The organism is Kribbella sp. NBC_00889, from assembly GCF_045207705.1.
Taxonomy (GTDB): domain Bacteria; phylum Actinomycetota; class Actinomycetes; order Propionibacteriales; family Kribbellaceae; genus Kribbella.
This window is the reverse complement of sequence record NZ_CP108783.1, coordinates 3,574,661-3,688,981: the sequence shown is the minus strand read 5'-3', so window position 1 is coordinate 3,688,981 and position 114,321 is coordinate 3,574,661. Positions and strand designations below refer to the sequence as shown.

At 68.8% G+C, this 114,321-nt stretch carries 108 protein-coding genes (2 of these 108 only partly in view); 58 read left to right on the top strand and 50 right to left on the bottom strand.

From position 1 onward, the window contains the following. The 5 genes from OG817_RS17970 to acnA all read left to right on the top strand — a co-directional run. Window positions 1–1,576: the 3' portion of an APC family permease gene (locus tag OG817_RS17970; RefSeq protein WP_406056086.1), read on the top strand. Its footprint begins 455 nt before the window's first position; only the last 1,576 of its 2,031 coding nucleotides appear in the window; the start codon falls outside the window, past its left edge; its stop codon occupies window positions 1,574–1,576. Beyond that, the gene (locus OG817_RS17965; RefSeq protein ID WP_360439682.1) at window positions 1,573–2,769 is read left to right on the top strand and encodes a class I SAM-dependent RNA methyltransferase; all 1,197 of its coding nucleotides are present in this window, start codon (window positions 1,573–1,575) and stop codon (window positions 2,767–2,769) included. The genes OG817_RS17970 and OG817_RS17965 overlap by 4 nt, the downstream gene beginning before the upstream one ends. A 36-nt stretch (window positions 2,770–2,805) precedes the next feature. After that, on the top strand, window positions 2,806–6,444 hold the full coding sequence (locus tag OG817_RS17960) for a hypothetical protein (protein ID WP_406056083.1): 3,639 nt from the start codon (window positions 2,806–2,808) through the stop codon (window positions 6,442–6,444). A 10-nt stretch (window positions 6,445–6,454) separates the two neighbouring features. Further along, window positions 6,455–7,387 (top strand): LLM class F420-dependent oxidoreductase, encoded by a 933-nt coding sequence (locus tag OG817_RS17955; RefSeq protein WP_406056081.1) that lies wholly within the window; start codon window positions 6,455–6,457, stop codon window positions 7,385–7,387. Window positions 7,388–7,530: 143 nt separating this feature from the next. Then, window positions 7,531–10,305: an aconitate hydratase AcnA gene (acnA, locus tag OG817_RS17950; RefSeq protein ID WP_406056079.1), complete on the top strand. Its 2,775-nt coding sequence runs from the start codon at window positions 7,531–7,533 to the stop codon at window positions 10,303–10,305. 77 nt (window positions 10,306–10,382) lie between these two features. Here the strand turns inward: acnA and OG817_RS17945 are convergent, their stop codons facing one another. Then, a complete protein-coding gene (locus OG817_RS17945) occupies window positions 10,383–11,438 on the bottom strand; it encodes a hypothetical protein (RefSeq protein WP_406056077.1) in 1,056 nt (351 codons plus the stop codon). Next, the gene (locus OG817_RS17940) at window positions 11,435–12,040 is read right to left on the bottom strand and encodes an RNA polymerase sigma factor (protein WP_406056075.1); all 606 of its coding nucleotides are present in this window, start codon (window positions 12,038–12,040) and stop codon (window positions 11,435–11,437) included. Before OG817_RS17940 ends, OG817_RS17945 begins: the two co-directional genes overlap by 4 nt. Before the next feature lie 81 nt (window positions 12,041–12,121). On the opposite strand from OG817_RS17940, the gene OG817_RS17935 reads away from it, so the two are divergent. Next, a complete protein-coding gene (locus OG817_RS17935) occupies window positions 12,122–12,694 on the top strand; it encodes a HEAT repeat domain-containing protein (RefSeq protein ID WP_406056073.1) in 573 nt (190 codons plus the stop codon). 59 nt (window positions 12,695–12,753) lie between these two features. Continuing rightward, window positions 12,754–14,397, top strand: a complete 1,644-nt coding sequence (locus OG817_RS17930) for an alkaline phosphatase D family protein (protein ID WP_406056071.1) — start codon at window positions 12,754–12,756, stop codon at window positions 14,395–14,397. Here OG817_RS17930 and OG817_RS17925 read toward each other — a convergent pair. The 5 genes from OG817_RS17925 to OG817_RS17905 all read right to left on the bottom strand — a co-directional run bounded on the left by OG817_RS17925 (window position 14,394) and on the right by OG817_RS17905 (window position 18,619). After that, window positions 14,394–14,810 carry an HIT family protein gene (locus OG817_RS17925; RefSeq protein ID WP_396389889.1) on the bottom strand — a complete coding sequence of 139 codons (417 nt, stop codon included), beginning with the start codon at window positions 14,808–14,810 and terminating at the stop codon, window positions 14,394–14,396. The genes OG817_RS17930 and OG817_RS17925 overlap by 4 nt on opposite strands. Further along, window positions 14,810–16,717 (bottom strand): Na+/H+ antiporter, encoded by a 1,908-nt coding sequence (locus tag OG817_RS17920; protein ID WP_396389891.1) that lies wholly within the window; start codon window positions 16,715–16,717, stop codon window positions 14,810–14,812. The genes OG817_RS17925 and OG817_RS17920 overlap by 1 nt, the downstream gene beginning before the upstream one ends. A gap of 97 nt (window positions 16,718–16,814) precedes the next feature. Then, a complete protein-coding gene (locus OG817_RS17915; RefSeq protein WP_406056069.1) occupies window positions 16,815–17,399 on the bottom strand; it encodes a dihydrofolate reductase family protein in 585 nt (194 codons plus the stop codon). 4 nt (window positions 17,400–17,403) lie between these two features. Further along, on the bottom strand, window positions 17,404–17,901 hold the full coding sequence (locus OG817_RS17910; protein ID WP_406056067.1) for a DUF402 domain-containing protein: 498 nt from the start codon (window positions 17,899–17,901) through the stop codon (window positions 17,404–17,406). Between the two features lie 205 nt (window positions 17,902–18,106). Continuing rightward, window positions 18,107–18,619: a DUF402 domain-containing protein gene (locus OG817_RS17905; protein ID WP_406056065.1), complete on the bottom strand. Its 513-nt coding sequence runs from the start codon at window positions 18,617–18,619 to the stop codon at window positions 18,107–18,109. Window positions 18,620–18,774: 155 nt separating this feature from the next. Between OG817_RS17905 and dxs the strand changes: the two genes are divergently transcribed. The 5 genes from dxs to OG817_RS17880 all read left to right on the top strand — a co-directional run bounded on the left by dxs (window position 18,775) and on the right by OG817_RS17880 (window position 26,441). Continuing rightward, window positions 18,775–20,667, top strand: coding sequence for a 1-deoxy-D-xylulose-5-phosphate synthase (dxs, locus tag OG817_RS17900; protein WP_406056063.1), 1,893 nt, complete (start codon window positions 18,775–18,777; stop codon window positions 20,665–20,667). 35 nt (window positions 20,668–20,702) lie between these two features. Then, window positions 20,703–22,052, top strand: coding sequence for a hypothetical protein (locus tag OG817_RS17895; protein ID WP_406056061.1), 1,350 nt, complete (start codon window positions 20,703–20,705; stop codon window positions 22,050–22,052). A 91-nt stretch (window positions 22,053–22,143) separates the two neighbouring features. Further along, on the top strand, window positions 22,144–23,511 hold the full coding sequence (locus OG817_RS17890; protein WP_406056059.1) for a hypothetical protein: 1,368 nt from the start codon (window positions 22,144–22,146) through the stop codon (window positions 23,509–23,511). A 72-nt stretch (window positions 23,512–23,583) separates the two neighbouring features. After that, a complete protein-coding gene (locus OG817_RS17885; RefSeq protein WP_406056057.1) occupies window positions 23,584–25,065 on the top strand; it encodes an amino acid permease in 1,482 nt (493 codons plus the stop codon). A gap of 68 nt (window positions 25,066–25,133) precedes the next feature. After that, window positions 25,134–26,441, top strand: a complete 1,308-nt coding sequence (locus OG817_RS17880) for a peptidase MA family metallohydrolase (RefSeq protein ID WP_406056055.1) — start codon at window positions 25,134–25,136, stop codon at window positions 26,439–26,441. A 299-nt stretch (window positions 26,442–26,740) separates the two neighbouring features. Here the strand turns inward: OG817_RS17880 and OG817_RS17875 are convergent, their stop codons facing one another. Next, complete coding sequence (locus OG817_RS17875) at window positions 26,741–28,852, bottom strand: 3-hydroxyacyl-CoA dehydrogenase NAD-binding domain-containing protein (protein ID WP_406056053.1); 2,112 nt, start codon at window positions 28,850–28,852, stop codon at window positions 26,741–26,743. Next, window positions 28,849–30,048, bottom strand: a complete 1,200-nt coding sequence (locus OG817_RS17870) for an acetyl-CoA C-acyltransferase (RefSeq protein WP_360439631.1) — start codon at window positions 30,046–30,048, stop codon at window positions 28,849–28,851. The genes OG817_RS17875 and OG817_RS17870 overlap by 4 nt, the downstream gene beginning before the upstream one ends. A gap of 188 nt (window positions 30,049–30,236) precedes the next feature. On the opposite strand from OG817_RS17870, the gene OG817_RS17865 reads away from it, so the two are divergent. The 7 genes from OG817_RS17865 to OG817_RS17835 all read left to right on the top strand — a co-directional run bounded on the left by OG817_RS17865 (window position 30,237) and on the right by OG817_RS17835 (window position 36,298). Next, window positions 30,237–30,908 carry a hypothetical protein gene (locus OG817_RS17865; RefSeq protein WP_406056050.1) on the top strand — a complete coding sequence of 224 codons (672 nt, stop codon included), beginning with the start codon at window positions 30,237–30,239 and terminating at the stop codon, window positions 30,906–30,908. A 109-nt stretch (window positions 30,909–31,017) separates the two neighbouring features. Continuing rightward, entirely contained in the window at window positions 31,018–31,506 is a 489-nt protein-coding gene (locus tag OG817_RS17860; RefSeq protein ID WP_406056048.1) for a glutathione peroxidase, read from the top strand. 181 nt (window positions 31,507–31,687) lie between these two features. Beyond that, on the top strand, window positions 31,688–32,278 hold the full coding sequence (locus OG817_RS17855; protein WP_396389905.1) for a winged helix-turn-helix domain-containing protein: 591 nt from the start codon (window positions 31,688–31,690) through the stop codon (window positions 32,276–32,278). Then, window positions 32,275–33,537, top strand: coding sequence for an MFS transporter (locus tag OG817_RS17850; RefSeq protein WP_406056046.1), 1,263 nt, complete (start codon window positions 32,275–32,277; stop codon window positions 33,535–33,537). Before OG817_RS17855 ends, OG817_RS17850 begins: the two co-directional genes overlap by 4 nt. A gap of 147 nt (window positions 33,538–33,684) precedes the next feature. After that, window positions 33,685–33,945, top strand: coding sequence for a hypothetical protein (locus OG817_RS17845; protein WP_406056044.1), 261 nt, complete (start codon window positions 33,685–33,687; stop codon window positions 33,943–33,945). Then, window positions 33,915–35,747 (top strand): DUF2264 domain-containing protein, encoded by a 1,833-nt coding sequence (locus tag OG817_RS17840; protein ID WP_406056042.1) that lies wholly within the window; start codon window positions 33,915–33,917, stop codon window positions 35,745–35,747. Before OG817_RS17845 ends, OG817_RS17840 begins: the two co-directional genes overlap by 31 nt. Window positions 35,748–35,812: 65 nt before the next feature. Further along, the gene (locus OG817_RS17835) at window positions 35,813–36,298 is read left to right on the top strand and encodes a VOC family protein (protein WP_406056040.1); all 486 of its coding nucleotides are present in this window, start codon (window positions 35,813–35,815) and stop codon (window positions 36,296–36,298) included. On the opposite strand, the gene OG817_RS17830 is transcribed toward OG817_RS17835, so the two are convergent. Then, on the bottom strand, window positions 36,299–37,561 hold the full coding sequence (locus OG817_RS17830) for a ribonuclease D (RefSeq protein WP_406056038.1): 1,263 nt from the start codon (window positions 37,559–37,561) through the stop codon (window positions 36,299–36,301). Continuing rightward, window positions 37,558–38,160: a DUF3000 domain-containing protein gene (locus tag OG817_RS17825; RefSeq protein ID WP_360439604.1), complete on the bottom strand. Its 603-nt coding sequence runs from the start codon at window positions 38,158–38,160 to the stop codon at window positions 37,558–37,560. The genes OG817_RS17830 and OG817_RS17825 overlap by 4 nt, the downstream gene beginning before the upstream one ends. Before the next feature lie 107 nt (window positions 38,161–38,267). Here OG817_RS17825 and hemE point away from each other — a divergent pair, with 107 nt between their 5' ends. The 5 genes from hemE to OG817_RS17800 are packed head-to-tail and all read left to right on the top strand — an operon-like array spanning window position 38,268 to window position 42,306. Further along, a complete protein-coding gene (hemE, locus tag OG817_RS17820) occupies window positions 38,268–39,338 on the top strand; it encodes a uroporphyrinogen decarboxylase (RefSeq protein WP_396389917.1) in 1,071 nt (356 codons plus the stop codon). Beyond that, window positions 39,325–39,819 carry a GNAT family N-acetyltransferase gene (locus tag OG817_RS17815; RefSeq protein WP_406056035.1) on the top strand — a complete coding sequence of 165 codons (495 nt, stop codon included), beginning with the start codon at window positions 39,325–39,327 and terminating at the stop codon, window positions 39,817–39,819. Before hemE ends, OG817_RS17815 begins: the two co-directional genes overlap by 14 nt. After that, entirely contained in the window at window positions 39,816–41,225 is a 1,410-nt protein-coding gene (hemG, locus tag OG817_RS17810) for a protoporphyrinogen oxidase (protein WP_406056033.1), read from the top strand. The genes OG817_RS17815 and hemG overlap by 4 nt, the downstream gene beginning before the upstream one ends. Then, window positions 41,222–41,917 carry a hydrogen peroxide-dependent heme synthase gene (gene hemQ, locus OG817_RS17805; RefSeq protein ID WP_406056031.1) on the top strand — a complete coding sequence of 232 codons (696 nt, stop codon included), beginning with the start codon at window positions 41,222–41,224 and terminating at the stop codon, window positions 41,915–41,917. The genes hemG and hemQ overlap by 4 nt, the downstream gene beginning before the upstream one ends. A gap of 5 nt (window positions 41,918–41,922) precedes the next feature. Next, on the top strand, window positions 41,923–42,306 hold the full coding sequence (locus OG817_RS17800; RefSeq protein ID WP_360439589.1) for a VOC family protein: 384 nt from the start codon (window positions 41,923–41,925) through the stop codon (window positions 42,304–42,306). Between the two features lie 21 nt (window positions 42,307–42,327). On the opposite strand, the gene msrB is transcribed toward OG817_RS17800, so the two are convergent. The 5 genes from msrB to OG817_RS17775 all read right to left on the bottom strand — a co-directional run bounded on the left by msrB (window position 42,328) and on the right by OG817_RS17775 (window position 50,098). After that, window positions 42,328–42,744: a peptide-methionine (R)-S-oxide reductase MsrB gene (gene msrB, locus OG817_RS17795; RefSeq protein ID WP_406056029.1), complete on the bottom strand. Its 417-nt coding sequence runs from the start codon at window positions 42,742–42,744 to the stop codon at window positions 42,328–42,330. 65 nt (window positions 42,745–42,809) lie between these two features. Next, window positions 42,810–45,206 carry a lamin tail domain-containing protein gene (locus OG817_RS17790; RefSeq protein WP_406056027.1) on the bottom strand — a complete coding sequence of 799 codons (2,397 nt, stop codon included), beginning with the start codon at window positions 45,204–45,206 and terminating at the stop codon, window positions 42,810–42,812. A gap of 82 nt (window positions 45,207–45,288) precedes the next feature. Then, on the bottom strand, window positions 45,289–46,668 hold the full coding sequence (locus tag OG817_RS17785) for an adenylate/guanylate cyclase domain-containing protein (RefSeq protein ID WP_406056025.1): 1,380 nt from the start codon (window positions 46,666–46,668) through the stop codon (window positions 45,289–45,291). After that, window positions 46,661–48,400 carry an FAD-dependent oxidoreductase gene (locus tag OG817_RS17780; protein WP_406056023.1) on the bottom strand — a complete coding sequence of 580 codons (1,740 nt, stop codon included), beginning with the start codon at window positions 48,398–48,400 and terminating at the stop codon, window positions 46,661–46,663. The genes OG817_RS17785 and OG817_RS17780 overlap by 8 nt, the downstream gene beginning before the upstream one ends. Before the next feature lie 102 nt (window positions 48,401–48,502). Continuing rightward, on the bottom strand, window positions 48,503–50,098 hold the full coding sequence (locus OG817_RS17775) for a M4 family metallopeptidase (protein ID WP_406056021.1): 1,596 nt from the start codon (window positions 50,096–50,098) through the stop codon (window positions 48,503–48,505). Window positions 50,099–50,258: 160 nt separating this feature from the next. On the opposite strand from OG817_RS17775, the gene OG817_RS17770 reads away from it, so the two are divergent. Then, window positions 50,259–51,353, top strand: a complete 1,095-nt coding sequence (locus tag OG817_RS17770) for a DNA polymerase domain-containing protein (RefSeq protein ID WP_406056019.1) — start codon at window positions 50,259–50,261, stop codon at window positions 51,351–51,353. A gap of 13 nt (window positions 51,354–51,366) precedes the next feature. Here the strand turns inward: OG817_RS17770 and OG817_RS17765 are convergent, their stop codons facing one another. The 4 genes from OG817_RS17765 to OG817_RS17750 all read right to left on the bottom strand — a co-directional run bounded on the left by OG817_RS17765 (window position 51,367) and on the right by OG817_RS17750 (window position 55,318). Then, window positions 51,367–51,675 carry a hypothetical protein gene (locus OG817_RS17765; protein ID WP_396389931.1) on the bottom strand — a complete coding sequence of 103 codons (309 nt, stop codon included), beginning with the start codon at window positions 51,673–51,675 and terminating at the stop codon, window positions 51,367–51,369. Between the two features lie 234 nt (window positions 51,676–51,909). Next, window positions 51,910–52,674, bottom strand: coding sequence for an SDR family oxidoreductase (locus OG817_RS17760; protein WP_406056017.1), 765 nt, complete (start codon window positions 52,672–52,674; stop codon window positions 51,910–51,912). A 66-nt stretch (window positions 52,675–52,740) separates the two neighbouring features. After that, complete coding sequence (locus OG817_RS17755; protein ID WP_406056015.1) at window positions 52,741–54,600, bottom strand: glycoside hydrolase family 15 protein; 1,860 nt, start codon at window positions 54,598–54,600, stop codon at window positions 52,741–52,743. Beyond that, entirely contained in the window at window positions 54,512–55,318 is an 807-nt protein-coding gene (locus OG817_RS17750) for an SURF1 family protein (protein ID WP_406056013.1), read from the bottom strand. Before OG817_RS17750 ends, OG817_RS17755 begins: the two co-directional genes overlap by 89 nt. A 57-nt stretch (window positions 55,319–55,375) precedes the next feature. Here OG817_RS17750 and moaA point away from each other — a divergent pair, with 57 nt between their 5' ends. Then, the gene (moaA, locus tag OG817_RS17745; RefSeq protein ID WP_406056011.1) at window positions 55,376–56,395 is read left to right on the top strand and encodes a GTP 3',8-cyclase MoaA; all 1,020 of its coding nucleotides are present in this window, start codon (window positions 55,376–55,378) and stop codon (window positions 56,393–56,395) included. A gap of 52 nt (window positions 56,396–56,447) precedes the next feature. Here moaA and OG817_RS17740 read toward each other — a convergent pair whose 3' ends face one another. Together OG817_RS17740 and OG817_RS17735 are read right to left on the bottom strand one after the other, a co-directional pair. After that, complete coding sequence (locus tag OG817_RS17740) at window positions 56,448–56,648, bottom strand: hypothetical protein (protein WP_406056009.1); 201 nt, start codon at window positions 56,646–56,648, stop codon at window positions 56,448–56,450. 200 nt (window positions 56,649–56,848) lie between these two features. After that, a complete protein-coding gene (locus OG817_RS17735; protein WP_406056007.1) occupies window positions 56,849–57,208 on the bottom strand; it encodes a DUF3099 domain-containing protein in 360 nt (119 codons plus the stop codon). 73 nt (window positions 57,209–57,281) lie between these two features. Between OG817_RS17735 and OG817_RS17730 the strand changes: the two genes are divergently transcribed. The 5 genes from OG817_RS17730 to OG817_RS17710 all read left to right on the top strand — a co-directional run bounded on the left by OG817_RS17730 (window position 57,282) and on the right by OG817_RS17710 (window position 61,678). Then, window positions 57,282–57,494, top strand: a complete 213-nt coding sequence (locus OG817_RS17730) for a dodecin (protein WP_131352382.1) — start codon at window positions 57,282–57,284, stop codon at window positions 57,492–57,494. Between the two features lie 97 nt (window positions 57,495–57,591). After that, window positions 57,592–58,296 carry a 3-oxoacyl-[acyl-carrier-protein] reductase gene (gene fabG, locus OG817_RS17725; protein ID WP_360439545.1) on the top strand — a complete coding sequence of 235 codons (705 nt, stop codon included), beginning with the start codon at window positions 57,592–57,594 and terminating at the stop codon, window positions 58,294–58,296. Between the two features lie 21 nt (window positions 58,297–58,317). Further along, window positions 58,318–59,094: an enoyl-ACP reductase FabI gene (gene fabI / locus OG817_RS17720; RefSeq protein ID WP_406056005.1), complete on the top strand. Its 777-nt coding sequence runs from the start codon at window positions 58,318–58,320 to the stop codon at window positions 59,092–59,094. 5 nt (window positions 59,095–59,099) lie between these two features. Continuing rightward, window positions 59,100–60,785: a Mur ligase family protein gene (locus OG817_RS17715; RefSeq protein WP_406056003.1), complete on the top strand. Its 1,686-nt coding sequence runs from the start codon at window positions 59,100–59,102 to the stop codon at window positions 60,783–60,785. Between the two features lie 35 nt (window positions 60,786–60,820). Further along, a complete protein-coding gene (locus OG817_RS17710) occupies window positions 60,821–61,678 on the top strand; it encodes a hypothetical protein (protein WP_406056001.1) in 858 nt (285 codons plus the stop codon). A gap of 50 nt (window positions 61,679–61,728) precedes the next feature. On the opposite strand, the gene OG817_RS17705 is transcribed toward OG817_RS17710, so the two are convergent. The 13 genes from OG817_RS17705 to OG817_RS17645 all read right to left on the bottom strand — a co-directional run bounded on the left by OG817_RS17705 (window position 61,729) and on the right by OG817_RS17645 (window position 74,503). Then, entirely contained in the window at window positions 61,729–62,520 is a 792-nt protein-coding gene (locus OG817_RS17705; RefSeq protein WP_406055999.1) for a hypothetical protein, read from the bottom strand. Beyond that, window positions 62,517–63,047 (bottom strand): SigE family RNA polymerase sigma factor, encoded by a 531-nt coding sequence (locus OG817_RS17700; RefSeq protein ID WP_406055997.1) that lies wholly within the window; start codon window positions 63,045–63,047, stop codon window positions 62,517–62,519. Before OG817_RS17700 ends, OG817_RS17705 begins: the two co-directional genes overlap by 4 nt. 55 nt (window positions 63,048–63,102) lie before the next feature. After that, on the bottom strand, window positions 63,103–64,212 hold the full coding sequence (locus OG817_RS17695; RefSeq protein WP_406055995.1) for a Dyp-type peroxidase: 1,110 nt from the start codon (window positions 64,210–64,212) through the stop codon (window positions 63,103–63,105). A 128-nt stretch (window positions 64,213–64,340) separates the two neighbouring features. After that, complete coding sequence (locus OG817_RS17690; protein ID WP_406055993.1) at window positions 64,341–64,856, bottom strand: copper chaperone PCu(A)C; 516 nt, start codon at window positions 64,854–64,856, stop codon at window positions 64,341–64,343. Between the two features lie 28 nt (window positions 64,857–64,884). After that, window positions 64,885–65,082: a glycoside hydrolase family 99-like domain-containing protein gene (locus tag OG817_RS17685; protein WP_406055991.1), complete on the bottom strand. Its 198-nt coding sequence runs from the start codon at window positions 65,080–65,082 to the stop codon at window positions 64,885–64,887. A 27-nt stretch (window positions 65,083–65,109) separates the two neighbouring features. After that, a complete protein-coding gene (locus tag OG817_RS17680; RefSeq protein WP_406055989.1) occupies window positions 65,110–65,505 on the bottom strand; it encodes a hypothetical protein in 396 nt (131 codons plus the stop codon). Then, a complete protein-coding gene (locus tag OG817_RS17675; RefSeq protein ID WP_406055987.1) occupies window positions 65,484–65,783 on the bottom strand; it encodes a glycoside hydrolase family 99-like domain-containing protein in 300 nt (99 codons plus the stop codon). Before OG817_RS17675 ends, OG817_RS17680 begins: the two co-directional genes overlap by 22 nt. Next, window positions 65,780–68,581 carry a cyanophycin synthetase gene (gene cphA / locus OG817_RS17670; protein ID WP_406055985.1) on the bottom strand — a complete coding sequence of 934 codons (2,802 nt, stop codon included), beginning with the start codon at window positions 68,579–68,581 and terminating at the stop codon, window positions 65,780–65,782. The genes OG817_RS17675 and cphA overlap by 4 nt, the downstream gene beginning before the upstream one ends. Window positions 68,582–68,587: 6 nt before the next feature. Further along, window positions 68,588–69,658, bottom strand: coding sequence for a cyanophycinase (locus OG817_RS17665; protein WP_406055983.1), 1,071 nt, complete (start codon window positions 69,656–69,658; stop codon window positions 68,588–68,590). A 101-nt stretch (window positions 69,659–69,759) separates the two neighbouring features. Continuing rightward, window positions 69,760–71,406 (bottom strand): P-loop ATPase, Sll1717 family, encoded by a 1,647-nt coding sequence (locus tag OG817_RS17660; RefSeq protein WP_406055981.1) that lies wholly within the window; start codon window positions 71,404–71,406, stop codon window positions 69,760–69,762. Window positions 71,407–71,556: 150 nt separating this feature from the next. After that, window positions 71,557–72,441, bottom strand: coding sequence for a GNAT family N-acetyltransferase (locus OG817_RS17655; protein WP_406055979.1), 885 nt, complete (start codon window positions 72,439–72,441; stop codon window positions 71,557–71,559). Between the two features lie 56 nt (window positions 72,442–72,497). Further along, the gene (serB, locus tag OG817_RS17650; RefSeq protein WP_406055977.1) at window positions 72,498–73,715 is read right to left on the bottom strand and encodes a phosphoserine phosphatase SerB; all 1,218 of its coding nucleotides are present in this window, start codon (window positions 73,713–73,715) and stop codon (window positions 72,498–72,500) included. A gap of 53 nt (window positions 73,716–73,768) precedes the next feature. Further along, a complete protein-coding gene (locus tag OG817_RS17645) occupies window positions 73,769–74,503 on the bottom strand; it encodes a hypothetical protein (RefSeq protein WP_406055975.1) in 735 nt (244 codons plus the stop codon). Between the two features lie 99 nt (window positions 74,504–74,602). Between OG817_RS17645 and OG817_RS17640 the strand changes: the two genes are divergently transcribed. From OG817_RS17640 to OG817_RS17625, 4 genes are all read left to right on the top strand, one after another. Next, window positions 74,603–75,385, top strand: coding sequence for an ABC transporter ATP-binding protein (locus OG817_RS17640; protein WP_396389954.1), 783 nt, complete (start codon window positions 74,603–74,605; stop codon window positions 75,383–75,385). 522 nt (window positions 75,386–75,907) lie between these two features. Then, complete coding sequence (locus OG817_RS17635) at window positions 75,908–76,435, top strand: NfeD family protein (RefSeq protein WP_360439503.1); 528 nt, start codon at window positions 75,908–75,910, stop codon at window positions 76,433–76,435. 178 nt (window positions 76,436–76,613) lie between these two features. Continuing rightward, on the top strand, window positions 76,614–77,777 hold the full coding sequence (locus OG817_RS17630; RefSeq protein ID WP_406055973.1) for an SPFH domain-containing protein: 1,164 nt from the start codon (window positions 76,614–76,616) through the stop codon (window positions 77,775–77,777). A gap of 141 nt (window positions 77,778–77,918) precedes the next feature. Continuing rightward, window positions 77,919–78,665 carry a sulfite exporter TauE/SafE family protein gene (locus OG817_RS17625; protein ID WP_406055971.1) on the top strand — a complete coding sequence of 249 codons (747 nt, stop codon included), beginning with the start codon at window positions 77,919–77,921 and terminating at the stop codon, window positions 78,663–78,665. Between the two features lie 273 nt (window positions 78,666–78,938). Here OG817_RS17625 and OG817_RS17620 read toward each other — a convergent pair. Next, window positions 78,939–80,215 (bottom strand): IS3 family transposase gene (locus OG817_RS17620; protein WP_406055969.1). Its coding sequence is split into 2 segments (ribosomal slippage): window positions 78,939–79,924 and window positions 79,924–80,215, totalling 1,278 coding nucleotides; the frame shifts between segments, so codons are not numbered across the junction. Between the two features lie 305 nt (window positions 80,216–80,520). Then, window positions 80,521–81,171, bottom strand: a complete 651-nt coding sequence (locus OG817_RS17615; protein WP_406055967.1) for a TetR/AcrR family transcriptional regulator — start codon at window positions 81,169–81,171, stop codon at window positions 80,521–80,523. Window positions 81,172–81,249: 78 nt separating this feature from the next. On the opposite strand from OG817_RS17615, the gene OG817_RS17610 reads away from it, so the two are divergent. Together OG817_RS17610 and OG817_RS17605 are read left to right on the top strand one after the other, a co-directional pair. After that, window positions 81,250–82,203 carry a zinc-binding alcohol dehydrogenase family protein gene (locus tag OG817_RS17610; RefSeq protein WP_406055965.1) on the top strand — a complete coding sequence of 318 codons (954 nt, stop codon included), beginning with the start codon at window positions 81,250–81,252 and terminating at the stop codon, window positions 82,201–82,203. A 22-nt stretch (window positions 82,204–82,225) separates the two neighbouring features. After that, a complete protein-coding gene (locus tag OG817_RS17605; RefSeq protein WP_406055963.1) occupies window positions 82,226–82,657 on the top strand; it encodes an organic hydroperoxide resistance protein in 432 nt (143 codons plus the stop codon). Between the two features lie 112 nt (window positions 82,658–82,769). Here the strand turns inward: OG817_RS17605 and OG817_RS17600 are convergent, their stop codons facing one another. The 5 genes from OG817_RS17600 to OG817_RS17580 all read right to left on the bottom strand — a co-directional run bounded on the left by OG817_RS17600 (window position 82,770) and on the right by OG817_RS17580 (window position 87,338). Next, complete coding sequence (locus tag OG817_RS17600; RefSeq protein ID WP_360440082.1) at window positions 82,770–83,591, bottom strand: helix-turn-helix transcriptional regulator; 822 nt, start codon at window positions 83,589–83,591, stop codon at window positions 82,770–82,772. 122 nt (window positions 83,592–83,713) lie between these two features. Beyond that, on the bottom strand, window positions 83,714–84,808 hold the full coding sequence (locus OG817_RS17595; protein ID WP_406055961.1) for a flavin-containing monooxygenase: 1,095 nt from the start codon (window positions 84,806–84,808) through the stop codon (window positions 83,714–83,716). A gap of 109 nt (window positions 84,809–84,917) precedes the next feature. Next, complete coding sequence (locus tag OG817_RS17590; RefSeq protein WP_406055959.1) at window positions 84,918–86,468, bottom strand: LuxR C-terminal-related transcriptional regulator; 1,551 nt, start codon at window positions 86,466–86,468, stop codon at window positions 84,918–84,920. A gap of 31 nt (window positions 86,469–86,499) precedes the next feature. Further along, the gene (locus OG817_RS17585; protein ID WP_396389964.1) at window positions 86,500–87,030 is read right to left on the bottom strand and encodes a YbaK/EbsC family protein; all 531 of its coding nucleotides are present in this window, start codon (window positions 87,028–87,030) and stop codon (window positions 86,500–86,502) included. Further along, window positions 87,027–87,338 (bottom strand): GNAT family N-acetyltransferase, encoded by a 312-nt coding sequence (locus tag OG817_RS17580; RefSeq protein WP_396389965.1) that lies wholly within the window; start codon window positions 87,336–87,338, stop codon window positions 87,027–87,029. The genes OG817_RS17585 and OG817_RS17580 overlap by 4 nt, the downstream gene beginning before the upstream one ends. A gap of 137 nt (window positions 87,339–87,475) precedes the next feature. Between OG817_RS17580 and OG817_RS17575 the strand changes: the two genes are divergently transcribed. The 8 genes from OG817_RS17575 to OG817_RS17540 are packed head-to-tail and all read left to right on the top strand — an operon-like array spanning window position 87,476 to window position 95,524. Continuing rightward, window positions 87,476–89,059 (top strand): MFS transporter, encoded by a 1,584-nt coding sequence (locus tag OG817_RS17575; protein WP_406055956.1) that lies wholly within the window; start codon window positions 87,476–87,478, stop codon window positions 89,057–89,059. 60 nt (window positions 89,060–89,119) lie between these two features. Continuing rightward, complete coding sequence (locus tag OG817_RS17570) at window positions 89,120–90,580, top strand: cobyric acid synthase (protein ID WP_406055954.1); 1,461 nt, start codon at window positions 89,120–89,122, stop codon at window positions 90,578–90,580. Between the two features lie 22 nt (window positions 90,581–90,602). Beyond that, on the top strand, window positions 90,603–91,166 hold the full coding sequence (locus OG817_RS17565) for a DinB family protein (protein ID WP_406055952.1): 564 nt from the start codon (window positions 90,603–90,605) through the stop codon (window positions 91,164–91,166). 4 nt (window positions 91,167–91,170) lie between these two features. Continuing rightward, window positions 91,171–92,079, top strand: a complete 909-nt coding sequence (gene sigJ, locus OG817_RS17560) for an RNA polymerase sigma factor SigJ (RefSeq protein WP_406055950.1) — start codon at window positions 91,171–91,173, stop codon at window positions 92,077–92,079. A gap of 15 nt (window positions 92,080–92,094) precedes the next feature. Beyond that, complete coding sequence (locus OG817_RS17555; RefSeq protein ID WP_406055948.1) at window positions 92,095–92,826, top strand: SDR family oxidoreductase; 732 nt, start codon at window positions 92,095–92,097, stop codon at window positions 92,824–92,826. Then, window positions 92,823–93,212 carry a hypothetical protein gene (locus OG817_RS17550; protein ID WP_360439459.1) on the top strand — a complete coding sequence of 130 codons (390 nt, stop codon included), beginning with the start codon at window positions 92,823–92,825 and terminating at the stop codon, window positions 93,210–93,212. The genes OG817_RS17555 and OG817_RS17550 overlap by 4 nt, the downstream gene beginning before the upstream one ends. Window positions 93,213–93,246: 34 nt before the next feature. Continuing rightward, window positions 93,247–94,368 carry a CaiB/BaiF CoA transferase family protein gene (locus OG817_RS17545; protein WP_406055946.1) on the top strand — a complete coding sequence of 374 codons (1,122 nt, stop codon included), beginning with the start codon at window positions 93,247–93,249 and terminating at the stop codon, window positions 94,366–94,368. 13 nt (window positions 94,369–94,381) lie between these two features. Then, on the top strand, window positions 94,382–95,524 hold the full coding sequence (locus tag OG817_RS17540) for an acyl-CoA dehydrogenase family protein (RefSeq protein WP_406055944.1): 1,143 nt from the start codon (window positions 94,382–94,384) through the stop codon (window positions 95,522–95,524). Window positions 95,525–95,532: 8 nt separating this feature from the next. Here OG817_RS17540 and OG817_RS17535 read toward each other — a convergent pair whose 3' ends face one another. The 4 genes from OG817_RS17535 to OG817_RS17520 all read right to left on the bottom strand — a co-directional run bounded on the left by OG817_RS17535 (window position 95,533) and on the right by OG817_RS17520 (window position 97,431). Further along, window positions 95,533–95,769, bottom strand: a complete 237-nt coding sequence (locus OG817_RS17535; RefSeq protein WP_396389974.1) for a hypothetical protein — start codon at window positions 95,767–95,769, stop codon at window positions 95,533–95,535. A gap of 77 nt (window positions 95,770–95,846) precedes the next feature. After that, complete coding sequence (locus tag OG817_RS17530) at window positions 95,847–96,116, bottom strand: DUF6510 family protein (RefSeq protein WP_406055942.1); 270 nt, start codon at window positions 96,114–96,116, stop codon at window positions 95,847–95,849. Beyond that, entirely contained in the window at window positions 96,113–96,865 is a 753-nt protein-coding gene (locus tag OG817_RS17525) for a ferredoxin reductase (RefSeq protein ID WP_406055940.1), read from the bottom strand. Before OG817_RS17525 ends, OG817_RS17530 begins: the two co-directional genes overlap by 4 nt. Next, complete coding sequence (locus OG817_RS17520; RefSeq protein WP_406055938.1) at window positions 96,835–97,431, bottom strand: sulfite oxidase-like oxidoreductase; 597 nt, start codon at window positions 97,429–97,431, stop codon at window positions 96,835–96,837. The genes OG817_RS17525 and OG817_RS17520 overlap by 31 nt, the downstream gene beginning before the upstream one ends. A 300-nt stretch (window positions 97,432–97,731) precedes the next feature. Between OG817_RS17520 and OG817_RS17515 the strand changes: the two genes are divergently transcribed. Beyond that, complete coding sequence (locus OG817_RS17515; RefSeq protein WP_406055936.1) at window positions 97,732–98,577, top strand: GAF and ANTAR domain-containing protein; 846 nt, start codon at window positions 97,732–97,734, stop codon at window positions 98,575–98,577. Further along, a complete protein-coding gene (locus tag OG817_RS17510) occupies window positions 98,574–99,311 on the top strand; it encodes a GAF and ANTAR domain-containing protein (RefSeq protein WP_406055934.1) in 738 nt (245 codons plus the stop codon). Before OG817_RS17515 ends, OG817_RS17510 begins: the two co-directional genes overlap by 4 nt. Window positions 99,312–99,353: 42 nt before the next feature. Here OG817_RS17510 and OG817_RS17505 read toward each other — a convergent pair whose 3' ends face one another. After that, on the bottom strand, window positions 99,354–100,100 hold the full coding sequence (locus OG817_RS17505; protein ID WP_360439429.1) for a MerR family transcriptional regulator: 747 nt from the start codon (window positions 100,098–100,100) through the stop codon (window positions 99,354–99,356). Window positions 100,101–100,185: 85 nt separating this feature from the next. Here OG817_RS17505 and OG817_RS17500 point away from each other — a divergent pair, with 85 nt between their 5' ends. From OG817_RS17500 to OG817_RS17480, 5 genes are all read left to right on the top strand, one after another. Next, entirely contained in the window at window positions 100,186–101,406 is a 1,221-nt protein-coding gene (locus OG817_RS17500) for an acetyl-CoA C-acetyltransferase (RefSeq protein WP_406057462.1), read from the top strand. Then, window positions 101,403–103,535: a 3-hydroxyacyl-CoA dehydrogenase NAD-binding domain-containing protein gene (locus tag OG817_RS17495; protein ID WP_406055931.1), complete on the top strand. Its 2,133-nt coding sequence runs from the start codon at window positions 101,403–101,405 to the stop codon at window positions 103,533–103,535. Before OG817_RS17500 ends, OG817_RS17495 begins: the two co-directional genes overlap by 4 nt. Window positions 103,536–103,840: 305 nt before the next feature. Further along, complete coding sequence (locus OG817_RS17490) at window positions 103,841–105,127, top strand: ABC transporter substrate-binding protein (protein ID WP_396389983.1); 1,287 nt, start codon at window positions 103,841–103,843, stop codon at window positions 105,125–105,127. Continuing rightward, complete coding sequence (locus OG817_RS17485; protein ID WP_396389984.1) at window positions 105,124–106,092, top strand: carbohydrate ABC transporter permease; 969 nt, start codon at window positions 105,124–105,126, stop codon at window positions 106,090–106,092. The genes OG817_RS17490 and OG817_RS17485 overlap by 4 nt, the downstream gene beginning before the upstream one ends. Next, window positions 106,092–106,976 (top strand): carbohydrate ABC transporter permease, encoded by an 885-nt coding sequence (locus tag OG817_RS17480; RefSeq protein WP_396389985.1) that lies wholly within the window; start codon window positions 106,092–106,094, stop codon window positions 106,974–106,976. The genes OG817_RS17485 and OG817_RS17480 overlap by 1 nt, the downstream gene beginning before the upstream one ends. An 84-nt stretch (window positions 106,977–107,060) precedes the next feature. Here OG817_RS17480 and OG817_RS17475 read toward each other — a convergent pair whose 3' ends face one another. Both OG817_RS17475 and OG817_RS17470 read right to left on the bottom strand, forming a co-directional pair. Next, a complete protein-coding gene (locus OG817_RS17475) occupies window positions 107,061–107,690 on the bottom strand; it encodes a class I SAM-dependent methyltransferase (RefSeq protein WP_406055927.1) in 630 nt (209 codons plus the stop codon). A 42-nt stretch (window positions 107,691–107,732) separates the two neighbouring features. Further along, entirely contained in the window at window positions 107,733–108,386 is a 654-nt protein-coding gene (locus OG817_RS17470) for a class I SAM-dependent methyltransferase (protein ID WP_406055925.1), read from the bottom strand. Between the two features lie 124 nt (window positions 108,387–108,510). On the opposite strand from OG817_RS17470, the gene OG817_RS17465 reads away from it, so the two are divergent. Continuing rightward, a complete protein-coding gene (locus OG817_RS17465; RefSeq protein ID WP_406055923.1) occupies window positions 108,511–109,902 on the top strand; it encodes an MFS transporter in 1,392 nt (463 codons plus the stop codon). Window positions 109,903–110,012: 110 nt separating this feature from the next. On the opposite strand, the gene OG817_RS17460 is transcribed toward OG817_RS17465, so the two are convergent. Beyond that, a complete protein-coding gene (locus OG817_RS17460; protein ID WP_406055921.1) occupies window positions 110,013–110,543 on the bottom strand; it encodes a YbhB/YbcL family Raf kinase inhibitor-like protein in 531 nt (176 codons plus the stop codon). 152 nt (window positions 110,544–110,695) lie between these two features. On the opposite strand from OG817_RS17460, the gene cobT reads away from it, so the two are divergent. The 5 genes in view from cobT to OG817_RS17435 are tightly spaced (at most 8 nt apart) and all read left to right on the top strand, a layout consistent with a single transcriptional unit that may run on beyond the window. Next, window positions 110,696–111,736 carry a nicotinate-nucleotide--dimethylbenzimidazole phosphoribosyltransferase gene (gene cobT / locus OG817_RS17455; RefSeq protein ID WP_406055919.1) on the top strand — a complete coding sequence of 347 codons (1,041 nt, stop codon included), beginning with the start codon at window positions 110,696–110,698 and terminating at the stop codon, window positions 111,734–111,736. Beyond that, on the top strand, window positions 111,733–112,971 hold the full coding sequence (gene cobA / locus OG817_RS17450) for a uroporphyrinogen-III C-methyltransferase (protein WP_406055917.1): 1,239 nt from the start codon (window positions 111,733–111,735) through the stop codon (window positions 112,969–112,971). The genes cobT and cobA overlap by 4 nt, the downstream gene beginning before the upstream one ends. Continuing rightward, complete coding sequence (locus OG817_RS17445; protein WP_406055915.1) at window positions 112,968–113,783, top strand: TrmH family RNA methyltransferase; 816 nt, start codon at window positions 112,968–112,970, stop codon at window positions 113,781–113,783. The genes cobA and OG817_RS17445 overlap by 4 nt, the downstream gene beginning before the upstream one ends. 8 nt (window positions 113,784–113,791) lie before the next feature. Continuing rightward, window positions 113,792–114,319 (top strand): GNAT family N-acetyltransferase, encoded by a 528-nt coding sequence (locus OG817_RS17440; RefSeq protein WP_406055913.1) that lies wholly within the window; start codon window positions 113,792–113,794, stop codon window positions 114,317–114,319. After that, window positions 114,307–114,321, top strand: the 5' portion of a protein-coding gene (locus tag OG817_RS17435) for an AAA family ATPase (RefSeq protein WP_406055911.1). It continues 540 nt past the right edge of the window; the window shows 15 of its 555 coding nt (coding positions 1–15); it begins with the start codon at window positions 114,307–114,309; the stop codon falls past the right edge of the window. Before OG817_RS17440 ends, OG817_RS17435 begins: the two co-directional genes overlap by 13 nt.

Here is a 114,321-nt window from a genome sequence, read left to right as displayed (position 1 = left end):
CGTGATCGCAGTGCTCTTCCTGACCACGATGAACCTGCGGGGGGTCCGCGAATCCGGGGCCGCGTTCGCGATCCCGACGTACATCTTCATGATCACCATCCTCGGGATGGCGGCTTGGGGGTTCGGGCGGATGCTGTTCGGTCATCTGCCAGACGCGTCCAGTGCGAACCTGGGTATCGCCCCCGAGGACCAGTTCGCGCACGGCGCGAGCGGGCTGGCGATGAGCTTCTTGATCCTGCGCGCGTTCTCGTCCGGGTGTGCCGCGCTGACCGGTGTCGAGGCGATCAGCAACGGCGTACCGGCGTTCAAGAAACCGAAGAGCAGGAACGCGGCGACCACGCTCGCGCTGCTCGGCACCATATCGATCACGATGGTGATCAGCGTGGTCGTCCTGGCGAACGTGATGAAGGTGCGGTTCGCCGAGGACCCGGCCAGCCAGCTGACCCTGGACGGCGTACCGGTCGGCGACGGGTACCACCAGGACCCGGTCATCGGCCAGCTGGCGAAGGGCATCTTCGACCACTTCTCGCCCGGCTTCTACCTGGTTGCGGCCGCCACGGGCGTGATCCTGGTGCTGGCCGCCAACACCGCCTTCAACGGGTTCCCTGTGCTCGGCTCGATCCTGGCCCGGGACGGCTACCTTCCACGGCAGCTGCACACCCGTGGCGACCGGCTCGCGTTCAGCAATGGAATCATCATCCTGGCCGGCTTCGCGATTGTCCTGATCGTGTCCTTCAACGCCGAGGTGACCCGGCTGATCCAGCTCTACATCGTCGGCGTGTTCGTGTCCTTCACGATCAGCCAGACCGGCATGGTCCGGCATTGGACCCGGTTGCTGAAGGACGAGCAGGATCCCGGCCGGCGAGCCCGGATGCGGCGTTCCCGGGTCATCAACAGCGTCGGTCTGTCCTGTACCGGTGTTGTGCTGATCGTCGTACTGCTGACGAAGTTCCTGCTGGGCGCCTACATCGCGATCATCGCGATGGGCGTGCTGTTCCTGCTGATGAAGGGCATCCGCCGGCACTACGACCGGTTCCGCGAGCAGATGGCGGCGGAGGGCGACGAACTGCTGATGCTGCCGTCCCGGGTGCACGCGATCGTGCTGGTCTCCAAGCTGCACAAGCCGACTCTGCGGGCGCTGGCCTTCGCCAAAGCGGCCCGGCCCTACCAGCTGGAGGCCGTCACCGTCGATGTCGACCGGGGCGAGTCGGACCAGCTCCAGGCGGAGTGGGACACCAAAGGCATCCCGGTCCCGCTGAAGCGCCTCGCCTCGCCGTACCGGGAGATCACCCGGCCGATCCTGCAGTACGTGCGCGACATCCGGCGGCAGTCGCCGCGCGATGTGGTGATGGTCTACATCCCCGAATACGTGGTCGGGCACTGGTGGGAGCACATCCTGCACAACCAGAGCGCACTGCGGCTCAAGGGGCGGCTCTTGTTCACACCTGGTGTGATGGTTACGTCCGTTCCTTACCAGCTGATCTCTTCGCAGGTGGCCGAGGAACGGCAGGATCGGGTGGAACGGGTGGCCGGCCAGGTACGGCGTGGGGCCCGCAAGGCGTCAGGAGATCGGTGACGGACGAGGACATCGTCGGGACGGTAGTCGAGCTGGAAGTAGGACCAGTAGCGCACGGGGGACACTGTGTGGCCCGGCACGAGGGGCAGGTCGTCTTCGTCCGGCACGCGTTGCCGGGTGAGCTGGTCCATGCCCGCATCACCGAGCAGACCGCGAAGTACCTGCGGGCTGACGCCGTCCAGGTACTGACACCGTCACCGCAGCGGATCGAGGCGCCCTGCCCGTACGCCGGACCGGGGCTGTGTGGCGGGTGTGACTTCCAGCACGCCAACATCGTCGAGCAGCGGCGACTGAAGGCCACGGTGGTTTCGGACACGCTCCGGCGGATCGGCGGCATCGAGCGCACGGTGGTGATGGAGTCGCCGGGCGACGACGGCCTCGGCTGGCGCACCCGGATGCGGTACGCCGTGGTCGACGGACGACCAGGCATGTACGCGCACCGCTCGCATGACCTGATCCCGATCGAGCGGTGCCTGATCGCTCACCCGGACACGCCTGACGTACTCGGGCAGCGGTGGCCGGGCGAGTCGTCAGTGCAGGCTGTCGTGTCGTCGGAGGGCAAGACCGCCGTACTGACAGGCGAGGAGCCAGGCGGACGGGTCGTCGAGGTGGTGCGCGACCGGCGGTTCCGGGTGGAGGCCGGTGGGTTCTGGCAGGTGCATCCGGCCGCTCCGGAGACGCTGGTGGACGCCGTACTGAGCGGACTGGAGCCCTCGGCGGGCGAGACTGCGCTGGATCTGTACTCCGGGGTCGGACTGTTCGCGGCGTTCCTGGCCGAGGCGGGGTGCGCCGTACTGGCGATCGAAGGTGACAAGGACGCGGTGCGCAACGCGCGGCGGAACCTGCACGACCTGCCGGGGGTCACGCTGGAGACCGGTGACGTCGACCGCGTGCTGAACGCGGCCGCCGGGCAGGGGCTCGAACACGTGGACCTGGTCGTGCTCGACCCACCGCGGACGGGTGCCGGCAAGGACGTCGTACGCCGGATCGCGGCCCTGGCGCCGCGACGGGTTGCGTACGTGGCGTGCGACCCGGCGGCGCTGGCGCGGGATCTGAAGACGTTCGGGAAGCTCGGATACGGGATCGCGTCGCTGCGGGCTTTCGACCTGTTCGGCATGACCCACCACATCGAGTGCGTCGCCATCCTCGAGCCTGTGGACAGTGAAGTGGTGGTGTCCGGAGGGCTCGGGTAGCGTTCTGGCCCTGGATTCCAATGCGCTGGAGACCTGATGCCGCTCGTTGACCTGGACGACCCGGAGGAGTTGCGCGCCCGCTGGACCGCACTCGCCGCGGTCGCCCATGCCACCGGGTTCGACCGGCGGTGGTACGCCGACGAGGACGGGTACCACCACCAGGACGAGACCGGGTCGGTGCTGCGGATGGTGCGGCTCGAGGACGGGCGTGCGGTGCTGTTCGGGTTCCAGACCCAGCACAGCCAGACGAGGCGCGCAGACCTGCTGGCAGGGTCGCCGGACTGGATCGGCCAGCCGGAGGTGCGGCGTCGCCAGACCGCCGGCGAGCTCGGGTTCGTGTACGGCGCGTTCAACGGGACGTGGGCGCGAGCGGCGTACCCGGGAGACCCGTGGCAGCCGGCCGAGGACGGGTTCACGCAGATCGGGCAGTGGATCACCTCGGACTCGGACGCCGCCGCGGAGATGATCGAGTGGGTCGCGGAGTGGGCGGACTACCTCGGCGGGCTGGACGAGTTGCAGCCGTTCGGGGTGCAACTGATCCAGACCGCCGGCTCGTCCGGGATCTCCTTGGAGGCGCTGCAGGAGTTCTTCGATCACTTCGAGATCGACGCGCGGTCGCCGGTCCAGCCGGACCTGCCGTCCGGCGTCGTCGCGGCGGAGGACTTCACCCGGAACTTTGCAGTCGCGGAAAGTTTGGCCGACGCCCTTGACACAGCCGAGGTGTCGGTCGTTGAGGATGTTGTGATTGGAGCATCCGACGGGCCACTCCCGGTGGACGAGGAGGACGAGCAGTCCTTCATCGTGCCCCCCGGCATCAGCCCGTTCACCGGCCAGCCGATCGACGAGGCCCCACAAGTCCCGTCGTACGAGCAGCCTGTGTACGACGACCAGCCTGGGTATGAGGAACCTGCGTACGAGGGGCCCGCGGTGTACCAGCAGGTCGCGTACCGGCCGGAGGCGCCGGCGGAGTACGGGGTCACCAACAAGAAGCAGGGCTGGCTGCGGCGGCGTAAGCACGACAACGTGCCTGAGCCCGAGCAGCCGACCGGTTACGAGGGCGGTGGTGCGTCCGGTGGGCCGGCTCCTGGGACGTATCTGCCGGACGATGTGTCGGGTGGAGGGCTGCCGCTGTACGGCGGTGGGCTGCCTTCGTCGGAGCCGCCGCGTGTCGGTGGTGGGGTGCACGAGGGGGAGGACTTCTACGCGAGTCTGTTCGCGGAAGGTCCCTCTGCTGCGTCGTACCAGCAGGACGCGGCTGAGCAGGACTGGGAGACCGCCGAGCAGGCCGGCTGGAGCGAGCAGGGAGCCACCAGCGAGTACAACCCGTTCGCCGACGAGCCGGCCGCACCCGAGCCTGAACCCGAACGCGAATGGGTCGGCGGCGCCTGGATCAACGGGCTGTGGGTCGAGGATCCCGCCAGCTATCACCCCGAGCCGGTCACCTCCTCCGATGACGACGAAGCCCCGACCGCAGAAATAGCCGCCGTCCCCGACGCACCCACGCCAGAGCCTCAAGCAGCCCAGTCGCCTTTCGCCCCGGTCAACCCAGGACCCCAGCAGTCACCATTCGTCGCCGAGGTCGCACGCGACGAGGCTGTCCCCCCACGCGACCAGGCCGGCGCTGCGCAGGGCGAGGCCGGCGTTGCGCGGGCCGAGGTGGACTCGTCCGAGGATGAGGACGACGAGGAGTTGGCGTCGTTCACCGGGCCGTCGCCGTTCGCGCCGGTGGCGGTGGAGGAGCCCGAAGACGATCAGACCGCTGAGGTTCCCGCGGTTCGGGTCGACGAGCTGGACGACCAGACGGCCGAGGTCCCGGCCGTGTCCGCGGAGCTGCCTGAGGCTCCGGTCGAGGCTAAGGCTCAAGTCGAGCCTCACCCTCAACCGCAACCGTGGCCGCAGCCCCAGCCGGAGCCTTGGCCGCAACCAGAGCCCCACCCGGCGCCCTGGCCGCAACCGGACCCACAGCCGTCGCCAACACCGGACCCGTTCCCGCGCCCCGAGCCCCACCCGGAGCCCGCGCCGCACCCGACACCGGACCCGCAGCCGCACCCAGAGCCAGATCCGGACCCCCAGCCATGGCCCGACCCCGAGCCAGAACCACTCACCCCGGAACCGGACCCAACCCCTCAGCCACAACCAGAGCCCGATCCAGACCAAGGGCCCTGGTCGGCCCCCGACCCCAACCAGTGGACCCAGCCCCACGCCGAGCCGCGTCCGGATCCGAACCACCGGACCCAGCCCGGCCCCGGGCCTCAGCACGACCCGAACCACTGGCCCCGGTCGGAGCCGGCTTCACAGCCGGAGCGCGAGCACGAGCGGTGGGCTCAGCCCGTGTCCGAGGCCGCCCGCTACCAGCAGCCGGAGCAGGAGAACGCGCCCTGGCACCAGCCCGATCCGGAAGACGAGCGGTGGGGACAGGCTGAACCTGCACAAGCGCAGGAGGGCCGGGCTCAGGCCGAGCCTGAGTCGGCTCCGCACGCGTCGGGTGCACAGGCGTCTGGGTCGGACGTGTGGGACGAGTCCCCGGGCGGGGCCTGGCAGGCGGAGGACACTGGCGCGTACTCCGTGCCGGTGGCGGATGCGGACGCGCCGACCGGGGAGATCCCGGTGGTCGAGGACGAGGTCGCCGCGGAGCCCGCGCGGATCATGAATGCGCACGAGGCGACCGCGGCCGCAGGTTCGGTGGACGACGACGTGCCGACCGGGCCTGTTCCTGTGGTGAACGCCGACGCCAGATCCCAGAACGCCGACGTGCCCGCCGGGTCCGTCACGGCGGTGGGAGCGGCCGGCTTCCCGACTACGAACAACGACGACGTGCCGACCAGGTCGGTCGTGCACGCGAATGGCTTCCGGGGTGCGGATGACGACGACGTGCCGACCGGGTCTGTGCCGGTCGTGCAGGCGAACGGCTTCCCGGGTGCGGACGACGATGTGCCGACTGGATCTGTGCCGGTCGTGGCGGCCGACGGCTTCTCGGATGACGACACGCCGACGGGTGCCGTGCCGGTGGTGGGTGCGGATGACGATGACATGCCGACGGGTGTCGTACCGGTGGTCGGCGCTGACGGCCCGCCGGAGTCGGATGGTGTGCCGAACCGGGTCAGTCCAGATGTAGGTGTCCCGGCTGCTCGGGTCATCGATCGGATGTCGATCCCTGGGCTCGCGCTGGCGGGTTCTGACGGGCCGGGCATCGAGCTCGTGCCGGGGTCGATCGAGGAAGCGCTGCGAGCCGAGGTGGAACGTCCCCGGCCGCGACCGCAGGAGTCGGTGCCGTTCGAGGCGCTGCATGCGTGGTGCCGCGCGAGGACCGCGATCGTCCCCTCGGGGTTCACCATCCAGGTCCAGGTGCTCGACCCGGCCGCGCCGTCGTACCGGTTTGACCTGGAGCCGCCGGACGTCGACGACCCGGACTTCGCCGCGAACAAGCTGAGCGGGCTGCTCGGCGATCTGTGGGTGACCGAGGCGGAGAGCGAGCTCGGCGGTTGGTTGTTCGCCCGGATCGACGCGGCGGGGCGGACCATGCGGGTGGATCGGTGGTACGACCGCGTCCCGGACTGGTGGGACAACCCGGTCGAGCCACGGCTCGACGTCAACGGTCTGGTCCGGCGACTGTACGGTCGCGGTCCCCAGTGGCAACCGTCGTACCTGGAGAGGCTGTACACGAGCGCAAGATAGCGTTGGCGCCATGCTTCTCAGGATCTTCACCGAACCCCAGCAAGGTGCCTCGTACGACGATCTGCTCGCGGTGGCACGCAAGACCGAGGAGAACGGGTTCGACGCGTTCTTCCGGTCCGACCACTACCTGGTGATGGGCGACCACGACGGCCTGCCAGGACCGACCGATGCGTGGATCACGCTGGCCGGCCTGGCCCGTGAGACGCAGCGGATCAAGCTCGGCACGCTCGTCAGTTCGGCGACGTACCGCAATCCGGGCGTGCTCGCGATCACGGTCGCGCAGGTGGACCAGATGAGCGGCGGCCGCGCCGAGCTGGGCCTCGGGGCCGGCTGGTACGAGGCGGAGCACAAGGCGTACGGCTTGGAGTTCCCGGACACCCCTGGCCGCTTCGACCTGCTGACCGAGCAGCTCGAGCTGATCACCGGCCTGTGGGACACGCCGGTGGGGGACAAGTACGACTTCGTCGGCAAGCACTACCAGCTGACCGACTCGCCGGCGCTGCCGAAGCCGGTCCAGCAGCCACACCCGCCGGTCATTGTCGGCGGTGCGGGCAAGAAGCGTACGCCGGCCCTCGCGGCGCAGTACGCGAGTGAGTTCAACGCCGGGTTCCGCTCGGTCGAGGAGACCGAGACGCTCTTCAAGCGGGTCCAGGCGGCCTGCGAGACAGCCGGCCGCGACCCCCAGACGCTCGCCCTCTCGACCGCACACACCGTTGTCGTCGGCAAGGACGACGCGGAGGTCAGGCGGCGCGCCGACGCGATCGGCCGCGACGTCGACGACCTGAGGCAGAACTCGATCGCCGGCACCCCCGCCGAGGTCGTCGATCGCCTCGGCCGGTTCGCCGCGGCCGGATCGCAGCGCCAGTACGTCCAGATCATGGACCTGCAGGACCTGGACCACCTCGACCTCATCGCCGCCGAGGTTCTTCCACAGGTTTCCTGAAGGGTCACGAGGGTGGCTCGATGTCGTGTATCTTGATGTCGAGAGAGTTTGTGGCGCGAGGTTAGGGAGACCTGACCTCGCGGCCGGGCCGGGTGCTCGGCAGGATGGGTTCAGCGAACAGGACCGGATAGAGGAGCAGGCTGATGGCCAGCGTCGACAGCTTCGGTGCCAAGGGTGCACTCGGGGTCAACGGACAGTCGTACGAGATCTTCAGGTTGGCGGGCATCGAGGGCGCGGACACGTTGCCGTACTCGCTCAAGGTGCTGCTGGAGAACCTGCTGCGCACCGAGGACGGCGCGAACATCACCGCCGAGCACATCACCAAGCTCGGCAGCTGGGACCAGAACGCGGCGCCCGACACCGAGATCCAGTTCACCCCGGCCCGGGTGATCATGCAGGACTTCACCGGTGTGCCGTGTGTGGTCGACCTCGCGACCATGCGCGAGGCGGTCGCCGAGCTCGGTGGCGACCCGACCAAGATCAACCCGCTCGCCCCGGCCGAGCTGGTCATCGACCACTCGGTCATCACCGACGTCTTCGGCCGGCCGGACGCGTTCGAGCGCAACGTCGAGTTCGAGTACCAGCGCAACGGTGAGCGCTACCAGTTCCTCCGCTGGGGCCAGACCGCGTTCGACGACTTCAAGGTCGTCCCGCCGGGCACCGGCATCGTGCACCAGGTGAACATCGAGCACCTCGCCCGCACCGTGATGGTCCGTGACGGTGTGGCCTACCCCGACACCTGCGTCGGCACCGACAGCCACACCACGATGGTGAACGGCCTCGGTGTGCTCGGCTGGGGCGTCGGCGGCATCGAGGCCGAGGCGGCCATGCTCGGCCAGCCCGTGTCGATGCTGATCCCGAAGGTCGTCGGCTTCAAGCTGACCGGCGCGGTGCCGGCCGGTGCGACCGCGACCGACGTGGTGCTCACCATCACACAGCAGCTGCGCAAGCACGGCGTGGTCGGCAAGTTCGTCGAGTTCTACGGCGAGGGTGTCGCGGCCGTTCCGCTGGCGAACCGCGCCACGATCGGCAACATGAGCCCGGAGTTCGGCTCCACCTGCGCGATCTTCCCGATCGACGACGTGACGCTGGACTACCTGCGGCTGACCGGCCGCAGCGACCAGGATGTCGCGCTGGTCGAGGCGTACGCCAAGGAGCAGGGCCTGTGGCACGACCAGTCGGTCGAGCCGCGGTTCTCGGAGTACCTCGAGCTGGACCTGTCGACCGTCGTACCGTCGATCGCCGGGCCGAAGCGGCCGCAGGACCGGGTCGCGCTGAGCGAGGCCAAGGAGGCGTTCCGCGGAGCGCTGACCGACTACGCGACCGAGGAGCTGGACGTCGACCCGTCGGAGACCGGGAGCTTCCCGGCCAGCGACGCGCCGAACGGTCACGGCAACGTGAACGACGAGCCGCACGTGCCGCACGGCGGCCCGGGGCGTCCGTCGAAGAAGACCACGATCAGCATGGACGGCGCGGAGATCGAGCTCGACCACGGCCACGTCGTGATCGCGAGCATCACCTCCTGCACGAACACGTCGAACCCGTCGGTCATGCTGGCGGCCGCCCTGCTGGCGAAGAACGCGGTCGACAAGGGCCTGGCGTCCAAGCCGTGGGTGAAGACGTCGCTCGCGCCCGGGTCGAAGGTCGTCACCGACTACTACGAGAAGGCCGGCGTCACGCCGTACCTGGAGAAGCTCGGCTTCCACCTCGTCGGCTACGGCTGCACCACCTGCATCGGGAACTCCGGCCCGCTGCCCGAGCCCGTCTCGGCCGGCGTGCAGGAGGCCGACCTGGCGGTCGTCTCGGTGCTGTCCGGGAACCGGAACTTCGAGGGCCGGATCAACCCCGACGTCAAGATGAACTACCTGGCGAGCCCGCCGCTGGTGATCGCCTACGCGCTGGCCGGGACGATGGACTTCGACTTCGAGACCGATTCCCTGGGCAAGGACACGGACGGCAACGACGTGTTCCTGAAGGACATCTGGCCGGCCGCGGACGAGGTCGAGCAGGTGATCGCCTCCTCGATCAGCAAGGAGATGTTCACCAAGGACTACGCCGACGTGTTCGCCGGTGACGAGCGCTGGCAGTCGCTGCCGACGCCCGAGGGCAAGACCTTCGCCTGGGACGCCGACTCGACGTACGTGCGCAAGCCTCCGTACTTCGACGGGATGGCGAAGGACCCGGAGCCGGTCACCGACATCGCCGGTGCCCGGGTGTTGGCCAAGCTGGGCGACTCGGTCACCACCGACCACATCTCCCCGGCCGGTTCGATCAAGGCCGACAGCCCGGCCGGCACGTACCTGGCCGACCACGGCGTCGCGCGCAAGGACTTCAACTCGTACGGGTCGCGCCGTGGCAACCACGAGGTGATGATCCGCGGCACGTTCGCGAACATCCGGCTGCGCAACCAGATCGCCCCCGGCACCGAGGGCGGCTTCACCCGCGACTTCACCAAGGACGACGCCCCCGTCACCTCGATCTACGACGCGGCGCAATCGTACGCCGAGGCCGGTACGCCGCTGGTGATCCTGGCCGGCAAGGAGTACGGCTCGGGTTCGTCGCGGGACTGGGCCGCCAAGGGTACGGCGCTGCTCGGCGCGAAGGCCGTGATCACCGAGTCCTTCGAGCGGATCCACCGGTCGAACCTGATCGGCATGGGTGTTCTCCCGCTGCAGTACCCCGAGGGTGAGACCGCCGAGTCGCTCGGCCTGACCGGCGAGGAGACGTTCGACATCACCGGCGTCACCGCGCTGAACGACGGAGAAGTCCCGAGCACCGTGCACGTCAAGGTGACCTCGCCCGACGGCTCTGTGCAGGAGTTCGACGCTGTGGTCCGGATCGACACCCCAGGAGAGGCCGACTACTACCGCAACGGCGGCATCCTGCAGTACGTGCTCCGTTCCCTGATCGCGGGCTGACAGCAAGCGGGCTGACAGCAACAAAAGTACGGCGTACTCCGGCCCCTCAACCGGAGTACGCCGTACTCGTCTGTGGACTACTTGCAGCCGAGGCCGTCCACGTAGCCGAGCTCCGCATCGGGGGTCCTCGTCAGCCCTGCCGGCGCCTGGTCCTTCGCGATGCTGTCGGCGTAGGACCAGAGCACGCGCGGGTAGTCGCCGCCCTTGGCCATCTCCTTCAGGATCGGCCAGCTGTGGCTGGTCTTCATCGCGGCGACCGCTTCGGCAACCTTCGCCTTGTCACCGGACTTCTTCGCCGCGGTCCATTGGTTCAGCCACGCGCAGCTGACGGCACCGGTGACGCGGGCTCCGACCTGGTACCGGTCGTTGACGGTCTGCTGGTAGAGCGGCGCCTTGTCGAACCCGTCCGGCAGCGGCAGGCCTTCGAGCATCCCGTCGACGGCCTTCTTGTTGTCGGCCGGCTTGACCGCTGACGCGGGCAGGGCATCGAGCCACTCGTCGACGCCGACCGACTTCAGCTTCCCGATCAGCTCGCGGTACGCCGCCTCCGAGCCGAGGTCGGCGCGGATCTCGAGGAAGTTGTTGCCCTTCGGCTCCAGGATCGTGGTGAAGTCCGTGGAGCCGAAGTACCGGAAGATCGTCCCGTCCTGGCCGAGGAGCTCGATCGGCTGGTGGGTGTTGTCGTGGGCCCGGTCGTCGGAGTACGTCCGGTACTGGTTCGCCGGCCGCCAGAACACGTCGAGCCGCTGGTTGCCGTGGGCAAATGTCATCTCACCGAGGTCGGCGGTGAACTCGTCGACCCGGCTGACCTTCCAGCCGGGCGCGTCGACGAGCAGCCGCTGGTTCGCCTCCGCGACAGCGCGGGCCTGAGCGGCGTACGCCGACGTCGGTGCGACGGGGTTGCCGCGCGGGAAAAACACACCGGTGAGCGCGACGACGATCGCCGCCGCGGCCGCGACCAGGATGATGGTCCGGCGCCGGCGGTTCGGTCTGAGCTCAGGGGTCGGTGCGGTGGTGGTCACAATCTCCTCCAACAGGTCGGACGCGGCGGCATCGGCCGGCAGCTGCCGGACCGAGTCGTCGCCGAACGGGTTGGCCCGCGCGAGCAGCCGGTCGAGCTCGTGGTCGTTCATTGCTCCTCCTGAACCGCTGGCGCGTGCTGGTCATCCCGTACGTGTCCGGCACCGGTGAAAGCGTCTCCGACGACCCGGCGCAATCTCGCCCGGGCCCGGTGCAACCTGGTCCGGACGGTGCGGGCCGGGACACCGAGCACGACCGCGGCCTCGCGCGGATCGAGGCCGTCCCAGCCGGTGAGCATGAGCAGTTCCCGATCGTTGTCGCTCAACTGGGCGAGTGCCTCCCGGATCGCGACCGTGGAGTCGGCCAGGCTGGTCTGGTCCGGCGCGGCCTCGGCCAGTTGCAAGCGCAGCCGCTCGGCCAGCCGGTCCCGCCGGATCTCGCCGCGCCAGTGGTTCGCGAGGACGCGGCGGGCCACGCCGTACAGGTACAGCCGCGCGGTGCCGTCGGCCGGTACCTCGTCGAACCGGCGCCAGGCCACGAGCATGGTGTCCGCGACGATGTCGGCGGCGTCGTCGGGAGAGGCCACGCGTCGCAGCGCATAGCCGAGCAGTTGCCGGTAGTTGTCCTCGAAGAGCTCGCGGAAGCGGAGTTCACGATCCGAAACGGCGCGAAGTGCCACCGGTCGGGGTCGGGGTGGACTCGGCGTACTCGTCATATCGGATCCATGTCCGGGACCGCGGGGGTCGTTACAGGTCGGCGTCGAGAATTTGTCGGCGGGTGCGGCTTTACTGACCGTATGGCTGCCGAGGGTCGTGACCATCCCCGCGAGGTCGTGCTGCGTGCGTGTGCCGAGCACGGGCAGGACACGGTGATCGACTGGTGCATCGCCTTCCTCACCGGGGAGATCTCGGGGGAGGACGCGTACGGCGCCGACCTGCCGAAGCTGGCGGCGATCACGGGCAGCGTCAACCCGGGTGGCTGGTCGGAGCCGGTCGACCCGGTGAACTACTACTGGATCCGGGTCTGGGCGGCCCGGGTCTTCCTCTACGTCTGGCGCGACGATGTCGTCGACGCACTCCTGGTCGCCGTGAACGACCCGGCCTGGCGCGTTCGTGAGCACGTCGCCCGCATCACCGCGAAGCACGAGCTGGGTCAACTGGTGGACGCGCTCGTCCCGGATCTGTCGCACGAGCTTCCCCGGGTCCGCGCCGCGGCCGCCCGGGCGATCGGGGCCGCCGGCGAGGCCGAGCACGCCGAGTCGCTGCAGGACTTGGCCGACGATCCGGACCCGGCCGTGCGCGCAGCCGCCGAGGCAGCGCTGGCCCGCTTGGAGAAGCGGCTTGATCGCCGTTTCGAACGGCGTACTTAGTCACCCGATGGTCACCTGGAGGTCAGCCGCCGCACACCCTCGGCGGGAACGGTCGGCCCATGGAGACCTCCCGTAGATCCGTCCTGAAAGCCGGTCTGGCTTCCACTGCGGCTGTGGCCGGCCTGACCTCGACCCTGACCACCCCGACGACTGCTGCCGCGACCCCGGTCCGGCAGGACCCGTTCACCCTCGGCGTCGCCAGCGGCGACCCGTGGCCGGACGGGTTCGTGCTCTGGACCCGGCTCGCCGTGGACCCGGTGGCCGACGACGGCCTCGGCGGCATGCCGAGTCGCGCGTACGCCGTCCAGTGGCAGGTCGCCACCGACGAGCGGTTCCACCACGTGGTGCGCTCCGGTGTCGCCGTCGCCCGCCCCGAGCACGCCCACTCCGTCCACGTGACCGTCCAGGGCCTGCACCCGGGCCACGAGTACTACTACCGCTTCCGCGCCGAAGGCCACGTGTCTCGCGTCGGCCGGACCCTGACAGCGCCCGCCCGCGGTACGACGCCGCGCGAGCTGGCGATGTCGTTCGTCTCCTGCTCCCAGTTCGAGCATGGCTGGTTCACGGCGTACCGGCGGCTGGCGCAGGACCACCCCGACCTCGTCCTGCACCTCGGCGACTACCAGTACGAGTACACCAAGAACACGTACGTCGCTCCCGGTGGGAACGTCCGCGACCACGACGGGCCGGAGACCACCGACCTGGCGTCGTACCGGCAGCGGCATGCGCAGTACAAGAGCGATGAGGACCTGCAGGCGGCGCATGCGGTCGCGCCGTGGCTCGTCGTGTGGGACGACCACGAGCTCGACAACAACTGGGCCGACGAGACCCCGGAGAAGCCGGAGGACGGTTTCCTCGCCCGCCGCGCCGCGGCCTTCCAGGCGTACTACGAGAACATGCCGCTGCGCGCGTCGTCGAAGCCACGCGGGATCGACATGCAGCTGTACCGGCGGGTGAAGTGGGGCGAGCTGGCGACGTTCCACATGCTCGACACCCGGCAGTACCGCGACGACCAGGGGTGCGACGACGGGTACAAGGACTGCCCGGCCGCGGTCGACCCGAAGCGATCCATCACCGGTGCGCGGCAGGAGAAGTGGCTGATCGACGGGTTCCGTCGCTCCGAGGCCCGCTGGGACATCCTCGGCCAGCAGGTCTTCTTCGCCCAGCGCGACAACAACGAGGGTCCGCTGAAGCTCACCTCGATGGACGCCTGGGACGGGTACGTCGCCTCACGCGCCAGGATCACCAAGGGCTGGGTCGACGCGCGGGTGCGGAACGCCGTCGTACTGACCGGTGACGTGCACGCGCACTGGGCGTCGGACCTGAAGCTGGACTACGACGACCCGGCGTCGGCCACGGTCGGGTCGGAGCTGATCTGCTCGTCGATCACGACCGGCGGCGACGGCGCCGACTCCGGCACCACCGCGCACCCGTGGCTGAAGTGGAACCCACACCTGAAGTTCCAGAACAACCTCCGCGGTTACGTGAACACCACGATCACCCGCGACTCCCTGGTCGCCGACTTCCGTACCGTCCCGTCGGTCCGAACCAAGGACGCCGAGGTCTTCACCCGGGCCCAATTCACCATCGAAGACCGCCACCCCGGCCTGAACCTGACCGCCGACAACCCGCCGGCGGCCGCCCGCACCCTGGCCGCATCCACCGCGGACGACACAGTCGCCTGGGAAACCGCCCGGCCTTAACCGGCCAGGGCGGCCCGTAGTTTGCCGGCGTACTCCGCGGCTTCGGATTCGTCGGCGTACTTGGTGCGGGGCCAGAAGAAGCCGCGTAGTCCGTCCCCCTTCGTCCGTGGCACGACGTGCACGTGGAGATGGGGGACGGACTGCGAGACCACGTTGTTGACCGCGACGAACGACCCCTGCGCATCGAACGCCGTACGGACCGCGGAAGCCACCGACCGGGCCGCGCCGAACAGCGGCACCAGGAGCTCGTCGGTCATTTCGACCATGGTGAGCACGTGCTCACGCGGCACGATCAGCGTGTGGCCCTTGAAGACCGGCCGGATGTCCAGGAAGCCCACGATCTCGGGGGTCTCCAGCACGATCTGAGCCGGCGTCGTACCGGCGATGATCGAGCAGAACAGACAGTCCGCCATCAGCCGAGCTTCTCGTCCACGAAACACCACCGCCAGTTCTCACCCGGTTCGAAGCTGCGCATCACCGGGTGCTTGGTCTCCTCATAGTGCTTGCTCGAGTGCTTCATCACCGATGAGTCACAGCACCCGACATGGCCACAACCCAAGCACAGCCGCAGATGCACCCACGTACTGCCCTCGGCCAGGCACTCCTCACACCCGTCCGGCGTGTTAGGTGGTAGCACCAGCGGGGCCTGCTCGAGGTGCTTGCAGGCGCCACCCGGCGGCATCTTGATCCGCAGGTCCTCGGACTGCCCGCCGACGTCGTCGTCCTCGTCGCGGTCCAGGACGGACTCCTCGATGTCGAGTGCGATCTGCGCCCGCTGCAGCACCTCGTCGGCGACGAGCCCCGCATCCCGGACCTTCAGGATGTGCTCCCGCTCGGCCCCCAGCATCGCGATCCGCAACCGTCGGTACGCCTCACTGGGAGTCTCGTACTCGGTCTCCGGCCGGCCGAGCCGCTCCCACGCGGCCTGCGCCCGTGCCTCGCCCCGCTGACGCAGAATGTCGAGCACTTCCGGCGGGTCATCCGGCCCGGCGATCTCATCCAGCTTCTCGATCGCGGCACGATGCGCTCCCTGCAGTACGGCGGCCTCCTGCAAGGCATCCTCCGCCGGGTCCGGTCCGGGCAACCGCACCCGCCGTACCACCCAGGGCAGCGTCGATCCCTGCACGAGCAGAGTGCCCGCGGTGACGGCCAGAGCGATGAACACCAGGACCTCGCGGTCCGGCGTGTTCTCCGGCAGCGTGAACACCGCGGCCAGCGTCACCACACCGCGCATACCCGCCCACGAGACGACGATCAGCGCCCCCCAGGACACCGGTCCGGGCCGGGAGGGACCGAGAACCCTCCGGGACAGCAGAGTGGTCGGGATGATCCAGATCGGCCGGAGCAGTACGACGGCGAGGTACACGGCGATCGTCGTCGCCGCGATCAGCCAGCCCGGTAGCGGGCTCTCGGACAGATCGTCCAGAATCCACCGGGTCTGCAGGCCGATCAGCAGGAAGACCGTGTTCTCCAGCAGGAACTGGAACGTCCGCCAGTTGGTGCGCTCCGACATCCGCGACTTGGCCGACTGGATGATCGGCGCCTTGTGGCCGAGCAGCAGCCCTGTGACCACCACGGCCAGAACGCCGGACGCGTGCACGTAGTGGTTCTCGGCTGCGATGTAGGCGATGAACGGCGCGGTCAGGCTGAGGGTGGTGTCGAGCACCGGGTCGGTGAAGCGGCGGCGGACCTTGGCCAGCACGAAGGCGACGAGCAGGCCGATCGCGACACCGCCACCGGCCGCGCGGAGGAAGTCGAGGCTGACGTCCAGGACGGTCGGTGCGACCACCGCCGCCGCGATAGCCGTCCGGAGACAGACCAGCGCGGTCGCGTCGTTCAGCAGGCTCTCGCCCTCGAGGATCGTGACCACCCGGCGGGGGAGACCCACCCGTTTCGCGATCGCGGTCGCGGCGACGGCGTCCGGCGGCGCCACGACCGCGCCGATCGCGAAGGCGGCCCAGAACGGCAGCGGCTCCTGGCCCTGGGACTCCGCGACCACACCGAGCAGCCAGTACGCGACCAGGCCGACGCCAAGGGCTGTGAACACGACCAGCGCGACCGACAGGAGTCCGATCGAGCGCCGGTGCTGGGCGAAGTCGACCAGGCTGGTCTTGATCGCCGCGGAGTACAGCAGCGGCGGGAGGAAGCCGACCAGGACGACTTCGGGCTCGAGTTCGACCCGGGGGACGAACGGGAGGTACGACGCGGCGATCCCGATGACCACCAGCAGCAGGGGAGCCGAGATCCCGAGCCGCCGGGCCAGCGCGGCTCCGGCCGCGACCACGGCGACGAGGGCCACGACCTCGATCGCGATATGCACGCGCACAGTTTGGCAGTGCGGAGCCGGTTCGGCCCCCTTGGTTCGCCCTCAGCGGAGCCGGGACCTGGTCAATGGGGTCGCCGCTGACGCTGAGCGTTCACCGCACCACGCGGTAGCGCAGGTGGGTGACCTGCTGCGCGCGGTCGACCTCGTCGCCCGGGGTCAGCTGCCGCATCAGTTCCAGCTCGACGTGATCCGGCGGCAGGTTGTCGAACAGGCGGCGCCCCTGACCGAGCAGGACCGGTACGACGTGCATCTCGAGCTCGTCGACCTCACCGGCCTGGAGCAAAGCCTGCGTCGCGCCGGCTCCGTGCACCATCACGTCTCCGTCGCCGGCGGCCTCGCGGGCCTGTGCGGCGCACTCGCGCGCGTCCGTGACGAAGTGAACGGTGCCCGGCGGCGGTCCGTCCGGCACGTTGTGCGTCAGGATGAACATCGGAACGCCGTTGTGGTGGTCGCCCTGCCAGTGACCGGCGTGTTCATAGGTACGGCGTCCCGCGATCAGCGCCCGGGTGGCCATCGACTCCTCGACCACCTGGCCACTCACTCCCGGGTCGTTGCGCCGGTCGAGCCAGTTGAACAGCCGGAACCCGCCGACCCCCATCGGATCGTCCATGCTGTCCTGGGGACCGGTGACGTACCCGTCCAGCGACATGGTCATGTACACCCGGATCGTGGCCATCGGGCTACCGCACCTTGTCCAGGTAGGTCTTGTAAACGGTCAGGAACGGCTCCTCGGTCACGACCGCCCCGACCAGCCAGTCGCAGGTCTCCCGCGCCGTCTTGATCACGTCGGCCGGGTAGCCGTACTTCACCTGGTGCTCGGCGAACTCGTCCTCGTCGTCGACCAGGACCGTCGTCCCGTCCCGCCGCCGGATCACATCGAGATCGAGGTCGATCATCGTGAACACGTCCTCGCCGAACTCCACCGGCGTGGTGATGTCGCAGTAGATCTCGGTCCAGCGCGGTTCGTCGTTGAAGGCCGCGGTGAACCACTTGTCCCGCGGAAACAACTGCACCACCGCCTGCGACTGGACGATCTCCGGCTCGTTGCCGCGCTGCGCCACCGAGTTCGGCGGGGCACCGAGCCATACGCCGTACTCGTCCTCGCCCAGGTAGCGCATCCACTGGTGCCAGTGCAGCTTCTCGTCGTACTTGCGATAGACCACCCGGACGTTCCGCATGCGCTCAACCTATCGGCGCAGGGTTGCACCCCCTGTCGGTCCTGGAGTCCAAGATCTGCAGCTTCGTGCAACTTTGCTCTGAGGTGTGGACCAGACACGCTTGGTGTTCGAGCATGGTCCGGTCGGCCTCTTACGAGACCGGCGCCGTTGATCGGCCCTTGCCGGCTCAGGGGGGCTCCTAGCCGGTGGGGGCCGGTTGGTGCGCTCAAGCAGTCGGATTGAGCGCGCGGATCTGCTCCAGGTACGGCAGGTACGCCGTGGTGAAGGGTTCCGTGGTGAGGATGTGGGCGGCCAGCCAGTCGCAGGTGGCTTGCGCGGTGGCGACGACCTGCGGCGGGTAGTTGTACGTGACCTGGTGCTGGCGGAACTCGTCCTCGTCCATCACGCGCACCGTGCCGTCGCGCATCAGCCGGATGTCGAGGTCGAGGTCGACGGTGGTGACGGTGTCGACGCCGAACTCGGCCGGCATGGTCACGTCGCAGTAGATCCGGGTCTGGTGCGGGTCGTCGTTGAACAGAGCGCTCCACCATTGGCCGTGTGGGAACAGCCGGACCCGGTGGTGATCGATGGAGACCCAGGTGCCGTCCGCGCGGCGGCCGCGCTGGCCCGGCACCGAGCCGACCCAGAGGCCGTGCTCGTCCTCACCCAGCCGAACGGCTTCCACCAGGCGATGCGGCTGTCCGTCGTACTTCTGGAACAGCGTGCGCACCATCTCCATGCGATCACTGTAAGTGAGACGTAGAGCACCCTGAACAAAGCCCACGCGGCTGACGTCTTGGAGTGTGAGATTGACCCGGTGAGCGCCATCGGGTTCGGATTCCGGGCGGTGGATGCATAGACTCAAGCATTCGAGGACGACGCGGGAGGAGCTCGATGCGCGTGCTGGAGACGGTCGGAGGGCCGGCGGACCTCAAGAAGCTGACCGCGCAGGAGCTTACCGATCTGGCGACGGAGATCCGGGGCGTCCTGGTCGAGACGGTGTCCCGGACCGGCGGTCACCTCGGTCCGAACCTGGGCATGGTGGAGATCACCCTGGCGATGCACCGGGTGTTCGACTCGCCCCACGACCGGCTCGTCTTCGACGTCGGTCACCAGGCGTACGTGCACAAGCTCGTCACCGGCCGGGCGCCGAAGTTCGACACACTCCGTCAGCAGGGCGGCCTGTCCGGCTACCCGAGCCAGGCCGAGTCCGATCACGACATCATCGAGAACAGCCACGCCTCGACCGCCCTGTCGTACGCCGACGGCCTGGCCAAGGCCTACCGGCTGCGCAAGGAGGACCGGCACGTCGTCGCGCTGATCGGCGACGGCGGCCTGACCGGTGGCATGGCCTGGGAGGCGTTGAACAACATCGCCGCCGCCAAGGACCTCAAGCTGATCATCATCGTCAACGACAACGGCCGCTCCTACAGCGACACCGTCGGCGGCCTGTCCACCCACCTGACCAGCCTGCGCACCAACCCGCGGTACGAGAAGGTCCTCGACCTGATCAAGAAGAACCTGGCCCGCACGCCGTACGTCGGCCCGCCGATGTACGAGGTGCTGCACGGCGTGAAGAAGGGCCTGAAGGACATGCTCGCCCCGCAGGGCATGTTCGAGGACCTCGGCCTCAAGTACGTCGGTCCCGTCGCCGGTCACGATCGCGAGGCGATGGAGGACGCGCTCCGCAGCGCCAAGGCGTTCGGCGGTCCGGTGATCGTGCACGCGGTGACCCAGAAGGGCTTCGGGTACGCCGCCGCCGAGCAGGACGAGGAGGACAACTTCCACCAGATCCGGCCGGTCAACAAGCCCCGCGGCTGGACGGACGTGTTCGCCGACGAGATGATCCGGATCGGTCACCGCCGCCAGGACGTGGTCGCGATCACCGCGGCGATGCTGCACCCGACCGGCCTGGCCGCGTTCGCGACGGAGTTCCCGGACCGGATCTTCGACGTCGGCATCGCCGAGCAGCACGCAGTGACGAGCGCCGCCGGTCTCGCGCTGGGCGGCCTGCACCCGGTCGTCGCGCTGTACTCGACGTTCCTGAACCGGGCCTTCGACCAGGTTCTGATGGATGTCGCGCTGCACAGCCTCGGCGTCACCTTCGTGCTGGATCGCGCCGGTGTCACCGGTGACGACGGTCCGAGCCACAACGGCATGTGGGACATGTCGATCCTGCAGGTCGTTCCCGGCCTGCGCCTCGCCGCGCCGCGCGACGGCAAGCGGCTCGAGGAACTGCTCACCGAGGCGGTCGAGGTGTCCGACGCGCCGACCGTACTGCGCTTCGCCAAGGGCGAGGTGCTCCCGGACATCGACGCGATCGACCGGATCGGCGGTCTGGACGTGCTGAAGCGGTCCGGCACCGACGTCCTGCTGGTCGGGATCGGCGCGATGGCGGCGACCGCGATGGACGTCGCCGGCCGCCTGGAGGCGCAGGGATTCGGCGTCACGGTGGTGGACCCGCGCTGGGTCAAGCCGGTCGACCCGAAGCTGATCGAGCTGGCCGGGACGGTCAAGCTCGTGGTGACGATCGAGGACAACGGCCGGGCCGGTGGCTGCGGATCGATGATCGCGCAGGCGCTCCGCGATGCGGCGGTGAAGACGCCGGTCCGCGATTTCGGCATCCCGCAGAAGTTCCTCGACCACGCCAAGCGTCCCGCGGTCCTGCAGGAGATCGGACTGACCGGGCAGGACCTGGCCCGGGACATCACCGAGCTGATCGCGAAGCACCACGGTGACGCGATGAGCGAACCGGACCGGGCGAGCGGTCGCCCGGGTAGTGCCTGAGCCGGATCATGCCCGGATGATGGCCGAGCCGGACAGTGCCTGACACAGGGCGGCACACCGCACCACCGCGGAGCCGTCACGCAGCCGCTCGGCGGTTTACCCGCGGCTGGCCGCTGCTGCTCTCCCTGATCCTCGTCCTGGTGGCCGTCGCCGGTGGCCTCGCCCTGCACAGGTCCACCGAGCAGGCCGACGGAAGCGACCAGGCTGCGCCGAGGACACCGGACATCGACCTGGCCGCCCGTGCTGCCGCCGTCGACCAGGTCCTGAAGAAGCGGGCGCAGGCCGTCCTGCAGTCCGACCAGAAGGCGTTCCTCGCCGACGTCGACCCCGGCAACAAGGGCCTCATCGCGCGTCAGACCACGCTGTACACCAACCTGCGCCAGTTCGGCTTCGCCCGGCTCGCCTACCAGCAGCTGTCGCAGCAGTACGACGACGCCATCACCCGGAAGTACGGCCCGTCGACGTACCTGGTCGCGATCGCGATGACGTACCAGATCCGCGGCATCGACACCGTGCCCGTCCGGGCGATGCTCGGCTACACGTTCACCGAGAAGCCGACCGGCCGCTGGCTGCTGGTCTCGGACACCGACCTGGACAAGCGGCTGCCCCGCGGTTCCCACCAGGAGGCTTGGGACACCGGCGAGGTGCTGGTCAAGCGCGCGCCGCGCGTGCTCGTGGTAGTGGAGAAGGGGCAGGACCAGCTCGCGACGCGGCTGACCGGCATGGCGAGCAGCGCGGTGAAGGCGGTGACCAAGAGCTGGCCCGGCGGCTGGAACGGCTCCGGTGTGGTGATCGCGCTCGACGACAAGATCGTCCGCGGTGCCGACTACACCGTGCCGAAGAACGCCGAGGACGCGATCGCCATGGCCACCTGGGTCTACCGGACGCTGCCCGGTGAGGCCACCGGCGAGGGCCAGCGGGCCGACTCGTACGTCGTCGTGAACCCGCACAACCGGGCCAAGGTCGACGCCCGCATCCTCGCGCACGAGTTCACCCACGTCGCCACCGCGCCGTACGGGGCCTATGCCCCGCGGTGGATGGTTGAGGGCGCGGCGACGTACGTCGAGTATCTGCCGATGGACGGCGCGGAGGACCTGGCGCTGGACAAGTTCCGGCAGGACGTACGGACGAAGTACCTGGCGAAGGCGAAGAGCCTGCCGGCTGATGCGGTCTTCTTCCAGCAGGCCGGCAGTTCGTACCCGATGGCCTGGTTGGCGGTCGACTATCTGTTCACCCGGTTCGGTGGCACCGAGGTCGCCACGCTCTACCAGGAGTTGGCCGCCCTCGGCTCGACCCAGGCCGAGCGCGACCGCATCATGCTCGAACACGTCGGCATGACCGAGGCCGGTCTCTTCCAGGCTCTGAAGGCTGCTGCTGCCGCCTAGACACCTGCCGTCGGCGTGTCGGTGGTGGAATCCGGGGAAGCGAGTAGGGTAGCCGGGCTGGACTGACGGGTACTCGGAGGAATGACCCGAAGTGAGTGCGACCATCCCTAGCGCCGAACCGCCCGGCGCTCAGGTTCCGCCGCCACGCCCTCGCCGCTGGGTGGGGCTGCTGGTTGCGGTCGCGCTGGTCTGGGGCGGCGTGGCCTACACCGTTGGAGAGCGCAACCAGGACGCCCGGGAGCGAGTGGTCGCGACGCAGCCCGGCCCGAACCAGGGCACCAAGCCACCGTCGAAGACCGCGGCGGCGACCGCCGCCCGCCGGGTCGCGGTCGACACGATCCTGCTCCGCCGGGCCCAGGCCGTGCAGACCGTGAACGAGGCGCTCTTCCTGCAGGACCTCGACCCCACCAACACGAAGCTCCGCGCCGCGCAGAAGGTGCTGTTCGCGAACCTGGTCGAGATCGGGTTCGAAGAACTCGGGTACAGCCAGGCCGAGGAACGCTTCGACCAGTCCGCGGTCCGTGCACACGGCGGGACGACGTACCTGGTCCGGGTGCTGATGCGCTACCAGATCCCGAACGTCGACGTCACACCGGTGACGACCGAGCTCGGCTACACCTTCGTCGCGCGGGGCGGGCACTGGGTACTGACCGACGACGACGATCTGGACAAGGACCTCGGCCCGGGCGCGCACAAGGAGGCGTGGGACCTCGGCCGGATCGAGGTACTGCGGTCGCCGCGGGTCATGGTCGTGGTCGAGAAGGCCGACGCCCAGCGCGGGCACTCGATCGCCGCCGAGGCGAGTGAGGCGATCGGCGAGGTGAGGTCGTACTGGCCGCGAGCCTGGCGCGGGTCGGTGTTCGTCATCGCACTCGACGAGACCGACGTACGGGACGCGCGCTTCGCCGACGAGGACATCGAGTCGGCCGCGAGCGCGGGGACGACGTTCTCCTCGCTGCCCGGTCAGGACACCGCCGACGGTACGGTCGCCGGCTCCTACATCGTGATCAATCCGAACGAACGCGACCGGGTCGACGAGATCCTGCTGTCGCACGAGATCACCCATGTGGCCACGGCCGACCTGGGCGGGTACGAGCCGTTGTGGCTGGCCGAAGGCGCGGCGGAGTACGTGTCGTGGCGGGGGATCGAGGCGATCAGTGGACCGGGCGAAGTCGGCAAGTGGGAGCAGGAGGTGATCGACGACGCGATGCCTGCGCTGACCGCGTTGCCGAGCGACGCCGGCTTCTACCAGAACTCGGCCGACGTGTACGGCGTCAGTTGGCTGGCCGTGCGCTTCCTGGTCCAGCGGATCGGGCTCGCCAAGGTCGAGGAACTGTACGAGGACATGGCCAAGCACGGCACCGACCAGGCGTCCCGGGACCGGATCCTGCTCAGTCGCAGCGGCCTCACCGAAGCCACCCTGTGGGTGGCACTCCAGGACTACGAGCCGCCACGCTGAGTGGCGGTTTGACCTCGCGGTGTCAGAGAGGCACGCTCGGAGGGTTCCGTCCATTGCGAGGAGGCGAGCAGAGTGAGTCTGTTGCGGAAGAAGACGATCGAGCAGTCGATTGCGGACACCGACGAGCCGGAGTACCAGCTCAAGAAACGCCTGACCGCCATCGATCTGACCGTCTTCGGAATCGGCGTCATCATCGGTGCCGGTATCTTCACGCTGACCGGCCGCGCGGCCAAGCTGTACGCCGGGCCGAGTATCGCGCTCTCGTTCGTCCTCGCCGCCATCTGCTGTGCGCTCGCCGCGTTGTGCTACGCCGAGTTCTCGTCGACCGTGCCGGTGTCGGGATCGGCGTACACGTTCTCGTACTTCTCCCTGGGCGAGATCTTCGCCTGGATCATCGGCTGGGACCTGCTGCTCGAACTGATGCTCGGGGCAAGCGTCGTGGCGCAGGGCTGGTCGACGTACGCCGCGTTGTTCCTGGATCAGATCGGGTTGGGCTGGCCCGAATCGATCGGGCCCGACAGCAACGTGAACGTGCTGGCGATGTTGCTGGTGCTGGTCCTGGCGACGCTGGCCACGATCGGCATCAAGGAGTCCCTGCGGGTCAACCTGGTTCTGGTGGCCATCAAGTTGTTCGTGGTGCTGTTCGTGATCATCGCCGGCCTCTTCTACATCAAGGGCTCGAACCTGTCGCCGTTCATCCCGCCGAGCGTTCCGGCCGAGGGCGGTGGCGTCGAGCTCACCACGCCGCTGTTCCAGGCCATCTTCGGGTTCACGCCGTCGACCTTCGGGGTGATGGGTCTGGTGTCGGGTGCGTCGCTGGTGTTCTTCGCGTTCATCGGGTTCGACGTGGTCGCGACCACTGCCGAGGAGGCGCGGAACCCGCAGCGCGACCTGCCCCGCGGCATCATCGGCTCGCTGGCGATCTGCACCGTGCTCTACGTGCTCGTCTGCATCGTGATCACCGGCATGGTCAACTACACCGACATCAGCGGTGAGGCAGCGCTGGCCGAAGCGTTCCGTTCGGTCGGGCGCAGCGGCTTCGCGACCCTCATCTCCGCCGGCGCGGTGGCCGGTCTGACCACCGTCGTCCTGACCTTGATGATCGGCGCCGCCCGCGTGGTGTTCGCGATGAGCCGTGACCACCTGATGCCGCGTCAGCTCGGCAAGACGCACCCGAAGTGGGGTACGCCGTACCGCCTGACGATCGCGATCGGCATCGTCGTCGCGATCGTGGCCGGCCTGACCCCGATCGGGAAGCTGGAGGAGATGGTGAACATCGGCACCCTGGCCGCGTTCACCCTGGTGTCGATCGCCGTACCGCTGCTGCGCAGGAGCCGGCCGGACGTCCAGCGCTCCTTCCGGGTGCCGGGCAGCCCGGTGATCCCGATCCTGGCCGCGTTGATCTGCCTCTACCTGATGCTGAACCTGTCGATCGAGACCTGGCTGCGGTTCGCGATCTGGATGGTGCTCGGCTTCGTCGTCTACTTCCTCTACGGCTACCGCCGGAGCCGGGTCGGCATCGAGGAGCGGACCGGCGTGGTCACCAAAGCCTGAGCGGTAGGGCTCCCTGCTCTGATGGTCGGCGGGCGGTAGGATCAGCCGACCATCAGAGGGGACCCGGCATGAAACACCCGAGACGCCTGTTCGCAGGCGTTGCCGTGCTGGCGCTCGCCGCGAGCGCGAGTGTGGTGGTGGTCAGGCTCGAGCACGGTGGGTCGACGCCGGGCAGCAGCGCGGCGGCGGTCGAGGCGACGCCGGCGGGCGAGCTCACCGACGCCCAGAAGGCGGTCCGCAAGCGTGAGGTCGACGCGGTCCTCGCGCGGCGCTCCGCGGCGGTCCTGAAGGGTGACGTCAAGGGCTTCCTCGCGGCGGTCGATCCGAAGCAGCCGCAACTGGTGGCCCGGCAGCGGACCCTGTTCACGAACCTGCGCCAGTTCGCGTTCACCAGCCTCACCTACTTCGTCGGCGACGAACGGCTGGCTCCCGCGCAGGTCGCGCGGTACGGGCCGACGACGTTCTCGACCCGGGTGATGATGCGGTACCAGCTGACGGGGCTGGACGCGAAGCCGGTGCAGACCGACGTCGGGTACACGTTCGTCAGGCGCGGTACTGCGTGGGTCCTGGTCGCGGACACAGCGATCGACGAGACCCTCAGCCCCGACGGTCATCGCCAGCCCTGGGACTTCGGCCCGGTGGCCGTGGCTCGCCGCGGCAAGGTCGTCGTCGTGGTCGATCGCGGCGAGAAGGCGCTGGGCAACAAGATCGCGAAGGCGTCCCAGGGAGCCGTCGACGGCGTCCGCCGGCACTGGCCGCGTCCGTGGAACGGCGCCGTCATGGTGGTCGCCATGTCCGAGCCGCAGGTGCTCTCGATCCTGTGGACCTACGGCTCCGGCAGCGGCTGGACCGTGGCCGCCAAGGCGGTCAGCCTGTACGACGGTGATCCGTTCACGCAGCGCCAGACCGCGCCGGTGAGCAGCCGGATCGTGGTCAACCCGGCTGTCCGTCAGCAGCTGGACCGGGATCTGCTCGTGCACGAGATGACGCACGTCGCGACGCTGCGCCTCGGCGCCCGCGCACCACTCTGGCTGGTCGAAGGTATCGCGGAGTACGTCCGCACCGCCTCCATCGAAGACGACCCGAAGTGGACCGTCGACCCCTACCGTAAATCGGTCCGCACCAAGTACCTCTCGTCGATGAAGGTCCTCCCCGGCCAACCCGAGTTCAACGCCAGCGGCGACCGTGCCTACGGCCAGAGCTGGTGGATCACGTCGTACCTGGAAGACCAACTGGGCGAGACGAAAGTCGCGGCCCTGTACGCCGACCTGGCCCAGCACAACACCACCCAAGCCGCCTTCGCCACCATCCTGAAGAAACACACCGGCAAGACCCCAGCCCAGTTGGTTGCCGCCGCCAAGAAGTTCAAAGGCTGATTTCTCCGGGTGCGGGAATAACCACTCGCGTTGCTCCTTCTCCCTCTGCACACGACCAGAGAACTGACAAATGCGAGGGTCATCCGCGCCCCTGCTCGAGGCGTGGGTGAGGGTCGGCTTGGCGTGGGTCGAGGGATGCAGTGGTGCAGTTCGACAGGATGTGTCGACGCGATCCGGTTGGTCTCAGGCGCGAATGCCTCAGCGGACCTGCTCCCTGGACCGACACTTCCTGTCGAGCTGCACACCGAAACAGAATCGACGCCGGTCGCCGGTCCGCGCCGACCCCCAGCTGATTGCGGTCAGGTCAGGCTGGCGCCGCCCTTGGGCAGGAAGCGGGTGCCGTTGACCTTCTCGGAGATGCCCGACCGGTCCAGGTACGGCGTGATGCCGCCGAGGTGGAATGGCCAGCCGGCTCCGAGCAGCAGGCACAGGTCGATGTCCTGCGCCTCCGCGACCACGCCCTCGTCCAGCATGATGCGGATTTCTTCGGCGAGGGCGGTCAGGACCCGGGTGCGGAGTTCGTCCTGGGTCGACGGGGTGGAGCCGACCGTCACCAGCGCCTCGACCTCCGGGTCGACGACCGGCTTGCCGTCCGGCCACAGGTAGAACGAGGTCTTGCCGGCGGCAACCACCTCGGCCAGGTTCTCCGAAACCGCGAACCGCTCCGGGTACGCCCGGTTCATCGTCTCCGCCACGTGCAACGCGACCGGCAGACCGACGAGCTGCAGCAGCACGAACGGCGGCATCGGCAGCCCCAGCGCCGACAACGCCTTGTCCGCTTCCGGAATCGGCGTACCTTCGTCGACCGCCGCGCTGACCTCACCCAGGAAGCGGGTCAGCAGCCGGTTCACCACGAAGGCAGGCGCGTCCTTCACCAGCACGCACGACTTCTTCAGCGTCTTGCCCACCGCGAACGCTGTCGCCAGCGACGCGTCGTCGGTCCGATCGGCCCGGATGATCTCGAGCAGCGGCAGTACGGCGACCGGGTTGAAGAAGTGGAAGCCGACCACCCGCTCCGGGTGCTCCAGGTCCGCGGCCATCTCGGTCACCGAGAGGGACGAGGTGTTCGTGGCCAGGATCGCGTCCGGACGGATGATCTTCTCCAGGTCGGCGAAGATCGTCTTCTTCAGCTGCAGTTCCTCGAACACGGCCTCGATCACGAAATCGGCGTCCGCGAACACAGCCCGATCCACCGACCCGGTGACGAGGGCCTTCAACTGGTTCGCCTTGTCCGGTCGGATCCTGCCCTTGCCGAGCAGCTTGTCGATCTCACCGTGCACGTACCCGACCCCGCGGTCCACCCGCTCCTGGTCCAGGTCCGTGAGTACGACGGGCACCTCGAGGCGACGTACGAACAGCAGGGCCAGCTGGCCGGCCATCAGACCGGCGCCGACGACGCCGACCTTCGTGACCGGGCGGGCGAGCGACTTGTCCGGCGCGCCGGCCGGGCGCTTGGCCCGCTTGTTCACCAGGTCGAAGGCGTACAGGCCGCTGCGCAGCTCCTCGCTCATGATGAGGTCGGCAAGCGCCTCGTCCTCGGCCGCGAAACCACGGTCCCGGTTGTTGTCCTTGGCCGCCGCGATCAGCTCGAGCGCCCGGTACGGCGCCGGCGCCGCACCACTCACCTTGACATCGGCGAAGCCCTTGCCCCGGGCAACGGCCGCATCCCAGGCCTCGCCGCGGTCGATCTCCGCCCGCTCGACCGTGATCTCACCCGTGAGGACCTTCGAAGCCCAGATCAGCGACTGCTCGAGGAAGTCGGCCGAGTCCAGCAGTACGTCGCCGATGCCGAACTTCACCGCCTCCGGCCCGCTCAGCATCTTGTTCTGGTTCAGGGCGTTCTCGACGACGACCTTCACCGCCTTGTCCGCACCGATCAGGTTCGGCAGCAAGAAGTTGCCACCCCAGCCCGGGATCAGGCCGAGGAACACCTCGGGCGTCGCGAGCACGCCGGCCGCGGCCGAGACGGTGCGGTAGGTGGCGTGCAGCGCGACCTCGAGACCGCCACCCAGCGACACGCCGTTCACGAACGCGAACGACGGCTTGCCGCCGTCGACCAGCTTGCGCATCACGCCGTGACCGATCCGGCCCAGGTTCAGCGCCTGCTCGCGATCGGTCAGCTTCGGTACGCCGGTCAGGTCGGCGCCGGCGGCCAGGATGAACGGCTTGCCGGTGACACCGATCGCGGCGATGTCGTCGCGCGCGAGCGCCGCGTCGAGCGCGGTGTTGAGCGACGCCAGACCCTTCGGGCCGAACGTGTTGGGCTTGGTGTGGTCGTGCCCGTTGTCGAGCGTGATGAGCGCCATGACACCGGCTTCGCCCGGCAGCACGACGTCCCGCGAGTGGGCGAGCGTGACGACCTCGTCCGTCGACAGAGCAGAGGCCGAGTCGATCAGTTCCAGCAAGCTCATGCCGAGGCACCTTCCCAGTTCGGGTTCTCCCAGATGACCGTTCCACCCATGCCCAGGCCGACGCACATCGTGGTCAGGCCGTAGCGGACCTCGGGGCGCTGCTCGAACTGCGTGGCCAGCTGGTTCATCAGCCGGACGCCGGACGATGCCAGCGGGTGGCCGTAGGCGATCGCGCCGCCGTACGGGTTGACCCGCGGGTCGTCGTCGGCGATGCCGTAGTGCTCCAGGAACGCGATCACCTGAACGGCGAACGCCTCGTTCACCTCGAACGCCTGGATGTCGTCGATGGTCAGCCCGGCGAGCTTGAGCGCCTTCTCGGTGGCGGGGATCGGGCCGACGCCCATCACCTCGGGCTCGACGCCGGCGAAGCCGTAGGACACCAGCTTCATCTTCGGGGTGAGGCCGAGCTCGGCCGCGGCCTCGGCGGAGGTCAGCACGCAGGCTGTCGCACCGTCGTTGATACCGGCCGAGTTGCCCGCGGTGACCCGGCCGTGCGGGCGGAACGGCGTCTTCAGCGTGGCCAGGTCCTCGACCGTGGTGCCCGGCCGCATCGGCTCGTCGGTGGCCGCGTAGCCCCAACCCTGCTCAGCCGACCGGGTCGCGATCGGGACGAGGTCCGGCTGGATCAGGTCGTTGGCGTACGCCTTGGCCGCCTTCTCCTGAGACGCGGCGGCGAACGCGTCGGCGCGCTCCTTGGTGATACCGGGGAAGCGGTCGTGCAGATTCTCCGCGGTGGAACCCATCACGAGGGCGGAGGTGTCGACCAGCTTCTCGGCAATGATGCGGGGGTTCGGGTCGACGCCCTCGCCCATCGGGTGGCGGCCCATGTGCTCGACCCCGCCGGCGACGACCACGTCGTACGCGCCGAAGGCGATGCCCGAGGCGGTCGTGGTGACAGCGGTCATGGCCCCCGCGCACATCCGGTCGATGGCGTAGCCGGGAGTGGTGTTCGGCAGGCCGGCCAGCAGGGCCGCGGTCCGGCCGATGGTCAGGCCCTGGTCGCCGATCTGGGTGGTGGCCGCGATCGCGACCTCGTCCACCCGCTCCGGCGGAAGCTCCGGGTTGCGCCGCAGCAGCTCCCGGATGCACTTGATCACCAGATCGTCGGCGCGGGTTTCGGCGTACTGGCCCTTGGCCTTGCCGAACGGGGTGCGAACGCCGTCGACGAACACGACATCGCGGATCTCACGGGGCACGGGGGCCCTCCTCTGGGGGTCGGGAAAGCTACCTCGATGCTACCCGTCGGTAACAGAACTCCCCAAGCAGCCACGCCTGTGCGGCTGCTCACAGCGCACACCCGGTTGCTCACGCAGACCACAACCCGTGGCGAACCGGCGCGATTCGGCGCATGCTGGTGGCAAGGTCCGTGTGTCTGGAGCCGTTCATGAACAATGCTGATCTCTCCGTGCCGGTGCTGAGCCGGGGCAAACACCGCAACCCGCGCAAGGGTGCCTGCTTCATGGAGTTCGCCTCCTATCTGGCAGGCGAGCCATGGTCGGACCATCCGGCCTGTACGCATCCGCTGCTGGCGGGCGTGGCGCGCGACGTCAACGACTGCACGACGGATGCCGGCCGCACCCGGCTGGCGCCACTGATCCCATCGGTGATCGGGTTGACTCCCGACGATCCACACGTCGTAGCGCGGGTGACCGCCCGCTGTATCCAGCATGCGCTGCCGGTGGTGTCGCAGGAGCGGCAGTACATCCTCGCAGTGGCTCTGCTGGTGGGGGAGAAGCAACTCGCTGCGCTGGACGGGCGTCCACTCGACGACCTCGAGCCCGACTCGCAGGCGGTCCTGGAGGCGGTTCCGGCCGCGACCAAGTGGGCGCGGTCCTTCACCGCAAGGGCCCATCGGGGTACGCCGGACTTCGCCAAGCGGACCGCGCCACGCGCCGTGTCCTGCGCGGTGGAAGGCATCTCGCAGGCCTGTGTGCCGGACCCGGACGACCGGCTGTACAACCTGCTCACCGCGGCCATCACCGAGTGCAAACTCTGGATGCCCGCGCCAACTCCTGCCCAGGAGCCCATCCGGACCGAGTCCGTGGAAGTTCGCTAGCCGAGCAGTATTCTTCACCGTGTGACGTCCGGCAATCGACGCCGCCGAGCCGGCCTCGCGGCGTACAGTCGCGTCCCGGCCGCGTCCTCCCAACCTCGAAAGGTTCTGCATGAGCCTGTACGACATCCCGCTGACCACCCTCGCCGGCGCTCCGACCTCGCTCGGTGAATACAAAGGCAAGACCGTCCTGGTCGTGAACGTCGCGTCGAAGTGTGGCCTGACCCCGCAGTACGAGGGCCTGGAGAACCTGCAGAAGCAGTACGGCGCCCGCGGCTTCACCGTGCTCGGTGCCCCGTGCAACCAGTTCGGCGGCCAGGAGCCGGGTACGGCGGACGAGATCTCCGCCTTCTGCTCGACCACGTACGGCGTCACCTTCCCGATGCTGGACAAGCTCGAGGTGAACGGCGACGGCCGGCACCCCCTGTACGCCGAACTGACCCTGACGCCGGACGCTGACGGCGAGGCCGGTGACATCCAGTGGAACTTCGAGAAGTTCCTGATCACCCCGGAGGGCACGGTCGCCGCCCGCTTCCGCCCGCGCACCGAGCCGGAGTCCGCCGAGGTCGTCACCGCGATCGAGTCCCACCTCCCGGCCTGAGGCATCCCGCGCCGGCCTAGCCAGGCCCGCTCGCCCCTCGCCGGGTCTGTCCGGCCTGGCCAGGCCCGCTCGCCGGTCTGTCCGGTCTGCTTCTCCATCGCCCGCCGCGCCCCGCGCGGCGGGCGATTTTCTGTGCCCTCAACCCATTGCAACAACTCTTTCGAAAGAGTACTTTCGATGGATGCCGAACCCGCACCGCCGCCTCAGCGACCCCCGCGAGCTCAACGCCCTGGCCCACCCGGTGCGGATGGCGATCGTCGAACTGCTGTCGATCAGCGGACCACTGACCGCCACCGAACTGGCCGACCGGCTCGACGAGACGCCGGCCAACTGCTCGTGGCACCTGCGCAAGCTGGCGCAGCACGGGTTCGTGGAGGAGGCCGAAGGTGGGAAGGGCCGGCAGCGGCCATGGCAGGTGCCGGGGCTCGGCTTCCGCTGGGACGACGAGCACGCCTCGGGGTCGATCGACGAACGTCGGGCTGCGCAGGCGCTGTCCGAGGTGACGATGGGCCGGGCGATGGACCGGCTGCGGGAGGCACAGCAGCGCGCGCCGGAGGAGTCCGAGGAATGGCGCGCGGCGCACAGCAGCACCGAGATGGTCGCGTGGCTGACTGCGGACGAGCTCAAGGAGATGAACGTCGCGATCAATGCGGTCCTCGACCGCTATGTGGAGCGACTGACTGAACCGAAGGAGCGACCGTCCGGCGCGCGTCTGTGCGAGTTCGTCGCGTGGGGCGTTCCGACGTACTTCCCGGGGGTCGAGCCGGCATGAGGAAACTGTTCGCGCAGCCCGGGTTCCCTCGCCTCTTCGGTGGACTGAGTACGTCGATGCTCGGCGACTCGGTGATGCTGCTGGTGCTGAGCATGTGGGTGAAGACGCTCACCGACTCGAACGCGATGGCCGGTCTGACCTTCTTCTTCATGGTGCTGCCGGCGCTCGGCGCCCCGCTCCTCGGCGTCTGGGTGGACCGGCTGCCCCGCAAGGCGATCCTTGTCTGGGGCAACTTCGCCAGCGCGGCCGCGGTCCTCCCGCTCGTGCTCGTGCGGGACGCGAACGACGTCTGGCTGATCTGGGTCGTCGCCTTCCTGTACGGCGTCTCGTTCGTCGTACTGCCCGCGGCACTCAACGGCCTGCTCAAGGACCTGCTGCCCGATGAGCTCCTGGTCGACGCGAACTCGAGCCTGGCCACGATCAAGGAGGGCTACCGGCTGTTCGGTCCGCTGGTCGGGGCCGCGATCTTCGCGACCGCGGGCGGCTGGCTGGTCGCGGTCGTCGACGCCGGTACGTTCGTCATCGCCGGACTGTTGATCGCGACGATCACGATCACCGAGGCGCCGGCGCCGGCGAAGCACACCTTCCGGGAGGACGTCCTCGAGGGTGTCCGGTTCCTGGTCAACGACCGCGTACTCCGCCACGTCCTGCTGGGGCTCGCGATCTCGATCCTGGTCATCGGCTTCTTCGAGTCGTCGATCTACGCGCTGATGGACGCCTTCGGCAAGCCGCCGACCTTCTCCGGCGTCTTCGTGACCTGCCAAGGCGTCGGCGCGGTCATGGGCGGGCTCACCGCTAGCCGCGCCGTCCGTCGTCTCGGTGAGATCGCCACCTGCGCACTCGGCCTGACGGCTCTGGCCGCCGCCACCATCGTGTGCGCGGCCGCGCCGAGCATCGTCCTGGTCCTGGTCGGCGCGGGCATCTGCGGTGTCGGGCTGCCTTGGACGTTCGTCGCCTTCACGACGCTGATGCAACGGCGTTCGCCGGGCCACCTGATCGGCCGGGTGTCGACCGCGGTCGAGGTGCTCGTGTCCACGCCGCAGGCGATCTCGCTTGCCATCGGCAGCCTGCTGGTGAGCCTGCTCAGCTACCGGCAGATCTTCGCGATTATTGCGACGGTGATCCTGCTCGGCGCACTGCAGATCGTCCTCACGCTGCGCCGCGAGATCCGGGCGGACCTGACGACCAGCGACCGCCACCCGGTGGATCCGGTCGCTGCCCCGGAGGCGGATCCCACCTCCGGAGCCGACCTGCTCTGACCGGTCACTTGGACGCGGCGAACGCTTCCTCATGCTCCTTGCGGACCTGGTCGCCGCCCTGCTTGCGCCAGCGGTCCATCGCGGAGCGGGAATCTGTACACCTGGAACGGCAACTACGCGGTCGGTGTCGCCCGGGCCACCTCGCCGATGGGGAACTTCGACGCCGGTAAGCACCCGACGCCGATCCTGCGCGGCGACGACCGGGTCGCCTCGCCCGGCCACCAGTTCATCACCGACGTACGGATCGGCGGGCAGCAGCGGCAGATGATCTTCTACCACGGCTATCCGTGGTACGACGCCGACGGCAACCATCTGCCGTCCGTGCAGACCCGCAAGCTGATGATGGACGAACTGCACTGGGATGCGGAGGGCTGGCCATGGGTGAACGACGGTACGCCGAGCGACTGACCTCAGATCGAACGCTGTCGCCGTACACAGGGTGGACACGGGACCACTGGGAGCAGACGGCTGACCGGACCTTGCTCGCCTTGCGGGATTTCGGGAGCCCCCGCCATGCGAATGTCGATCCTCCCGGTCCGGCGTCGAGGTCCGGGTCGGCGAGCGACGGGCTGGAAGGGTTCGCCAGATCCTTTCTGACCGCCGGCTTCCGGCTCGCCGGATCGGAGGACGATCCGCACGATCACGCCGGCTGGTACGCCGAGGGCCTCGCCGCAGGCGCGGACCCGACCTCACCGGAGGCCTGGCCGCGGCTGACAGAGTTCGGTCAGCCGCGCGTCGAGGCAGCCGCGATGGTCATCGCCCTGCACGAATCCCGTGCACAGGTCTGGGACAAGTTGGACGACCGGACGCGTGCGCAGGTCGTCGAATGGCTGGCGCCGGCCAACGAGGTCACGTACTCGGCGAGCAACTGGCTGTGGTTCCAGAACGTCAGCCTCGCCTTCCTACGCTCGGTGGGCGGACCGTGCGACGAGTCCGTGATCCAGAAGAACATCGCGACGCTGGACACGTTCTACCAAGGCGACGGCTGGTACACCGACGGGATCCGCGAGGGCAGGACCACCCACTACGACTGGTACAACGGCTGGGTCATGCACCTGTTCTCGCTGTGGTACTGCCGCATGTCGGGCGAGACCGGGGAGCTGCTCGACGGTTATCGCGAGCGGTTGCATAAGTACCTCGGCACCGTTCAGCATCTCGTCGGAGCCGATGGCGCGCCGCTCCACCAGGGCCGTTCGCTCGTGTACCGGTTCGCGACCGCGTCGCCGTACTGGGCCGGCGCGATCTTCGACGCGAGTCCGTTGCCTCCCGGAGCGACCCGGCGTCTGACCAGTGGCATCCTCAGTTGGTTCGCCGACGCCGGTGCCTGGGACGACCGTGGTCTGCTCGGCCTCGGGTGGCGTACGGCGTTCCCGCGGATGCGGCAGTCGTACTCGGGTCCGGGATCGCCGTACTGGGCGAGTCTGGGCTTCGCCGGACTCGTGCTGCCGACGGGTCATCCGGTGTGGACCGCCCGCGAGGAGCCCCTGCAGCTCGAGCAGTCCGATGTCTCGGTCGTGGCTCGGCCGCCGGCCTGGCTCATCTCGGGTACGACGGCCGACGGCATCGTCCGCGTGGTCAACCACGGCACCGACCACGCCGGGACCGAACCGGCTGCGGAGGATCCGCTCTACTGCCGCCACGCCTACTCGACGATCACCGGGCCTGATCTGATCGACGCGGACGAGGTCCCGGACAATCAGGTCGCGGTGCGAAGGTCCGACGGGCGGTGGTCGCAGCGGCGCCCGATCACCCTCCTGAGCCTCGGCCCGCGGACGGCGGTCAGCCGGTTCCCCGTGCAGTTCGGGGCGGAGGAACCGGAGACAGCAGGCCTTTCAGTAGTCACCGCGTCCGTCCTCCGTGGTCCCTTCGAGGTCCGCATCGCCCGCGTGGACGGCCAGTTCGACGGTGAACCGTTGACCCTGACGATCTCCGGCTACCCACTGACAGGGTCCGGGCGGGTGTCGGCCGTCGTACCGCTGATCGGCGAGTGGCAAGAGGGCAGCACGACCCGGGAGGGCGTGAACGCCTTCGGCGAAGTGTCTGTCACTCCGTGGGTCGAGACCGGCCTCGAACCCGGACGCTTGTACGCCGCTCTAGTGCTCCTCAGCGGTCAGGACTGCACCACCGACGGGATCACTGCGGAGGTCGACGGCGCCACGGTTGTCGTCACCTGGCCGGACCAGCAACAGGATGTGGTCGCGTTGAAGTAGAGGCCAGAACCTGGCCGGTACTGCTCCTACGGTGGTGGTAACCGAACCGCGAAGGAGCAGCGAACATGACGACCGTGAACCCGACCCCCGAGGGCTACCACTCGGTGACGCCGTGGATCATCGGGCACGACACCGCCGGGCTGATGGACTTCCTCGCGTCCGCGTTCGATGCGGTGGACCTCGGTGGCCGGGTCGTCGACGAGCACGGGAACATCGGCCACGCCGAGATGCGGATCGGCGACTCGGTGGTGATGATGTTCGACAAGCCGGACTGGCCGCCGACGCCTGCCTTCCTGCGGCTCTACGTCGCGGACGTGGAGACCGCTCTGCAGCAGGCGGTGGCAGCCGGCGGCACCGTCGTGACCGAGTCGACGCATCTGTTCTGGGGCGACATCGTCGCGCGGGTGCACGACCCGTTCGGCAACCTCTACTGGCTGCAGACCCGGATCGAGGAGATCGACGAGGCCGAGATGGGCCGCCGGTTCGGCGACGAGAAGTTCACCAAGGCGCTGGAGTACGTGCAGAGCTCGCTGTTCCGCCCGGCCGGGTGATCAGTCGAGCTGTTCCTTCGGGGCCTCGGACTCCATCGCATCGGTCAGCACGCCGGCGGTGAGCCCGATCTGCCACTCGCGGGCGTTGTGCTCGCGCAGGAAGGTCGTCACCACCTCGAGGCCGAGCTCGGGTGGTGGCGACCAGGCCAGCCGGCGGATGGTGTCAGGGGAGAGCAGGTTCTCGGTCGGAAGCCGGTGCGCCTCGGCGATCTCGGCGACCGAGGAGCGGGCGGCCGACAAACGGGCAGCGGCATCCGGGTCCCGGTCGGCCCAGGCACGGGCCGGCGGCGGGCCGTCGTACCGCGGGCCCTGCTTCGGTAGCTCGGACTCGGGCAGGCGGCGCGCGTGGTCGATCGCCTCCCACCAGGTCCGCATGTGCCGGTGCGCGCCGCGGCCCTTGAATGCGGTCAGACGCTGGAGCGTGTCCCGGTCGGCCGGCACCGCCGACGCCGCCTCGACGATCGCGGCGTCCGGCAGGATCCGGCCGGGGGAGATGTCCGCGGACTCGGCGATCTGGTCCCGCGCCTCCCACAACGCCCGTACGACGGCCAGACTGCGGCGATTGCGGACGCGGTGCATCCCCGACGTCCGGCGCCACGGATCCGGCTTCGGCTCACGTGGCGGCGCGGACAGGATCGAGGCGAACTCCTGCTCGGCCCACTCCCACTTGCCCTCGCGGCGCAGTTCGGCCTCGATCGCGTCGCGCAACTCGATCAGCATCTCGACGTCGAGAGCGGCGTACACGAGCCACGGCGCCGGGAGCGGGCGGGTCGACCAGTCGGCGGCGGAGTGCTCCTTGCGCATCCGGTAGCCGAGGACTTCGCTGACCAGCGAGGCGAGGCCGACCTTCGGGTACCCGAGCAGGCGGCCGGCCAGTTCGGTGTCGAACACCTTCCGCGGCACCATCCCGACCTCGGCCAGGCAGGCCAGATCCTGGTTCGCGGCGTGGATGATCCACTCGGCGTCCACGATCGCGTCGCCGAGCGCGGACAGGTCGCCGAACGGGATCGGGTCGACCAGCGCGGAGCCGGCGCCCTCGCGACGCAGTTGCACCAGGTAGGCCCGGTGGGAGTAGCGGTAGCCGGACGCGCGCTCGGCGTCGACGGCGACCGGGCCGGTGCCGGACTGGAAGGCCTCGACCACGTCGGTCAGCGCTGGGTGGGTGTCGACGACCTCGGAGAGGCCGTCACGGAGTTCTAGCAGGGGCAGGTTCGCGGTCGGGTCGTCCGGGACGGGCGGCTGCTGGGTTTCTGCCGGGCTCATCGGCCCCGCTGTCCGCGCCGGGTCGGCATCGCCACGACCCCTGGCGGAACCGGCGGCAGTCCGGCCGCCGTGCAGAGAACTTCGCCCCACGCCTCCGCGTGCCGGGTCACATCCACCAGACCACCAGGCCCCGGCACGGGGCTCCAGGACGCACGGATCTCGATCTCCGCCGTCGCGTCGTCGTCGGCCATGCCGCCGAAGCTTTCCGATACCACCCTGGTGACGGTACCGCTCGGCGCCTGGAAGTCCGCGCCCCGGTCCGCCAGTGCCTCCATCAGCCAGGTCCAGCCCACGCCGCCGAGCAGCGCGTCGGTCACCATCTCCGGTTCGACGGCGGCGCGCACGTACGCGACACAGCGGAAGGTCGACTGCCAGGCGTCGTTCCCGTCCGGGTCGTAAAGGATGACCAGACGGCCGGTGGCGACATCGTCGCCGTCGACCGTCACGTCGGCGCTGACCGCGGCCGCGTGCGGAGCGATCCGCTGCGGCGCGGGCATCTCCTCGACGAAGACCTCGGGCCGGAACCGGGCACCGCGTAACTGCGTCACGGCCTCGGCGAACTCCGCGGGTGGCGCGTCGACCTGCTTGCGGGCACCCATGCTCCGCAGCCTACGACTGATTACTCACCGACGCCTGTGTCGACGCGCCGGTAACCGCGTGCGACGGCCGCTCACGGGCGAAATTCCGCGCGTGGGATTATCGCTGTGTGCCTCTGCCAAAGTCCCGCGCGCTCGACCGTTCCGCCTTTCTGCTCGCCGCTCGGGGTGAGCCGGGCCCGTACACGCCGGTGTGGTTCATGCGGCAGGCCGGGCGGGCGTTGCCTGAGTACCACGCGGCCCGCGCGGGAACCACGATGCTCGAAGCCTGCATGCGTCCCGACCTCGTTGTCGAGATAACGCTGCAGCCGGTACGCCGTTACGGCGTCGACGCGGCGGTCTTCTACGCCGACATCGTGCTGCCGCTGAAGTCGGTCGGTTTCGACATCGAGATCAAGCCGGGGGTCGGCCCGGTGGTCGCGGCCCCGATCCGCGACGCAGCCGGCCTCGCCGCGGTCCGACCGGTCACTCCCGCGGACGTGCCGTACACGACGGACGCCGTGAGGCAGCTGGTCTCGGAGCTGGACGGTACGCCGCTCATCGGTTTCGCCGGTGCGCCGTTCACCGTGGCGTCGTACCTGGTTGAGGGTGGGCCGAGCAAGGACTTCGCCAAGACCAAGGCGCTGATGTACAGCGACCCGGACCTCTGGCACGCGCTCGCGGACCGGCTGGCCGACGTGGCGATCGCGTACCTGTCAGTGCAGGTCGAGGCGGGCGCGTCCGCGATCCAGCTGTTCGACTCGTGGGCGGGCGGGCTGTCGCCGCGCGACTACGAGCGGTTCGTGCTGCCGCACTCCGCGAAGGTGTTCGAGGCCGTCGCGTCGTACGGCGTACCCCGGGTGCACTTCGGCGTGAACACGGGGGAGTTGCTCGGGCTGATGAGCAGCGCCGGGGCTGACGTCGTCGGTGTCGACTGGCGGGTGCCGCTGGACGAGGCGGTACGCCGGATCACCGCGGCCGGAGCCGGTCCGAAGCCGGTGCAGGGCAACCTGGATCCGGCCCTGCTGTTCGCTCCTTGGGAGGCACTGGAGCCGGAGATCGACCGGATCCTCGCCGAGGGAAAGGCCGCACCCGGCCACATCTTCAACCTCGGGCACGGTGTCCCGCCGAATGCCGACCCCGAGGTGCTGCGCCGGGTCGTCGAGCACGTACAGGCGAAGTCGGCCCGTGTACCTGCCTGACCACGACGTGACGCTCGAGCCGCTGACCGCCGAGCACGCCGACGCCGTCCTCGCCTTCGAGCGGGAGAACCGGGCGTACTTCGCCGCCTGGATCGAGGATCGCGGGGACGACTTCTTCACCTCGTTCGCGGAGCGGCATCAGGCCCTCCTGGCCGAGCAGGAGACCGGGACGTGCCGGTTCCACGTCTTGGTCGATGCCGTCGGCGCGGTGGTCGGACGGGTGAACCTCATGGATCTCGAGAACGGCTCGGCCGAGCTCGGCTACCGGATCGCGGAGAAAGCCACGGGCCGGGGGCTCGCGTCGGCGGCGGTCCGTGCGCTCGCCAGGCTCGCCGCGTCGGAGTACGGGCTGACGATGCTGCGAGCGGGGACGTCGGACCGGAATGTGGCGTCGCAGGCGGTGCTGACGCGAGCCGGGTTCCGCCGCGTGGCCGACCCGGCAGCTCATCTCGGATTCGAGTTGAAGCTGGAGGACCTGTGAGCCGGGTCGTTGTGGTTGGTGGCGGGATCAGTGGCCTGGCGGCGGCGTACGCGCTGGCAACCGGGCCGAATCCGCCGCGGATCACGGTGCTGGAGGGGTCGCCGCGGCTCGGCGGCAAGCTCGCGGGTGACGTACTCGAGGGTGTGCCGGTCGACCTCGGGGCCGAGTCGGTGCTGGCCCGGCGGCCGGAGGCGGTCGACCTGATCAAGGCGGTCGGCCTCGGTGACGACCTGGTGCATCCGGCGACGACGTCGGCCGGACTGTGGATCGGCGACCGGATCCGGGCCATCCCGCCGACCGTGATGGGTGTCCCGATGGACCCTGCCGCGACAGCCGACGTACTCGGGTCCGAGGGAGCCGAAGCGGTGGCGCACGAGGCCGAGCTGCCGGCTCCGGGGCTGACGGAGGACGTCGCGATCGGGCAGTTCGTCGCCTCGCGGATGGGCTCGGCGGTGACGGACAAGCTGATCGACCCGCTGCTCGGCGGGGTGTACGCCGGCCGGGCGGAGGAGATCTCGCTGGCGGCCGCGGTGCCGGAGCTGTACGCCAAGCTGCGGACGGCGCCGAGCCTGCTCGCGGCGACCGCGGAGATGCGGGAAGCCGGGCAGCGCCGGGCCGGTGCGCCGGTGTTCGCGGGCATCGTCGGCGGGATCAACCGGCTCATCGGCGCGCTGGAGAAGGACCTGACCGCGCGCGGTGTCGACATCCGGCGCAAGCTCGCAGTACGACGGATCATGCGGACCGCCAACGGCTATGCGCTCGAGGCGGGCCCGGTGCCGGCGCCGACTCTGTTGGAGGCCGACGCAGTGATCGTCGCCGTACCGGCCACACCGGCGGCGCGGATGCTGGCTGAGTTGGTGCCGGCGGCGTCGACCGAGCTGGCGACGATCGAGTACGCGAGCATGGCGATCGTCACGCTCGCGGTCCGCAAGCAGGACTGGCCCGAGGCGGCCACCGGGTCCGGGTTCCTGGTGCCGTCGGTGGAGGGGCGGACGATCAAGGCGTCGACGTACTCGCACGCGAAGTGGGAGTGGTCGGGTGCGGCTGGTGGAGACCTCGCCGTACTGCGGTGCTCGGTCGGGCGGCTGGGGGAGGAGCACGTCCTGCAACGGTCCGATGAGGAGCTCGTTGCGCTGGCCACTGCCGACCTGGGGCGCGCTGTCGGGCTCCAGGCACCTGTGGTGGGGTCGCTGGTGACGCGGTGGGGCGGCGGGCTTCCGCAGTACGCCGTGGGGCATCTGGACCGCGTTGACCGCGTAGAGGAGGCGGTTGCTGCGGAGCCTGGTCTGGCCGTGTGCGGAGCGGCGTACCGAGGTGTCGGGATCGCCGCGTGTGTGGCATCGGGTGGGCAGGCAGCCACCCGGGTGCAGGCTCATTTAGCCACATTGGAGACAATGGCTCCGTGACAGAGAAGCCGAAGGCGCGTGAGCTGAACAATGTGATCCGCTACACCCTGTGGTCGGTCTTCAAAGTGGAGACCCCGCTGGGCGACGCGGACCGGGACGAGCTGACCGCCGAACTGTCCGAGCTGGTCGCCAAGCTGGCCACGGACGACGTGGTGATCCGCGGGATCTACGACGTCGAGGGCTTCCGGGCGGACGCCGACTTCATGGTCTGGTGGCACGCGCCGACGTCGGACGCGCTGCAGAAGGCGTACCACGCGCTGCGCCGGTCCCGCCTCGGGCGGCACCTGGTACCGGTCTGGTCGCAGTTCGCACTGCACCGGCCGGCCGAGTTCAACAAGAGCCACATCCCGGCGTTCCTGGCCGACGAGGAGGCGCGGGCGTACATCTGTGTCTACCCGTTCGTGCGGTCGTACGAGTGGTACCTGCTACCGGATGAGGAGCGGCGGTTCATGCTCGCCGAGCACGGCAAGATGGCGCGGACCTACCCCGACGTACGAGCGAACACGGTCGCGTCGTTCGCGCTCGGCGACTACGAGTGGATCCTGGCCTTCGAGGCCGACGAACTGCACCGGATGGTCGACCTGATGCGCGACCTGCGCGCGTCCACCGCCCGGCGGCATGTGCGCGAGGAAGTGCCCTTCTACACCGGCAAGCGGACCGAGCTCGGCGAGCTGGTCGCCAACCTGGCCTGACGCCCGTGGCTGGGCACCGCAAGGCCTTCCCGGTGCTGTACGTGAGCGACGTACGCCGGTCCGTCGGTTTCTACGCGCTGCTCGGGTACGAACCGACGTACCAGTTCCCGCTCGAGGGCGACCCGCACTACGTCGGCCTCGAGCGCGGCGACTCGTCCCTGGGCATCGCCGACGCCAACTGGCCCGAGGCCCAGCTCGGCATCACCGTCGGCACCGCGCCCCGCTTCGAGCTCTTCGTGTACGTCGACAACGTCGAGGCCACTGTCGAGCTCTTCCGCGAGGCCGGCCACCCCATCCTCCAGGAACCCGCCACCATGCCCTGGGGCGAACGCCAGGCCTACACCGCCGACCCCGAAGGCAACCCGATAGCCCTCGCCACCCCGATCTGAGTCCGGGGGGCAGCCTGCCGATCAGGCGAGCTCGAGGTTCAGGCTGATGCTGTTGATGCAGTAGCGGAGGTCGGTGGGGGTGTCGTAGCCCTCGCCCTCGAAGACGTGGCCGAGGTGAGAGCCGCAGTTGGCGCAGCGGACCTCGACACGCTTCATGCCGAGGTCGGTGTCCTCGATGTACTCGACCCGCTCCTCGGCCAGCGGGGCGAAGAAGGACGGCCAGCCACAATGCGAGTCGAACTTGGTCTCGCTGCGGAACAGCTCCGCGTCGCAGGCGCGGCACTTGTAGACGCCGACCGTCTTGGTGTCGGTGTACTCACCGACGAAGGGGCGTTCGGTACCGGCCTTGCGCAGCACATGGAACTCGGCGGGGGACAGCTGCGCCTCCCACTCCGCGTCGGACTTGTTCACGGCGTACTGCTTGGTGTCGTCTGTCACGACTCCATTGTGGCCGCCCGGGCAAGCAAAACCCCGCCCGGGCGGCCACCGTAAGACTCCCGCAATCAGTGCACCCAGGACGGGAGCGGGATCACCTGCACCACCTGTGGGTCGTGGTCGCTGATCTGGTCCGGGAACTCGGCGTTCATGTGCACCACGTCGTACGTCGAGGCGGGCTGCAGGTTCCGGGAGATCAGGATCTGGTCCAGGATCTGGCTGTTGCCCTCGAACACGTAGCTGTAGCGCTCCTTCACCGGCAGTGTCCGCGGCATGTCGATCAGCGACGTCTTGCCGGATCCGACCAGGATGTCGGCCGTCTCCGACCAGTCGAAGTCGTTCAGGTCACCGAGCACGATGACGTTGGCGCCCTTGTCCTTGGCCAGGATCTGGTCGACGAAGCCGCGCACCGACTGCGCCTGCTGGTGCCGCTTCGGCGCGGTCACCTGGACCGGCGGCTGGGTCCGGCCCCAGAGCGGGTCGTCGCCGCCCTTGGAGCTGAAGTGGTTGACCACCACGAACAGGCTCTGGCCGTGCCAGGTGAACTCGCCTGCCAGCGGGACCCGGGTGGCGTCCCACGCCAGGTTGGCCGGGTCGACCCGGCCGGGAGAGTAGCTCAGGTGCGGCTTGCCGAACCGGTCCGTGACGATCGTCGTGGCGGCGGTCGAGGTGCCACCGGGACGGTCGACGAACTTCACCGGCTTGTCGGTGCGGTACATGAACGCGACCCGGATGTTGCCGCCCGGCTCGCCGCCCTCCTTGTTGTTCACCGGGTCGATCTGGCGGTAGTCGTACTTCGGTCCGCCCGCCTTCTGGATCGCCGCGACGAGCAGGTCGAGGGTCATGCGTGCGTCGGTCTCGCCGGAGTTCGTGGCGCCGTCGTTGTCCTGCACTTCCTCGAGTCCGAGGATGTCCGGCGAGGCGAGGTTGTCCACCACCGCGTGGGCCAGACCGTCGAACTTGGCCGGGCCGTCGGACGGGTCCAGGTTCTCCACGTTGAACGTCGCCACCGAGACCTGCAGCGGCGAGGAGGCCTTGGTCGTCTCACGCTTCACGCCACCGTCGATCACGGTCGGCGTCTGCGTCGGGAGGAACTTGAAGTTGCCGAAGGAGTAGTCGAGGACACCCGCCACGACTCCGGCGAGCGTGTCGCCGGTCTTCGCGTCCGGGATGGGTGTCAGCACGTCGTCGAGCAGCACGCGCTCGGGGTTGCTGTCGGTCTTCTGCAGCAGGATTCCGCCGCGGACGGTCCGGACCGACGATCCGGCCGGTACGACGGACAGTTCGCGGAACGAACTGGTGGGACCGGTGACCTCGGGCTTGTCGATGCCGAGCCACATGCCCTCCAGCGACTCCCAGAAGTCGAGGCCGTCGCTGGCCGGGTCGAACGCCGTACTGGTCGTCTCGACGTCGCCGTTGGAGTCGTCGTCGATCACGGTCGACGGCGGGACCCGGCCGCCCGTGCCGACGATCGTCGGGGCCGGTACGGGCGCGGCGCCGGTGACGGTGATCGTCGGGTTGGTGATCTCCGTGGTGGTCAGGTTGTCGGTGCCGGAGCCGCCGGGGCGGAATTCGGCGACGGTGCCCTGGACGGTCAGTGCGTCACCGACGGCCACGGTCGGCGCGGAACTCGTGAAGACGAAGACACCTTCGCTGGTGGCCGGGTCGTTGTCGGGCTGCGGGTCCTGGAACCAGAAGCCGTTGGTGCTCTTCGCGGTGACCACACCGGTGACGTTCTTGACCGGCTTGCCGTTCAGCGGCGACAGGTGCGCGGCGCCCTGGATGTCGTGGATCTTCGCGTCCACCGGGTCCGGATCCGGCGGCGTCGAGGTCAGCGTCTTCGGGGACGGGTTGACCGCCGCGAACTCGGCCGCGTTGTCGTCCGCGTCCTGGGTGGGGACCTTCCGGGTGGCCGAGGTCGTGTTCGACAGGCCCGGTGCCGGAGCGGTCTCGGAGTCGCTCGCCGTCAAACCGTAGCCGACGAAGTCCTTGACCTCGGGAGCGTTATGACAGGCCGTCGTCCCGCAGGACAGCGCCGTCTGAGTGGTGACGAGGGCAACCTTCCCCGCCGATGCGGACATCAGGATGCTGCCGGTGGCGTCCGGTGCGGGCATCGGCTGACCGTTGCCGGCGCCGGCGCCTTCCTGGACCAGGTAGGCGGCGCCCGGGGCGATGCTGCCGGTGAGGTTGGTGACCTGCCAGGAGCTTCCGGCCGCGGAGGCGTACTGGACCGACCAGCCACTCACGTCGATCGGCGCCGTGCCGTTGTTGGTCAACTCGATGAAGTCGTTCGTGTAGGGCGCGCCACTGTTACCGCCGCCGCCGTACACCTCGGTGATGACCACATCGGTCGACGCGGCGTCTGCCGGCGCGGCGGCGAGTGCCACTGCCAGGCCGGAGACAATGAGACTGGACGTGACCACGAGGGCGCCCAGGCGGCGCCGTGATCGGTTCGGGGCAGACATGAGCCGGATTCTCACACCCGGACCAGTCGCCGCCAAGGTCCAACACGTGAACACCAGGTGCGGCCCCTGAAGGCAGGGGTGATCATTCGCCGGACAGCGCCAGCAGTTGGTGAACCTCGACCGGTTCGGCCTTTCCTTTGAGGTCGACCAGGCCCAGGGACTGGGTCACCGCATCCGGCAACAGCGCCTTCGTCGCGGGCCCGATGGCGACTCCGCCACCCGGTGCCTTGCCCTCGATCCGGGAGGCGACGTTCACGGTGTCGCCGATGACCGTGTGGGTCCGGCCGCCCTCGGTGCCGAGCAGGCTGACCGAGGCGATCCCGCTGTTGATCCCGACCCGGAACCGCGGCCAGTTCGGGTGCGCCGCCTGCACAGCGGCCGCGGCCTCCTGCAGCGCAAGCCCCGCCGCGGCCGCCCGGGCCGCGTGGTCGGGCTGATTGCCGCGCTTGTTGAAGGTCACCATCAGCGCGTCGCCGATGATCCGGTCGACGTCGCCGCCATGACGCCGTACGACGGGAGGCACGACGACCTGGAAGTAGGTGTTCAGCATCGTGGTGACCTCGGCCGGATCGTGGATCTCGGAGAAGGTGGTGAACCCCTGCAGATCCGCGAACAGCACGCTCAACTCGCGCCGGCCCGAGACGGTGTCGTCGAGATACAGATCGGCGAACCGTTCCTCGTACCACTGGATCCGGACGCCGACGACGACCAGCACGAACGCGGTCAGCATCAGCACGTGCCACTCCCACCACGACAGCGCCCAGTTCGTCGCGAACACCATCGCGACCATCGCCTCGGCGAGCAGGATGAACGCGGCGATCATCGACAGGAGCATCAACGACGGCTTCCGCCACCACATGTGCAGGTAGCGGGCGGCCGCGATGGCGTACAACAGCACGGCCGGTACGGCGAGCGCGGTGAGGATGCCATCGGCAACCTCTGGTACGGCGGTGTCGTGCAACGGAGGCAGACGCAGGATCGACGCCACCGCCCACAAGGCCATCAGAGTCAGCAGTGCCGCACGCCCAACCCGCCCCCACCGGACCGCGGCCACTACCCGCCCGCCCGACATGTTCAGGCTCGACAGAATCGCGAAGATCGACGCGACCGCGACCCCGATGGGCGTCGCCAGCGTGAAGCCCGCGTTCGGTGTGTCCAGCAGAACCTTCGGCGTCGCCAGCGCATGCAACCCGAGGAACCCGGCCGCCGACAAGAACGCCAGTGACACCAGCAGAACCCGCGGATCACCTCGCCGCAGCGCCGCCGCACCCGTGATGTACGCCAGTACGGCGCTCAGTCCCGCGGTGAGCAACACCAGCCAGAAATGCGCTGGGTGGTGCTCCCAATGCACATCCAACTGCGGGCTCTGGACCAGGAGGAACAATCCGGCCAGCGGCACCAGCAGCACCAGCGTGGTCAGGACAACCATCGCCGGGGTGTAGACAAACCGCCGTTCAGGCATCCTCGGACACCCTGAGATGAGTGTGGACCTGCGAGACGACCACGGACCCTTCACCGACCGCCGACGCCACCCGCTTCACCGAACCACTGCGTACGTCGCCGATCGCGAACACCCCGGGCATCGTCGTCTCGTACGGCTGGGGCGGCCGGTCCTCGGCCCAGCCCGGATCCGCCGCGGCGTCCGACCCGGTCAGCACGAAGCCCCGTTCGTCCCGGCCGACCTCGTCCGGCAGCCACTGCGTGCCGGGTACGGCGCCGATCATCACGAACAACCCGTCGACGTCGAGCCGCTCCTCGCCGCCCGACGTACGGTCGCGCAACGTCACCCACTGCAGCCGCCCGTCGCCACCACCGCCGACGACCTCGCTCCAGGACCGCACGACCACGTTGGGCGCGGCATCGATCGCGTCGATCAGGTACTTCGACATGCTCGCGACGAGATCTTTGCCCCGGATCACCAAGGTGACCAGCTTGCAGTAGCGGGCCAGATGCAGCACCGCCTGCCCGGCCGAGTTGCCGCCACCGACCACGCACGCGTCGCGATCCGTCAGACCATGGGCCTCCGACACACTGGCGCCGTAGTACACGCCCCTCCCCATCAGCTCCTCGAGCGCCGGTACGTCGAGTCGCCGGTACGCCACCCCGGTCGCCAGGATGACCGCCCGGGCCGTCACCTGGCCGACGTCACCGATCTCCGCGACGAAATGACCGTCCCGCCGCTCGAGCCGTTCGATCGACCGCATCAGCACGAAGTGCGCGCCGAACACCCACGCCTGCTGATAGCCGCGCTGGGCCAGCTCGGAGCCGCGGATCCCGCGCGAGAAACCCAGGTAGTTGCGGATCAGCGAACTCGTCCCCGCCTGCCCGCCGATCGCCTCCCGCTCCACGACCAACGTGCGCAGCCCCTCGGACGACGCATACACGGCTGCCGCCAATCCACCCGGACCGGCCCCGATCACCAGAAGGTCGAACGAATCCTCGCCGTCGTCCAGCGTCGTCGAGACGCCCCACGCCTCGGCGATCTCGACGTCGGTCGGATCACGCAGCACCATGCCGCCCACCGCCGGCATCCACACCAGCACGCTGTCCCCGGGGTCCGGCTCACCGATCCATTCCAGTACGGCGTTCGCCGGCACCGAACCGCTGAGCCGGAACGCACTCGGGATCCCGTTGCGCGCCAGCAGACTGCGCACCGCCTGACCGCGGACCGAGTGGTCGGACGCGATCACGACCACCTCGCGCAGGTTCGCGACCTCGTAGCGCGACCACTCCTGGACGAACTCCGCGACCGTCCGGTGGAACAGCTCGTCCTGCGCGATCCACGGCTTCAGCACGTAGTAGTTGATGTCGCCGACAGACATTGCGGACAGGATCGCCGCCGCCGTACTGCGAGTCGCCCAAGCGCCCCACTCGATCAGCAGGGCACGGCGTGCGTCCGGATGCAGAGTCCTCGACGCGGCCAGGATCTCGGCGCGCTCGTCGTCCGGCAGAGCATTGTCGACCATCACGACGGCGACCCGGTGCTGCAGGTCGTGTGCGAGCTGTAGGCAGCTCAGCGCAGCGGCCGTGGTCAGCTCGCCGCGGACCCTGTAGTCGACGCCGAAGCCCCGCTCCAGCTCGGTTTCACACCGTTCCAGACGCTCCGGGTCAGCGTCGACGACCAGCAGTAGTGGCCTGGCTTCACGCAGCTTGGCCTCACGCCGTCCGAAATGTCCCCCGGGCTCCCCACCCATGATTGTGACGGTAGGTGGGTCGCCCCCGCAGGGCAATGGACAAAGCGTTTGTTCACCGGTCCTGTCCGCCCCAGTGGGACAGGACCGGTGAAGTTCAAACGGTCAGTTGACGCTGACCGCGGACCAGGTCGCGGCGACCGCCGCCCGCTCGGGGCTGCTCGCGCCGTACAGGTCGGTGGCCGCGTTCAGCGTCGCCGTCCGGGCCTGGGCGTACGTCGTACCGGTGGTCATGTACGTCGTCAGCGCGCGGTACCAGATCTTCTCGAGCTTCTGGTGGCCGATGCCGGCCAGCGTCGAGCCGTTGCAGGTCGGCGAGTTGTGCGGCAGGCCGCCGATCGTCTTCGCGCCGCTGCCCTCGGCCAGCAGATAGGCGAAGTGGTTCGCGATGCCGGAGGAGTAGTGCACGTCGAGGTTGCCGACGCCGGAGGAGTAGCAGTCGGGGGAGTTGCCGTCCTTGCTCGGCTTGTCCATGAACCGCAGCGCCGGCCGGTCCTTCATGATCTCCTCGCCGATGTAGTAGTCACCCGGGTCGGAGGCCTTGTTCGAGTAGAACTCGACCATGGTGCCGAAGATGTCGCTGGTCGCCTCGTTCAGGCCGCCGGACTCACCGGAGTAGGTCAGGTTCGCGGTCGCCGAGGTGACTCCGTGAGACATCTCGTGGCCGGCCACGTCGATCGACACCAGCGGGCCGGCGGTCACACCGTCGCCGTCGCCGTACGTCATCTGCTTGCCGTCCCAGAAGGCGTTCACGTAGTTGGTGCCGTAGTGCACCCGGCTCGGGACGCCCTTGCCGTCGTTGAAGATGCCGTTCCGGCTGTGCACGTTCTTGTAGTAGTCGAACGTGGTCGCGGCGCCGTAGTGCGCGTCGACGGCGGCGGTGGCGCGGTTCGCGTTCGTTCCGGTGCCCCAGTGGTTGTCGGCGTCGGTGAACCGGGTCGGGGTCGGGCAGCCGAGGCCGAGCAGCTGGCACAGGATCGAGTCGGTCTTGTTGTTCGCGTCGGCAGTGAAGCCGTTGCCGCGGACCGGGTCGGTCAGCGTGAAGCCGCCGGTGGCCGCGGTCGTGTCCAGCGGCACGGTGCCGGAGTACAGACTCTGGCCGTCGCCGGTCGCGGTCTCGACGTGCTGCTCGCTGACCAGCTTCGCGCCGGTGAGTGCGTCCACGGTGGTGGTGATGTGGCTCGGCGTACCGTCCGGCTGGGTCCCGACGGTGGTGACCAAGTAGGCCAGCCGCGGAGCGCCCTCGCGGGCCTCGATCACCAGCGCGGGCTTGCCCTCGGCCTTCTGACCGCGGGCGAGTGCCTTCGAGGTGGCCGTGGCGAGGCTGAGCTTCGGGGTGCGGCCGACGTTCGCGCTGCGGGTCAGGCTCAGGCTGGCGCCCTTCCAGCTGCCGTCCTTGGCCTGGTGGACGACGACGTCGCCGCCGAGGACCTTGAGCCCGCCGATGGTCCGGTCCATCCGGACGTGGCTGGTCCCGTCCGGGTCGACGAGGACAGTGCGGACGACGAACACGTCCGAACCGGTCGCTCGCAGTACGGCGAGATTGTCGCCGATGGCGGCCTTGGCCCGGGCGACGGCGGCGGCCGGCGTGGGGACTGGGTCTGCCGTCGGCGCACCGGTGGCGGTGGTGGCGCTGGTCAGACCGAGGGCGGTAGTGGTCGCCACTGCGGTGGCAGCGGCGAACAGGGCGGATCTGTTCATCCTCGCGCTCCTTCATCAGCGTCCCGGGGGCCTCACGGCCCCGGGAACGAGGTGCTGGAACGTTACCGCCCGGTCACCCGGCGTGGCCAGGGGTGGAGAAAAGTTGCCTTTCCGCCGTTCTGCCGCCGGTTTGGTCGGTTCCGGGCGATACCGTCACGCCATGGCGAAGACCACAGCGGTGATGCTCCCCGTGGGGGACCGGGAGGTCCGCGTCTCCAGCCCGGAACGGGTCGTCTACGAGGCGACCGAGTGGGCCCCGGAGGTCACCAAGCTCCAGGTCTGTGAGTACTTCGCCGGCGTCGGGCCCGCGTTCATGCACGCGTCCGGCGACCGTCCGGTCGCGCTGGAGCGCTGGCCCGGCGGCTGGCGCGAGGGGATGACGCTGTCCGTGGACGCGACCGGCCGGCAGACCGGCGACGGCTTCTACTCCAAGCGCCTGCCGAAGGGCGCCCCGGACTGGCTCGAGACCTGCAGGGTGCTGACGCCGAACGACCGCCCGATCGACGAGCTGTGCCTGACCGAGATCGGGGCCGCAATATGGGCGGCCCAGATGGGCACCCTGACCTTCCACCCGTGGGCGGTGCGCAAGGGCGATCTCGACCATCCGGACGAGCTGCGGATCGACCTCGACCCGCAGCCGGGAGCGACCTTCGCCGACGCCCGGCGGGTAGCCGGAGTCGCCCGAGAGTTGCTCGAGGAGCTGGGTCTTCGCGGGTATCCGAAGTCCAGCGGCAACCGGGGCATCCACATCTACGTGCGGATCCGGCCGCAGTGGTCGTTCGACGAGGTCCGGCACGCGGCGATCGGCCTCGGGCGGGAGCTGGAGCGCCGCGACGACGGTGTGACCACCGCCTGGTGGAAGGAGGAGCGCGGCGACGCTGCGGTCTTCCTCGACTTCAACCAGAACCTGCGCGACCGCACGGTCGCCGGTGCGTGGTCGCTCCGGCCGCGGCCTGGTGCGCCGGTCAGTACGCCGATGACGTGGGAGCGGCTGGCCGAGGTCGACGATCCGCGGGCGTTCAACCTGCATACGGTCCCGGAGTACCTCACTGATGGTGACCCGTGGGCGGACATGGACGACGCGGCGTACTCGCTCGACCCGCTGCTGCGGCTGTGGGAGGAACTGCCGGGCGGGGAGCTGAACTTCCCGCCGGACTACCCGAAGATGCCGGGGGAGCCGCCGCGTGTGCAGCCGAGCAAGAAGGTGGCCGACCACTGGGACGACGAGGGCAACCGCATCGCGCCCCAGAGCTGACAGCCCTCAGTGCTCAGCTCCTGAGCCTCCGGCGCGGCCTGCTGCCGAGCCGGCGGCCGTTGCCGCGGATCCGGTCACGGCTGGCCTTGAGGACCTGCCGGGGGCTCTCGTCGTTCGCCACGGCGATCAGCATGACGAGCTGATCGATGGTGACTTCAAGCGCACTCGGTGCCAGGCTCAGATGCGCCGAGACGGCGGCTTCGTCGGACGGTGGCTTGAGTGTTACGTCCCAGCCGAACTCCTGCGCCGCGTTGTCGAGCAATGACCTGTCTTTGGACTGGTCGCTCCACAACCAGACCTTCAGTTCCGCCGAGCTCTCCATCTCGTCCCCCTCGCACGCCGCCCTTGCCTGCGACATCGGCGGCACTGACCGGACTGTTACACAACCTGACCGGCCACCGCGGCGACGTGCGAGCCGCCGCACCCGGCCCTGGGTCCTCGGTTGGCCCTCGCTGGCGGGTTGTTTCACGGCTGGCGGGATACAAGCCGCCGGCGGGTAGCTAACCCGCCAGCGAGCGGATCTAGTACAGCGTCAGCAAGCAGAACCGGTGCGGCGTCAGATGGTGCGGAGGGCTCCGCCGTCGATGGGGATGATGGCGCCGGTGATGTAGGAGGCGGCGGGGGAGAGGATGAAGGCGGCGGCTCGGCCGAACTCGTCGGGGTCGCCGTAGCGGCGCAGCGGGATGGTCTTCTCGGAGGCGCGGCGGGCGGCCTCGGGGTCGCCGCCCTTGGCGTCGAGTTCCTTCAGCCGGTCGGTGGCGATCCGGCCCGGCATCAGGCCGTTGACGCGGATCCCGTTCGGGCCGAGCTCGTCGGCGAGCGTCTTGGCGACCATTGCCAGCCCGGGACGCAGCCCGTTGGAGATCGCCAGCCCGGTGATCGGTGACTTCACCGACGACGACAGGACGAACGCGATCGACGTACCCTCGGATCCCGCTCGGGCGACCGACCGCGCGATCCGCAGTGCACCCAGGAAGACGCTGTCGAACGCGGCCCGCCAGTCCTCCTCGTCGGTGTCGAGAGCCGTCCCCGGCCGCGGGCCACCGACGCTGACCAGGGCCCCGTGCAACTCGCCCCACTTGGCGATCGCCGTCGCGGCCAGCCGCTCGGCACTCTCCGGGTCGGCGTTGTCGACCGGGATGCCGACCACGTTCTCCCCGAGCTCGGCCGCGGCCCGCGCGATCGACTCCTCGTTGCGGCTGGAGATCACCAGCCGGGCACCTTCACCCGCGAGGGCTTTGGCGGTGGCGAAGCCGAGTCCGGCGCTGGCTCCGGTGACGATGTACGTGCGGTCGCGAAGTCCGAGGTCCACGACCACCATCCTGCCTCACCGCAACCCATCGCGCACCTTGACGGTTCGTGGCCGATGGCAAGAACCAGCAGAGTTCTAGTACGCCGACCTGCGCAGCGGCGACGCCGCGGTGTTCAGGTGCCAGGCGGTGTTGACCAGACCGAGATGCGAGAACGCCTGCGGGAAGTTCCCGAGCATCCGCCCTGCGACCGGGTCGTACTCCTCCGCGAGCAGGCCCACATCGTTGCGCAGGGCAACAAGCTTCTCGTACAGCGCCCTCGCCTCGCCGACCCGCCCGATCATCGCCAGCGAGTCAGCCAGCCAGAACGAGCAGATCAGGAACGCACCCTCGTCACCGCCCAGCCCGTCGTCGGTGTGCTCGGTGAGATACCGGCGGACGAACCCGTCCGGCGCCAGCTCCCGGCGTACGGTCTCGACTGTGCCCACCACCCGCGGATCCTCCGGCGGCAGGAACCCGACCTGCGGGATCAGCAGTACGGCGGCATCCAGCGCCTTGCTGCCGTACGCCTGGGTGAAGGTGTTGCGGCCGGAGTCGTACGCCTTCTCGCACACCTCCCGGTGGATCTCGTCCGCGGTCGCCCGCCACTGCTTGGCCGGCCCACCCATCCCGTACCGCTCGACCGCCCGCGCCGCGCGGTCGAACGCGACCCACGCCATCACCTTGGAGTAGGTGAAGTGCTGCCGGCCGCCGCGCACCTCCCAGATCCCTTCGTCCGGCTGCGTCCACACCTCGCTCAGGTGGCGCATCAGCCCGCGCTGCATCGACCAGGCGTCGTCGCTCGGCCCGATCTGCGACTCCCGCGCCAGCGCGAGCACGTCCATCACCTCGCCGAACACGTCGATCTGCAGTTGTTCGGCGGCCGCGTTCCCGATCCGCACCGGCGCCGAGGACGCGAACCCGGGCAGCCACTCCGCCTCGAACTCCCGCAACCGCCGTTCACCGGTCACGCCGTACATGATCTGGAGGTCGGCGGGTGAGCCGGCGATGGCGCGCAGCAGCCAGTCCCGCCACGCGTGCGCCTCCTCGGTGTACCCGGTCCGCAGCATCGCCGACAGCGTCATCGTCGCGTCCCGCAACCAGCAGAACCGGTAGTCCCAGTTGCGCGACCCGCCGAGCGCCTCGGGGAGCGAGGTCGTCGGCGCCGCGACGATGCCGCCGGACGGCGCGTAGGTCAGCGCCTTCAGCGTGAGCAGCGACCGGGTGACCTCCTCGCTGGTCCCGTTGGCGTCGGTGCTGCGCCCGATCCACTCGGTCCAGAACGACTCCGTCGGCTCCAGCGCATCGAGTGCATCGATCGGATCCGGTACGGCGTCATGCGACGGATGCCACGTGAGCACGAACCAGGCCTGGTCGCCGGCCGACACCTCGAAGTCGGCGTACGTCGCGAAGTCGCGGCCGTACTGGTGAACGTCGGACCGCAGCGACACCGCGTCCGGGCCGGCGATCGCCACGACCTGACCGTCGATGCTCCGCACCCAGGGAACCACGTGCCCGTAGTCGAAGCGCAGACGCACCTCGGACCGCATCGCGACCCGTCCGCTGATGCCTTGCACGATCCGTACGACGTCCGGCGCGGCGTCCCGCGGCGGCATGAAGTCGATCACCCGGACCGAACCACTGCCGGTGGACCACTCGGTCTCCAGCACGAGCGTGTCGCCGCGGTAGTGGCGGCTGCTGGTCGCGTCGGCGTCCTGCGGGGAGAGCCGCCAGTGCCCGTTGTCGTCGGTACCTACCAGGGCGGCGAAGCAGGCGGGGGAGTCGAACCGCGGAACGCACAGCCAGTCGATCGAGCCCTCCCGGGACACCAGCGCGGCGGTCTGGAGGTCTCCGATCAGTGCGTAGTCCTCAATCCGGCGCTCCGGCGCGAGCTTCTTCGGGTTTGTCTTCTTCTGCTGTGACTGGTGCCTGCCCGTCGTCGCTGGAGGAGGTGTCACCGCGTGTGTCCTGTCGGGAGAAGTAGATCAGTCCGCCGATCGCGAGCAGGGCGAAGAAGAACCACTGCAGCGCGTAGAAGAAGTGTGGCCCGTCGTCGATCTCCGGACCTGGGAACGCGCCGAAGTCCGGGTCGTTGGGCGGATCCTGCTTGTCCACGGTGAGGTAGCCGTCGTACAGGTTGAGGCCGAGGACCTTGGCGAAGTCCGGTCCGTTGATCAGCCGCGCCGTACCGTCGTCCGGCGTGCCGCCATTGGTGCTGCCGCCGCGCTCGCTGCGGCGTAGGCGGCCGGTGATGCTCACCTCGCCGGTGGGTACGGCGGGGATGTGGCCGGGCGCGAGTTCGGGGCCCTGACGGGCAAGGAAGCCCCGGTCGACCAGCACTGCCTTGCCGTTCGAGAGGACCAGCGGGGTGACGATCTCGAAGCCTGGACGGTCGTCCACATTGCGGTACCGCATGACGATCTGCTTCGAGGCGTCGTACCGGCCGGTGACGACCGCCGTACGCCAGGCGTGCTGGTCGCCGACCAGGCCCTGCGCGCCGACGATCTGGTCGATCGGCGCCGGCGGAGCGGCGAGATTGGCCCGCGTCACGTCGTTGCGGGCCTTCCGGTCGTCCAGTCGATGCAACTGCCAGCGACCGAGCTCGACGCACACGCCGGCGAGCACCAGGACCGCCAGCGCAGCGGCGATCCAGCGGACATTCAGGAGACGACCCACATCTCGAACTTAAGCCATCACCTGAAACGGTCTGTCCCCGGCACGTAGGCTGGGGGGATGACGGCAACGGAGGAAGTGATGCAGCTGGGTCTGGCGGACCGGTTCGGCCGCGTCGCCACCGACCTGCGCGTCTCACTCACGGACCGCTGCAACCTGCGCTGCGCGTACTGCATGCCCGAGGAAGGCCTGGACTGGCTGCCCAAGCCGGAGCTGCTCACCGACGACGAGGTCGTACGGCTGGTGTCGGTGGCCGTGACACGCCTTGGTGTGCAGGAGATTCGCTTCACTGGTGGCGAGCCACTGCTGCGGCGAGGCCTGGTCGGCATCGTCGCCCGTACGACGGAGCTGACGCCGCGACCAGAGGTCTCGCTGACGACCAACGGGATCGGCCTTGCCCGGCAAGCTCAGGCACTCAAGGACGCCGGCCTGGACCGGGTGAATGTGAGCCTCGACACGATCGAGTCGGACACCTTCGTACAGCTGGCCCGGCGGGACCGGCTCAAGGACGTACTGGCCGGACTCGATGCGGCGCAGGCGGCCGGACTGACGCCGGTCAAGGTCAACGCCGTACTCATGCGCGGCGTGAACGACCGGCAGGCGCCGCAGTTGCTGGAGTACTGCCTCGAGCGTGGCTACGAACTGCGGTTCATCGAGCAGATGCCGCTCGACGCCCAGCACGGCTGGACTCGCGCCAGCATGGTCACGGCGGACGAGATCCTCGAGCAGTTGTCGGACCGGTTCGACCTGGAGCCGACCGACGCGGCAACCCGGGGGAGTGCTCCGGCGGAGTCGTTTACAGTTCGGGGCGGACCACAGACGGTCGGGATCATTGCCTCGGTCACCAGGCCGTTCTGCGGAGACTGCGACCGCGTCCGGCTGACGGCGGACGGTCAGGTCCGCGACTGCCTGTTCGCCCGGACCGAGTCGGACCTGCGGTCGGCCTTGCGCAGCGGTGCCGACGACGAGGAACTGGCGGATCGCTGGCGGCGCGCGATGCGGAACAAACTCCCCGGCCACGGCATCAACGACCCGAGCTTCCTACAGCCCACCCGCCCGATGTCGGCGATCGGCGGCTGACCGTCATACCGGCCCAATCCGGAAATGCAGTTTTTCGGTGCGGACTTAACACTTAGGAGAAAGGCTCGACCTCCCGCAGGAATGACCTGCGGGCCAGGAAGTCCGACAGGCTCTCCTTGTGTTCGTCGCATGCGAGCCAGGTCTTGCGCCGGTCCGGAGTGTGGATCTTCGGGTTGTTCCACCGCAGCGCCCACGTCGCAGGCTGCCCACATCCCCTGGCGGAGCAGACGGACGGGAGTGCTTCTTCAGTCATCGTCAGAGCCATTCCGGTGGTCGCAGGCAATTGTTCCTGACCACTCAATAATCAAAGTGTGGGCAAAATGAAGCGACGTCGGACAGCCACGGGGGGAGCCGTCCGACGCCGCATCAAGTCCCTGAATTCCACTCATGAACTTCAGAGCACGCGGGAGATTCTGACACGGATCCTGTCCGAGTTTCCAGTCCCGGCACAGATCACTTTTCGGTGTCGATCGGCCGGTCCGTATCCGGGTCCGGATCCGGCTGCGTGACGACGCCGGGATGCGGGCCGATCGCAGGCCGCTCGGGGGCGATGAACGGCGCGGCACCGGACACCGTGGAGGAGCGCTGCGTGTTCGCCAGCACCACCGCGATGTAGGGCAGGAACACCGCAGCCACGACGAACATCCAGCGCCACGGCGACGGAGTGAGCACGGCGAGCACGAAGCAGACGATGCGGATCGACATCATCCAGGCGTACCGAGCGATCCGGCTGTCCAGATCCTCGGATCGGCCCGGCTGTGCATTCGTCACCGAGATGACGGTTTCGCCGGTCCGTTCATGACGTCTCGACATCTATCCTCCTCACCAACACCAACGGTACGCCGCGCCGGCCGCCCGGGCGCAGGCAGGATGGAAGGAACGTTCGATGACCGATCGCACCTACCGCGTGACAGAGATCGTGGGCACGTCCAAAGAGGGCCTGAACCAGGCCATCACCAACGCCGTCAGCCGGGCCGGTGAGACCTTGCGGCACCTGGACTGGTTCGAGGTGACCGAGATCCGCGGCCACATCATCGACAACGAGATCGACCACTACCAGGTCGGCCTCAAGGTCGGCTTCCGCCTCGAAGACTCCTGATTCGCAGTACGGCGGCAGTCCGGTGAGTACCCGCCGTCCGGATGGGCGGACGGCGGGCGATAGCGTTCGTGCGACTGGTGACGAGTGAGGAGGGCTTGTGAGCAGGTCTGTGTTGGTGACCGGCGGCAGCCGGGGGATCGGGCTGGCGATCGCTACCGCGTTCCGGGAGGCCGGCGACCAGGTCGCCGTCACGTACAACACCAGCCCACCGCCGGAGGGCTTCCTCGGGGTCAAGTGCGACATCACCGACCAGGAGCAGGTGGACGCGGCGTTCGACGCGATCCAGGAGGCCCACGGTCCGGTCGAGGTGCTGGTGGCCAACGCCGGCGTCACCCGCGACACGCTGCTGCTGCGGATGTCCGACGACGACTGGGACACCGTCATCCAGACCAACCTCACCGGCGCGTTCCGGGTCGCCCGCCGGGCGGCCAAGGGCATGCTGCGGCTGCGCAAGGGCCGGATCGTGTTCATCTCCTCGGTCGTCGGCATGCTCGGCTCGCCCGGCCAGGTGAACTACGCCGCCAGCAAGTCGGGCCTGATCGGTATGTCCCGCTCGATCGCCCGCGAACTCGGCAGCCGCGGCATCACCGCGAACGTGGTCGCCCCCGGCTTCGTCGAGACCGACATGACCGCGGTCCTGCCGGAGGAGACGCAGAAGCAGTACCTGAGCCAGATCCCGCTCGGCCGCTTCGGCCTGACCGAGGAGATCGCGAACGCGGTCCGCTGGCTCGCCTCGCCCGAGGCCGGCTACATCACCGGTGCGGTGATCCCGGTCGACGGCGGCATCGGCATGGGCAACTAACGTTCATTTTCGAGAAAGGGCATGCCGGTGGGCATCCTCGACGGCAAACGCATCCTGGTCGCGGGCGTCACGCTCGACTCCTCGATCGGTTTCGCGACCGCCAAGGTGGCGCAGGAGCAGGGCGCCACCGTGCTGATCTCCAACTTCGGCCGGGCGCTCAGCATCACCAGACGCATCGCGAAACGCCTGCCGCAGGAGCCGCCGGTCCTCGAGCTGGACGTAACCAACGCCGAGCACCTGGCCGCACTGCCGGACGCCGTACGCGAGCACGTCGACGGTCTTGACGGTGTGGTCCACTCGATCGCGTACGGCAACCCGGAGACCATCCTCGGCGGGAAGTTCCTGGACGGTCCGTGGGATGACGTGTCCCAGGCGCTGCACGTCTCGGCGTACTCGCTGAAGGCACTCGCGGTGACCTGTGCGCCGCTGATGAGCCGTGGCGGCAGCGTGGTCGGGATGACCTTCGACGCGACCGTCGCCTGGCCCGGGTACGACTGGATGGGAGTCGCCAAGGCGGCCCTCGAGTCCACGAGCCGGTACCTGGCCCGCGACCTCGGTGCCCAGGGCATCCGCTGCAACCTGGTCTCGGCCGGTCCGCTGAAGACGCTGGCCGCGAAGGCGATCCCGGGGTTCGAGAAGTTCGAGGAGCCGTGGCTGGACCGTGCGCCGCTGGGTTGGGACCCGACCGACCTCGAGCCGACCGGCCGGACCATCGTCGCCCTGCTGAGCGACTTCTTTCCCTCGACCACCGGCGAGATCATCCACGTCGACGGTGGTTACCACGCGATGGGAGCCTAGGGTCGGTGGCTACCTCTCTGGTTGAGCTCCGGGTCCTCGACGGCGCCAACCTCTACTTCAGTCGTGCCGCCATCAAGCTGACGCTCGACGTGTCCGCACTCGTTGACGCACCGGCCCCGGCCGCGAAGGCGTACGGGCAGGCCATCGGTCTGGGAACCACGCGGCCCGGGCGGATCGGCTCCGGGTTCCGGCAGCGGTTCGCGATCCGCGTCGCGGGTCACGTCGTACGACGGATCGCGCGGGAGGCCGGGATCGGCCGGATCGGCGTCCGGGTCCGTGCGGAGTCCGACGTACGCCGGCTTGTGGTGGCGTTCCCGTGGGCGCACGAGGAGCGGGCGCGGGCGCTCGGTGCCGCGATCGTCGAGGTGCTGGACGCGTTCGGCGCCGAGGATCTGACCGAGCTGATCACGACGGTCGGCGACCGGGTCCGCAACGAGCCGCCCGGCAACTCGCCGCCGACGATCCGGCCCAAGGTGCCGGTGGTGGCGGTGACCGGGACGAACGGGAAGACCACGACCTCGCGGATGATCGCGCACATCGGTCGTGCGGCCGGTCTGCACGTCGGTTGGTCCAGCACCGACGGCGTCTACTTCGACGGCAAGCTGGTCAAGTACGGCGACTTCTCCGGGCCGAGCGGGGCCGGTCAGGTGCTGTCCCAGCCCGGCATCCAGCTCGCGGTCACCGAGACGGCCCGTGGCGGCATCCTGCGCCGCGGGGTCGGCGTGGCCTCGAACGACGTCTCGGTCGTCACCAACGTGACCGCGGACCACCTCGGCCTGGGCGGGATCGACACGGTCGACCAGTTGGCCGAGGTGAAAGCGGTCATCACCCAGATCACCAAGCCCCGTGGCTGGTGCGTGGTGAACGGCGACGACCCGCGAACCTTCGCGATGCGGCTCGGCTCGCCGGCCAAGTGCTGGGTGTTCTCCCGCGACCCCGACTCGCCGTCGATCCGGAGCGTGCTCGACGAGGGCGGGCGGGCGACGACCGTCCTGGACGGGTTCATCACCGTGCTCGACCAGGCGGCCGATCCGGAGCCGCTGCTGAAGGTCGTCGACGTACCGATGACGCTGTCTGGCCTGTCGCACTACAACGTCGAGAACGTGCTGGCAGCGGCCTCCGCGGCGTTCGGCCTCGGGCTGCCGCGGGCGGCCGTGATCGAAGGGCTGAGCACGTTCGCACCGAACGAGAACAACCCCGGCCGGATGAACATGTACTCGCTGCGCGACTTCACCGTCGTGATCGACCTCGCCCACAACGAGGCCGGCCTGGAGGCGCTGCTCGAGATCATGAACGGCGTCCGGCGGCCGGGCGGACGGTTGCTGCTGGCGCTCGGTTCGCCGGGGGACCGGGCCGACGACATGGTCGCCGCGCTCGGCGCCATCGGGGCCCGGGCGGCCGACCGGGTGATGATCGGGCACAAGAGCGACTACCTGCGCGGCCGGCCGCCGTCCGAGCTGGAGGCGGTGTTCCGCGAGGGCGCCGCGTCGGTCGGCGTGGACGACGTACCGGCGTACCCGTCCGAGCTGGAGGCGGCGCAGGCGCTGGTCGGGGAGGCGCAGGCCGGGGATGTGGTCGCGGTGATGTCTCTGCAGGATCGGGCGAGTCTTGACGCCTGGTTGCGGTCCGAGGGGGCTACCGTCGACACACCGGAGACCTTGAGAGCCAAGGTCGAGAGAGCCCAGCGGTAGCCCCTCCGCCGCGGTTGGGGCGGGAACGGGGTGTCATGCGCTACCTGTGGTCGATCCCGGCCGCCGTGGCCGCCTGGTTCGTGGCCGGCTTCTCCGCGACGTACCTGAGGGGTCTGCCGGAGGGTGCGACGATGTTCGTGCCGCAGCGGGTGGATCTGCTGGTTCTGGGTGGGTTCGCCGGTGGCGTGCTGGCCGGGTTGCTGGTCACGCGGGTGCGCATCACCGTGCCGCTGGTCGTGGCTGTCGGCGCCGGCTTGTGGTGGCTGACGGGCAACGACTGGTCGGATCGGTCGCAGTTGACCACGTTGCTGGTGGCAAGCGCCGTCGGTGGTCTGTTCGGTGCCCTGGGCACCAGAAGCTCGGTGGTCGCCGCCTTCGCTCTCGCCCTGCCGATCGCGTGGTACGCCGTGCGGCCTGCGAACCAGTTGGACGAGTGGCGGTGGCTCTGGCAGCTGAACGGCCTGCTTGTGGCGGTCGGCCTGGCTCTCGTTCTGTACGTCGCCTGCTGGCGGCGCGGCTGGCGATCCGCGTACTTCTGGGTGCCGCTGGCGGGCTTCTACCTGGCCTCCTTCGGCATCGTGAACGCGATCCGGGTCGTCGATCGGGCGCCGGCCGCACAGTCCGCCAACGACACCGCCGACGCGGCCACCGACGCGTTCTTCCAGTCCTTCGAACCGGTCCTGCGCGAGTACGGCGTCTGGCTGGTGCTCGCCGTACTCCTGGCGATCCCGATGGTGGTCCTCAAGCTCCGCGCCTTGCCGCCGCCTCCGCCACCACCGGACCCGTACGCCAACAAGTCCAACGACGCCGTCCTGTCCGACGACCTCGACTGGATCGACCGAGACGAACCCCGCCGCCGCCTCCTCGCCCGCCGCCAAGAACAAGCCTCCTGAACCACGGCACCTGGGGAGGAACCGGTGGTGGCTCCTCCCCGGACTGTCGGTCAGCGTTTGATCGCGTGGCCGTTCGCGTCGAGGGGCTGGACGGTGGTGACCGTCAGGTCGCGTCGTGGGATCACGATCGCGAAGAACCGCAGCGTGTCAGTGGCCGGGGTCGCGACGGCGTTGGTGGTGTAGGTCTTGCCGCCGGCGGTGATGCGGACCTTGCGGGCGCCGATCGGGGCCGAGCCCATCACCAGGGTGGCGTCGATCGTCGTGCTGCCTTTCTCCTTGCCGTACCCCTGCACCACCCAGTGCGTGCCGTTGAGCGGTGGGTCGAAGCAGACGAGCGGCCGGCCGAAGCTGACCGCAGGTCCCTCGTCGGTGACCAGGCAGCCTTCGCGGGAGTAGACCAGGACCGCCCAGGACTCGGTCGGGATGATGCCCTTGGCGACGTAGTACGCGTGCGGCCGGTAGGCGTTCGCGTCCGGCATCTTGGTGAACCGCTCCGCCGACCACGGTGGCGGCAGGATCTTGTTGTGATCACCGGCTGCGGATGTCGGAGTGGTGATCGGCGTGGTCTTCGTGCTCGGTAGTTGCGGCGTGCTCGGCTGGACCGAGGCGGGCGACGGAGTCCCGAATCCGGCCACGGCAGGTTCGGACGGCCGCATCGAGTCGAGCAGGGGGCCGGTGGCCAGGGCAGCGGCGGTCACGCCGGCCATAGTCAGGATGGCGGCCGTGCCCCGACGGCGACGCTGCCGGCGCTTGATCCGCAGCCGGATCGGAGCCGCGGGGTCCGACGGCTCGGGGCGGTCGTCGGTCAGTACGGCGAGCTTCGTGGTCAGGTCGTCGGTCATGCGATCCCTCTCCCGGCCAGGTCGGCCAGTTCGTCAGGTGTGCCGAAATGAAGGTCGGTGCGGAGCGCGTCGAGTCCGCGGCGGGTGTGCTGCTTCACCGCACCGACCGAGCAGCCGAGGAGGTCGGCGACGGACCGCTCGGACAGGTCCTCGGCGTACCGCAGGTAGACGGCGGCGCGTTGCCGCGGACTCAGCCGGGCCATCGCTTCGCGGAGGGCGAGCCGCTCGTCCACCTGGGCCGTGCCCGCGCCCACCGCGGTGTCAGGTGGCGTCTCGGTCGGGCGCTCGCCGGTCCAGCGGCGGCGCCGGCCGGACAGGAACGTGGTGGTGACGATCTTCCGCAGGTACGCCTCGGGGTTCCCACCGCTCACCTTGCGCCAGTGGAACCACAGCTTGGTAAAGGCCTCCTGGGCGAGATCCTCGGCTTTCTGGTGGTCCAGGGTCAGCGCGTACGCCAGCCGCGCAGTGGTCGACCACCGCGCCCGTACGAACGCGTCGAAGTCGTCATCGACCGGATCAGCTCTCATCGGCATCCACTCCTCACCCCCTCGAACGCCGTCGCCAGCGTTTCAGGGTGACAGGTCAGGCGAGGAGTTTCTGGGCGAGCCAGGTGCCGGGCTGGAAGCCGGGTGGGAGGGCGAAGACGGCCGAGCCGACGGTGGTGGTCCACTCGTTGAGGGCGTCGGCCGCGTCCAGGCGGAAAAGGAGTGGGAGGAACTGGGCGGCGATGTCGGCCTGGTGACTGAGGAAGATCAGGCCGGATTCGCGGGCCGGGCCGGTGTCCTGGACGTAGTTGAGGCCCTTGCGGAAGATCCGGCGGCCGTCGTTCTCGGAGTGGTGGGAGAGGCGGGCGTGCGCGTTCTCCGCGATCACCAGGCGGCTGTCAGGGCCCCGGGCTTCGAGATCGAGTTCGTCGTGCTCGGCCGTGCCGGTCAGCGGTGCACCGGTGGAGAGCTTGCGGCCGACGGAGCGTTCTTGCTCCGAGCGGGTCAGTTCGTCCCACGCGTCGAGGTTCATCCCGATCCGGCGTACGACGAGCGTCGTACCGCCGCGGAACCAGTCGGGACCGTCGGACGACCACACGATGGTGTCGAACTCCGGCGTACCGACGGCCGGATTGCCGGTGCCGTCGACCTGACCGAAGAGGTTGCGGCCGGTGACGGGTCGGCCGTCGGAGCCGGTGCCGTTCCAGAACCCGGTCTGCCGCCAGGCGGGAGTGGCGAACGGCTTCGCGTCCGCGACCAGGCGTCGTACGGCGTGTACGACGCTGACGGGATCGTCGGCGCCCACCATGATCAGCAGATCGCCGTCCGACCACCCGGGGTCGAGCCGATCGTGCTTCATCACCGGCAGATCGTCCAGCCCGGGCGGCTTCTCACCGGTCAGCTCGAACACCCGCGGCCCGAATCCAACCGTCGTCGTCAGCGCAAGGTTGCCGGTCGCCAACTCCGGCGCGGTGTCCCCAGGTGCCGCCCGCCCGTTGGCCAAGGCAACAATGTCACCGGTCCACAACCGCATCAACCGCCCGAGCGTCGCCTTGTCCACGCCCGGCCTCAGGGCGAACGCCACCAACTCCGCATGCCGAGGAGAAGCAGCCGCGATCCCGGGCTGATGCTCCCCGTACGGGTCCACACTCCGACCAGCCGCGACAGCCACCTCGTCCTTGCCCAAGGCAACCACCCCACCAACCACAGCTGCACCCGCAACTGCTGCACCGGCAAAGCCGAACAGCCGCCGCCTGGACGGCCCTTGCGCGGGAGATGCCGGCGGGGCCGGTGGGGGTGGGGGTGTCGCCGGGTCGGCGGGTGGGGGTGGGGTGGTCATTTGATGGGCGGGGTCTCGGTGGGGTGGTAGTGATCTTCTTCCTCGGTGAAGGACTTGACCGGGACGGTGAGGTCGTGGCTGGTGTGGTCGGAGAACGTGAGGGTGAGGGGAAGCTCGTCGCCGGGCTCGAGGGGCTGCTTGAGGCCCATCAGCATGATGTGGTCGCCGCCGGGGGAGAGGTGGGCGTGCGAGGTGGCCGGCACGGTGATGCCGCCGGGCTTCTCCTGCATCACCATCTTGCCGTTCTTCGCCGCCATCTCATGCAGCTGAACCAGGCCGGCCACCGGGGAAGTTGCCGAGGTCAACTTGATATCGGTCGTGCCCGGGTTCGTCAGCGACATGAAGGCGGCCGTCATCGTGGTGTCCTTGGCACCGGTGGTGGCACGCACCCAGGCGTCCTCGACCAGCACACTCGGCGTACTCACCGCCGCCTCCTGGGTGGCAGTGGACGAGCCGCAGGAGGACAGCAATACCGGGAGGGCGACAGCCATAGTGGCCGCCAGCAACTTCATCTTCACGGAGAGCCAACGACCGCCACCGTCAGTGAGTTCCGAGTATGTCGCGAATGGCTTCGAGGTACCCGAGCCGATGCGTTGTGGCAGGCAACAAGTACGACCCGTCGGTCCACTCGTTCCACGCGTTCACGGTGATCACCGGATACCGCGGCTTCCACCGCTCGACGAAGTCCACCGCCTGCCCCACCGCCGCCGCGAACTCGTCCGGACTCTGATCCCACACCGACGTCCACGAATACCGCCCGTCGACCTACTCGAGCGACTGATCCGTCCGAGGCGAGGGATCCCGTCCGACCGTCACGTTCGGATGGAAGTCCACGTCGAGCAGGCCGGCGTACCGCTCGTACTCCGCGAACGCCGACTCCCGCAGCTCAGCCACCGATGCCGTCGGAAAGGACGATCCGCCGACGTCATGGTGATGCACCCAGACGTACGACGTACCTGAGTCGAACCCAAGCGCCCGCACCCAATCGACCACCAGCGGCGACTCGGCCGACGTCGGAATCACCGCCGAGCTCCACAACACGACATCCAGATGCAGCCCGGGAAACCCCGCCGACCGCACTCGTTCGCGGAACCAGTCGAGTGCGTCCCGCGCCGCCTCGACCCCACCGAGCCCGTCGATCAAGTTCGCCAGGTCGTACACCGTGAACCACAGCCGGCGTCCACCGTCAGATAGTTCGGCCGCGCGAAGTACCGCTCGATCCCGTGCGACGCCGCCAGGTCGATGTCCGAGGCAGCGACCGCAGGATCACACTCGTCCCGATACCCCAGCAGCGGCACCCGCGGCTGCCGATGACTCTCGAACCGAGGCCGAGCAGCCTTCAGCAAATCCCACTCGGTCCACCCGTCACCGAACCACGCGGCGTTGCGGGGATCCCGATGCCAATCGGGGAAGTAGTACGCCAGAACGGTCGGCCTCACTCCGGCGCAGCCTCGGCTTCCTCGTCAGGCTGGACGAAGTCAGGATCACCGCCTTCGTCGCCCGACCGCGCACCGGCCTGTGCCAGGTGCGAGACGGACTCGAGCTCAGCCAGCACGGTCTGATGCTGGTCGACACACAGGACGACGAGATCGCCGGGGTTGGATCGGCTCAGCGCGTGCCGGATCGCGGCCAGCTCGTCCAGCACGATGTCGATCTGGCGGCAGCGCGCTCCGTTCTCCATCGCACGCCGTACTCCGGCCTCGACCAGCGCGGCGGTCTCACCGCGCTTGCGACCCCGCAGCCGGGCGTCCTCGCGGACGATCACCACGTCGAAGTGTTGCGCCGCGACCTCACCGAGCTCGCGGATGTCGTCGTCGCGGCGGTCGCCCGCGGTTGCGACCACACCGATCCGCGACGGCCGGCCGAGCTCGGACGACGCGCTCAGGCTCTCGCCGAGCCGGTCGACGAAGTCGCCGAGCATCCGCATCGCCGGCGCGTTGTGGCAGTAGTCGACGATGACCGTGCGCCCGTCGACGTCGATCTCGTTGAGCCGTCCGGGGGACAGGTAGTACGACGTGTTGAACGTCCGCAGGCCCTGCCGGATGTCGTGCAGCGGCGCCCCGGCGGCGAACCCGGCGGCCGCCGCGGCCATCGCGTTCTGCACGTTCATCATCGCCCGCCCGCCGAACGTTGCCGGGAGCAAGTGTGTCCAGGCCAGCTGCATCGACCGCCGGCCGTGCTTGACCACGATCATGTCGCCCAGGTCGGACCGCTCCAGCACGACCGCTCGGCCACCCCGACGGCAGTGCCCCTCGATGTAGTCGCGCACCTCGCTGCCCGGCTCGGCCATGCTGAACCACACCACCTGCCCGGAGCACTTCCGCCGCATCTTCCGCACCAGCGGGTCGTCGGCGTTCAGTACGGCGTACCCGGTCCGCGGCACGGCCTCGACCAGAACCGCCTTCACGTCCGCGAGCTGCTCGAGCGTGTCGACACCGCGCATCCCGAGGTGGTCGGGCTGGATGTTCAGCACGACGGCGACATCGTTGCGTTCGTACCCGAGCCCCTCGCGCAGGATCCCGCCGCGCGCCACCTCGAACACGGCGAAGTCGACCCGCGGGTTCTGCAGCACCATCCGGGCGGACTTCGGCCCGGACGCGTCGGAACGGATCACCAGCCGCTCGTCGATCACGATGCCGTCGGTCGAGGTCATCCCGACCTTGCGGCCCATCCCCTTGAAGACGTGGCTGATCATCCGCGCCGTGGTGGTCTTGCCGTTGGTCCCGGTCACCGCGACGATCGGGATCCGGCTGGTCGCGCCCGGCGGGAACAGCATGTCGACGACAGGCTTGGCGATGTACTGCGGTTCGCCGATCGTCGGGTTGGTGTGCATCCGGAACCCGGGCGCCGCGTTCACCTCGCAGATCGCGCCACCGGTCTCGCGCACCGGCTGGGTGATGTCCGGGCAGATGAAGTCGATGCCGGCGATGTCGAGCCCGATCATCCGGGCCGCCTCCTCGGCGATCTCGACGTTCTCCGGGTGCGCCTCGAAGGTCCGGTCGATCGAGATCCCGCCGGTGGACATGTTGCCGGTCAGCGTGAGCTTCACCATCTCGTCTTCCGGCGGTACGTCGTCCAGCTCGAAACCCTGGCTCCGGACGAGCTCACGCGCGGCCGCGTTCACGGTGATCCGGGTCAGGATCTTCTCGTGCCCGACACCGCGGCGCGGATCGGCGTTGGTGATGTCGACCAGTTCGGCGACGGTGTGGATGCCGTCGCCGACCACGTGCGCGGGCACGCGTTCGGCGATCGCCTCCATCCGGCCGTTGATGATCAGGCACCGGTAGTCCTTGCCGGTAACGAAGTTCTCCACGATCACCCAGCCGCGGCGGGACTGTTCGGCCGCGATGGGGAACGCCTCCCGCAGCTCGTCCGCGTCCTGCAGGTTCAGGCAGACGCCGCGGCCGTGGTTGCCGTCGAGCGGCTTGCAGACGACCGGGTACCCGATCTTGTGTGCGACCGTGACCGCCTCGTCGACCGTGCGTACCGACTCCGACCGCGGCACCGGTAGGCCGGCCGAGGCGAGCAGCCGAGTGGTCAGGTCCTTGTCGCTGGCGACGTCGACCGCGATGGACCCGGTCTCCGAGGTCATCGTCGCCCGGATCCGCTTGGCGTGCACTCCTTGGCCGAGCTGGACCAGGCTGGCCTTGTTCAGCCGGATCCACGGGATGTCGCGGGACACCGCCTCGTCCACGATCGCCTGCGTCGACGGGCCGAACGCGGTCCGCTCGGCCTGCTTGATGAACTTCTCCAGCTCGGTGGTGAAGTCGAAGTCCGGAGCCGGCTGCACCAGGTTGTTCACGAACCGCACGGCGAGTTCACCGGCGGCCAGTCCGACCGCCTCGTCGGCGTACGCGTAGGTGATGTTGTAGCGGCCGGGCATGCCCTTGACCTGGCGGGTCTTGCCCCGCCGCATGTCGTGTCCGGCCTCCTGCTGGAGCTGCAGCGACACGTGCTCGGCGATGTGGCCCAGCCAGGTGCCCTCCTGCAGCCGCTCGATGAAACCGCCTCTGCGGCCGCGCGAGCAGTGGTGCTGGTCGAGCCGGGGCAGGTATTCCAGCAGCTTCTCGGTGAAGCCGGGGATGGTGTTCGACGGGAAGTTCTCCAGCGATCCGAGGTCCACGACCAGGTGGATGGCCGGGTCGTAGCTCCACATGTTCGGCCCGCGGTAGACGCGGGTCTCGATGATCTTCAGGTCCGGGCTGGGCGCCCCGTGCGTTGCGGCAGTGTCAGTCATTCGGTCCTACTCTGATGGCGGCGTGCGGTCGGAGGGGTCGTCGAGATGGGCGCCGGCCGTGAACGGCTCGGTCGCCTCCGGTCTGGACTCCCCGGCCGCCGATGATCTGCCGGCCGCCCGTTCAGCCTGCGCCGTACGACGTCCCGCTCGCCGCTTGCGATCCGCGTAGTACTTGGGTGAGACCCCCTCGGCCGCGATCTCCCTCGCCAGCTTCTGCAGGTCTGCCTCGGCGGCCTCGAGCTCGGCGATCTCCTCGGCCGGCGGCTGCGGGCCGTACGACAGCAGCACCCGAGCCTCCAGGTCGAACGTCGCGGTCGCCGGGAGCACATGCAGTACGACGCCGGACGCGAGAATCGGCTCGGATCGCTTGGCGTAGTGGGCGTTGGACGCGATCCGGCTGCCGTCGAAGATCGTCACCGCGCCGCGGCCGACGACCTCCAGGTGAGTGCCGCGGACAACGGCGGCCGTGTCCTCGTCGACGCCGATGCCGAGCAGGCCGGGGGACTGGGCGACCAGCGACAGCAGCCGGCCGTACCGGTTCCGCTGGGCGAAGTGCTGGTCGACGATCGCACCCTGGACCAGGCCGAGACCACCGGACAGCTGGCTCATCCGCTGCCGCGGGGTCGCGCCCGACCGGCCGAACGCGATCATGTGCTCGGCCAGGATGCTCGCGCCGGCCGACGTACCGCCGACGGTTGCGCCACGGGCGTGGGCGGCGGTGACCGCGCGGCCGAACGCCGTGCCGGTGACGACACCGGCAAGTTTGAGCTGGTTGCCGCCGGTCATGAAGATGCCGGTCGCGTCGTCCAGCGGCTCGAGGAACGCCGGATCATCGGCGTCCTCGCGGTTCTCCGGGCGGACTCCGACGACGCTCGCGGCGCCGAGGGCGGCGAACAGGGCGTGGTACACGTCGACGACGTCAGGCCCGAGCGCGGACGCGGTCGGCACGACCACGATCCGGGCCTTGGATCCACCGGCCGACTCGACGAACTCCTGCAGGACCGTCCGTTTCTTCAGCTTGTCCTCGGCGCCACCAATGGCGAACAGGGCTCCCGGCCCACCCGGCAGATCAGACATAGCCGAAGGATAGGTGCTCACCCCGTCCGGAAGCGCAATCCGGGCAGCGACGTCGACCGGGGACCAGGGCCGACGAGCTCGACGAGCCGGAGTCAGATGTACTACAAGCGCTGCCGCTGACGAGCGGGAGTCGTCATGTCCAACGCGTTCCGGAAGGCCGGATGTACGACGAAGGAGGTGGTGCGAGCGAGTTTCGACGGTCGATCGAGGTAGTCCGGGTCGTCGTGGCTGAAGACCGGCTGACCACCGGTCCCGACGCATCCGATGAAGCCGATGTCGAACAGGAGCCCGATGACGTCCTTGTACTTGTCGGTCCAGACGCAGGGCTCGGGATTCCAGATCTCAGCGGTCAGCCGGCAGAGCCAACTGGCCCCGACGAATGCGTGGTCCGCGGCCAGCGTCGCGATGTCGTCCAAGGCCGCGGACATTTGAGCTCGGGACAACTTGTACGGCCTTCCTTCGAAAGTGGAAAGCACCTCATCGATTCCCGGATAGGTGGGTTTCCATTCATCGCGCAGCGCGAGTCTTCGGTCGTGTGAGTACGGGGATTCGGCTGCTCTGATCCGCTCCCAGGTGATTCTGGGGTTGTCGACGGTCCCCTCGAGACATTCATTGAGATAGGCAATGGCGTCTCGAGGTCTCATCAGCGTGCGGCGGAGGATGAAAGTCAGTGGGTCGCCGCGCGCCTTGTTCGTCGACGGCAGCAGGTGACGAACCGTTGCCAAACCCAGGTCGCGTGGGGCTGCGGCTGCCCGGACGCGTTCGTCCAGCATGGCCTCGAGATCGGCCGACGACCACCGCAGGCGCATCGACAAGGCGCGGAACTTCTCCTCCTGTCCGCCGGTCCGCCGACCGAAGTCGAGGGCCTCGAAGATGTTCGTCCGGAGTGCGACGAGGACCTTCAGGTTCTGCACGCGCTGCAGGTCGGAAACCGCTCGGAAGAGACACCGGATGAGAGCGTTGACGACCGAGTCGTCGGCCCAGTCCTGGTCCAGATCGTCAATGAGGATGAAGGTGAAGTTCTGGCGGGACTCGAGGATGTCCTCGTCGAGTACCTTGATCATCTGGTTGAGTCGTGGCAGTTGAGTCGCGTTGACGATTCTCTGGTAGCGGTTGACGATCTCGATCTTGCTCGCCTGGGTGGCGGTGATCGCGCCGCCTGCCGAGGCCTTCACGAGTTTGGCGTCGAACGAGCCGGCACCGTTGATCCGGGACTCGAAGCGATCGGCGATCTGCCGGACGCGTTCATCTGCTTCGCACCAGAATTTGCCCTGGAAGTCCTCGAGATACTTCAGAGCTTCCGTCTGGCTTTTGTCGCGCTTGAGCCTGTCGGCCAGTAGGGCAAGGAAGTTTTGCTTGCCGGCCGATGAGTCGACCTGGTAGCGGTGCTTGATGATCTCGACCAGCAGAACATGTTTCCACAGTGCAACGAAGAACGGGTCCAGGTGTACTTCGTGCTCGCTCAGCCACCGGACCGACTGGAGATCGGCTACATAGGTCAGGGACAGGTCTTCCGGGCTGATGCGGATGACATGGTCCGGGTATTCGTACTCCAATCGCCGAAGGAGCGCCGACTTGCCACTACCCGTTCGTCCGATGATGAAGCACCGATGATCGTCCCTGGACGAGATGGCCTTGTATTGGTTCGTTTCGTCGAAGGCTTCCTCGAGAAGCGGGTCGGCCTCCGCCTGCTGTCCGCCGAGAGAGAATCCTGAGCTGAGACGCGGAGCGTGCCTACTGCGTGTCATTTTTCCCCCACCGTCTGATACACGCCAGTGGCTGAATGTTAAGCACAGACAGTTACCGGGGGAAGGGGGCAGCGTGTAACGTTCCCGCTACCTATCGTTCGCAATTAATAGACGCGCCGGTCTCCGTTCGGCTGATGCGCATGGCTCGTGTCAGATCGGCGCGCGATACACCGTCGTACTGCGGCGTACGTGCATGCCGAGGTGTTCGTACATGGCGAGGGCGCCGGTTCCGGAGTGGGTCCAGAGGATGCAGCTGTCGCGCCCGAGCCGGGCGAACTCGGCGCAGGTCTGGTCGAGCATCGCGCGGGCGATGCCCTTGTTCCGCTGGTCGGCCCGGACCGCGAGCTGCTCGACGTACCCCTCGCCGCTGTCCGGGAGGTCGAGCGCGAGCACTGCGCCGACCAGCTCGTCCCCGGCGTACGCCAGTGTCGACACCTCGGGCAGGAAGCTGGGCCGCTCGACGGTCAGCTGCCTCCACTCCTCGAAGGACTTCCGGCGTGGTTGGAAGGCGGAGAACGCGTCCTCGACCAGCTCATGCACGTCGTGCGCCCGCGCCGGCTCGTAGCTGTCCAGCCTGACCCCAGCCGACAGTTCCGGAGCCGCGGGTACGTCGATCGACCGCACGAGCAGCCAGTTCGTCGCGAGCACCTCGTACCCGCGGGACCGGAGCAGGTCGGCGCCGGCCTTGTCCGCGTCGTCCACGGTCTGGGCGACCCACTCGCTCCCGGCCGCACGGGACCGAGCCTCGATCCAGTCGAGCAGCATCGTCCCGATCCCGCGTCCGCGGTACGACGGGTGGACGGCGACCTGGGCGCGTTTGCCCAGGTGGAGCCAGACCCAGCCGGCCAGATCGCCGTTCTCCGCGTGCACGACGAGGGTGTCGCGCTCAGGATTCAGCCCGGGGCGGCGCAGGTCCGCCGCGACCTGGTCCGGAATCGCCTCGACCTGACGGTGCCAGTCCTGCTCGCTGGCAGCGACCACCTGGTACATGGCGCCCGCGTCGTCGGGTGTCGCGGGCCGGGTGGAAAGCTCCATGTCGCGATCTTCCCGCACCCGCGTGTCTGTGGGAATCTCCCGGCCGGATGTTGCAGTCAGGCCGGGTTGTCCGCGTCCGCGGCTTCCACTTCCTCGCGGCTGATGCCCAGCAGGTACAGGATCGTGTCCAGGTACGGCACGCTCAGGTGCGTGTCGGCGGCCGCGCGGACGACCGGCTTGGCGTTGAACGCGACGCCGAGACCGGCCGCGGCGAGCATGTCGAGGTCGTTGGCGCCGTCACCGATCGCGACTGTCTGGGACAGCGGCGTACCGGACTGTGCGGCGAACCGCCGCAGCGCGGTCGCCTTGCCGGCCCGGTCGACGATCTCGCCGATCAGCCGGCCGGTGAGCTTGCCGTCGACGATCTCCAGCTCGTTCGCCTGCGCGTAGTCGATGCCGAGCTCCGCGACCAGCTTGCCCGTGATCTGGCTGAACCCGCCGCTGACGATCGCGAACTTGTACCCCAGCCGCTTGAGCGTCCGCACCAGCGTCCGCGCGCCGGGCGCCAGCTGGATCGCGTCGTACACCTCGTCGAGCGCGGACGCGGGCAGGCCCTCCAGCTTGGAGACCCGGTGCCGCAGTGACTCGGCGAAGTCGAGCTCGCCGCGCATCGCCTGCTCCGTGACGGCCGCGACCTCCTCCAGCCGGCCCGCGTGCCCGGCGAGCATCTCGATGACCTCGCCCTGGATCAGCGTCGAGTCGACGTCCATCACGATCAGCCGCTTGGCCCGGCGGTACAGGCCGCCGTCCTGCACCGCGACGTCGAGACCCTGGCGGACACCCTCCAGCGCGAGCACGGTACGCAGCGTGTCCGAGTCGGCACCGGAGACGGCGATCTCCATCGCGGTCACCGGGTACCGCGCCATCCGGCTGATCCGGTCGATGTTCGCGCCGGTGTCTGCGATCCGGCCGGCGATCGCGGCCAGCCCGGCCGCGGACAACGGATGCCCGATCACGGTCACCTGGCTGCGGCCCTTGCGCCGCGGCTCGTTGTCGCCGACACCCTTCTTGACCGAGATGTCGACGTCGAGGACGTCGGCCAGCACCTTCAGTTCCTCTTTCAGGTCCTTGTGGTCACGCGGTGCCGACAGCAGTACGCCGAGAACCAGCCGGCCCCGGAGTACGACCTGCTCCGCGTCGATCACCTCGAGGCCGCGGGTCGCGATCGTCGAGAGTACGGCCGACGTCAGCCCGGGCCGGTCGGTGCCGGTCAGGGTGACCAGCACGGTCGGTCGATCGGGTGAATGCTTCTCGAGCTCAGCCTCTTCTGTCATCGCAGCACCGACGCTACCCAAATCACCTGTCGGTCTGCTGTCCGGTCCATATCTCAGGCGTGAACAGGAGGCGCGCAGGCCGCGACCAACGCGCGCCGGGCCGCGGCGGCGAGGTCGAGCAGCGCCCGGCGGCGAGCGTCGGCCTCGGCGCCGGTGACCGCCGCGCCGTCGTCCTCGAGCGCGGCGTCCGCGATGGCCAGGCACCGCCGGGCGGTCGCGGCCGCCTTCACCGCGCGAGGTTGGTAGCCCGGGGCAAGGTCGTCGTTCCGGCCGCTGCCGATCTTGCGGATGTCGATCAGCGCGTCCGCGACCTCGGGCTTCCAGCGCGCGACGTCGAGTGCGGCCAGTGAGTCCGCAGCCTCGATCAGGGCGAGCCGCAGACCACGGTCCGCCTCGCCGATGTCGGCCGGTAGCGGACTTGTCGCCGGCATCACACTCCACTGCACCGCCGGACCGACGTACGCCGGAACCAGCCCGATCTCAGCCCCTGACAGTACGACGGCCTCACCCGTCTCCAAGGCGGCCTCGTTGAACGGCGGCGGACCGGCGAGTCCGATCGGGTCACCCGGAACCGGCAGTGCCAGGTGGGCCTGGGTCGCGCCGGCGGCACGCAAGAGGTTCAGTGCGACCGGGAGAGTGGCCGGGTCCGGATGTCCGGTCAGACCCGCGACGTGGTGCCCGACGTCGTCGCCGAGGATCTTCTGGGCGGCGGTGTCGGGATCGCAGGCACCGGTCAGCATCGCGTTCGTCCAGACGGTGAACCGGACCGAGGCGGAGGTGGTCAGCACGCCCGACAGTGTCCCACCATTACACCAGCCGGACGACTCCGGCCAGGCAGGTCCAGGGTGGGTACCGGGCACGCGGAGCCACCCCGTAGGTTTTGGGGCATGACTGCAGTGGTGGAGCTGGCCGGGGTGTCGATCGTCCGCGGTAACGCGCTTCTGCTCGACGGGATCGACTGGACCGTAGACGAGGCCGATCGGTGGGTGGTGATCGGACCGAACGGTGCCGGCAAGACGACCCTGCTGCAGATCCTCGCCGCCCAGATCCACCCGACCGCAGGTGTCGCCGGACTGCTCGGTGAGGTGCTCGGTGCGGTCGACGTCTTCGAACTGCGGCCGCGGATCGGACTCACCAGTGCAGCATTGGCCGACCGCCTCCCCAGGGGTGAGCGGGTCGCGGATGTCGTCGTCTCCGCGTCGTACGCCGTACTCGGTCGCTGGCGGGAGGAGTACGACGAGCTGGATCACCAGCGAGCCAAGGAGTTGCTGGCCGAGCTCGGCATCGCGCACCTGAGCGAGCGCACGTTCGGCACGCTGTCGGAGGGGGAGCGGAAGCGGGTGCAGATCGCCCGTGCCCTGATGACCGATCCCGAGCTGATGCTGATGGACGAGCCGGCTGCGGGTCTCGACCTGACCGGTCGTGAGCAGCTGGTGCGCTCACTCAGCTCGATCGCGACCGCGGTCGGTGCCCCGGCGATGGTCCTCGTCACCCACCACGTCGAGGAGATCCCGCCCGGCTTCACCCACGCGCTCCTGCTCAAGCAGGGCCGGATCGTCTCGGCCGGCCCGATCGCCGAGGCCCTCACCGCCCAAACCTTGAGCGACACCTTCGACCTCGCCCTCTCCCTCAACCACGAAGACGGCAGATACACCGCCCGCGCACTCTGACCCCAACCCCAACCCAACCACCCCGCCGCCCCCGCCCGGCCGCACTGCCGCCCCAACCCCACCGCGTCCGCCCGCCCCGCCGCCCCCGCCCGGCCGCACTGCCGCCCCAACCCCACCGCGTCCGCCCGCCCCGCCGCCCCCGCCCGGCCGCACTGCCGCCCCAACCCCACCGCGTCCGCCCGCGCCGCCGCCCCGCCGCCCCCGCCCGGCCGCACTGCCGCCCCAACCCCACCGCGTCCGCCCGCGCCGCCGCCCCGCCGCCCCCGCCCGGCCGCACTGCCGCCCCAACCCCACCGCGTCCGCCCGCCCCGCCGCCCCGCCCTGCCGTGCCGCTGCCCCCGCCCCGTCCGCCGCCCCGCCTCGTCTGGTGGGTGGGCCAGGGAGATGGTGGGTCGGCCAGCCGCGTGCGCTTGGCCAACCCACCCGCTCCTGGGTCAGCCCACCAGACGGTGACGGATCCTGTGACGGGCCAGGCACGTCCAAGAGCCTGTGTGGGGACCGGAACGTGGATAGGCTTGGCAAATGATGGATTGGCTGCGGGACAACGTGTGGGCGGCTTGGCTGACGATCGCCGCCGTCCTCGGTCTGGCCGAGCTCGCTTCGCTCGACTTCACCCTGCTCATGCTGGCTGCCGGTGCACTCACGGCCGCCGGGGTGGCAGCCTTCCTCCCAGGACTGCTCTGGCTGCAGATCGTCGTCGGACTCATCACGGCCGGCGCGATGCTCGCCGCGATCCGTCCTCTGCTGGTCCGCAAGATGCACCACGGTGGCGAGCTCAAGACCGGATCGGCGCACGTCATCGGCCGGATGGGGACCGTGGTCAAGGAGATACATCCCGACGGCGGCGGCTCGATCCGGCTGAACGGTGAGCTCTGGACCGCCCGCCCGTACGACGAGGTGTCGACGATCGAGCCGGGTCAGCGGGTCGAGGTGATGGCGATCGACGGCGCGACGGCCGTCGTCTACCCGGTCGGCGACCCGCTGCACCACGAGCTGAACACGCCGGACTCGACGCCGAACCCCGATCCGGCCGACCCGCCCCAGAACTGACACACAACCGACGCGGTCGGCCGGTTGAGTCGGCCCCTACGCGCAGTACTGTCGGAATCGAGGGACGGCAGCGATCCCTGAGGGATCAGGCCTCCGACTCGCCGGGAACCGGAACGCCTGGTGGCCCGTCGATAGGAAAGACTGTCCGTCCTGAGGGTTCTGTCGAGTGGAGGGTCTAGTGACCGCGTTCCTCATAGTGCTTGCGGTGGTCGCCTTGCTGGTGATCGTCACATTGGTCAAGTCCGTCCGGGTGGTGCAGCAGCAGACCGTCGGGATCGTCGAGCGGTTCGGCAAGTTCAAGACGGGTTTGCAGCCTGGCCTGAACCTGTTGACGCCGTTCGTCGACAAGGTTCGCTACACCATCGACATGCGCGAACAAGTGGTCGCGTTCCCGCCCCAAGGGGTCATCACCGAGGACAACCTGATGGTGTCGATCGACTCCGTCATCTACTTCCAGGTGAACGACCCGGTCCGGGCGACGTACGAGATCTCGAACTACATCCAGGCGATCGAGCAGCTGACCATGACGACGCTGCGAAACATCATCGGTGGCATGGACCTGGAGCAGACGCTGACCAGCCGTGAGGAGATCAACGAGAAGCTCCGCTACGTGCTGGACGAGGCGACCGGCAAGTGGGGCATCCGGGTCAACCGGGTCGAACTGCGCTCGATCGACCCGCCGCCGTCGATCCAGGACTCGATGGAGAAGCAGATGCGCGCCGACCGCGACAAGCGCGCCGCGATTCTGACCGCCGAAGGTATGCGGCAGTCGGCCGTTCTGTCGGCCGAAGGCCAGAAGCAGTCCGCGATCCTCACCGCCCAGGGTGACCGGGAGTCCCGGATCCTGCGTGCGCAGGCCGAGCGGGAGGCCCGGATCCTGAAGGCACAGGGTGAGGCGCAGGCCATCACCACGGTGTTCAACGCGATCCACGCCGGTAAGCCGGACCAGGGTCTGCTCGCGTACCAGTACCTGCAGATGCTGCCGTCGATCGCCCAGGGCGACGCGAACAAGCTGTGGATCGTGCCGAGCGAGATCGGCGACGCGCTCAAGGGTCTCGGCAGTGCGGTCGGCCAGGTGGCCGGCATCACTCAGAAGGCCGAGGGATCCTGGCAGGCGCCGGAGCTCGAGAACGGCCACGCACCGGAGCTCGCGGGCGTCTCCGCGGACGTCCCGGACGCCGCGGTGGTCGAGGCCGACAACGCCGTTGCGGAGGCGATCGCGGCCGCGCAGAAGGCCGCTGTCAGCACCCGCAGTCAGCAGACCCCGCCGACGGTGCCGCCGGTGTCGCCGAACTCCGACCCCTCGGCTCCGCCGGCTGCCGAGCCGCCGCAGGATCGCTGAGCAGTAACCGTCGACAGGGCCTTCCCGGTACGTCCGGGGAGGCCCTGTCCTCACGTCGGCGCTGGAACGATCGAAGCCTGACTGCTCAACGGACGGACCGATGAGCACGACCGCCGATCACGTGCGTAAAGTCTGGCAGCGATGACATGGTTCGAGGCGCTGTTCGTCTTGGTGGCGGGGATGGGCGCGGGCACGATCAACGCTGTGGTGGGGTCGGGTACGCTGCTGACGTTTCCCGCCCTGCTGGCCGTGGGGATCCCGCCGGTGCTGGCGAACGTCAGCAACACCGTCGGTCTTTCTCCCGGTACGGCGGCCGGTGCGATCGGCTACCGGCGTGAACTGGAAGGCCAGCGCGGCCGGATGATCCGGCTGATCCCGGTTTCGCTGCTCGGCGGCCTCGTCGGGGGAGTGCTGCTACTCACCCTGCCCGACTCCGCGTTCCATGCCGTCGTCCCGGTGCTGATCCTGCTCGGCTGTCTGCTGGTCGCCTTCCAGCCCTGGTTGTCGAAGTGGATCAGCGTGCCGTCGCACGCCCATCGCGGTGCCTGGTGGGTGATCCCCGCGGTCTTTGCCACCGGCATCTACGGCGGGTACTTCGGTGCTGCGCAAGGCGTGCTGCTGATGGCGATCCTCGGCCTCGGCCTGGACTCGAACCTGCAGCGGATGAACGGCCTCAAGAACGTCCTCGCCACCGTCGTCAACACGGTCGCCGCGGTTCTGTTCATCATCGTCGCCGACGTCGACTGGCTGGCCGCCGGCCTGATCGCGGCCGGTTCGACGATCGGTGGCTTCCTCGGCGCCCGCTACGGCCGCAAGCTCCCCCCGATCGCGCTGCGCGTGCTGATCGTCTGCATCGGCATCCTCGCCATCATCACAATGGTCTTCTGACCCGCCGCCCCCGTCTGGTGGGCTCACCCACCAGGCAGTGGGTTGGCCAGGCGCGTGCGGTGTGCGAACCCACGGGCCGGTGGGTGAGCCCATGAGATGGGGTCGGTGCAGGGGAAGTACGGGGTACTGATGTGCTGGCTGGTGGGTTAGCCCATCGGATGGTGGGTTGGCCAGGCGCGTGCGGTGTGCGAACCCACGGGCCGGTGGGTCAGCCCATGAGATGGGGTCGGTGCAGGGGAAGTATGAATCGCCCCGGGTTTCGTGGAGACCCGATTACTTGGTTCCGGCCTCGGTGAGGACGGGGATTTCACTGTAGTGGTTGGCTTCGAACTCGGCGGGTGGGACGTGCCCGATCTCGCCGTGTAGGCGTCGGTGGTTGAACCAGTCGACGTATTCGGCGACGGCGATCTCGACGTCGTTGATGGACTTCCAGCCCGTGTTGGGCCGGGTGGCGGGGTTGCGGATCAGCTCTGCTTTGAACAGCGAGTTGAATGCCTCGGCCATCGCGTTGTCGTAGGAGTCGCCGCGGCTGCCGACGGACGCGACGGCGTCGGCCTCGGCGAGCCGCTCGGTGTAGCGGACAGCTCGGTATTGGACCCCGCGGTCGCTGTGATGAATCAGCCCGGTGAGATCGTGGCCGGCCCGCTGCCGTGCCCACAGCCCCATGTCGAGGGCGTCCAGGGCCAGGTCGGTGCGCAGGCTGGTCGAGACCTGCCAGCCCACGACCAAGCGGGAAAACACGTCGAGGACGAACGCGGCGTAGACCCAGCCGGAGTGGGTGCGGATATAGGTCAGGTCCGCCACCCACAGCTGGTTGGGTGCGTCGGCGACGAAATGCCGCTGCACTAGGTCGGCCGGACGTGGTGTCTGAGCACCTTCGGTCTGGGTCGTCCTGCGGGTCTTCTCACGCCTGATGCCTCGCAGGCCCTCGGCGCGCATCAGCCGTTCCACGGTGCACCGGGCAACGTTGATGCCGCCCCGATTCAGCTCGGCATGGATCTTGCGCGCGCCGTAGACCTCGAGGTTGTCCTTGTGCAGCTGGCGGATCGCCGGGACCAGTTCGGCGTCTCTGACCGCCCGGGCCGATGGCGGCCTGCTCTTGGCGGCGTAGTAGGTGCTCGGGGCAATCTTGATCCCGGCAGCGGCCAGGACCTTACAGATCGGCTCGACCCCGAACCGGTCGCGGTACTGGTCGATGTAGTCGACCAGCACCGCCGTCGGCACCTCGGTTACTTCACCTTGCGGTCGAGCTCCGCCGCCGCGAAGAAAGCCGACGCTGTCTTGAGGATCTCGTTGGCCCGCCGAAGCTCGCGGTTCTCCCGCTCCAACTGCGCGACCCGCTCGGCATCGCTGGTGGTAGTCCCCGTCACTGTCCCCTCGTCGATCTCAGCCTGCCGGACCCAACCCCGCAACGTCTCGCGGTGCACACCGAGCTGCTCCGCGATCCGCGGAATCGCACCCGACCTCGTCGCCGGGTCCTTGCGCGCGTCCACCGCCATCCGCGTGGCCCGCTCACGCAGCTCGTCGCCATACTTCCTCGGTGCTGCCATAACTCTCATCCTCCATGGATTGAGAGCCTCCATCAGACCCGGGGCGATTCAGTGCTGGCTAGTGGGTTAGCCCATCGGATGGTGGGTTGGCCAGGCGCGTGCGGTGTGCGAACCCACGCGCCGGTGGGTCAGCCCATGAGATGGGGTCGGTGCAGGGGAAGTACGGGGTACTGATGTGCTGGCTAGTGGGTTAGCCCATCGGATGGTGGGTTGGCCAGGCGCGTGCGGTGTGCGAACCCACGCGCCGGTGGGTGAGCCCACCAGACGGGGATCAGGTGGGGCGGGGATGGGGTGGGGCGGGGGAGCTAGGGGTGGGTGGGGGATTGGAGGCCTTGGAGGAGGAGGTCCAGGCCGTAGTCGAACTGGTCGTCGCCGCCCGTTGTCCGGGCCAGCTCCGGCGCCAGCTCGACGACCGTCGGGAAGTCGCGCGCCGACAGTGACTCCATCGTCGTCCGCAGCCGCCGCCACGCCTCCGGATCTCGGCGCTCGGTGGCCATCTGGATCTCCCACGACGTTGCCCCGAGCACATAGGTGAACAGGGTGGTGTGAGTCCGCGCGGCCGTCTCCGGATCGAACCCGGCGGCACGTAGTACTCCGAGCAGACCCTCGGCCACCCGGGCCGTCTCGTGCCCGGCCAACGGCCGGCTCGCGAGTAGTTGCGCCAGGCAAGGATGCTGGAGCATCAGCAGCCGCAGCCCCCGGCACACCGCCCGGACCTGATCCGGCCACGACACGTCCTGCGGTACGGCGGGCAGCAGGCCCATCAGATGGTCGCGGACAGCGTCGTACAGGTCGTCCTTGTTGCGGAAGTAGGTGTAGAGCGCCATCGGGCCGACCCCGAGCTCGGCGGCCACGCCGCGCAGGCTGAACGCGTCGGTGCCCTTGGACTCCATCAGCTCGAGTGCGGTCCGGACGATCAGCTCGGAGCTGAGGGTGTTGCGCGGTGTCCGGCCCATCTCGATCCCTCCTTGGAAGCAGTTAACGTACAGTGTATAGTACAGCGTATCGAGCGGACGACGGAAGGCAGGGAGAACGTGCGAGCGGTACAGATCGCCGAGTTCGGCGGACCTGAGGTGCTGAAGGTCAGCGACGTCGCGGACCCGGTGGCCGGCGACGGGCAGCTCCTGATCACGGTGGACCGTGCGGGGATCAACTACGCCGACACGCATCAGGTCGAGAACAGCTACCTGACCAGGGCGCAGCTGCCGCTGACCCCGGGTGGTGAGGTGGTCGGACACACGCCTGACGGTCGCCGGGTGGTCGCGCTGGTCGGCTCAGGCGGATACGCCGAGAAGGCGGTCGCCCAGGCTGCGGTGGCGTTCGACGTACCCGAAGGCGTCAGTGACGGAGCGGCGCTCGCACTCGTGGTCCAGGGGACCACAGCCTGGCATCTACTGAAGACCATGACCCACCTGGCGCCCGGCGAATCCGTGCTGGTGCACGCCGGTGCCGGCGGTGTCGGCTCGCTGGCCGTGCAGCTCGCGAAGCTGTGGGGCGCCGGTCGCGTGATCGCGACCGCGTCCTCGGTGGAGAAGCGGAACCAGACTCTCGAGCTCGGTGCGGACGCCGCCATCGACGGTACGCCGGAAGGCCTGAAGGACCGGATCATCGAGGCGAACGGCGGCAAGCCGGTCGACATCGTGCTGGAGATGGTCGGCGGGCCGACGTTCGACGAGTCGTTCGCGGCGCTGGCGCCGTTCGGCCGGCTGGTGACCTTCGGTGCCGCGTCCCGGCAGGCCGCCGCGGCGATCGACCCGGGCCGGCTGATGAAGGGCTCGAAGACGATCGCCGGTTTCTGGCTGGTCAACTGCCTGCGTGATCCCGCCGCTGTCGGCGGTCCATTGGCCGAGCTGTTCGACCTGACCGCCAGCGGCAAGCTCACCTCGATCGTCGGCGGCGACTACGCGCTGTCCGACGTCGCAACCGCCCATGAAGACATGCGAGCCCGCCGGACCGTCGGCAAGCTCGTGCTCGACCCCACTCGCTGAACGAACCAGGAGAACGACAGATATGACCATCGCAGTCGAGAAGGTTCTGTACACCGCGCGCGCGACCGCCCAGGGCGGCCGCGACGGCAAGGTGGCCACCAACGACGGCAAGCTCGAAGTCGTCGTCGCCCCGCCCGTCGAGATGGGTGGCAATGGCAACGGAACCAACCCGGAGCAGCTGTTCGCGGCCGGCTACGCGGCCTGCTTCCACAGCGCGCTGAAGCTGGTCGCGCGCAAGGCTCGCCAAGACGCCGACGGCTCGACCGTGACCGCGGCGGTCGGCATCGGCCCGATCAACGGCGGCGCCGGCTACGGCCTGGAGGTGGAGCTCGAGGTGAGCCTGCCCGGCGTCGACCGTGCCGTCGCCCAGGAACTGGTCGCCAAGGCGCACGAGGTGTGCCCGTACTCCAACGCCACCCGCGGCAACATCAAGGTCGACCTCAAGGTCGCCTGAACCCCGAGCACTTTGTGCACCCACCAACCACATCTCGGCCCTCTGAGTGGTCGAACGGTGCCCAAAGTCGACCTGAGACGTGGGGGTGGGGGTGGGGGTGGGGGTGGGGGTGTCAGAGGCGGGCGAGGGCTTCCTTCAGGAGGCCCTCGGTCGCCGAGACCGGCGCCGCCGCGATTGTGAGGGCCTCCATGATCGCGACGTACTCGTCGACCTCTTCGAGCTTGTCCAGGTAGAGCGCGCTGGCCGCGTGCTCGATGTAGACGATGTCCGGCAGGTCGCCGTCGGGGAACCGCAGCAGGCTGAACGCGCCGCCGGTGCCGGGATACCCGACACTGCTGAACGGCATGATCTGCAAGGTGATGTTGGGCTGCTGCGCCCACATGATCAGGTGCTCGATCTGGGCCCGCAGGATCGCCTCGCCGCCGACCGGCCGGTGCAGCACCGACTCGTCGATGACCACCCACAGCCGGGCCGGATTCAGCCGGGTCAGGATCTGCTGCCGGGTCACCCGCAGCGAGACCCGCTGCTCGACCTCCTCGCCGGGCAGGAACGACTTGCCGAGCTGGACGACGGCCCGCGCGTACTCCTCGGTCTGCAGCAACCCTGGGACGAACATCACCTCGTAGGTCCGGATCAGCGTCGCCGCGACCTCGAGCCCGACGTAGTTGTTGAACCAGCTCGGCATCACGTCGCCGTACCGGGACCACCAGCCGGGGTTGTTCGCGGCCCGGGCCAGCTCCATCAGCCGGTTGCGTTCCTCCTCGTCGTCCATCCCGTAGAGCCCGAGCAGGTCGTTGACGTCGCGCTCCTTGAACCCGACGCGCCCGAGTTCCATCCGGCTGACCTTGGACTCCGAGGCACGGATCTGCCAGCCCGCGTCGGCGCGACTGATCCCGGCAGACTCCCGCATCCGCCGCAGTTGTCCGCCCAGCATGATCCGGAGGGCGGTCGGACCGCCCTCGCCACCAGCCACTGTCACTGACTCACCCACGCCCTCGCTCCGGGGTTGCGAGGGGAACCCGGCACCCGTCCACTCACCCATTTCAGCCCGCGATGCTACCGCCTGTCCACGGTAACGGGCCGACTGGCACCCCGGAGGGTGTTTTGGCGCAGCTGCCGTAGCAGATAACGGGCATCCCGGTCCAGCCCCTGGATAGTCCCTGACGCGACAGCGAACTGGAACTCGAGCCCGAGGAACATCAGGCCGGGCTCGCCGGTCGCGACGCCGCGCTCGTGCCGCACCCGGCCGTCGCCGAAGACGGGCAGGTCGAGGAAGCTGTGGTCCGGACCCGACCCGGTGCACCACACCACGGTCCCGACATCGGACAGTACGTCGCCCTCGGCGGTCACCGGCTGCCCGTCGCGCACGCTCTCGATCCGGCTCGTCGCGACCACTCCGGCCGCGTCGAGATCCGCGAGCTTGTTGCGGACCAGCATGACTCCGTGCCCTTCCTGCTCGGCCAGCGCCTTGCGGCCCATCGGCGTACGACGGGTGAGGACGTGCCGGAACACGAACATCACGATCGGCAGGATCATCCGGCCGCGCCCCGAGTCGATGTCGACCGGAACCTGCCCCGGATGCCGCCCGGCGAGCAATGTGCGGTGGGTCTTGGCGGCCTCCAACGCGATGTCGGTGCCGGAGTTCGCGGCGCCGACCACCAGGACGGTGCCGTCGGCAAGCTGTTCCGGGTTGCGGTACTCGAGCGAGTGCAGCTGCCGGATCGCCGGGTCGAGTTCACTCGCGAACGGCGGCCGCTGCGGCACCGTGTGCGATCCGCCGGCCACGATCACCCGGTCGGCCAGGTACTCATCCTCGTCGGTCTCCACCCGGAAGCCCTCGGCGTCGCGCGACACCCGCGTCACTCGTACGCCGGTCCGTACGGGCAGCTCGAAGTGGGCGGCGTACCGCTCCAGGTAGTCGCCCATCTCGTCCCGCGTCGGGCAGTCGTCCACCGGGATCGGCAGACCCGGCAGACTCGCGTAGCGCGGCGGACTGAACAGCCTCAGCGAGTCGTACCGTCGCCGCCACGAGTCACCGATCCGCGGATGCCCTTCGAGGATCACGAAGTCCTCACCAAGCCGCCGTAGGTGGTACCCCATCACCAGACCGGCTTGTCCGCCGCCGATCACCACAGTCCCGAACCTGTTCATCCCAGCCCCCTTGTGCCGTTCGTTCGGCTCAACGTAGGACTGCGGACCGTGCCGCCACATCGACCGACCACGCCAAGCAGGGCGTGGCGGACTGGTCATTTCTACCCAGTCAGACCAGGCCCTTCTCATAGGCGTACGCCGTGGCCGCGGCCCGGCTGGAGACGCCGAGCTTGCCGAAGATGTTGCTCACGTGGCGGGCGACGGTCCGCTCGCTGAGGAACAGCTGCTCACCGACCGCCCGGTTGGTGATGCCCGTGGCCAGCAAGCGCAGTACCTCCAGCTCCCGTGGGCTCAACCCGCCGGTCTGATCGGTGTGCTCGAGTGCCGCCAGGTCAGCCAGCGCCCCGAGCTGCTCGAACGCTGCCCGGGCGCTGTCGAGCTCCATCTGCTCCGCATCACCATCGCCGAGCGCTCCACACGCCCGCCCGACCAGCACCCGGGTCCGCGCCGCCTCGTACGGCATCTCCAGCTGCTGCCACAACATCCATGCCCGCCGCAACAACGGCATCGCCCCTCGCGCGTCCTCACCCGCAACGCGCACCGCCCCTTCGCAGTACGCCGCCAATGCCTGCAGGTACGGCGAGTCGACGCGGGAGAACTCGTTCAGCTCGGCAGCGGCCTTCCGCGCCGCCTCGAGATCACCACAGTCGACTGCCAGGTCAACCCTCGCCGCGAGGAGCGCCGGACGGGTCGGAGCCAGTGGGTCCTCAGCCAGTGCTCGTTCGAGTCCCGCGATCGCCGACGCGTGGTTCCCCTGCGCGGCCCGCAGCCTGGCCAGACCTGGCTGTACCTCTGCGCCCTCGCTGCCGGCTCGCTGATACGCCTGCTCGGCCTCCGCATACCTTCCACGCTGGCGGTCGAGCTCGGCCAGCTGGTACCACGCAGAGCCGACCGCGCCGGGGGCCAGCCGACGGCAGGCATCCTCTGCGGCGCCCGCCGCCTCGGACCAGGCCCCGCGCAGTTGCAGGATCTGCGCCCGGTGCACCAGACACACCCCGCGGTACGGCACCAGGCCGGATTGCTGGTCGCACCAACCGGTGAGCGCGTGTGTCCACTCCTGCGCCCGGCGTACGTCGTACAGCCGCATGCACAGGTCGATCACGGCGCAGTAGGCGATCCCAGCGACCTCAGGGCCGACCTGGCCGGCGGTGACGTGCACCATCGCCTCGTCCAGCGCCGTCAGGGCCTCGGTCCGCCGACCGAGCATCTCCAGACATCGGCCGCGGCCGAGCGATGCCAACGCGATCGCGGACGGTTCGTCCGCGAGCTCGCGGGCCTGTTCGAACCGGGGGAGTGCGGTGACGGGGTCGCCGGTCATCATCCGCGTGGCCGCGTCCGCCTGCAGGAACAGTCCGGTCAGCTCGTTGTTCCCGGCCGGAATCATCCGCCCGACCCGGGCACGCCACCCGGCGGCCCGGGCGAACTCGCCACGGTTCTGCAGGTGGAAGCCGAGCCAGAACGCGCTGCGGACCGCCCGGTCGACGTCACCGCGGGCGAGATGGTCGTCGAACGCGCGCTCACGGTAGCCGGCGACCTCGTCGTCGTGGCCGAGGACGAAGGCGGCGACGGCCAGCCGGTCGAGGTCGGCCGGTGGGAGTGGGCTGCGCTGGTCGGCGGCGGTCAGCTCGGCGTACTCGGCCGGCCAGTCGTACTGTTCCATCGCACCTCCCAACCGCCCCGGGTCAGTACAGCTAGCTCTGTGCCAGCGCCAACACTGTTGCTGCCGGCAACTTGGCCAGGTCGGCGCCGTCCAGCAGGATCTTGGACCCGCGGATCCCGCTGCCGATCACGACCAGTCCGGCCCGGGTGACCCCTTCGTCGACCAGCACCGGCCATTCGGCCGGCAGTCCGATCGGGGTGATCCCGCCGTACTCCATGCCGGTCGAGCTGACCGCTTCGTCCTGAGCGGCGAAGGAGATCTTCCGTACGCCGAGATGCTTGCGGATCACGCCGTTCACATCCGCTCGATCGGTGGCCAGCACCATCACCGCGGCGTACGTCGACTCCCCGGCGCGCTTGCCGTGCACGATCACGCAGTTCGCCGACGCGTCCATCGGTACGTCGTACTCCGCGCAGAAGGCGGCAGTGTCGGCCAGGCCCGGGTCGATCGGGGCAGCGTAGGCAGCGAGGTCGCCGAGCGCGTCGCGCACGGGCGCCGCCAGGAGTTCGGGCACCTCCGCGGCTGGTCGCCACTCGACCTTGCCCAGTACTGGTGCGGTCACTGCGCTGCCTCCTCACCGGGACGGCGGACCAGGTCGGCGTACTCGGTGTGCTGCTCGAGGTAGTCCTTGTAGAACGGACAGGCCGGCTTGACCCGCAGCCCGAGGGCGCGGGCGTCATCGAGGGACTTCGACGCGATCAGGCCGGCTACGCCGCGGCCGCGGAACTCGGGCAGCGTCTCGGCGTGCAGGAAGCTGATCACGCCCGGGTGCAGCTTGTAGTCGACGAATCCCATCAGATTGCCGTCGGTGTCGAGTGCCTCGTACCGGCTGCGCTCCTTGGCGTCGACGACGCTGATCTCGTTCTCCATGTCCGCCACTGTAACCAGCGCACTCGGCGGCGGTGCCGCGTGACCGTGGGTTTGGACTTCGTGACTCCTGGGGTACGGGCTCGGGGGATGTGTCCGGCCGGACACACCATGGCACCACGGGCTCGGGAGGAGCAGGGATGAGCAGCGAGCACGCACTGGAAGAAGGCAGAGCGATACCCAGTCTCGTACCCGCCCGGATGGACCGGCTGCCGTGGACCAAGTTCCACTGGATGATCGTCGTCGGACTCGGCGTCTCGTGGATCCTGGACGGCCTCGAGATCCAGCTGGTCTCGCTGGTCGGGAACGTGCTGAAGGAGCCGGAGACGCTCCACCTGACCACGTCCGAGGTCGGTCTGATGGCCTCGATCTATCTGGCCGGTGAGGTGGTCGGCGCGCTGGTCTTCGGCCGGCTCACCGACAAGTGGGGCCGCCGCAGCCTGTTCATCATCACGCTGATGGTCTACCTGGTCGCGTCCGGTCTGGCCGGCCTGTCGTGGGACATCTACTCGCTGCTGTTCTTCCGGTTCATCGCCGGTATGGGCATCGGCGGTGAGTACGCCGCGATCAACTCCGCGATCGACGAGCTGATCCCGTCGAAGTTCCGCGGTCGCGTCGACATCGGCATCAACGGCACCTACTGGGCCGGAGCGCTGATCGGGTCCGCGGTCGGTCTGGTGTTCCTGAACGAGGACATCATCCCGATCGAGTGGGGCTGGCGGCTGTGCTTCCTGATCGGTCCGGTGATGGGTCTGATGATCATCTACCTGCGCCGGCACATCCCGGAGAGCCCGCGCTGGCTGATGACGCACGGCCGGGTCGAGGAAGCCGAGCGGACCGTCGACGAGATCGAGGACACTGTCCGGCGGCAGGGCGGCGAGCTGCGCGAGGTGACCGACGACGAGGCGATCAACGTGATCGACTACCCGCCGGTGACGTACCGCGAGATCGCCCGCGTGATGCTGCGCGACTACCGCAGCCGATCCTTCCTCGGCTTCTCGATGATGGTCACCCAGGCGTTCCTCTACAACGCGATCTTCTTCACCTACGCGCTGGTGCTGAAGGCGTACTTCGGCCTGAACGACTCCAGCATCGCGCTCTACTTCTTCCCGTTCGCGATCGGCAACCTGGCCGGTCCGCTGCTGCTCGGCCACTTCTTCGACACCATCGGCCGTCGCAAGATGATCCTCGGCACGTACTCCGTGTCGGCCGTGGTGCTGTTCATCACCGCGCTGCTGTTCAACGCCGGCGCGTTGAGTGCGGTCACGCTGACCCTGCTGTGGTGCGTGGTGTTCTTCTTCGCCTCGGCCGGCGCGTCGTCGGCGTACCTGACGGTGAGCGAGATCTTCCCGATCGAGCTGCGCGGTCAGGCGATCTCGTTCTTCTTCGCGATCTCGCAGCTGACCGGTGGTGTGATCGCGCCGTTCCTGTTCGCCTCGCTGATCGGTGAGGGCGACAACCCGGCGCGAGGTCCGCTGACCGTCGGGTACATCGTCGGCGCGGCCGTGATGCTGATCGGTGGTCTGATCGCCTGGTTCTTCGGGGTCGACGCGGAAGGCCGGTCGTTGGAGAACATAGCGAAGCCGCTGTCGGCCCGCGAGGGTGGCGCGGGGACCCGGTTCCAGGGCCCGCGGCCGCGGCTGCCCAGCACCGACGCCCAGGGCCGCCGGATCACCCCGGTCAAGCCGGAGGCCGAGCAGGGGAGACCGTCCGACGACGCTTAGGATCCCGTCCTCCAACTACCGTCTTTCTTTCTTTGCTCTTGTGACGCCTAGGATCTGCCGGTGGGTTCTTTGCTGATCGCGGGTACGACGTCGGACGCGGGTAAGACGACCGTGGTGACCGGGTTGTGCCGTTGGCTGGCGCGGCAGGGTGTCCGGGTGGCGCCGTACAAGGCGCAGAACATGTCGAACAACTCGATGGTCTGCGCGGACGGCACCGAGATCGGGCGGGCCCAGTGGATCCAGGCCGTCGCGGCCGGCGCGGAGCCCGAGGCGGCGATGAACCCGGTGCTGCTCAAGCCGGGCAGTGACCAGCGCAGTCACGTCGTACTGATGGGGGAGCCGTGGGGCGAGTTGTCGTCCCGCGGCTTCCTCACCGAGCGGGCCGAGCTGGCCAAGGCCGCGTTCGCGGCGTACGACGATCTGTCCTCGCGGTACGACGTGGTGATCAGCGAGGGCGCAGGCAGTCCGACGGAGATCAATCTGCGCCGGTCGGACTACGTGAACATGGGGTTGGCGCAGCACAGCAAGGCTCCCGTGGTTGTTGTCGGCGACATCGATCGCGGGGGAGTGTTCGCCTCGATGTTCGGCACGGTGGCGCTGCTGGACGCGGCCGACCAGGCGCTGGTCAGTGGCTTCCTCGTGAACAAGTTCCGCGGCGACGCGACATTGCTCCAGCCGGGCATCGACATGCTCACGTCCGTGACCGGCCGCCCGACGTACGGCGTCCTGCCGTGGCTGCCCGAACTGTGGCTGGACTCCGAGGACGCGCTGGACATCCCGGTACGTCGTACCTCCTCGGCCGATCTGCTCACGGTGGCGGTGATCCGGTTCCCGCGGATCAGCAACTTCACCGACCTCGACGCGCTGGCGGTCGAGCCGACGAACAGCGTGTTCTTCACCACCAGCCCGGCCGAGGTACGGGATGCGGACCTCGTCGTGTTGCCGGGGTCTCGGGCAACGGTGTCGGACCTGGCCTGGCTGCGGTCGCTCGGTCTCGCCGATGCGGTCAGCGCGCGCGTTGCGGCGGGACGGCCTGTGCTCGGGATCTGTGGCGGCTACCAGGCGTTGGGCGGCGAGATCACCGATCCGCACGGCGTCGAGGGTGGCGGTGTGCACGCCGGCCTGGGCTTGTTGCCGGTAGCAACGGAGTTCTCGCGGGCGAAAGTGCTGGCTCGCCCGGCGCCGACGGCGTACGAGATCCATCACGGCGTGGTGACCGTGACGGGCGAGGCGTCATCGTTCCCGGGTGGCTGCCGGGTGGGGAACACCTGGGGGACGATCTGGCACGGGCTGCTCGACGATGACGCTGCCCGGCACACGTTCCTGACCGAGGTGGCTCAGCTGACCGGCAAGCCGGCACCGGATCGCACGGTCTCGTTCGCCGGTCTCCGTGAGGCGCGGCTCGATCGGCTCGCGGACGCCATCGACGAGTACGTCGACACCGACGCCCTGCTGAGGCTCATCGCTGACGGCCCCGGCTCGGTGCCGTTCATTCCGCCGGGCGCGCCGGAAACTGTCTGACGCCTGCACTAGCGTCCCGTCCATGAAGGCCGAACTGCAGAAGTACCTCCAAGGCACCCGTGCGGTGATGCTGGCCAAGCTCGACGGCCTGAGTGAGTACGATCGCCGCCGCCCGCTGGTGCCGTCCGGGACGAACCTGCTCGGACTGGTCAAGCACCTGATCGGGATCGAGTACGTCTACCTCGGCACGAGCGTCGGGCGACCACCGGCGAAGCCGCTGCCATGGGAGGAGGACGGCACTGTCTGGGACGGTGGCGACATGTGGGCGCTGCCATCCGAGAGCACGGAGTACCTCACCGGTCTCTACCGCGACGCCTGCGCCCACAGCGACCGGTCCATCGACGAGCTCGACCTGGACACACCGGCCGAGGTCCCGCACTGGCCCGAGGGCGGCCGCAGGACGACGTTCGGCGCGTTGCTTGTCCGGGTCGTCGACGAGACGGCCCACCACGCCGGTCATGCGGACATCGTGCGTGAACTGATCGACGGCCAGGGCGGGTCCGACGCGGACCATATGGACGAGGCCGGCTGGTCGGAGTACTACGCGAAGATCCAGCGAGCGGCGGAGGCCTTCCTGACAGACTGACCGGGTGGATGACTTCGAACGCCTGCGCGGACGGATGTTCGGGATCGCCTACCGGATGATGGGTACGGCGACCGATGCCGAGGAGATCCTGCAGGACGCCTGGCTGCGCTGGCAGGCCACCGATCAGGATTCCGTGCGCGACCCGGACGCCTACCTCGCGCGAGTGGTCACCAACCTGTCGATCAAGCAGCTCACCTCCGCGCGAGCGCGCCGGGAGACGTATGTGGGGGAGTGGCTGCCGGAGCCGTTGCTGAGTGGGCGGGCGGAGTTCGACGAGCTCGGGCCGCTGGACGTCGTGGCCGAGCGGGAGTCGGTGTCGTTCGCGCTGCTGCTGGTGCTCGAGCGGCTGACGCCGGCGGAGCGGGCGGCGTATGTGCTGAAGGAGGCGTTCGGTTACAGCCATCGCGAGGTGGCCGAGCTGATCGGAACGACCGAGATCAACGCCCGGCAGCTGACCTCCCGCGCGGCGAAACGGATCGCCGCCGAGCCGCGGCGGGACCAGCCTGTCGACCGGGCCGGCTGGCGCGAGCTGGTCGAGCGGTTCCTTGCCGCGGCCCGGCTGGGTGAGATCGAGGAACTGGAGAAGTTGCTCGCAGGCGACGTCGTGTCGCGGGCGGACGGCGGCGGCAAGGTGATCGCGGCCCGGAACGCGCTTGTCGGCAAGGAGCGGGTCGCGCGCTACCTGATCGGCGTGATCGAGCGCTTCGGCGGCGGTATCGAGGCGGGCTTCGCCGAGGCGAACGGCCGTCCCGCACTGGTTGCCTTCGGCCCCAACGGCGTGCACGCGGTGTGCTTCATCGAGTTCGGTGCCGAGGGCATCACCGACCTGCGCCTGGTGATGAACCCGGACAAACTCACGTTCGCGGCCCGCCAGCTGTCACGAATCGACGGCCTACCCGATCTGAGCTGGTGACAGAAAGGACACCAGATGAGTTCCATCTTGGTCACTGGCGGCACCGGGACACTCGGCCGGCCCACCGTCGGGCGGCTTCGTGCGGCCGGACACCAGGTCCGGATTTTCAGCCGGAAGCCCGGGCCAGATCGCTTCGTCGGAGATCTGACGACCTGCGCGGGTCTGGCTGCCGCGGTCGAGGGCATCGACGTGATCGTGAACCTTGCCACCAGCCTCGGCCGCCGGGACGAGCGGCAGGCACGCAACCTGCTCGACGCCGCCCGAGTTGCCGGTACGGGGCACGTCGTACAGATGTCGATCGTCGCCGTCGACCGGATCCCGATGCCGTACTACCGGACCAAGCTCGCCGTCGAGCGGCTCGTCGAGGAGTCCGGCGTACCGTTCACGATCTTGCGGGCGACCCAGTTCCACGACCTGATCGACCAGATCTTCCGCGCGCAGCGGTTCCTCCCCGTGCTGCTCGCGCCCGCTGTCACCCTCCAGCCGATCGCCGTCGAGGACGTTGCCGGTCGGCTGGTCGAGCTGGTCACGGCAGCACCCGCCAACGGGCGTGTCGCCGACATCGGCGGTCCTGAACGCCGCCGGGTCCCCGACCTGGCCCGGCTGTGGAAGCGAGCCAGGAGTTCTCACCGGCCGACCGTTCCACTGCGGATCCCGGGAAAGACCTTTCGCGCCTACGCCACCGCCGGACCTCTGGTCGACGGGACACCGTACGGTCGGGTCACGTTCGCGGAGTACCTCGCATGAGGGGCTATGTGCGGTCGGTGCTGGTGGTGTTCGGGGCGTACCAACTCGTCCTCGGTCTGTGGTTACTGTTCTTCCCGTTCTCGTTCTACGACGACGTGCCGACGGTGGACTGGACGCCGCCGTACAGCGAGCACCTGTTCCGCGACTTCGGCGGCGCGACGCTCGGCCTGGCGGTGATCTTCATCGCGGCCGCGGTGCGATTCGACCGAGTGCTCAGCGTGGTCGCGCTGGTGGCGTATCTCGTCGGCGCGGTGCCACACCTGGTCTTCCACCTCGGTCACCTCGAGGGTGAGTCGCCAGGGTGGTCGATCGCGCTCGGCGTGGTGCTGGCCCTGAGCGTGCTGGTTCCGGCCGCGGCGCTGGCGATGGTTCGCAAAGTGACTTGACGACTGTGACAGTAGAACTGTCACAATAGCGCTCATGGGTCCACTGCAGGGCGTCAAGGTGGTCGAGCTGGCCGGGATCGGACCGGCGCCGTTCGCGTGCATGATGCTGGCCGAGCTCGGCGCTGACGTTCTCCGCATCGACCGGCCCGGCGGTGGACTGGCGTTCGGCCCGCCGGAGTACGAGCTGGTGAACCGCGGTCGCCGCAACGTGGCCCTGGACCTGAAGAACCCGACCGCGATCGACATCGTACGACGCTTGGCCGCGCAGGCCGACGTACTCGTCGAGGGCTTCCGGCCGGGCGTCGCCGAGCGCCTCGGCGTCGGTCCGGAGGACTGTCACGCGATCAATCCCAGGCTGGTCTACGGGCGGATGACCGGCTGGGGTCAGGACGGTCCACTCGCGCAGACCGCCGGCCACGACATCGACTACCTCGCGGTCTCGGGCGCCCTGCATCTGATCGGTCGCGCGGGTGGACCGCCGCAGGTGCCGGCCAACCTGCTCGGTGACTTCGCCGGCGGCGCGCTCTACCTGGTGGTCGGCTTACTCGCCGCGTTGCACGAAGCTCAGCGCAGCGGCCGGGGTCAGGTGGTCGACGCTGCGATCGTCGACGGTTCCGCGCATCTGACCACGATGCTGCTCGGTGCGCTGGCCGCCGGGAACTGGCGGCAGGACCGCGGGACGAACCTGCTCGACACCGGCGCCCCGTTCTACGACGTGTACGAGACGGCGGACGGCAAACACGTCGCCGTCGGCGCGATCGAGCCGCAGTTCTACGACGAACTGATCGCGACACTCGGGATCAGCGCACCGGATCGCAACGACCCGGCGAACTGGCCAGAGCTGCGCAAGGTGCTGACCGAGACCTTCCTGCAACGCACCCAGGACGAGTGGGCGCAGGTCTTCGACGGCACCGACGCGTGCGTGGCGCCGGTGTTGCCACTCGCCGCCGACCACCCGCATCTTGTTGCCCGAGGCACCTTCATGGACCACGACGGAATCCGCCAGGCCGCCCCGGCACCACGTTTCTCCGGTACGCCGACCAGCCTCGGGCGACCGCCCGCGCGGCCCGGACAGCACACCCGCGACGCACTGGCCGAGTGGGGCATCACCGACATCGACGAGCTGCTGGAGACCGGCGCCGCCGTTCAGGACTGAGAGGAACCGCCCGATGGAACGTCAGCTCTTCGACGCCGATCATGATGCCTTCCGGGAGACCGTGCGAGCGTTCTGCGACAAGGAGATCGTGCCGCAGCACGACGGCTGGGAGGAGGCCGGCATCGTCCCGCGCGAGCTATGGTCCGCGGCCGGCCAGGCAGGCCTGCTCGGCTTCATGATGCCGGAGGAGTACGGCGGTGGAGGTGTGCGGGACTACCGGTTCAACACTGTGCTGATCGAGGAACTGACCCGGGCACGCGCGAGTGGTGTCGGCTTCACGATTCACACCGACATCAATTCGGCGTACCTGCTGGACTATGCCACCGAGGAGCAGAAGGCGCGGTGGCTGCCGAAGTTCTGTTCCGGGGAGACGATCACCGCGATCGCGATGACCGAGCCGGGCGCCGGCAGCGACCTGCAGGGCATCCAGACCACGGCGCGCCGCGACGGCGATCACTACGTGCTGAACGGCCAGAAGACGTTCATCTCGAACGGCATCCTGGCCGACCTCGTCATCGTGGTGGCCAAGACCGACCCGGCAGCAGGGGCGCAGGGTGTCTCGCTGCTGGTGGTCGAGCGCGGCATGCCCGGGTTCGAGCGCGGCCGCAATCTGGACAAGATCGGGCTGAAGGCGCAGGACACCGCGGAGCTGTTCTTCGACCAGGTCCGGGTCCCGGCGGAGAACCTGCTCGGCGAGGAGGGCAAGGGCTTCGTCTACCTGATGGAGAAGCTGCCGCAGGAACGGCTGACCATCGCCGTCGTCGCGGCGGCCGCCTGCGAGAACCTGCTCGACGACACGCTGCGCTACGTGAAGGAGCGCAAGGCGTTCGGCCGGCCGATCGGCTCGTTCCAGAACAGCCGCTTCGTGCTCGCCGAGATCGCTACGGAGACGCAGATCGCCCGGGTGTTCGTGGATCGCTGTGTCCAGGAGCTGAACGCCGGCACTCTCACCGTGGCCGAGGCCGCGATGGCCAAGTGGTGGACCACCGAGCTGCAGAAGAAGGTCGTCGACCGCTGTCTGCAACTGCACGGCGGCTACGGCTTCATGACCGAGTACCCGATCGCCAAGGCCTACCTGGACACGCGGATCCAGACGATCTACGGCGGCACCACCGAGATCATGAAAGAGATCGTGGGCCGCAGCCTGGGCGTCTAGCGCGGGATCTACGGCTCGGGTTGCTCCAGCTCGAACCGCTGGGACAGCTCGTAGCGCAGCCTGCTCCGGTAGATCGCCAGCCTCAGGTCGATGACTCTGGCTGTGCCTGCCGTGTGCGGCCGCTGGGCATGGAGGTCGTCGACCACGGTCAGCGCGGCCGCCAGTTCCTCATGTTGCCATACGTCCAAAGGCTCGGAACGCGCGAGGCGATCGAGATAGTCGGCCCCGTGATCTGCATTGGCCACCGGTCCTCCCAGGCAGGGTAAAGGGCCGGGGTCTGGGGCCGCGTGTGACGAATCTCGTCTTCAGACTACGCCTGAGGCTATGGATTGGGCAGCTTGAGGTATGTCAGGCCGCGGAGATCCACATAGACATCGGACGGGGTGGTCACGACGCGCAGTAGCACGCCGTCGCAGCCGGCACAGCGAGCGACCAGGCCGGGCGCGTTCACATAGACGTGCGACTCCGCGAACACGCCGGTCTGTCCGCACCCGTTGCACTGGGTGATCGCGGCGGTCACATCCCTCGCGAAGACTTCGCTCAGCGCTCCGGCGGCGGCATTGCCGTCCAAATAGGTGGCATCTGTGGTCATCGGGGGCCTCCAGTCGGTCCGAAACGCTCGGTTCTGACGCGGGCCGGGTCGTGACCGGCGGCGACCAGCAGGTCCGCCGCCGCCTCCACGAACGGCGTCGGCCCACACACGTACGTCGTCGGCCCGTCCGCCGGCGTGAACGCGAGCCGCTCGATCAGGTCGGCGTCGATACGCCCCACGCGCGGTTCTCCGGCCGGCGCCTCCCGCGTGTAGACGAGTCGTACGTCGACGTCGTCCGACGCGGCCAATTCCTTCAGGTCGTCCACGTAGATCACCGAAGCCGGCCGTCGTACCGAGTAGAGCAGGCGCACCGGCGTCGTACTGCCCGCGGCCGCATGGGCACGCAGCATCGCGCGCAGCGGCACGATCCCCGATCCGCCGCCGATGAGCTGGACCGGTCCTTCCTGCTCCGGCTTCCAGACGAACCACCCGCCGACCGGACCGCGGATCTCCAGTGGATCGCCCACTTTCAGCACATCGACCAGGTACGGCGAGACCTCACCCTCGGGCACCTGCTCGACGGTGAGCTCGATCGTGCCACCGGTCCACGCCGAGGCGACCGAGTACGACCGGGAGGCGCGATACCCGTCGGGCGCGGTCAGGCGGACGTCCAGGTGCTGCCCGGCGAGGTGCCCCGGCCAGTCCGGTACGTCGAGCACCAGTGTGCGGGCGGTAGCCGTCTCCCGCCGTACGTCGGTGACGGTGCCGACCTGCCAGGTCAGTCGCCGGCGTAGCGCTGTTCTTTCCATGGGTCTCCGTACTCGTGGTAACCAGCGGTCTCCCAGAAGCCGAGGTCCTGGGTGTCGGACAGCACCAGGCCGCGGACCCACTTCGCGCTCTTCCAGAAGTACAGGTGCGGCACCAGCAGACGGGCCGGGCCGCCGTGCTCAGGGTGGATCGGCTCGCCGTCGTACTCGTAGGCGATCCAGGCCCGACCGTCGAGCAGGTCGTCCATCGGCACGTTGGTCGTGTACCCGCCGTAGCTGTGCACGAGTGCGTAGTCGGCGCTGGTCTCCACATCTGCGAGCAGTGTGTCGAGCGAGACGCCCTTCCAGCTCGTCTCCAGCTTCGACCACCGGGTGACGCAGTGGATGTCCTTGGTGATCTCGTCGGCCGGCAGTGCCAGCAACCCGGCCCAGTCCCACTTGGTCGCCTCACCTGTCTCGGTGGTGACGGTGAACTCCCAGTGCTCCGTGCGGATCTGTGGGGTCGGGCCGGCGGACAGCACCGGGAAGTCCCGCGTCAGGTACTGCCCGGGCGGAAGCTCCGATCCACTCCGCCGGCGGCCGGTGAATCCCGGCGACACAATCCCCATCGCGACCTCCCCTAGTTCTCTGAAGGCAGTCAACCACGCTGCGGCCTAGACTGTCAGGCAAGGTGCTGCCCCGGACCCCGGCAGCTTTGCGCGGGCTGAGTGGGATGGAGCATCGATGAGCGAATGGATCGGTCTGCGCTCTGTTGTCGCCGACAAGACGGCTACACCGAAACGAGCGAAAGAGCCGGAGCCGGAACGGGTCCCGGACTCGGAACCGAGCGTGTCGCCAACGGACGGCGAGCCGAACGACGAGTAAGGCCGCTAGGGTGAAGGATCCGTCCGGCGGCGGCATGAGTCTGGATGGAGCGGGTGGAACAGAACCGCGGTGCCAGAGTGTGGGAGGCGATCGACGCCGCCGCGAGAATCGACGGCGCATTGCCTTCCTTGCGCTACGCCGTACTGGCCTGCGCCGAGGCCTTGTCGGCCCTGGGCGCCGGGCTGTCCATGTCGCCAGATGCCGGACCCTACGAACCTCTGCTGGCCACCATGCCCGACGTCGGTGAGTTGGAGGAGTTGCAGTTCACCCTCGGCCAAGGCCCCAGTGCTGACGCGATCGCGAGCGGCGCGCCGGTCCTGGCGGCTGATCTGTCCGGGTTCGATGCGGTCAATCGGTGGCCGGCGTTCGCGCCGGCCGCGGCCCGCCACGGCGTGCGTGCCATCTTCGCGTTCCCGATCGGTGCGGGCGCCGCCAGGATCGGCGCCCTGAGTGTCTACCGGCGGCAGCCCGGACCCCTCGGCGGCGATGAGATTCTGGACGCCTTGGTGTACGCCGACGCGGTTTTCGTCCTTGCGCTCGACGATCGTCATGGACTGAGCGCAGACTTGGATCAGGTGATCGATGCGGCGTTCACCGCGCGCCGTGCGGAGGTGCACCAGGCTGCTGGATTCGTGGCGGCCCAGCAGCGCATCAGCGTCACCGATGCGCTGGCTCTTCTGCGTGCCCACGCGTTCAGCAGCGGCAGGCCGTTGCACCTGGTCGCCACCGATGTCATGGCCCGCCGCCTGTACCTGAACGGCGACCGGCACGGCGTCTCCGCCGACGGGAGCGGCGATCGGCCGGAAACGGACCCGGACCCGCCGGACGCCCGCAATCCGGACAAGCAGGAATCGGAGCAAGCTGAGAATGAAGAGGAGGATGAGAGATGAGCGTGTCTGACCGCAGGGCGAGAGAAGTGTTCATCGAGCTGGCCGACACCCTCGTCGACGATTTCGACATCATCGACTTCCTGGATCGGCTCGCCACGCGGTGCAGCGAGCTGCTGGGGGTGTCTGCGTGCGGCATTCTGCTCGTCGACCACCACGGTGCGCTGAACCTGGTGGCGGCCTCCACCGAGCAGGCGCGGTTGGTGGAGCTGACCCAGTTGCAGAACTCCGAGGGGCCGTGCTTGGAAGCGTTCACCACGGGGCGACCCGTGCAGTGCGGCGACATGCGCGAGGCCGCCGACAGATGGCCGCGTTTCAGCGCTGCCGCTCTCGCCGGCGGCTATCTGGCTGTGCACGCGTTGCCGATGCGGCTGCGCGGTACCGTCCTCGGAGCGGTCAACCTGTTCAGCGCTACCGCCGGACCGGTCGACGACGACACGCTCGCGCTCGGGCAGGCACTGGCCGACGCCGCGAGCATCGGCATCATCCACCAGCGCGCGCTGGCCCGCCAGGAGATCGTCACCGAGCAACTCCAGTCGGCGCTCAACAGTCGTATCCTGATCGAGCAGGCCAAGGGGTTCCTCACCCACAGCCTTTCGGTCGGCGTCGACGAGGCGTTCGCCATCATGCGGTCCTATGCGCGGACCCACAATCGCCGCCTCACCGATGTCGCCAACGACGTCGTCGAGGGCCGGGTGAGAATCGTCGAACCGGCGCAAGAGTCACCGTCCGCCTAGGACTCTCACAGCAGCGGCCGGGGAGCCGAGCTCCGCCGGCCGTCAGCGGCGCTTGCTCTGGGTCCGGCGGATCGTGTCGCGCTGGGTCTCGCCGACGGCTCGCTCGTAGGCCAGCACCAGGCCCTGGATGGTCACCGGCTTGAACCGCTCGACCAGCTGCTGGATGTGCTCCGGCGGGCCGCCCGAATCCCGGTAGTGCGGCCACACCTTGGTCCGGAACACCTCGGTGAGCTCCTCCGCGATCGCGCGGCCGTGCTCGGTGAAGATCCGGCCGGCGGCGAGTACGGCGTCGACCGGCAGGTCCAGATCGAGGAGCTCGACGCCCAGACTGAGGTGCGCGGTGGCGACCTGGAACACGTCCTCGTCCGGCGTCGGCTCGACCACACCGAGCGCGACCAGCATCTCGATGTCGTCGTCGGTGAGCTCGCGACCGGTACGTCGTACCAACGCGGTGCGATCCAGGGTCTCCGGGAGGTCGCGCATCCACGGGGTCAGCAGGGTCCGGTGCAGGGCGATGTCCTGCGGCGTTGCGTTCGGCGGGATGCGATCCAGATAGCCCTCGATCGCGGACAGGGTGAAGCCGTGGGCCTGCAGCTCGCGGACCAGATCGAGCCGGGCGATGTGTTCCGGGCCGTAGTAGCCGACCCGGCCGCGCCGGATGGGTGGCGGGATCAGGCCGCGGCCGGCGTAGAAGCGGAGCGTCCGCACCGTCATCCCGACCCGGGTTGAGAGTTCGTCCACCGTCAGTGTCGCCTCGTCCACGGTTCCCCCCGCGCTGGTTTCCGGCATGGCGGAGATCATAACGAGGCCCCCTTGACCACCGTGACACCAGAACTGTCACAATCGAGGAGAGTCTTCGACCGACGGGATCATGATGACCAGTGAAGCCTTCCTGTACGACGCGATCCGCACCCCACGCGGCAAGGGCAAACCGACGGGTGCCCTGTACGAGGTCAAGCCGATCCAGCTGATCACCGGCCTCCTGCACGAACTGCGGAACCGGCACCCCGAGCTGGACCCGGCCACGATCGACGACGTCGTCCTCGGTGTCGTCACGCCGATCGGCGACCAGGGCATGGACATCGCCCGGACCGCGGTGCTGGCGGCGGGCTACCCGGAGACGACCGGCGGCGTGCAGCTCAACCGGTTCTGCGCGTCCGGCCTCGAGGCGGTCAACCAGGCAGCGCAGCGGGTCCGGTCGGGGTGGGAGGACTTCATCCTCGCCGGCGGCGTCGAGTCGATGTCCCGGGTGCCGATGGCCTCGGACGGCGGCGCGTGGGCGATGGACCCGGAGACGGCCCTGGCGACGAACTTCATCCCGCAGGGCATCAGCGCGGACCTGATCGCGACTCTCGACGGCTTCTCCCGCACCGACGTCGACGCGTACGCCGCCGAGTCGCACGCCCGAGCCGCCAAGGCCTGGGCGAACGGCTACTTCGGCCGTTCGATCATCCCGGTGCAGGACCGCAACGGGTTGCAGATCCTGGACCACGATCAACTCGTCAGGCCGGGTACGACGGTCGAGACGCTGGCCGGACTGCCCTTGTCGTTCGCGGCGATCGGGGAGCACGGCGGCTTCGACGCGGTCGCGCTGGAGAAGTACGTGACCGTCGAGCGGATCAACCACGTGCACCACGCCGGCAACTCGTCCGGCATCGTCGACGGTGCCGCCCTGGTTGCTGTTGGCAACGAGAAGGCCGGGGAGGCGCTCGGGCAGGCACCTCGCGGCCGGGTCGTCGCCACCGGCGTCAGTGGCGCCGACCCGACCATCATGCTGACCGGACCGGCACCGGCCGCGCGCAAGGCGCTGGCCAAGGCCGGCCTCGAGGTGAGCGACATCGACCTGTTCGAGATGAACGAGGCGTTCGCCGCCGCGGTCATGCATTTCATGAAGGACCTCGGCGTACCGCACGAGAAGGTGAACGTGAACGGCGGTGCGATCGCGCTCGGTCACCCGCTCGGCGCCACCGGAGCCATGCTGATCGGAACCCTGCTGGACGAACTGGAGCGGCGCGAACTCCGGTACGGACTGGCCACCCTGTGCGTCGGCGGCGGGATGGGCGTCGCGACGATCATCGAGAGGCTTGCGGCATGATCTCCTGGCAGAACGTCGACGGTGTCGTCACCCTGACGATGGACGACCCGGACGCGTCGGCGAACACCATGAACGAGGCGTATCTGACCGCGATGGGGGACACCATCTCCCGACTCCGGTCGGAGTCAGGCCTCAGAGGTGTCGTGATCACCAGCGCCAAATCCACCTTCTTCGCCGGCGGCAACCTGCAGATGTTGTCGCAGATCCAGCCCAGCGATGCGGCCGAGGTCTTCGACACGGTGGAAGAGGTGAAGCGGCAACTCCGTGCACTGGAGACTCTGGGTGTCCCGGTCGTTGCCGCGATCAACGGATCCGCGCTCGGTGGCGGTCTCGAGATCGCGCTCGCCTGTCACCACCGGATCGTTGCGGACGACAATCGGATCGAGATCGGCGTCCCTGAGGTGACGCTCGGCCTGCTGCCCGGCGGTGGCGGCGTGACCCGGACGGTCCGGATGCTCGGCCTGCAGGACGCACTGATGAAAGTCCTGTTGCAGGGGCAACGGATGAAGCCCGCCCATGCCAAGTCGGTCGGCATCGTGGACGACGTCGTTCCTGCCGCGGAGTTGCTTGACGCCGCCCACCGGTGGATCGATGGGTACGACGGTGACGCCAAGCAGCCGTGGGATCGTGACGGCTACAAGATCCCCGGCGGTACGCCGTCGTCCCCGAAGCTGGCCGCGTTCCTGCCGGCCTTCCCGGCGAACCTGCGCAAGCAACTGAAGGGCGCGCCCTACCCGGCGCCGCGGGCGATCATGAGCGCGGCCGTCGAGGGCAGCCAGGTCGACTTCGCCACCGCTTCGCGGATCGAGTCGCGGTACTTCGTGTCGCTGGCGACCGGGCAGATCGCGAAGAACATGATCCAGGCGTTCTTCTTCGACCTGCAGGCGATCAACGCCGGCGCGTCGCGGCCGGACGGCGTACCGAAGTACTCCGCGCGCAAGGTCGGCGTGCTCGGCGCGGGCATGATGGGCGCCGGGATCGCGTACGTTTGCGCGAAGGCCGGTATCGAGGTCGTGCTCAAGGACGTGTCGCTGGAGGCGGCCGGCAAGGGCAAGGCGTACTCCGAGAAGCTGCTGGCCAAGCAGGTGCAGAAGGGACGGATGACGGCGGGGGAGGTGGAGGAGTTCCTCAGTCGGATCACCCCGACCGCGGACCCGAACGACCTGGCCGGCTGCGATCTGGTGATCGAGGCAGTGTTCGAGAGCGAGGAGCTCAAGCAGAAGGTGTTCGCCGAGATCGCCGGCGTGGTCGAGCCGGACGCACTGCTCTGCTCGAACACCTCGACGCTGCCGATCACCTCACTGGCCGACGGCATCGACCGGCCGGACGACTTCCTCGGCATGCACTTCTTCTCACCGGTCGACCGGATGCCGCTGGTCGAGCTGATCGTCGGGCAGAAGACCTCCGACCGAACCATCGCCAAGGCGTACGACGTGGTCCGGCAGATCAAGAAGACGCCGATCGTGGTCAACGACAGCCGGGGTTTCTTCACCTCGCGCGTGTTCGGCACGCTGGTGATGGAGGGCGCGGCGATGGTCGCCGAGGGCATCGACCCGGTGACGATCGAACGGGCCGCGACCCAGATCGGCTTCCCGGCGCCGCCGCTGGCGATGCTGGACGAGGTCACGCTGACCTTGCCGCAGAAGATCCGGGACGCGGCCAGGGCGGCCGGCGACAGCGCCGGCGCGTTCGACGAGCATCCGGGGATGGCGGTCGCGGACCGGCTCGTGAACGAGTTCGACCGGCGCGGGAAGGCTGCGGGTGCCGGCTTCTACGACTACCCGGCGGATGGTCCCAAGACCCTGTGGCCCGGGCTGTGGGAGCACTTCGCGCAACGGAACGGCGTACCGCTGATCGATCTGCAGGAGCGGATGACGTTCGCGATGGCGCTGGAGACGGTCAAGTGCCTGGACGAAGGAGTACTACGCTCCGTTGCCGACGCCAACATCGGATCGATCTTCGGCATCGGTTTTCCACCGCTGTACGGCGGTGCGCTGCAGTACATCAACGGCTACGGGCTGCCCGCGTTCGTCGAGCGTGCGCAGGCGTTGGCGTCGTCGTACGGCACCCGGTTCGAGCCGCCGGAACTCCTGGTGCGTAAGGCTTCGGCGGGGGAGACGTTCCGCTGATCACGGTCTGATACCACCCCCGCAACAGTCCACAGATTCGAACAAAGAAGAGCGCGCCCGGTCTTGCGCCGGGCGCGCTTTTGAGCGATGGTGCTACACACTTCTCCAACGATTCACCTGGGAGCGTCGGAGCGGAATCCACCAGCGGGCTGGGTACCGTGCCGAAAAGACCTGTGTCGAAGGCTGTTGGAATGTTGGATCTAGTTGTAGCGTGTGCGAAATCGGAGATGCTTAACGCCGTTAAGTAACTCGGAACCGCCGGCGTCGTACCCCCTGCGGCGCTGTTCCTCGGGAAGGTGGAATTCATGCCTGCTCATGTTCCGAACGCCGGTCTGACCCGGCGGGATCTGCTCAAGCGGACCGGCGGCCTGGCCGCGCTCGCCGCGTTCACCGCGGCCTGCGGCGGTAATACCGGCCGGCCCTCGAGCGGTGGCGACGGCGGCGGTGGCGCCAAGGCGACCTTGTCGCAGTGGTACCACCAGTACGGCGAGACCGGCACCCAGCAAGCCGCGACGAAGTACGCCAAGGCCTACACCGACGCGAACGTCACGGTCGCGTGGACCCCCGGTGACTACGCCGCCAAGCTGTCGTCCGGCCTGCTGTCGAGCAAGGGCCCGGACGTCTTCGAGAGTCAGCTCAACATCGGCATGGTGAAGAGCAACCAGGTGGTCGCGCTGGACGACATCATGGCTGACGTCAAGGACGACTTCCAGCCGGGTGACCTGGCCACCAACACCGTCGACGGCAAGATCTACGGGATCCGGATGATCGTCGACCCGCAGGTCATCTACTACCGCAAGTCCCTGCTGGACAAGGCCGGGATCAAGCCGCCGGAGACGATCGACGACCTGATCGCCGCGGCCAAGGAACTCACCACGGACAAGGTGAAGGGCATCTTCGTCGGCAACGACGGCGGCCTCGCACTCGGCGGACCGGCGCTGTGGTCGTCCGGAGGCAGCTACCTGACCGACGACAACAAGCCGGGCTTCACCGACGCCCGTGCGGCGCAGGCGTTCGGCAAGCTGCACGAGCTGTACGCGAGCAAGAGCGTGCTCCTCGGCTCGCCGACCGACTGGACCGACCCGGGCGCGATCAACCAGGGTCTGGCGGCGATGCAGTGGATCGGTATGTGGGCCGTGCCGGGCATGCAGAAGGCGCTCGGCGACGACCTCGGCGTGTTCCCGTTCCCCGCGCTGGACGCGCAGGGCAAGCCGGCCGTGTACTCCGGCGGCTGGACGCAGTTCGTCTCGTCCAAGAGCGCGAACGTCGACGCGGCGAAGAAGTTCGTGAAGTGGCTGTGGATCGACAAGGAGGACTTCCAGGAGGACTGGTCGCTGAACTACGGCTTCCACATCCCGCCGCGCAAGAGCCTTGCGGCCAAGGCGGCGAAGCTGCAGAGCGGCGTGGCGGCCGAGACGGTCAAGCTCACCGCTGACTACGGCCACACCGACAACCCGGCCTGGACTCCCAAGATGGGTACGGCGTTCGGCGACATGCTCACCAACGTGATCAAGAAGGGAGCCGACCCCGCCGCCGAGATCGCCAAAGCCGAGAAGACCGTCAACGACGAGTTGACCCGGTTGTTCGGGTGAGCCGCACCGCACCGGCAGACACGAAGCCGGCCGCGTCCTCCGCCACCACTGGTGAGCGGCGGGGGACGCGACGCCGGCGGGGGATCGCCGGCACCACGATGTCGTTCTGGCTCTTCGTCGGACCGTTCGTCGTCGGGCTGCTGATCTTCTCCTACCTGCCGATCATCTGGAGCCTGGTCCTCAGCTTCTTCGAGGCCTACAACACGGTCACGCCGTCGAAGTTCGTCGGGCTGCAGAACTACGTCGACATGCTCACCGACCACAACTTCCTGTCCAGCCTGGGCACGTTCACGATCTTCGCGGTGTTCATCGTGCCGCTGACGTTCGTGCTGTCGCTGGCGCTGGCGTTGCTGGTCAACCAGGTCAAGATCGCGCGGGCGTTCTTCCGGTCCGTGTTCTTCCTGCCGACCGCGTGCTCGTACGTCGTCGCGTCGCTGATCTGGCGGCTGTCGATCTTCAACGGTGTCCGGTTCGGCCTGGCCAACACGGTCCTCGGCTGGTTCGGCATCGACGGGATCGCCTGGCTGTCGACGGTCGATCCGCCGTGGTACTGGATCCCGATCGTCACCGTCCGGCTGTGGCTGCAACTCGGGTTCTACATGATCCTGTTCATCGCGGGTCTGCAGCGGATCTCGCCGACGCTCTACGAGGCGGCGTACGTCGACGGTGCCAAACCCGGCTGGCAGGTGTTCCGCTACATCACGCTGCCGCAGTTGCGGGCCACGTCGGTCGCCGTACTGATCCTGAACCTGATCGCGGCGTACCAGGCGTTCGACGAGTTCTACAACCTGATCGGCAACGTGAACTACGCGCGGCCGCCACTGGTCTACCTGTACGGCATCTCGCTCGGGTCGATCCAGGACCTCGGGCACGGCTCCGCGGGTGCGCTCATCCTGGCCGTGATCATCATGATCGTGACGCTGCTGCAGGGCCGGATCTTCGGCTTCGGAAAGGCGGGTGACTGATGTCGGCCACCGAACGTACGACGGGAACCCCACAGCCGATCGGCTTCAGCCGCAGCCCGCTCGGCATGGTCGGGATGGTGGGACGCTGGATCGCGCTGTTCGTCGCGGTGGTGCTGTTCCTGCTGCCGTTCTACCTGATCCTGCGCAACGCGCTGTCCACCGAGGCGGACATCACCGCGCCGGACTGGACGCTGTTCCCGAAGGATCTGCAGTGGAGCAACATCAGCGAACTGTTCAACGACACCCAGGTGCCGATGGCGCGGGCGATGTACAACTCCGCGGTGGTCGGCGTCCTCGGCACCGCCGGACAGTTGCTGCTGGCATCGATGGCGGGGTACGGCCTGGCCCGGATCCCGTACCGGCACGCGGACAAGATCTTCTACGCGATCGTGGCCACACTGATGATCCCGGCCGCGGTCACCTTCATCCCGAGCTTCATCGTGGTCTCGTCGCTCGGCTGGGTCAGCACGCTGCGCGGGCTGATCATCCCGACGCTGTTCAGTGGGTTCGCGGCGTTCCTGTTCCGGCAGTACTTCCTGGGCTTCCCCAAGGAACTGGAGGAGGCGGCCCGGGTGGACGGTGCCGGGTACTTCGGTGTGTTCTGGCGCATCGTGGTCCCGAACTCGCTGCCGTTCTTCGCCGCGCTGGCCGCGATCACGTTCATCGCCAACTGGAACTCGTTCCTCTGGCCGTTGGTGATCGGGCAGGACTCGTCGTCGTGGACCGTCCAGGTCGCGATGTCGACGTTCGTGACCGCGCAAACCATCAACATCCACGAGCTGTTCATGGCTGTGGCGGTCTCGATCCTGCCGCTGGTCCTGATCTTCGCCTTCCTCCAGCGCTACCTCATCCAAGGAGTAACCCAATCCGGCATCAAGGATTAAGGACTACAACTTCTTGAACCTTGAAGAAGTTGGCAAGGCCCCGGCGGGGAGTCCATCAGGCTCCCCGCCGGTTCGTGTTCCGGGTCAGGGCTGCTGGGGGCGGCGGGACCAGAAGAGGGCGTGGCCGCCGGAGCCTTCGGGGATGAACGCCTGGTGTTCGATGGTCAGGCCGGTTTGAGCGATCCAGGTGCGATTGGTGTCGGCGTCGGTGTGGCTCCACCACATGGAGGCTCCGCCGTCGAGCCAGTCCTCGTCGATGCCCGTCCACGCGGACTGACCGGTGGTGCACAGGAACCATCCGCCCGGGCGGAGCCAAGTCGCGATGTTGTGGAGCAGTTGTTGCTGCTCGTCCTGGGGCATGTGGATCAGGGCGTACAGAGACACGACGGCGTCGAACGATTCGGCCGGGAAGTCCAGCGACGTGGCGTCGGCGTTGATGAACTCACCGTCCGGCACGAGTTCACGAGCGCGACGGATCTGCACCTCGCTGATGTCGACCCCGGTGACGTGATGCCCCGCCGCCACGAGTTCACGCGCGACCGGCACCCCGCTCCCGCAGCCAACGTCGAGCACTCGACTTCCACCCTCGAGCCGTGCGATCAGCTCGTCGATCCAGCTCCGGTACTTCGAGTCGGCGCCGGTCGCCTCGTCGTATCGCAGCGACAGTACGTCGTACCCACGGCGAACTATCTGCTTCGGATCGTCGTCCGTCATGGTCGTCGACGCTAACGGCGCCGATCGGCACCAGCAACGGGTTTACGCGGCGCTTCGCTTGACGGTCGCGAGCCAGGCCGGAGCGCCGTTCTCGTCGTGGAACACCGTCCTGACCCGCTCCGGCACGATGGACGCGATGGCCCAACCAGAGCCCGGACCGAACGCCATCCGCAGATCCTCCTGACTCACGGGATGCGGACCGGCGTCGGGCCCTTCGTCGCCGAAGCACAGCACATACAACGTCCCGCCGTACTCCGTGGCTGTCGCGAGGCTGGCGGCGTACTCCCGCCGTTCCTCGGTGTTGAACGTGTGGAACAGCCCGGAGTCCAGCACCGTCTCGAACTGCCGCCCCAATCGCTCGAGGTGCAACGCGTCAGCCATCGCGAACTCGGCCGGGATCCCACGCTCAGCAGCCTTGTCGCGCGCCATCGTCAACCCGGTCTCAGCGATATCAACGCCCAGCACCGGCAACCCCAGCGAGGCGATCACCAGCGTGTTCTCGCCACTCCCGCACCCTGCGTCAAGCACCGTGCCGGCAAACCCGCCTGCCGCTGCGACCCGCTCAACAGCCGGCTGTGGCCCACCGAAATCCCAAGGAGCCGGACCATCCCAGTACGACGCATCCCACGGCCGGCCAGACATCCGCTCATGACTGGTCGGCGTCCTACCGCCGTACGGATCGTCAGCCTCCGACACCGGACTCTCCTTCCTGTCGCGACCGCCCGTTCATCGTGGCACGCGGGAGCCCGCACCATCAGGCCTCGCGTCCGGTCCGCGAACCGAAGTTCGATGAGCATCGAACTTATTCTAGGGTAGTTCCATGGCTATCGAACATCGCCGGGGTGTCACGGTGCTCGCACTGGTCGCCGCCTTCATGGTCTTCGTCGACGGCACGATCGTGCAGCTGACCCTCGCGCAACTCGCCGAGCACCTGCACGCCTCGCGGCCGGAGCTGGAGTGGGCTGTGAACGCGTACACGCTGTCGTTCGCGGCGGTGATGCTCGGCGCCGGTGCGATCACGGACACGCTCGGCGCCAAGCGGGCGTTCGTTGCCGGGTTGCTGATCTTCACCGCGTCCTCCGCGGTGTGCGCGGTCTCGGCGTCGATGCTGATGCTCAACCTCGCCCGGCTGATCCAGGGTGCCGGCTCCGCGTTGCTCCTGCCGAGCGCGCTGGTACTCGCCACCGCGACCGCGCGGGACGAGCAGATGCGGCACCGTCTCGTCGGCTGGTGGGCCGCCGCAGGAGGCGTTGGCATGGCTGCCGGACCGCTGCTGGGCGGTGCGCTGGTCGCTGTCGCCGACTGGCGCGCTGTGTTCGCGGTGAACGTCGTCATCGGCATCCCGGCGGCGATCTGGGCTCTGCGCTTCATGCCTAGGGTCGCGAGTGCCGGTCGGCGCCTGGACCTGGCAGGCATGGGTACGGCGACGGTGCTGATTGGCGGACTGGTCTTCGCCCTCATCGAAGCGCCCGCCCAGGGTTGGCTGAGCCCTCCTGTCGTGACCGCAGCCGCCCTGACCTTGGCCGGGCTGGTCGGCTTCGTCTGGGCCGAACGCTCCACCCGTACGCCGCTGCTGCCGCGGGGCGTCTACTCCGATCGCGGATTCGTGGTCATCGCCGTACAGGGCGCGTTGTTCAACTTCGCGTTCTACGGGTTGCTGTTCGCCATGAGCCTGATGCTGCAGCAAGGCCGCGGACTCGGCCCACTGGTCAGCGGACTGCTGTTCCTGCCACTCACCGGCCTGATCTCGATCGGCAGCATCTCTGCGGCGCCCCTCGCTCGGCGCATCGGCCGAGCTGGCGTGCTCAGTATCGGTCAGGCCGTTCTGACGGCGTCGCTGGCCGCAGTGGCGTGGGCAGGCACGTCGAGCGCGTTGTGGCCGCTGGTGCTTGCGTTGATTCCGGCCGGCTTCAGTGGCGGATTGCTCGTACCCACGATGACCTCGCAGTCGATGGCTGCCGTTGTACCCGGTCTGCATGGTGCCGCGTCCGCTGCCTTCAACACCTCACGTCAGATCGGGGGAGCCATCGGCATTGCCACCTTCGGCCCTCTCCTCGGCACCACTGACAAGCTCAGCACCGGCTTCGTCACCTGCATCACCGTCGCCTCCGCCGCCACCGCCCTCACCCTCGTCCTGACCGCCATCACCGCGCTGGCCCGCCGCCCCCGCCCGTCGACCCCCACCTGCCACCTCGACCCCAGCCCGTCGTAGGTGTACCGAAGAACGGGTAGTGGTCGATCGACCTGGCCGACCCGAGGCGGGGCGCTGGCGTCAGTGACGGATGGCAGACCGGTACTACCCGTTCGTCGGTACGCCGTGAACTACGCGGCGATCTTGTAGGTGGGGGTGATGATGGCTCGGGCCAGGGTGTGGAAGGCGAGGTTGAAGCCGACTACGGCTGGGGAGGCGTCGCTGTCTACGTCGAGGGCTTCCACGTCCATCGCGTGGACGACGAAGTAGTAGCGGTGGACCTGGTCCCCGGGGGGCGGGGCTGCGCCGCCGAACGACTTGGTGCCGAAGTCGCTGCGGACGTGGAAGGCACCGTTGTCGAGGCGTTCCGGGGTGCCGGCGCCGGTGGGGAGCTCGGTCACGGTCGCGGGCAGGTTGACCAGGACCCAGTGCCAGAAGCCGGACACGACCGGCGCGTCCGGGTCGTAGCAGGTGACGACGAAACCCTTGGTCTCCGCCGGGAACCCGGACCAGCTCAGCTGCGGCGACTTGTTGCCGCCGGCGAACGCGTGGTCCTCGGCCAGTTGTTCGTTGTCGGCGACGTCGGTGCTGGTGACGGTGAAGGTACCGGCCTGCGGGAGCAGTTCGTACGGGTCCGGGGCAACGGGACGATCGAGCGACATCTGTGATCCTCCGGGATCTCGCAAGGTGTGGTGATTCCGACATTACTGTCCACATCACGCTGGTCCGGACCGGGGCACACGTCGGCGGATGCGAAGATCGGACTCGACCCGCCCAACCGGGCGGGAGGGGCGTGGTGGACTGGAGGAGCGCGGTGGAGGAGTACCTGGATCGGATCGGGCCGGCGGATGGTACGGCGATGCGGGCTGCCGCGGAGCGTCAGTCGCAGCTGACGAAGCCGGCCGGCTCGCTCGGGGTGCTGGAGGAGCTGTCTGTCCGCGTCGCCGGGATGACCGGTAGCTGCCCGCCCGAGGTGCCCGCGCCGGCCGTGGTGACGGTGTTCGCCGCGGACCACGGCGTACACGCACAGGGTGTGTCGCCCTGGCCGCAGGAGGTGACCGCCGCGATGCTGGCGAACTTCGCCGCCGGCGGCGCCGCGGTGAACGCCTTCGCGGCCAACAACCGGGTCGATGTCCGGGTCGTCGACGTCGGCGTTGCGACCCCGGTGGACCAGCTGGACATCATCCACGCGAAGGTCCGGCCGGGGACGCGTGATCTGTCCGCCGGGGCAGCCCTCACCGAGGACGAGGTGCGTGCCGCGATCGCCGTCGGCTTCGACCTGGCGGACCGGCTCATCCAGGACGGCTACCGCTGCCTGCTCACTGGCGACATGGGCATCGCCAACACGACCGCGAGTGCCGCCCTGATCGCCACCTTCACCGGCTCGACCGCGGACGTGGTGACCGGCCGGGGCACCGGCATCGACGACGCCACGCTGGCCCACAAGACCGCGATCGTCCAGGCTGCCCTCGCGATGCACGACGTACCGGCGACCGAGCCGCTCAAAGCGCTCCAGGCGTACGGCGGTCTGGAGCACGCAGCGCTGGCCGGATATCTCCTCGGCGGAGCGGCCAACAAGGTACCGGTCATCCTCGACGGCGTGATCGCGGGTGCCGCGGCGCTCGTCGCCCAGGCGCTCCACCCGGCAGTGATCGACTACTGCGTCGCCGGGCACCGCTCGGCGGAGCCGGGGCACGCGGTCGCGCTGAAGACGCTCGGCCTCCAGCCGCTGGTCGACCTGGACCTCAGGCTCGGTGAGGGGACCGGCGCGGTGCTCGCGTACCCGATCCTGACCTGCGCGGTCCGGGCGCTCGCCGAGATGGCGACCTTCGAGTCCGCGGGGATCAGCTCGTGACCGATCAGTACCTGTCCGGCCTCGTGCTGCAGGGACGACGCGTGGTCGTCGTCGGTGGCGGAGGTGTCGCGCAGCGGCGGCTCCCGCGCCTGCTCGAGTCCGGCGCCCGGATCGACCTGATCTCGCCGTCGATCACCCCCACCATCGAGGGACTGCTCTCCAACCCGTCCCTGTCCTGGACCGAACGCGGCTATCAGTACGGCGACCTGGATGGATCCTGGTACGTCGTCGTGGCCACCGACGACACCGCGGTCAACGACCAGGTGTCTGAGGAGGCCGAGGAACGCCGGATCTTCTGCGTACGGTCCGACGACCGATCCCGGGCAACCGCGTGGACGCCGGCATCGGGCCAGCACGACAACGTGACCATCGGCGTACTCGGCGGCGGCGATCACCGCCGTTCGGCCGCGGTTCGGGACGCCATCCTGGAAGGTCTCCGGACGGGGGAGCTGGGTGCACGCGAGGCCGGCAAGCACCCTGGCGTGTACCTGGTCGGCGGGGGACCGGGCGACCCGGACCTGATCACGGTGCGCGGACGGCGGTTGCTGGCCGAGGCGGACGTGGTCGTCGCGGACCGGCTCGCGCCGCAGCAGCTGCTGGACGAATTGCCTCCGGATGTCGAGCTGTTCGACGCGGCCAAGCTCCCGCGCGGCCGGGCAGCCCAGCAGGAGGAGATCAACCGGATCCTGGTCGACCGCGGTCAGCAGGGAAAGGTCGTCGTACGGCTGAAGGGCGGCGACCCGTACGTCTTCGGCCGCGGCTTCGAGGAAGCGCTGGCCTGTGCCGAGGCCGGCGTTCCGTGGACGGTCGTGCCGGGGATCACCAGCTCGATCTCGGTGCCGGCCGTGTCCGGCATCCCGGTGACGCATCGCGGAGTGACTCACGAATTCACGGTTGTGTCGGGCCACATCCCGCCGTCGCACCCGGACTCACTGATCAACTGGGACGCGCTGGCGCAGCTGTCCGGCACGCTCGTGCTGCTGATGGCGGTCGAGAACCTGCCCGCGATCACCGAGCGTCTGATCGCCGCCGGCCGCCCCGCTGACACCCCGGCCGCGGCCATTGCCGATGGCACCCTTCCGGGTCAGCGGATGGTGACGTCCGACCTGGCCGGGATCGCCGCAACGATGGCCGAAGCCGGCGTCGGCGCCCCCGCGATCGTTGTCATCGGCAACGTCGTCGACGTCGCCGCGCAGGCACGCAACGACGGCGCCCGGTCGCCTGGGACCGCATGAGCCCACAGGTCCCGCTGGACGATCCCGCTGACCCGCGGCTGGCGGACTACGTCAGGCTGCGGGAGGTGACGTTGCGCCGCCTGCTGGAGGAGGAGCACGGGCTGTTCATCGCCGAGGGCGACAAGGTGATCCGCCGGGCCGCGGACGCCGGGTACGAGCCGCGGTCGTTCCTACTCGCGCCGCGCTGGCTGGACTCGCTGGCCGACGTCCTCGCACAGTGGCCCGACGCGCCTGTGTATGTCGTCTCGGAGGAACTGGCCGAGCAGGTCACCGGTTTCCACGTCCACCGCGGCGCACTCGCGTCGTACCGCCGCCGGCCGCGGATGCCACTCCAACAGCTGCTCAACCAGGACATCAGACGGATCGCGATCTTCGACGACATCGTGGATCACACGAACGTCGGCGCCGGCTTCCGCGCGGCCGCCGCGATGGGCGTCGACCTCGTGCTGGTGACCCCGACCTGTGCCGACCCGCTGTACCGCCGGTCGATCAAGGTGTCGATGGGAACGGTCTTCCAGGTGCCGTGGACCCGGCTGGAGTCCTGGCCCGGCGACCTCACCCAACTGCAGGACCGCGGCTTCATCGCAGCCGCGTTCGCACTGACCGACGACTCGATCACGCTGGACGACCTGGTCGCCCGGAACGACGAACGCCTCGCGCTGATCTTCGGCACCGAAGGACACGGCCTCAAGCCGCGCGTGCTCGAAAAGGCAGATCTGGCGGTACGCATCCCGATGGCAGGCGGCGTCGACTCGCTGAACGTGGCAAGCTCAGCAGCGGTCGCCTTCTACGCCACGCGACCCATGCCTTAGGGGGAGCCATGCGTACGACGGAACGCCTGGTACTGCGTCCGTTCCGCGAAGAGGATCTGGAGCCGTGGGCCGCGCTCAACGTGGTCCCGGAGGTGCTGACGTATCTCGGCGGGCCGCTGAGCCGGGACGAGTGTGACCAGATCGCCTCCGCGGTCAACGAGCGGTACGCGTCCGACGGGTATGGGTTCCTCGCGGTCGAACGACGTTCCGACGGCGCGTTCCTCGGGGCGTGCGGTCTCACCCGGGAGCAGTGGTATCCGGACGATCTGGAGATCGGCTGGCGGCTGGCCCGTGAGTACTGGGGACACGGGTATGCGACGGAGGCGGCGGCCTCCTGGCTGGAGCACGGCTTCACCACGCTCGAGCTACCCAGGATTATTGCCGTGACCGATTCGCCGAACCTCCGTAGCATCGCCGTCATGCGCCGGCTCGGCATGACCTTCGACCACGAGGTGGATCTCGAGGAGGACGGCGTACCGTTTCGTGCCACTGTCTACACGATGACCGCGGAGGCTTGGCAGGCATGCCGAAAGTAGTA

Excerpts from the sequence above, each read along its gene's own strand:
- OG817_RS17960 (WP_406056083.1), top strand. The coding sequence starts at position 2,806 with ATGCCGCTCGTTGACCTGGACGACCCGGAGGAGTTGCGCGCCCGCTGG.
- OG817_RS17955 (WP_406056081.1), top strand. The coding sequence starts at position 6,455 with ATGCTTCTCAGGATCTTCACCGAACCCCAGCAAGGTGCCTCGTACGAC.
- acnA (WP_406056079.1), top strand. The coding sequence starts at position 7,531 with ATGGCCAGCGTCGACAGCTTCGGTGCCAAGGGTGCACTCGGGGTCAAC.
- OG817_RS17945 (WP_406056077.1), bottom strand. The coding sequence starts at position 11,438 with ATGAACGACCACGAGCTCGACCGGCTGCTCGCGCGGGCCAACCCGTTC.
- OG817_RS17940 (WP_406056075.1), bottom strand. The coding sequence starts at position 12,040 with ATGACGAGTACGCCGAGTCCACCCCGACCCCGACCGGTGGCACTTCGC.
- OG817_RS17935 (WP_406056073.1), top strand. The coding sequence starts at position 12,122 with ATGGCTGCCGAGGGTCGTGACCATCCCCGCGAGGTCGTGCTGCGTGCG.
- OG817_RS17930 (WP_406056071.1), top strand. The coding sequence starts at position 12,754 with ATGGAGACCTCCCGTAGATCCGTCCTGAAAGCCGGTCTGGCTTCCACT.
- OG817_RS17925 (WP_396389889.1), bottom strand. The coding sequence starts at position 14,810 with ATGGCGGACTGTCTGTTCTGCTCGATCATCGCCGGTACGACGCCGGCT.
- OG817_RS17915 (WP_406056069.1), bottom strand. The coding sequence starts at position 17,399 with ATGGCCACGATCCGGGTGTACATGACCATGTCGCTGGACGGGTACGTC.
- OG817_RS17910 (WP_406056067.1), bottom strand. The coding sequence starts at position 17,901 with ATGCGGAACGTCCGGGTGGTCTATCGCAAGTACGACGAGAAGCTGCAC.
- OG817_RS17905 (WP_406056065.1), bottom strand. The coding sequence starts at position 18,619 with ATGGAGATGGTGCGCACGCTGTTCCAGAAGTACGACGGACAGCCGCAT.
- dxs (WP_406056063.1), top strand. The coding sequence starts at position 18,775 with ATGCGCGTGCTGGAGACGGTCGGAGGGCCGGCGGACCTCAAGAAGCTG.
- OG817_RS17880 (WP_406056055.1), top strand. The coding sequence starts at position 25,134 with ATGAAACACCCGAGACGCCTGTTCGCAGGCGTTGCCGTGCTGGCGCTC.
- OG817_RS17875 (WP_406056053.1), bottom strand. The coding sequence starts at position 28,852 with ATGAGCTTGCTGGAACTGATCGACTCGGCCTCTGCTCTGTCGACGGAC.
- OG817_RS17865 (WP_406056050.1), top strand. The coding sequence starts at position 30,237 with ATGAACAATGCTGATCTCTCCGTGCCGGTGCTGAGCCGGGGCAAACAC.
- OG817_RS17860 (WP_406056048.1), top strand. The coding sequence starts at position 31,018 with ATGAGCCTGTACGACATCCCGCTGACCACCCTCGCCGGCGCTCCGACC.
- OG817_RS17855 (WP_396389905.1), top strand. The coding sequence starts at position 31,688 with ATGCCGAACCCGCACCGCCGCCTCAGCGACCCCCGCGAGCTCAACGCC.
- OG817_RS17850 (WP_406056046.1), top strand. The coding sequence starts at position 32,275 with ATGAGGAAACTGTTCGCGCAGCCCGGGTTCCCTCGCCTCTTCGGTGGA.
- OG817_RS17845 (WP_406056044.1), top strand. The coding sequence starts at position 33,685 with ATGGGGAACTTCGACGCCGGTAAGCACCCGACGCCGATCCTGCGCGGC.
- OG817_RS17840 (WP_406056042.1), top strand. The coding sequence starts at position 33,915 with ATGGGTGAACGACGGTACGCCGAGCGACTGACCTCAGATCGAACGCTG.
- OG817_RS17835 (WP_406056040.1), top strand. The coding sequence starts at position 35,813 with ATGACGACCGTGAACCCGACCCCCGAGGGCTACCACTCGGTGACGCCG.
- OG817_RS17830 (WP_406056038.1), bottom strand. The coding sequence starts at position 37,561 with ATGAGCCCGGCAGAAACCCAGCAGCCGCCCGTCCCGGACGACCCGACC.
- OG817_RS17825 (WP_360439604.1), bottom strand. The coding sequence starts at position 38,160 with ATGGGTGCCCGCAAGCAGGTCGACGCGCCACCCGCGGAGTTCGCCGAG.
- OG817_RS17790 (WP_406056027.1), bottom strand. The coding sequence starts at position 45,206 with ATGTCTGCCCCGAACCGATCACGGCGCCGCCTGGGCGCCCTCGTGGTC.
- OG817_RS17785 (WP_406056025.1), bottom strand. The coding sequence starts at position 46,668 with ATGCCTGAACGGCGGTTTGTCTACACCCCGGCGATGGTTGTCCTGACC.
- OG817_RS17780 (WP_406056023.1), bottom strand. The coding sequence starts at position 48,400 with ATGGGTGGGGAGCCCGGGGGACATTTCGGACGGCGTGAGGCCAAGCTG.
- OG817_RS17775 (WP_406056021.1), bottom strand. The coding sequence starts at position 50,098 with ATGAACAGATCCGCCCTGTTCGCCGCTGCCACCGCAGTGGCGACCACT.
- OG817_RS17770 (WP_406056019.1), top strand. The coding sequence starts at position 50,259 with ATGGCGAAGACCACAGCGGTGATGCTCCCCGTGGGGGACCGGGAGGTC.
- OG817_RS17765 (WP_396389931.1), bottom strand. The coding sequence starts at position 51,675 with ATGGAGAGCTCGGCGGAACTGAAGGTCTGGTTGTGGAGCGACCAGTCC.
- OG817_RS17760 (WP_406056017.1), bottom strand. The coding sequence starts at position 52,674 with ATGGTGGTCGTGGACCTCGGACTTCGCGACCGCACGTACATCGTCACC.
- moaA (WP_406056011.1), top strand. The coding sequence starts at position 55,376 with ATGACGGCAACGGAGGAAGTGATGCAGCTGGGTCTGGCGGACCGGTTC.
- OG817_RS17740 (WP_406056009.1), bottom strand. The coding sequence starts at position 56,648 with ATGACTGAAGAAGCACTCCCGTCCGTCTGCTCCGCCAGGGGATGTGGG.
- OG817_RS17735 (WP_406056007.1), bottom strand. The coding sequence starts at position 57,208 with ATGTCGAGACGTCATGAACGGACCGGCGAAACCGTCATCTCGGTGACG.
- OG817_RS17730 (WP_131352382.1), top strand. The coding sequence starts at position 57,282 with ATGACCGATCGCACCTACCGCGTGACAGAGATCGTGGGCACGTCCAAA.
- fabI (WP_406056005.1), top strand. The coding sequence starts at position 58,318 with ATGCCGGTGGGCATCCTCGACGGCAAACGCATCCTGGTCGCGGGCGTC.
- OG817_RS17710 (WP_406056001.1), top strand. The coding sequence starts at position 60,821 with ATGCGCTACCTGTGGTCGATCCCGGCCGCCGTGGCCGCCTGGTTCGTG.
- OG817_RS17705 (WP_406055999.1), bottom strand. The coding sequence starts at position 62,520 with ATGACCGACGACCTGACCACGAAGCTCGCCGTACTGACCGACGACCGC.
- OG817_RS17700 (WP_406055997.1), bottom strand. The coding sequence starts at position 63,047 with ATGAGAGCTGATCCGGTCGATGACGACTTCGACGCGTTCGTACGGGCG.
- OG817_RS17690 (WP_406055993.1), bottom strand. The coding sequence starts at position 64,856 with ATGAAGTTGCTGGCGGCCACTATGGCTGTCGCCCTCCCGGTATTGCTG.
- cphA (WP_406055985.1), bottom strand. The coding sequence starts at position 68,581 with ATGACTGACACTGCCGCAACGCACGGGGCGCCCAGCCCGGACCTGAAG.
- OG817_RS17665 (WP_406055983.1), bottom strand. The coding sequence starts at position 69,658 with ATGTCTGATCTGCCGGGTGGGCCGGGAGCCCTGTTCGCCATTGGTGGC.
- OG817_RS17660 (WP_406055981.1), bottom strand. The coding sequence starts at position 71,406 with ATGACACGCAGTAGGCACGCTCCGCGTCTCAGCTCAGGATTCTCTCTC.
- OG817_RS17655 (WP_406055979.1), bottom strand. The coding sequence starts at position 72,441 with ATGGAGCTTTCCACCCGGCCCGCGACACCCGACGACGCGGGCGCCATG.
- serB (WP_406055977.1), bottom strand. The coding sequence starts at position 73,715 with ATGACAGAAGAGGCTGAGCTCGAGAAGCATTCACCCGATCGACCGACC.
- OG817_RS17640 (WP_396389954.1), top strand. The coding sequence starts at position 74,603 with ATGACTGCAGTGGTGGAGCTGGCCGGGGTGTCGATCGTCCGCGGTAAC.
- OG817_RS17635 (WP_360439503.1), top strand. The coding sequence starts at position 75,908 with ATGATGGATTGGCTGCGGGACAACGTGTGGGCGGCTTGGCTGACGATC.
- OG817_RS17625 (WP_406055971.1), top strand. The coding sequence starts at position 77,919 with ATGACATGGTTCGAGGCGCTGTTCGTCTTGGTGGCGGGGATGGGCGCG.
- OG817_RS17615 (WP_406055967.1), bottom strand. The coding sequence starts at position 81,171 with ATGGGCCGGACACCGCGCAACACCCTCAGCTCCGAGCTGATCGTCCGG.
- OG817_RS17605 (WP_406055963.1), top strand. The coding sequence starts at position 82,226 with ATGACCATCGCAGTCGAGAAGGTTCTGTACACCGCGCGCGCGACCGCC.
- OG817_RS17600 (WP_360440082.1), bottom strand. The coding sequence starts at position 83,591 with ATGCTGGGCGGACAACTGCGGCGGATGCGGGAGTCTGCCGGGATCAGT.
- OG817_RS17595 (WP_406055961.1), bottom strand. The coding sequence starts at position 84,808 with ATGAACAGGTTCGGGACTGTGGTGATCGGCGGCGGACAAGCCGGTCTG.
- OG817_RS17590 (WP_406055959.1), bottom strand. The coding sequence starts at position 86,468 with ATGGAACAGTACGACTGGCCGGCCGAGTACGCCGAGCTGACCGCCGCC.
- OG817_RS17580 (WP_396389965.1), bottom strand. The coding sequence starts at position 87,338 with ATGGAGAACGAGATCAGCGTCGTCGACGCCAAGGAGCGCAGCCGGTAC.
- OG817_RS17575 (WP_406055956.1), top strand. The coding sequence starts at position 87,476 with ATGAGCAGCGAGCACGCACTGGAAGAAGGCAGAGCGATACCCAGTCTC.
- OG817_RS17565 (WP_406055952.1), top strand. The coding sequence starts at position 90,603 with ATGAAGGCCGAACTGCAGAAGTACCTCCAAGGCACCCGTGCGGTGATG.
- OG817_RS17555 (WP_406055948.1), top strand. The coding sequence starts at position 92,095 with ATGAGTTCCATCTTGGTCACTGGCGGCACCGGGACACTCGGCCGGCCC.
- OG817_RS17550 (WP_360439459.1), top strand. The coding sequence starts at position 92,823 with ATGAGGGGCTATGTGCGGTCGGTGCTGGTGGTGTTCGGGGCGTACCAA.
- OG817_RS17545 (WP_406055946.1), top strand. The coding sequence starts at position 93,247 with ATGGGTCCACTGCAGGGCGTCAAGGTGGTCGAGCTGGCCGGGATCGGA.
- OG817_RS17540 (WP_406055944.1), top strand. The coding sequence starts at position 94,382 with ATGGAACGTCAGCTCTTCGACGCCGATCATGATGCCTTCCGGGAGACC.
- OG817_RS17530 (WP_406055942.1), bottom strand. The coding sequence starts at position 96,116 with ATGACCACAGATGCCACCTATTTGGACGGCAATGCCGCCGCCGGAGCG.
- OG817_RS17525 (WP_406055940.1), bottom strand. The coding sequence starts at position 96,865 with ATGGAAAGAACAGCGCTACGCCGGCGACTGACCTGGCAGGTCGGCACC.
- OG817_RS17520 (WP_406055938.1), bottom strand. The coding sequence starts at position 97,431 with ATGGGGATTGTGTCGCCGGGATTCACCGGCCGCCGGCGGAGTGGATCG.
- OG817_RS17515 (WP_406055936.1), top strand. The coding sequence starts at position 97,732 with ATGGAGCGGGTGGAACAGAACCGCGGTGCCAGAGTGTGGGAGGCGATC.
- OG817_RS17510 (WP_406055934.1), top strand. The coding sequence starts at position 98,574 with ATGAGCGTGTCTGACCGCAGGGCGAGAGAAGTGTTCATCGAGCTGGCC.
- OG817_RS17505 (WP_360439429.1), bottom strand. The coding sequence starts at position 100,100 with ATGCCGGAAACCAGCGCGGGGGGAACCGTGGACGAGGCGACACTGACG.
- OG817_RS17500 (WP_406057462.1), top strand. The coding sequence starts at position 100,186 with ATGACCAGTGAAGCCTTCCTGTACGACGCGATCCGCACCCCACGCGGC.
- OG817_RS17495 (WP_406055931.1), top strand. The coding sequence starts at position 101,403 with ATGATCTCCTGGCAGAACGTCGACGGTGTCGTCACCCTGACGATGGAC.
- OG817_RS17490 (WP_396389983.1), top strand. The coding sequence starts at position 103,841 with ATGCCTGCTCATGTTCCGAACGCCGGTCTGACCCGGCGGGATCTGCTC.
- OG817_RS17480 (WP_396389985.1), top strand. The coding sequence starts at position 106,092 with ATGTCGGCCACCGAACGTACGACGGGAACCCCACAGCCGATCGGCTTC.
- OG817_RS17475 (WP_406055927.1), bottom strand. The coding sequence starts at position 107,690 with ATGACGGACGACGATCCGAAGCAGATAGTTCGCCGTGGGTACGACGTA.
- OG817_RS17465 (WP_406055923.1), top strand. The coding sequence starts at position 108,511 with ATGGCTATCGAACATCGCCGGGGTGTCACGGTGCTCGCACTGGTCGCC.
- OG817_RS17460 (WP_406055921.1), bottom strand. The coding sequence starts at position 110,543 with ATGTCGCTCGATCGTCCCGTTGCCCCGGACCCGTACGAACTGCTCCCG.
- OG817_RS17445 (WP_406055915.1), top strand. The coding sequence starts at position 112,968 with ATGAGCCCACAGGTCCCGCTGGACGATCCCGCTGACCCGCGGCTGGCG.
- OG817_RS17440 (WP_406055913.1), top strand. The coding sequence starts at position 113,792 with ATGCGTACGACGGAACGCCTGGTACTGCGTCCGTTCCGCGAAGAGGAT.